This window comes from Streptomyces sp. NPDC006294 (assembly GCF_042870895.1).
Lineage (GTDB): Bacteria > Actinomycetota > Actinomycetes > Streptomycetales > Streptomycetaceae > Streptomyces.
On the sequence record NZ_JBIAHV010000008.1, the window covers coordinates 278,920 to 376,842 of the forward strand.

Below are 97,923 nucleotides of genomic sequence, written 5' to 3' on the forward strand. Positions count from 1 at the left end.
GGCCGTCCTCCTCGCGGTCCTCGGGACGGCGCTCCTCGGACCGCTGTACAAGCGGCTGGTCCACATGAAGGTGCAGCGGTCCCTGGCCGCCGCGCTCACCTGCGCCGCCGTGATCGCCGTGGTCGGCGGGGCGGTCTACATCATCGTCAACGCGCTGATCGACACCGGGGACCAGATCGTCGCCTCCCTGCGACGCGCCGTGTCCGACGTGGCCCGGCACTTCGGAGCACCGGGCACCTCACTCGACGACCTGGCGGCGAACGCCAGGGAGGCGCTCGCCAGGGTCGGCGGCAGGGCGGCGTCCGGAGTGGTCACCGGGCTGAGCGTGGTGACCGAGATCGTCGCGATCGCCGTGCTGGCGCTGCTGCTGATCTTCTTCTTCCTGCGGGACGCCGGCCGGGCCGTCGGTGCGCTGCGCTCCCTCATGCCCGGCGACGGCGGCGAACTGGCGGAGGCCGTCGCCCGCCGTGCCTTCGCCGCCGTCCAGGGCTTCATGCGCGGCACGACGTTCATCGCGCTGATCGACGCCGCCTGCATCACGATCGGGCTGCTGATCCTGCGGGTGCCCGGTGCGATCGGGCTCGGGGCGCTCGTCTTCGTCGGCGCGTACATCCCCTACCTCGGGGCGTTCGTCTCCGGGGCGGTCGCCGTCCTCGTGGCCCTCGCCGACCGGGGGTTCGTCATCGCGCTGTGGGCGCTCGGCGTGGTGCTGGCGGTGCAGATGCTGGAGGGGCATGTGCTCCAGCCGGTGATCCAGAGCCGGACGGTCCATATGCATCCGGCGGTCGTGCTGGTGGCCCTCACGGCGGGGGCGGGCATCGCGGGCATCATCGGGATACTGCTCGCCGTCCCGGCCACGGCCGCCGCGTTCGGCGTCGTCCGGGAACTGCGCGCCCGCTACGGTCCGGCCGGCGCCCCGGGGCCCTCCGGGGCACCCGACTCGTAGAGCTCGAACCAGATCGACTTGCCCTCGCCCCTGGGGTCCACGCCCCAGTTGTCCGCCAGCATCTCCATCAGCAGCAGCCCGCGCCCCGAGGAGGCCATCTCGCCCGGCCGGCGCCGGTGGGGCAGCTCGTCGCTGGTGTCGGTGACCTCGACCCGCAGCCGCCGTGCGGTGTCGTCGTGCGCCACCTCGGCCACGAGCAGCGCGTCCCCGTCGGTGTGCACGAGCACATTGGTGGCCATCTCGGAGATCATCAGGACCGCCGAGTCGATCTGCTCCGCGTCCCGCCAGTCGTGCAGCAGCTCACGCAGATGCCGCCGGGCGGCCGCGATCCGTTCCGGCTGCGCCTGGGCCACGGTCATCGCCGTACGGCGCGGGGCCCGCCGGGCCGGCTGCCCCTGACGGCACAGCAGCACCAGCGCGATGTCGTCCTCGCGCCGGTCGGCCAGCGGTCCGGTCGTGTAGTGGGACGACGGGCCGTGCACGGCCTGTACGAGGCTGTCCGCGAGCTCCTCCAGCGACTCGCCGGTGTGCTCCTCCAGGACGCCGCGCAGTCTGGCCCAGCCGGTGTCGAGGTCGTGCCCGCCGGTCTCGAGCAGACCGTCGGTGCAGATCATCAGCGTCTCGCCGGGCTCCAGGACGAACCGGGTCGTCGGGTAGTCGGTGTCCGGATCGATGCCCAGCGGCAGCCCGCCCTCGGTGGGGCGCAGCAGCACCGTGCCGTCGGAGGTCCGTACGGCGGGCTCCGGATGCCCGGCGCGGGCGATCTCGACGAGACCGGTGGCCGGGTCCACCTCCAGATACAGGCACGTCGCGAAGCGGGGGCTGGAGTAGTCGCCCTCCGCGTAGGTGCCGGTGATGCCGTGCAGGAAGCGGGAGGCGCGCGAGAGGACCGCGTCGGGCCGGTGGCCCTCGGAGGCGTAGGCGCGCAGCGCGATCCGCAGCTGCCCCATGAGCCCCGCGGCCCGTACGTCGTGCCCCTGGACGTCTCCGATGACCAGGGCCGTACGGCCGGAGGGCAGTGGGATCACGTCGTACCAGTCGCCGCCGACCTGGAGCCCGCCGCCGGTCGGCACGTACCGCGCCGCGACCGCCATGCCCGGGATCTCCGGGCCGAGCTGGGGCATCATCGTGCGCTGCAGGTCGAGGGAGAGCTCGCGCTCGGTCTCGGCGACGCCGGCGCGGGCCAGCGCCTGGGCGAGCATCCGGGCGACCGTGGTGAGCACGGAGCGCTCGTCGGGGGTGAAGGCCACCGGGTGGCGGAAGGCCGCCATCCACGCGCCCATGGTCCGCCCGGCGACGATCAGCGGCAGGAACGCCCACGACTGGCGGCCGAAGCGCCGGGCGAGCGGCCAGGTCACGGGATAGCGGCGGCGGTACTCGCCGGGGCTCGGCAGATAGACGGCCCGCCCGCTGCGCACCACCTCCGCGGCCGGGTAGTTGGTGTCGAGCGGCAGATCCGTGAACGGCTGCTCGTCGTCGGCGCTGTGGCCGTGATGGCCGACGATCGTCAGATGGTCGCCGGCCACCCCGAAGACCGCCAGGCCGTCCGGGGAGAAGCCGGGCATCGACAGGGAGGAGGCGACCCGCAGCACCTCCGCGGTGGAGCGGGCCTCCGCGAGGGCGCGGCCCGCGTCCAGCAGGAACGCCTCGCGGTGGCGTCGCCAGTCGCCGGTGATGGGCGTCTGCGCGGCCGTCGTGCCCGGCTGCGGCTCCGCGACCTCCTGGAGGGTGCCGAACAGCAGATAGCCCTCGGCCTCCGCCCGCGCCTTGGTGCGGCTGCGGACGGTGCGCAGCACCCGGCCGGTCTCGTCCACCACGCGCAGCCGTGCCTCCGCGAGGGTGCCTTCGGCGACTGCGAGGGCGATGACGCCGTTGATCTCGCTCCAGTCGACGGGGTGGAAGCGGGAGCGCACGGCGGACGCGGTGGTCTCGCCGGGACCGGTGGTCATTTCGATCAGCCGGGCGGCCTCGGCGTCGAGGGTGACCTTCCCGGATCTGGTGTCCCACCGCCATACGCCCGTCGCGATGGCGGCCAGGACGTCCTCGGTGCGCATTGCCTCACTTTATTCCGATCATCATGGTTCTGACGCGGCGGGACGCCGCCGGGTAAGGGTGTCGCGTCTATGTCAATGGGCCGGACGGGGGCCGGGCGGTAACCTTGCAACGGTTGTGCCCACCCGAACCGCTAAGACTGGATGAACGACGATGCATCGGTACAGGTCCCACACCTGCGGCGAGCTCCGCGCCTCTGACGTCGGAACCGACGTCCGGCTGAGCGGCTGGCTGCACAATCGGCGCGACCTGGGCGGCATCCTCTTCATCGATCTGCGCGACCACTACGGCATCACGCAGCTCGTCGCCCGGCCCGGCACCAAGGCCGCGGAGGTCCTCGACAAGCTGACGAAGGAGACCGTCGTACGCGTCGACGGCAAGGTCGTCTCCCGCGGCGCGGAGAACGTCAACCCCGAGCTGCCCACCGGCGAGATCGAGGTCGAGGCCGCCGAGGTCGAGGTCCTGGGCGCCGCGAAGCAGATCCCGTTCACCATCAACGCCGACGACGGGGTGAACGAGGAGCGCCGGCTGGAGTACCGCTTCCTCGACCTGCGCCGCGAGCGGATGCACCGCAACATCATGCTGCGCACCGCCGTCATCTCCGCCATCCGGCACAAGATGACCGCGCTCGGCTTCAACGAGATGGCGACCCCGATCCTCGCCGCGACCTCCCCCGAGGGCGCCCGCGACTTCGTCGTGCCGTCCCGTCTCAACCCGGGGAAGTTCTACGCCCTGCCGCAGGCCCCGCAGCAGTTCAAGCAGCTGCTGATGATCTCCGGCTTCGACCGCTACTTCCAGATCGCGCCGTGCTTCCGCGACGAGGACGCCCGCGCCGACCGCTCGCCCGGCGAGTTCTACCAGCTCGACGTCGAGATGAGCTTCGTCGAGCAGGAGGACGTCTTCCAGCCGATCGAGAAGCTGATGACCGAGCTCTTCGAGGAGTTCGGCGGCGGCCGCCACGTCACCTCCCCGTTCCCGCGGATCCCGTTCCGCGAGGCGATGCTGAAGTACGGCTCCGACAAGCCGGACCTGCGTGCCAAGCTGGAGCTCGTCGACATCTCCGACGTCTTCGCGGCCTCCGAGTTCAAGGCGTTCGCCGGCAAGCACGTCCGTGCGCTCGCCGTGCCGGACACCGCCGGCCAGACCCGCAAGTTCTTCGACGGCCTCGGTGACTACGCCGTGGAGCAGGGCGCCAAGGGCCTCGCCTGGGTCCGCGTCGGCGACGACGGCGCGCTGACCGGCCCGATCGCCAAGTTCCTCACCGAGGAGAACGTCAAGGTCCTTAACCAGCGCCTGGAGCTGGAGCCCGGCCACGCGGTGTTCTTCGGCGCGGGCGATTTCGACGAGGTCTCGAAGATCATGGGCGCGGTCCGGGTGGAGGCCGCCAAGCGCGCCGGCCACTTCGAGGACGACGTCTTCCGCTTCTGCTGGATCGTCGACTTCCCGATGTACGAGAAGGACGAGGAGACCGGGAAGATCGACTTCTCGCACAACCCGTTCTCCATGCCGCAGGGCGGCCTCGAGGCCCTGGAGACCCAGGACCCGCTGGACGTCCTCGGCTGGCAGTACGACATCGTCTGCAACGGCGTCGAGCTCTCCTCCGGCGCGATCCGGAACCACGAGCCCGAGATCATGTTCAAGGCTTTCGAGATCGCGGGCTACTCCCGCGAGACCGTCGAGCAGGAGTTCGCCGGCATGCTCCGCGCCTTCGAGTACGGCGCCCCGCCGCACGGCGGCATCGCCCCCGGCGTCGACCGCATCGTGATGCTCCTGGCCGACGAGCCGAACATCCGCGAGACGATCGCCTTCCCGCTCAACGGCAACGCCCAGGACCTGCTGATGGGCGCGCCCAGCGAGCTGGACGAGGCGCGGCTCCGCGAGCTGAACATCCAGCTCCGCAAGCCGGTCGCCAAGTCCGGCGAGTAACCCCGCGCGACCACGTCCGACGACGGCCCGCACGACCCGTTGGGGTGGTGCGGGCCGTCGCCGTGTCCGCACGGCCGCGGCCGTGCGGACACGGCTGCCGCGCCGGCCGGGGACGCGCCGGCCGTGGTGAACACCGGGCTGTGGGTGTCGGCGGAGCCCGTCGGCGCGCTCGGCCATGGGGGCGCCGGTCGATCACGGGTCAGGGCGGGCAGGGACGGACGAAGCGCGGCCCGCTGCGTCCGCTCGGCGGCTGGACACCGCACGAGGCGTGGCAGGTGCGGCCATGAGGTCGATCGGCTGCGCATGGACCACCGCGGAGGTCACGGCGGCCTCGGCGGGCAGCAGGCGCACGGCGTCCGTGGCGGCCGGGAGGCGGAGGGCCCGGAACCATGGGTTCCGGGCCCTCGTGGGCGCCTGGCCGGTCCGCGGGAGCGTGCTACGCCTTCTTCGGCTCCTCCAGGCGCGGGAACAGCACCGCGCCCTTCGTGACCGTCGTCCCCGCCGGGAGCCTGCCCCACTCGCCCGCTTCCTGGACCTTCTGGTCCGCGAGCGCGCCCAGTGCGGCGTCCGCGCCCAGGGAGTCCCACAGCTTCTGGGACGTCTCCGGCATGATCGGATTGAGCAGCACCGCGACCGCGCGCAGGGACTCCGCCGCCGTGTAGAGGATGGTCGCCAGCCGCGCCCGGCCCTCCGGGGATTCGTCCTTGGCGACCTTCCACGGCTCCTGCTCCGTGATGTAGCCGTTGACCTGCTTCACGAACTCGAAGACGCTCAGGATGCCGCCCTGGAAGTCCAGCTCCTCGCCGATCTTCCGGTCCGACTCCGCGACCGCCTTCGCCAGACCGTCCTGGACCGCCTTCTCCGCCTCGCCCGAGGCCGTGGCCGCGGGCAGCGCGCCGTCGAAGTACTTGCCGACCATCGCCGCGACGCGCGAGGCGAGGTTGCCGTAGTCGTTGGCGAGCTCGGACGTGTACCGGGCGGTGAAGTCCTCCCAGGAGAACGAGCCGTCCTGGCCGAACGCGATCGCGCGCAGGAAGTACCAGCGGTACGCGTCCACGCCGAAGTGCGAGGTCAGGTCCTGCGGCTTGATGCCGGTCAGGTTCGACTTCGACATCTTCTCGCCGCCGACCATCAGCCAGCCGTTGGCCGCGACCTTGCCGGGCACCGGCAGGCCCTGCGCCATCAGCATGGCCGGCCAGATGATCGCGTGGAAGCGCAGGATGTCCTTGCCGACCAGGTGCACGTTCGCCGGGAAGGTCTCGTCGAACTTGGCCTGGTTCGCGCCGTAGCCGACCGCCGTCGCGTAGTTGAGCAGCGCGTCGACCCACACGTAGATGACGTGCTTCTCGTCCCACGGGACCGGGACGCCCCAGTCGAAGGTCGAACGCGAGATGGAGAGGTCCTGCAGACCCTGCTTGACGAAGTTCACGACCTCGTTGCGGGCGGACTCGGGCTGGATGAAGCCCGGGTTCGCGGCGTAGAAGTCGAGCAGCTTCGGGCCGTACTCGGAGAGCTTGAAGAAGTAGTTCTCCTCCTTGAGGATCTCCACCGGCTTCTTGTGGATCGGGCACAGCTTGGCGCCGTCCTCGCCCTCGATGAGGTCGCCGGGGAGCTTGTACTCCTCGCAGCCCACGCAGTACGGGCCCTCGTACCCGCCCTTGTAGATCTCACCCTTGTCGTACAGGTCCTGCACGAACTCCTGCACACGGTCCGTGTGCCGCTTCTCCGTGGTGCGGATGAAGTCGTCGTGTCCGATGTTCAGGTGTTCCCAGAGAGGTTTCCAGGACTCCTCGACGAGTTTGTCGCACCACTCCTGGGGAGTGACGCCGTTCGCCTCCGCGGTGCGCATGATCTTCTGACCGTGCTCGTCCGTGCCGGTGAGGTACCACACCTTCTCGCCGCGCTGACGGTGCCAGCGCGTGAGCACGTCGCCTGCGACGGTCGTGTAGGCGTGGCCCAGGTGAGGAGCGTCGTTGACGTAGTAAATGGGGGTCGAGACGTAATACGCCTTCGCCCCCTGCTTCTCGGATCCAGTGGCCGCCATGGTCGAAATCCTAACGGGCCGACGAAGATCGGCTCACCCGCGTGGTCGGGGACCGGGGGTGCGCGGACACACGACGGCGCCCGGGCGCTGATGCACGCCCGGGCGCCGTCGGCTGCGGATCTTTCCTGCCTACGGGCGCCAGCTCCCGAGGACGCCCTCGAACAGCTCCGCGTGCGCGAGCCCGAGCGGCGCGGGGCCGGCGTGGAAGAAGCCGGCGTTGTCCGCCTGGAGCTTGCGGAGGTAGTCGAACGCCTTGGCCTCGTGCTCGCCGAACGCCACGAACTGCCAGAACACCGGCTTGTCGGCCGCCGCCGTGAGGGCGGCGGTGGCGGCGGTCTTGGACTCGGGGGCGCCGTCGGTCTGGAAGATCACGAACGCCGGGGCGTCGGTCTTCTTCTCCGCGTGCAGGGCGAGGACCTGCTCGATCGCGACGTGGTAGTTCGTCCGCCCCATACGGCCGAGGCCGGCGTGCAGCTCGTCGATACGGCCCTCGTGGGAGTCGAGGGTGAGCCGGCCGGTGCCGTCGATCTCGGTCGAGAAGAAGACGACGTCGACGGTCGCTTCGGCGTCGAGGTGCGCGGCGAGGGCGAGCGCCTGCTCGCCGAGACGCTGGGCGCTGCCGTCCTTGAAGTACGGGCGCATGGACCCGGACCGGTCGAGCACGAGGTACACGTGGGCGCGCGCCTCGGTGAGCCGCGCCTTCTCGAGCGCGGCCCCGGCCGCCTCGTACGCCTCCACGAGCCGAGGCGCCTGCGCGACCTGCGCGGGGGTGGCGGCGGTGACGGGTGCGCCGGCCTGGGGTGCGTCCGCCTCGGCGGCGGGCGCGTCCTCTGCGACGGGTGCGTCGGTGCCGGGCTTCTCGTCTGCGAGGGGTGCGGCGGCCCTGGGGGCGTCGTCCGCGTCCGGCGCGTCGTCTGTGACCGGGGCGTCTGTCCGGGGGGTCTCCTCTGTGGCGGCGGGGGCCTCGACCTCGGGGGCGTCCGCCTCCGGGGCCTGCTCCACGACGGGCTCGTCGTCTGCGGCGGGTGCGTCGTCCCCAGTGGGGGCTGCCGCCGCGGGCGCGTCGTCTGCGGACGGTGCGTCGGCGGCGGCGGGGGCCTTGTCCGCCTCCGGCGCGTCGTCGTTCTGCGAGGTCTCCGCTGCGGCGGCGGGTGCGTCCGCCTCGGCCTTGTCGCCCCCGTCCGCCTGAGGCTTGTCCGCCGCGGCGGGCTCGTCGGCGGTGACGGGCTCCTCCGTCTCAGGAGCGTCAGTGACGACCGTGTCCGCCGCGGGTGCCTCTGCCTGCGGCTCCGAGGCGGGTTCGGCCGCGTCGGCGGCGGCGTCGGCCTCCGGCGGGTTCTTGGTGGACGGTGCGTCGTCAGCGGCCACGTCCGATGTGGCGGGGCCGCCCTGGGACGGGACCGAGGGGGTGGTGCGCGGCGCCGGGTCGTCGAAGGCCGCGGAGACCAGGTCCGACACCCGCTCCGACGGCGCCTGCGAGGGCACCGTCGCGTTCGAGCCCTCCGAGCGGATCGCGGCGGAGGACGTGTCCGTGGCCGGTTCCGTGCGCTCGGTCTGGGCCGGAACGGAGGCTGCCGCCGACTCGTTACGCTCAGTACGGTCGCGTCCGAACACCTTGCGCAGCAAGCTCCGAATACTCATGGTCGAGACCTTTCGCATGAGTTGGGTGCGGTGAGTGTCCGCTCCTGCCCGGGCAACACAGGCCAGGGCGGACACGTAAGGTTAGCGGCCGCCCGGCCCGCCCTTGGGGACGGCACCCTCATGTGCCGCACTCGCACCCCAACCGCGCCTCGTCCGTGCCGCATTCATCCGTCGTTCACCCGGCGTCCGCCGTCGTGCACACGTGCCCGCATAACGTCATGGCCGGAAATCATTCCGACACCATGTCGGCGCAGGCTGCGCCGAAGGAGGACGAAGTGCGCAAACTGCTGCCGCTGTTGAACACGACTCCGCACGCGGGCGGACGCTCTGCCCTCACCTGCCGCTACCGCTGTGGCGACGCCTGTTTCCACGAGGTCCCCAACACCAGTGACAACGAGTACGTCGGCGACGTCATAGCGAGTGCCCTGTCGCGCCGCTCGATGATGCGCGCCGCCGCGGTCGTGACCGTGGCCGCCGCGGCCGGCGGCGCGGTCGTCCAGGCCGCGGCCCCGGCCCAGGCCGCCGCCCCCCAGGGCCACTGGCCCGGCCGCAGGCCCGGCAAGGCCGACGGCGCCCGCGGCCTGCGCTTCGCGCCCGTCGCGCCCAACACGGACGACAAGGTCACCGTCCCCGAGGGCTACGCCCAGAGCGTCGTCATCCGCTGGGGCGAGCCGATCCTCCGCGGCGCGCCCGCCTTCGACCCGGACCATCAGTCGGCGAAGGCGCAGGCGGGTCAGTTCGGCTACAACAACGACTTCCTCAGCCTGCTCCCGCTGCGGGGCGAGCGCGGCCGTCAGCTGCTCGTGGCGAACCACGAGTACACGGACGAGGTCCTGATGTTCAAGGGCTACGACTCCGAGAACCCGACCCGCGAGCAGGTCGAGATCGCCTGGGCCGCCCACGGTCTGTCCGTCGTCGTGGTCCAGGAGGAGCACCGCTCCGGCAAGCTCTCGCCCGTGACCCGCCACCCCCTCAACCGCCGCCTCACGGCGACGAGCGAGTTCGAGCTCACCGGCCCCGCCGCGGGCTCCGAGCTGCTGCGCACCAGCGCCGACCCGGCGGGCCGGACCGTGCTCGGCACGCTCAACAACTGCGCCGGCGGCACCACCCCGTGGGGCACGATCCTGTCGGGCGAGGAGAACTTCAACCAGTACTTCGCGAACGGCTCGAGCGCCACGGACAAGCGCTACGGCATCGGCTCGGGCGGCACCGAGCGCAAGTGGGAGCGTTTCGACAAGCGCTTCGACGTGGCGCAGGAGCCGAACGAGATCCACCGCCACGGCTGGGTCGTCGAGCTCGACCCGTACGACCCCGAGTCGACGCCCGCCAAGCGCACCGCGCTGGGCCGGTTCAAGCACGAGGCCGCGCAGCCCCGGCTCACCGACGACGGCCGCCCGGTCGTCTACATGGGCGACGACGAGCGGTTCGACTACTTCTACAAGTTCGTCTCCTCGAAGCGGATGAAGAAGGGCGGCAGCCGCGCCGCCCGCGAGCACAACCTCACGCTGCTCGACGAGGGCACGCTGTACGTCGCCAAGCTCACCGGTGACTCCCCGGGCGAGATCGACGGCACCGGCAAGCTCCCGAACGACGGCGAGTTCGACGGCTCCGGCGTGTGGATCCCGCTCGCGACGGGCGACGTGTCGCACGTGCCCGGCATGACCGCGGAAGAGGTGTACGTCTTCACCCGCCTCGCGGGCGACAAGGTCGGGGCGACGAAGATGGACCGCCCCGAGGACGTCGAGCCGAGCCCCCGCACCGGCCGGGTCTACGTGGCCCTCACGGACAACACCAACCGCGGCAAGGGCGACAACCCGGTCGCGGACGAGGCCAACCCGCGCAACCTCAACAAGCACGGCCAGGTCCTCGAGCTGGCCGAGCACTTCGGCGACCCGACGTCCGACGGTTTCGCCTGGCGCCTGTTCCTGGTCGCCGGCGACCCGAACGACCCGGACACGTACTACGCGGGCTACCCGAAGGACAAGGTCAGCCCCATCTCCTGCCCGGACAACATCGCGTTCGACCCGTACGGCAACCTGTGGATCTCCACGGACGGCAACAAGCTCGGCTCGCACGACGGGCTGTTCGGCGTCGCGACCCACGGCGAGCGCCGCGGTGAGCTCAAGCAGTTCCTGACCGTGCCGACCGGTGCGGAGACCTGCGGCCCGATCATCCAGGACCGCCGTGTCCTGGTGGCCGTGCAGCACCCGGGCGAGGTCGACGGCGCGTCCGCCGAGAAGCCCGCGAGCGCCTGGCCCGACGGACCGGGCAAGATGGTCCGCCCGTCGGTCGTCGCCGTCTACCGCAAGGACGGCCGCGACATCGGCGTGTGATTCACCGGTTCACGAGGTGGCGTCCATCTGCGCGCGCCACCTCGCGAACTGCTCGGCGGCGTCTCCCGTGTACGCCCACGGGAGATGCGCCGCGCGGCGGCCCAGCAGCCGGAACAGCCCGCCGGCCTCCAGCCGCAGTCCCGCGTGACAGGCCGCGTGGACCAGATAGTTGAGCTCGCCGACCTCCTGCGGCGCCAGCGGCCCGTCGGCCCGCCACAGGATCCACCGCTCCCAGGTGCGGCGGATCTCCGTGATGGCCAGCTCGTGCTTCCAGTGCTGGTCGAATCCGCGCACCACCCGGCCCTGCGCCTCGCCGGCGACGTAGCGGTACTCCTCCGCCCGGGCGATCTGCACCAGTACCGGCAGCGGTGAACCGGGCGGCGACGCCCCCGCCGCGTCCCGCGCGAAGTCGTACATCCTGCCGTGGGTGCCGTGCCAGCGTGCCGACTGGTAGCGCAGCAACTGCACATGGCCCTCGACGTTGTACGGGTCGCGCCGGCGCATTTCGTCCCACCAGCCCCGCAGTTCACGCCTGGGCACTCCGCCCTCGTAGAGACGGGCGACCGTCAGCAGCGACACCCACGGCATCGGGTCGGCCGGATGGGCGTCGGCGGCGGTGCGGCAGACCGCGACGGCGGCGTCGAGCCGCGCACGGTCGGTGCCGGCGGCCCGGCCCGCGGCGATCGCCCGCTGGAAGAGGCGCACCACCTCGGTCGCCGCGCCGAGGACCGCCGCCTCCGGGCAGGCCGGCTCCGCCGCCCGCCAGCTCTCTGCCGCGGACGAGCCGGCCGCGGCATGGGCGAGCAGCCGGACCCGGTGGGTGCGCAGCGGCCAGTCGTCGCCGGTCTCCCGCAGCAGGTCGCGCACGCCCTGCCATCTGCCGATGCTGATGTCGTGCAGGGCGTCGGCCAGCGGCCGGTCCCCGAAGGCGGGGTCGAAGTCGGGTACGAAGCGGCGGCGTACGGCCATGTGCGGCACTTCCCTCGGCGGTGCAAGCGTGCGGCTGGCGTGGGGGCGGGCGGTGTACGGGACGGTCCGCGTGCGGCTCCCAGGCGGGCGTCCTGGCGGTCAGTAGTCCGTGGCCAGTGCCTTGTCGGCGTAGTCCCCGCAGTCCGGCCCGCGCCCCCGGGGGTCGTTGCCGGACCGGACGGCACAGGCCGCGTCCAGCCTGGCCGGCCGGTAGTACGCACTGCCGCGACGCCAGTGGACGACCATCGGCACGAGACCGGCGGCGAGACCGCCGAGACCGATCGCGATCGACGCGCCGCCGAGCTCGCCGAGCGACTCGAAGAAGATCCACAGCATGAACAGCGCGCCCGCGAGCGGCCACGCGCCGCCGAGCACGAAATCGCGTACGGAGGTCAGCAGCATCCTGCGGTACGCGACGACGGCCGCGATCCCGGCGAGCCCGTAGTAGAAGGCGATCTGGAGACCCAGGGCGGAGACCGCCGCGGCCACGACGTCACCGGCGGAGCCCAGCGCCGTGGAGGCCACGAACAGGGCGAGGGCGACCGCGCCGACCACCGTGACGGCCACCCACGGCGTCTTCCAGCGGCGGTGGACCAGGCCCAGCGCGGCGGGCATCGTACGGTCGCGGCCCATCGCGAACAGCGAGCGGGTCACCTGGATCAGCGTGGTCTCCAAAGTGGCCACGGTCGACAGCAGCACCGCCAGGACGAGCAGCTTGCCGCCGACGCCGGGCCAGACGGCCGCACCCAGCACGGCCAGCACGTTCGCTCCGGCCGCCTGGATCTCCCCGGACGTCAGGATGATGTTGACGGCGATCGTGAACGCCTCGAACAGCAGGAAGACGACGCCCACGCCGATGAGCGCGCCGAGCCCCGCGGTGCGGCGGCTGTCCCGGGTCTCCTCGCTGAGGTTGCCGGTGACGTCCCAGCCCCAGAAGTAGAAAGTGGCGACCAGCGCCCCGGCGGCGAAGCCGGCCGTCCCCTCGAAGTGGGAGAAGCCGAACCACGACCAGTCGAAGGCGGCGGCGGCTCCCTCGTGCAGCAGGGCGGCCCCGATGAAGAAGACCAGGATCACCATCTCCAGCCCGGTCAGCAGCAGTTGGGCGTGCACGGTCAGCCGGACCCCGCCCAGCACGACGAGGAGCACCGCCAGGAACCAGGCCGCGCCGACGGCCGCCGCGAGGAACCTGTTCTCCGCGAGGACCGGATCGAAGAGCGCCAGCGTCATCGCGCCCACCGGCAGCGACCCCGCCACCATGAAGATCGTCGTCGAGACCACCAGCGCCCAGCCGGAGAGAAAGCCGAGGAACGGGTGCAGGGTCCGCCCGACCCAGGAGTACGCGGCGCCCGCGTTGACGTCGATGCGGCCGAGCCGGCCGAAGGCCAGGACGATGCCGAGCATGGGTATCGCGCAGTACAGCAGCGCGGCGGGGCCCGCGAATCCGACGGTGGCGACGAGCACGGCCGTGGTGGCCGCGATCGAGAAGGCGGGGGCGGTGCCCGCCACGGCCATGACGGCGATGTCGAACGTCCCGAGGACACCCGGCCGAAGCCCTCTGCCGGAGCTGCTGCGCATGGAAGTCTCCGAATGCCCTTGCGCCGTACCGATGCTGACGGCGCCCCAGAAAGGGGTTGGCTGAGTGCGGAGGGAGCGCCTCCGTCATAGGGGATCGTGCGCATCGTAGTCGGACGTGTGCGCTCCGGTGAGAGGGAGGGGGTCGGCCCCACCCGTATGTGGCCGTACGGGCGCTTCGCGGGCGCCGGGTCGTAGAGTCGGGAGCATGGCTGCAGAGGGAGCGTCCGCGTCAGGCGAGGGGACCGTACGGGTCGACGTCTGGATCTGGTCCGTACGGCTCACCAAGACCCGCTCGCAGGCCGCCGCGGCCTGCCGCGCGGGCCATGTCCGTGTCAACGGCGACCGCGTCAAGCCCGCGCAGGCGCTGCGCGTCGGCGACCAACTGCGCATCTTCCACGCGGGGCGTGAGCGCATCGTGGTCGTCTCGCGGATCCTGCGGAAGCGGGTCGGCCCGCCGGTCGCGGCCCAGGCGTACGTGGACAACAGCCCACCGCCCCCGCCCAAGGAGTTCACCGCCCCGGCGGCGGTACGGGACCGGGGAGCCGGGCGCCCGACGAAGCGCGACCGGCGCGAGCTGGAGCGGCTCCACGGCGCGCGGCCGAAGGGCTGACCCGCCCGGTCGCCCTCAGCGGCCCGGCCGGCCTGACCGGCCCGCCCTCAGCGCCCCGGTGAGGGCGACGCGATCGCCCGCGCCGCCCTGACCTCCTGCCGCAGCGGCGCGAGCACGCCCTCGTCGTCGCCCGGCAGGTCCGCCCGCACCTCGACCAGCACCTCGCTCGAGCGCAGTCCGTCCGCCAGTTCGCGCAGCTGCCGCTCGACACCGGCGACCTCGTCCGGGCCGGGCGGCTCGGCCCCGTGGTCGACGCGGACCCGGGCCGCCGTCGTCGCGTCCACGATCCGCTCGACGGCCACGACCAGCGGCCACCAGGCCGCGGCCCGCCTGCCGGTCGGCGGCGGCTCGGTCAGGGCGCGCTGGAACTCGGAGCGCACCGACGACAGGTCCCGGTAGATCCGCCGCCGGGCATGGGCCCGCCGCGCCGGGTCCAGGCCGCCGAACGCGCACGCCACATAGCGCGACGTGTCCTCGACGCACTGCGCGAGCCGGTCCCCGATCCGGGTGTGCCAGCTCTCCGGCCACAGCAGATAGCCGGCCACCAGGGCGATCGCGCAGCCGAGGAGACTGTCGACCAGACGCGGAAGCACCAGATGGAAACCCTCGTGGTTGAGGATGTCGGAGAGCATCAGGATCACCGGGGTGATCGCCGCGGTCTGGAAGGCGTAGCCCTTCACGGAGAACGCCGGGATCAGCGCCGCGAGCAGCATCATCACCGGCACGTCCCACCAGCCGCGCTCGACGGCGGAGAGCACGGCGGCCGCCACCAGCAGGCCCGCCGCCGTGCCGAACGCCCGGAGCACCGCGCGGGAGAACACCGACCCGAAGTCCGGCTTGAGGACGAACGTGACGGTGAGGGCCACCCAGTAGGAGCGCGTCACCGGGACCAGAGAGACGAGTGTCTGCGCCAGCCCGATGCAGAGCGCGAGCCGCAGCCCGTAACGCCACGACGGCTCCGACAGCAGCATGTTGCGTACCGCGCTCCGCGCCCGGACGCCGAGCGGGGCGGGCCGGCCGAGCCGGTCGTCCATGCCCGAGGGGTCCGGGTCGGGGTGGTGGACGACCGCGAAGGCGTGGCGCAGCGCGCTGTTCACGGCGCGGTCGGCGGGGCCCTCGGGGACGGGCAGCACGAGTTCGGGCGCGCTGCCGCGGCGCTGCTCCACCGAAACGGCCAGCTCGCGCACCGCGGCGGCGATCTCGGGGCGGCGGGAGGCCCGACCGTACAGATGGGCGGCGGCGGCCGCCTCGAGCAGCGGGATCAACACGTTGACCTGGGCGAGGAGCTGCACCAGGGGGCTGCGGCGGCCGTGGTCACGGGCACGGCGGGCGAGGATCAGGTCGTACGAGGTGTTGAGCGACCGGGTGACCTCCTGCCGGCGCTCGTCGTAGTCGGTGGTGCCCGCCGCCGCCAGCAGGTCGGCGACGGCGCGATACGTCGCGGCGACCGCCGACTGTTCGGGCACCCGCGCCCGCAGCGGCCAGCCGAGCAGGGTCAGGAAGAGGACGAACAGCCCGCCGAGCGAGAGCAGCAGCGGGGCCTGCCACCAGGGGCCCGGCATCGGGAGGCCCGCTCCTACCACGGCGTTCAGCAGGAGCAGCAGCCCCGACACGGAGGCCACCGCGCCGATCGAGGAGATCATGCCCGACACCAGTGCGACGAGGGTGAGCGCGCCGACCGCGGCCCAGCCTTCCCCGTACACCAGGATGCCGAGCGTGACGCCGACCGCGCCGAAGAACTGCGGCACGGCGATGTTCAGCAGCCGCATCCGGTAGGCGTCGGCGGTGTCGCCGATGACACCGGCCAGGGCGCCCATCGACACGAGCGCGCCGTACTCGGGGCGTCCGGCGGCGAGTCCCACGGCCAGCGGCGCGGCCAGGGCGAGCGCCGCGCGTCCGACGGCGGCTTTGGGGACGGGATCGGGCTGCGGCCGCAGCCCGTGTGTCAGCCACTCCGGCGGGGTCAGGCGTCCTGTGTGTTCCCCGGTGCCGCCGTCACGTCGTCCCATGGCATCAAGAGACCCCGAACGGGCCCGGTGGCGCAAGCCCCGCCCCGGCCCCGCTCAGCTGCGGTAGTTCTCCACCTCGTCCGCGGGCCGTTCCTTCACCGTGCCGGGGTCCTCGCCGAACTCGGCCTTGGCGCGCCGCCGCCGCAGCACGTCCCAGCACTGGTCGAGCTGGATCTCCAGCTCGCGCAGCCGGGCCTGCTCGTCCCGGCCGAGCCCCTGCTGTCCGGTGGAGCGGTCACGCAGGGCCCGCTCCTCCGCGACGAGGTTGCCGATGTTGTCGATGATCTGCTCGTCGACCTTCTCGCTGTTCTGCTCATGATCCATGGCGTCCGCTCCCGGTTCCGGCGTGAACCCGCGCAGGGCCCTCTCGCTCGACTCTCGCGCGCGCGGGCCGTCAGCGCACGTCGTGCAGTTCCAGCTCCACCAGCAGCGACCGGTGATCCGTGTCGGGAAGGTCGAGGAAGCGGACCTCGCGCACCGAGAAGTCCTCGCTGACCAGCACATGGTCGATCTGCGTCCCCAGCGGCCCGGCCGATCCCGCCGGCCAGGTGGGCGTGCGGGCCGCGCCGGCGACGGTGGCGCTGTCGCTCAGCCGCCCGGCCCCGAGGATGCCGCGGAAGGCGGCGTGGTCCTGTCCCGCGTTGAAGTCGCCGGCGACGATGCCCGGACCGTCCTTCGCGCCGGCCGCGTACTCCCGCAGCAGGCCCAGCTCACGACGCCAGTCGTGCACGGCGCCCGGCACCGGCGGGAGGGGATGCGCGAGCTGGAGGGCGATCCGGCGCCCGGCGACGTCGACGACCCCGCCCGGCATGGCCAGCGCACTGTCGACTCCGGGGGCGGGCCGCAGCGGATGCCTGCTCAGGATCGCGGAGCCGGACGACCCGCCGCCCGCGACGGCCTCGCGGTGCGGGTAGTCGGCGCGCGGCAGGTCCGACTCCAGGGCCTCGGCGCACGCGTGGTCGCATTCCTGGACGAACACCAGGTCCGGCCGCTCCCGGCGGACCGTCTCCACCAGCGCGCCCGTCGCCCGCCCGAACTCGACGTTCGACGTCAGTACCGAGAGCCGGGCCACGACCGGGCCCGGCGGCTTCTCGGTCAGCCCGGTGTCGTACGGCCTGACGAACCACCCGATGACCGCGAGCACCGCGACCGCCCAGCCGGCGAGGAGGCGTCGCCGCGTCAGCAGCGTGAGCAGCAGGGCCGCGCCCGCGGGCGCCAGCAGCCACGGCAGGAAGGCCAGCAGTTGCGGTACGGGCGTGACACCGTCCGTGTCCGCGACCCGGCAGGCGGCGACCGCGGTCGGCACGACGAGCAGCAGCCCGGCGAGCCACCCGCCACCGTGCCCGGCGCGTCCCGCCGTCTTCCGGGTCGTCCCGTCCCCACCGGCCTCCACGTCTGCAGTCTCCCCGTCCGTCCGTGCGTCCGCCTGTCTCCCCCGTCCGCGGTGAGACGCGGGTACGGGCCGGTCAGTTGCGCGCCCGTCCGTGCGGCGGCCCGCCCAGGACTTGCCCGCGGCGGCGTGCTGGTGTGCCCTGAAGAGGGGGTGCGGGGGGACAGAAAGGAGCCCTTGCCATGGCCGCACACGCAGCGATGCCGCACCGGCGGCGCAGGACGCACGAATCCCGGCAGCACAGCCCGTTCGCCTGGGCGCTGCCCGTCACCCTGGGCCTGACCTTCGGCATCTGGGCCGCCGTCATCAGACGGACCGAGGAGGGCGGCGTCGCGACCGGCGGCCAGTGGGTCCTCGGCGTGATCACCGCGGTGGTCTTCACGGCCCTGGCCTTCGGGCTGGGCCGAATCCAGCACAGGCTGCCGCGTGAACCGCGCGCGCTTGCGTACGGGGCGCTGACCGCCGTGACCATCGGCTTCCTGATCAGTCTGGCCGGCGGGAGCGTCCTGAGAGCCGCGGGGATCGGCGTCGGGGTGGGCGCGGGCGTGGGAGCCGCCGTCTTCTACTTCTTCTACACACGGGAGTGACGCGGCGCCGTCCCGACCGATGACTTCCGGCAGCGGATCGCGTCTGTACTGCACGCGTCTGTATCGCACGGACGGAGCGAAGGAACCGAGGGACGGACGAACGGACGATGAGTACAGGCACAGATCTGGCGATCGAGACCAGCGGGCTGGTGAAGGTCTTCGGTGACAACCGTGCCGTGGACGGCGTCGACCTCCTGGTGCCGGCCGGGACGGTCTACGGCGTCCTCGGCCCGAACGGGGCCGGCAAGACGACCACGGTCCGGATGCTCGCCACCCTGCTGCGGCCCGACGCGGGCGAGGCCCGCGTCTTCGGCAAGGACGTGCAGAAGGACGCCGACGCGGTCCGCAGCAGGGTCAGCCTCACCGGGCAGTACGCCTCGGTCGACGAGGACCTGACCGGCACGGAGAACCTGGTCCTGCTCGGCCGGCTGCTCGGCCACGGCAAGCCGGCGGCCCGCGAGCGGGCGGCCCAGCTGCTGGAGGCGTTCGGGCTGCGCGACGCCTCGGACAAGCAGGTGAAGAACTACTCGGGAGGCATGCGGCGCCGCATCGACATCGCCGCGTCCATCCTCAACACCCCGGACCTGCTGTTCCTCGACGAGCCGACCACCGGCCTCGACCCGCGCAGCCGCAACCAGGTCTGGGACATCGTCCGCGCCGTCGTCTCCCAGGGGACGACCGTGCTGCTGACGACGCAGTATCTCGACGAGGCCGACCGGCTCGCCTCCCGTATCGCGGTGATCGACCACGGAAGGGTGATCGCGGAGGGCACGAAGGGCGAGCTGAAGGCGTCCGTCGGCTCCGGGGCCGTGCATCTGCGGCTGCGGGACGCCGAGCAGCGGCCGGAGGCGGAGCGGGTGCTGGCCGCCGCGCTGGGCGCGGAAGTGCTGCTGGACGCCGACCCGGTCGCCCTCACGGCCCGCGTCAACGGACAGGGCACCGAGCGCGGCTCGGCCGAGCAGGCGGCCCACGCGCTGGCCGAACTGGCCCGCTGTGGCATCACCGTCGACAACTTCGCGCTGGGCCAGCCCAGCCTGGACGAGGTCTTCCTCGCCCTGACCGACAAGAAGGGGGAGGCGGCATGACGACCGCGACCACCGCCAAGGATCCCGGCGACCTCGCGCTCGAAGCGCCGAGGACGGAGGACCTCGCCTCGCTGCTGGTGGCGACGGAACGGCCGGCGCGGCCCACGGCGTGGTCGGCGTCGCTGACGTTCGGCTGGCGCGCCATGCTCAAGATCAAGCATGTGCCGGAGCAGCTCTTCGACGTGACGGCGTTCCCGATCATGATGGTGCTGATGTACACGTACCTCTTCGGGGGCGCGATCGCCGGCTCCGTCGACGCGTACGTGCAGTTCCTGCTGCCGGGCATCCTCACCATGAGCGTCGTGATGATCACGATGTACACGGGGGTGGCCGTCAACAACGACATCACCAAGGGCGTCTTCGACCGCTTCCGCACGCTGCCGATCTGGCGGCCCGCGCCGATGGTCGGCTACCTCCTCGGTGACGTCGTCCGCTATCTGATCGCCTCGGTCGTGATGCTCGCGGTCGGCCTCCTCATCGGCTACCGCCCCGGCGGCGGACCGGTCGGCATCGCGCTCGGCGTCGTGCTGCTGCTGGTCTTCTCGTTCGCGTTCTCCTGGATCTGGACGATGTTCGGTCTGCTGCTGCGCACCGAGAAGTCCGTCATGGGCGTCAGCATGATGGTCATCTTCCCGATGACCTTCCTCAGCAACGTCTTCGTCGACCCGAGCACCATGCCGGGCTGGCTCCAGGCATTCGTCAACAACCAGCCCGTCACCCATGTCTCCACGGCCGTCCGCGAACTGATGGCGGGCGACTGGCCGGCGGCCGACATCGCCTGGTCCCTGGGCTGGTCGGCACTGCTCGTGATTGTCTTCGGCTCGGTCACGATGCGCCTCTACAACCGCAAGTGACCCCGCGCCGGCCGGCCGGGGGCGCCCGCGCTTGACCTTCCCCCCGAGGGAACGCCCAGCATCGAGCGTGCCGGGCGAGGCGCCCGGCCGACGAGAAATCAGGAGCCGGGAGCCATGGACCTGCTGACCATCGGGGCGTTCGCCCGTGTCTCCCGGCTGTCCGCGAAGGCGCTGCGCCGCTACGACGAACTGGGCCTGCTGCGCCCCGCCCACACCGACCCTTCACCGGCTGCCGCTACTACGACCGGGCACAGGGCGAACGTGCCCGGCTGGTGGCATGGCTGCGGCGGATCGGTATGCCGCTGGCCCGTATCCGGGCGGTCTGCGACCTCGCGGAAACGGACGCGTCGGCGGCCGCCCGGCAGGTCCGGGCGTACTGGGCCGGGGTCGAGGCGGAGACCGCCGCGCGCAGGGACCTGTCGGAGGACGGCCGCGAGGGGATCGCCCGGCCGGATCTGCGGCTGCACGAGGCGAAGCCGGGCGACCGGTATCTGCTCTGTTCCGACGGGTTGTTCGCGGCCGTGCCGCACGGGGACATCAGGCGGGCCGTCGAGTCCGCCGGTGACCCGGACGACGCGGTCACCGGCCTGATCGCGCTCGCCCACGGGGCCGGGGCCCCGGACAACGTCGCCTGCGTGGTCGCGGACGTGGTGGAGGAGGCCGTCCCCGCCTGACCGGGCGAGGCCCGGGGGCCCGGCCGTCAGGTGGCGGCGCCGCGGACCACGACGACCGGGCACGGGGCGTGCTGGGTGAGGTGGAGGCCGACCGAGCCGAGCAGGGTGGCCTTGAAGCCGCTGTAGCCGCGGTCGCCCACGACCAGCAGGGACGCGCCGTCGGAGCGGTCCATCAGGGCCTGGGCCGGGTTGCCGATCAGGACCGTGCGGGTGACGGCGGCGGCCTCGTCGCCGAGCGTCTGCTCCAGGGTCTCGTCGAGGACCTGGCCCGCGAGCGCCTGCGGGTCGAAGTCGGCCGGGATGGCGGCGACCATAGTGGCCCAGCCGGCCGCCGGGTACTCCCAGCTGATGACCGCCTCCAGGGCGTCCCCGGTCAGCCCGGCCTGCCGGGCCGCCCAGCGAAGGGCCCTGATCGACGGCTCGGAGCCGTCCACGCCGACGACGATCCTGCCCGCGGCTGCCTTGTCCGCCATTCCCGCCACCTCCGTAGCTGTAGCTCCTTGCCAGCCTACGTAAAACTACGCAAACAGGTCCCCGGTGGCCGTGTCGCGGCGGGGCCCGGCGATGGCCGGCCCGGTCACCAGGGCCGCGAGCTCGCCGCCCGCGCGGGCGATGCGGTCGGGCAGGGTGGCCGTCATCGAGGCGCCCGTGCCTCCCCAGTCCTCCGACGCCGCGTACACGGCGGTCGGGGCGGCGAGGGCCCGCAGAGGGGGAGTGGCGCTCAGCCCCGGCCTGCGGCGGCCGGGAAGAGCTGCCGGAAGGCGTCCGCCGACTCGGAGCCGGAGCGGCCGAACGGCGCGTCGAAGTCCCACACCAGGAAGAGGAGGAAGGCGATCAGCGCGCTGAAGAGCCCCGCGAGCAGCAGCTCACGGAACGTACGGCCGATCTGCATCGTGAAGATCAGCCCGATCGTCACCACGGCCCCGCTGATCAGCCCGAACCACACGATGCCCGGCAGCGTCTCCTCGGCGCCCGCCGCGCGGGCGTTGCGCGCGTCCTCCGCGGCGGCCACCTGGTCGAGCATCGGCTGGTAGGCCTGCGCCTCCAGCTCGTTCTTCGGCTCCCGCTCCGCGACGTCGGAGCGCACCGCCGCCAGCAGCTCGGTCCCGCGCGACGACAGCTCCTGCTGCTCGACCATCCGCGGCCATTCCGCATCGACCACCTCGGAGACGTACGTGTCGATGTCCGTACGGAGCCGGTCACGGAAGTCGGCCGGATAGACCTGGGCCCGCTGGGTGACCTCGTGCAGCGCCTGCGCCTCCGTGCGCACGGCGTCCTGCGCCGCGCCGCGCGCCTCCCAGACGCCGGCGATCGCGAGCCCGAGCACGATCGCGTACACGACGCCGACCATCATCACCATGTACTCGAGGACGTCCGGGGTCTGCGGCGCCTCGCGGTCGTCGAGGGCGGCCGCCGCCGTGGGACGGGCCGCGCGCTGGCTGAGGACCGTGACGATGAGGACGACGGCGCAGGCGGCGGCCATCACGACGGCCAGGACGAGCCATTCGGACATGAGGGTCTCCGGTGGTGTGGGGAGTCGGTGGGGCCGTGCGAGTCGTGTTCAGGCGCGGCCGCGACGCGCGACGGACTGCGAGCGGGGGCGCAGCAGGGCCGCGGCGAGGACGGCCGGAATCGTGGTGACCAGCATCAGCACGGTGAGCGGCGTGCCGGCGCGCTCGGGCGCGCGGGTCGCGGGCCGGTACGTGCGGATGGCGACGGCCTCGACGCGCTCCGGCGGCGGGGCGGCGGCGGGCGGCGCGGGGGCGGGCTGCTCCGGGGGTGCCGGCTCAGGCGGTGCCGGGGGTGGAGCCGGGGGGCCGGCCTGTGCGGCGGGCGGAGGCGGTGGCGGTGGCGTGGGGGAGGGTGACGGAGGTGGCTGAGGCGTGGGCGGCGGTGTCGTGGGCGCCGGGGGCGACGGCGCGGGTGGCGGCTTCGGTGCGGGGGGCGTGGGCGGCACGGGAGTCGGGGGCGGCGGCGGTGGCGTCGGTGTGGGGCAGGGTGGCGGGGGCGGGCAGTGTCCGGCGCCGATGACCACGCAGACGGAGATTCCGATCCCGGCCGGCCCCGGCACCACGGCCGACACGGACACGGACACGGACGACGCCGACACGGACACCGACGAAGCGGACACGGACACGGACGACGCCGACACGGATGCCGATGACGACGGGGTGGAAGCCGATGACGACGGGGTGGGCGCCGACGGGCTCCGGCCGGGCTCGGGTTCCGGTCCGGGCGCGGTGACCGATACGTCCGCCCGGCCGCCCGGTCCGTCGTCACCCCCCGGCGACAGGGCCACGACTCCGGCCCCCTGCGCTCCGAGAACCGCCGCGACACCCAGTGCGCTCACGTGCTGCCATCCCGCCACGGCGCCACGGTAAAGGTCCGGAAGCTGCTCGTATGACCAGGATCACCCGTATGGCCGATCAGTACGTATGTCCTATCGGTGATGATCTGTGGCGCGAATCATTATGCACTTTGTTGCACAAGCCTCCGCCGGACCGCTAGAACTTCAGTCGACACCCCTGTGCGAGGAGGCACCGATGACGACGAGTACGAGCACCACCACGGCCGGGCCGGCGCCGTACCCGCATCTGCTGAGCCCGATCGACCTCGGGTTCACCACGCTGCCCAACCGTGTCCTGATGGGCTCCATGCACGTCGGCCTCGAGGAGGCGGAACGCGGCTTCGAGCGGATGGCCGCCTTCTACGCGGAGCGCGCCCGCGGCGGCGTCGGCCTCATCGTCACCGGCGGCATCGCCCCCAACGACCGCGGCCGCCCCTACGAGGGCGGGGCCAAGCTCACCACCGAGGAAGAGGCCGCCCGGCACCGGGTCGTCACCGACGCCGTGCACGCCGAGGGCGGCAGGATCGCCATGCAGATCCTCCACTTCGGCCGGTACGCGTACCACCAGGACCTCGTCGCCCCCAGCGCCATCCAGGCCCCGATCAGCCCGTTCGTCCCGCACGCCCTGACCGAGGACGAGATCGAGGAGACGATCGCCGACTTCGTCCGCGCGGCCGTCCTCGCCCGGTCGGCAGGCTACGACGGCGTCGAGATCATGGGCTCCGAGGGCTACTTCATCAACGAGTTCATCGCGAGCGCCACCAACCACCGCACCGACCGCTGGGGCGGCTCGTACGAGAACCGCACCCGGCTGCCCCTGGAGATCGTCCGCCGCACGCGGGAGGCGGTCGGCGAGGACTTCATCCTCATCTACCGGCTCTCCATGCTGGACCTGGTGCCCGGCGGCTCTTCCCTCGAAGAGGTCGTCGCGCTCGCCAAGGGGATCGAGGCGGCCGGCGCCACCATCATCAACACCGGTATCGGCTGGCACGAGGCCCGTATCCCCACCATCGCGACGTCCGTGCCGCGCGGCGCGTACACCTGGGTGACCAAGAAGCTGATGGGCTCCGTCTCGGTGCCGCTGGTGACCAGCAACCGGATCAACACCCCCGAGGTCGCCGAGCAGGTGCTTGCCGACGGCCGTGCCGACATGGTCTCGATGGCCCGCCCGTTCCTCGCCGACCCCGAGTTCGTGGCCAAGGCGCGGGCCGGTCGCGCCGACGCCATCAACACCTGCATCGGCTGCAACCAGGCATGCCTGGACCACACGTTCAACCTCAAGATCACGTCCTGCCTGGTCAACCCGCGCGCCTGCCACGAGACCGAGCTCGTCCTCGCGCCGACCCGGCTGAAGAAGCGCGTCGCGGTCGTCGGCGCCGGACCGGCCGGGCTCGCCTGCGCGGTCTCCGCCGCCGGCCGCGGCCACGACGTCACCCTCTTCGATGCCGCCGACGAGATCGGCGGCCAGCTCAACATCGCCAAGCGCGTCCCGGGCAAGGAGGAGTTCGACGAGACGCTGCGCTACTACCGCACGCAGCTGAAGGAGCACGGCGTCCGGGTCCGCCTCGGCGTCCGCGTCACCGCCGCCGACCTGCCGGCCGCCGACTTCGACGAGGTCGTCGTCGCCACCGGCGTCACGCCGCGGACCCCCGACATCGACGGGGTCGACCACCCGAGCGTCGTCACCTACCTCGACGTCCTGCGCGACGGCGCGCCCGTCGGCGAGCGAAGCGAGATGGGGGTCCCCCCGGCCGAAGGCTGGGGGAGGGTCGCCGTCATCGGCGCCGGCGGCATCGGCTTCGACGTCGCCGAGTACCTCACCGACGGCGGCGAGGGCGCGAGCCTGGACCCGCAGACGTACTTCCGCCAGTGGGGCGTCGACATGGACTACGCGGCCCCCGGCGGCCTGACGAAGCCGGAGCGCCCGGCCCCGCCGCGCGTCGTGCACCTCCTCCAGCGCAAGACCACCAAGGTCGGCGCCGGTCTCGGCAAGACGACGGGCTGGATCCACCGCACGGAGCTCAAGCACCGCGGCGTGACGATGACGGCCGGCGTCACGTACGACCGCATCGACGACGAGGGCCTGCACCTCACCGTCGACGGCACGGCGTCCGTCCTGCCCGTCGACACGGTGGTCCTCTGCACCGGCCAGGAGCCGCAGCGCTCGCTGTACGAGGAGCTGACGGGGGCGGGCCGCACCGTCCACCTCATCGGCGGCGCGGACGTGGCGGCGGAGCTGGACGCGAAGCGCGCGATCGACCAGGGGACGCGGCTGGCAGCCACGCTGTAGCCCGGGCGGGGGTGGGTGCGCCTGCGGCGGGCTTGTCCCCTGCCCGCCCCTTCCCGCTGTACCGGATGTGCGGCTCCGCCGCTTGGCGGGCAAGCCCCGGGCCCCGTACGGCCTTCGGCCGTGCCCTCAATCGCCGGGCGGGCTCAATTTCGCTCAGTGAAATCAGCCTCGCCGACGGGGCAACTCAAGCCTCGCCGGCGTTCGAGGCGCGGGGTTCGGGGCGGAGCCCCCCACGAGACCGGCAGTTCCGGCCCCGCCGGCGCTTGAGGCGCGGGTCCGGGCAGAGCCCGGTTCGGGAAGGGGCGGGGTGGGGAACACGCCCCGCGCAGCGGACCGCCGCGCCCTCCCGCCGTTCCACGTCACGCCATCCCCCGGCCACACGTCACGCCATCCCCCGGCCACACGTCACGCCATCCCCCGGCCACACGAGTGGCATACCATGCGCACGACATTCATAAGGTTTTCGTAAGAGGATGTACGCGTCATGACCCTGCGCCCCCCGTCCCGTCCCCCGCGCGGCATAGCCGCCGCCGTCGTCCTGCTCGCGGTCGGCGCGGTGGGGTGCTCGGAAGTCGTCGACAGCGCGAAGGACGGTGCGAAGAAGGTCGCCCGCCAGCGGTCGGTGTTCTCGCTCGCCATCGGTGACTGCTACAACCCGAACGGCAAGGAGGCCGAGGGCGAGACGTTCGCCATCGAGGTCGTGCCCTGCGGTGAGCCCCACCAGGCCCAGGTCGTCGGTGAGTTCGAGCTCGACGAGGCCAAGACGTTCCCCGGCAACGACGCGATCTGGGCGATCGCCGACGAGCGGTGCCCGGCCGAGGCGCAGAAGTTCGCCCCGGACACCTGGGCGCTCCCGAAGGGCGTCGACATCCTCTACTACACCCCGACCGCAGAGAGCTGGTCGACCGGCGACCGCGCCGTGAGCTGCACGTACACCAAGGAGAAGGGCACGTTCAGCGGCTCCCTCAAGGCGGCCGGCGGCATGAAGGCCGGCCAGGCCGAGTACCTCAAGGGCGCCAACGGCGTGTACGACGCCCTGTGGACGAACCAGCCCGAGGCTGAGTCCGTCGAGGACGACCTCCCCGGCTACAAGGCACAGGCCAAGGCCGTCGCCGCCGCCCTCGACACGCACGTCAAGGGCCTCGAGGGCATCGACGGCGCGGAGACGGGCAAGCTCCGCTCCCAGCTCGCCAAGACCGCCGCCGAGTGGAACAAGGCAGCGAAGGCCGCCGACGCCGACGCGTTCTACCTGGCCTACGACCCGGCCTTCACCGGCCTCGACCCGAACAAGACGGTCGCCGCCCGCAAGGAACTGGGCCTGGCCACCGCCGTCCCGGCCGACGAGGCCGAGGTCTGGGCGAGCTGACGCAGGAGGAACCCGTGGGGGCGCCGCCCCCCACGGGCGTCCCGACGCGCCGCCGTCCCTCCCCCGCACGGGTCCTACGATGCGGCCATGTCCCTGCCCCACGCGATCCTCACGGCCCTGCTCGAGAAGCCCTCTTCGGGCCTGGAGCTGACCCGCCGCTTCGACAAGTCGATCGGCTACTTCTGGTCGGCCACCCACCAGCAGATCTACCGCGAACTGGGCAAGCTGGAGCAGGCCGGCCACATCCGGGCCCTGCCGTCCGAGCAGCCGACCCGGGGCCAGAAGAAGGACTACGAAGTTCTGCCCGCCGGCCGGGAGGAACTGGCGGCCTGGGTCACCCGTCCCGAGGACCCCCGGCAGATCCGCGACCCGCTGCTGCTGCGCCTGCGCGCGGCGGCGGTGGTGGGCGGCGCGGACATGGAGGCGGAGCTCGTACGCCATCTGGAGCTGCACCGCACCCAGTTGGCCGGATATCTGGCGATCGAGGAGCGCGACTTCCCGCCGGAGCGCCGGGTGAGCAAGCAGGACCGGCTGCGCCATGTGGTGCTGCGGGGCGGCATCGAGCTGGAGACCTTCTGGACGAAGTGGCTGACGGACACCCTCGCCGAGCTCACCGCCCCGCCCGACGGCGGCGAAACGTCCCGGGATGCGTGACCTGACGGGCCGTGAGATCGTCACCGCGTGACGGACTCCTTGATCGCGGTCTGCTGTGCGGCCGCTCTCACCCTGCTGCTGAAATCCGCCGTGGGCCTCGCCCGAGCCGGAGGCGCCGACCCGTCCGCGGAGGCCCGCTCCGTGACCTCCGCGCTGTACGGCTGCGGGATCGCCGTACTGGCGCTGGTCCTGTTCATCGCGCTGGCCTGACGGCGGGCACCGGCGTCTACGCCTGGGGCGCGCGCAGTATCCCGCCGTACTCGTACAGGCCCTTGCCGTCCTTGTTCGCCTTCGCGGCCCCGAGGTAAGGCGCCAGGTCCGGGTGGACCGGGGCGAGCGGCGGCTGGTCCGGGTCGGGCCGCCAGTCGGCCAGATCGACCAGGCCCGGCTCCACCGGCACCAGCCCCTCCACCAGCGCGTCGACCTCGGCCGGCGTCCGCGTCTGCCAGGGGATGCCGCCCGACGAGATGTGCTCGGTCATCTCCGCGCCGCGCACCGGATCGTCGGACACGACGTGCGAGAAGCCGACACAGCTGCCGGGCGCCGCCCGGTCGATGACCGTACGCAGGATCCGGCGCGGGTCGTCGGCGTCGACGAGGTGGTGCCCCACGGAGAGGAACAGCACCGCCACCGGCTCCTCGAAGTCGATCAGCCGCCGCACATCGGGATGGTCGAGCACCGACTGCTGGTCCCGCATGTCGGCGGTGATGACGGTCGTCGTCGCGTTGTCGGCGAGCAGCGCGTGCCCGTGCGCGAGCACGATCGGGTCGATGTCCACGTACACGACCCGGGCGTCCGGCGTGAAACGCTGCGCCACCTGGTGGACGTTGTCATCGGTCGGCAGCCCGCAGCCCATGTCCAGGAACTGGCGGATTCCCAGCTCCTGCGTCAGATACCGGACGGCCCGGTAGAGGAACTGCCGGTTCTGCCGGGCGATGTCCACACACTCGGGGAACGCCGGCAGCGTGGCGAGCAGGAAGGCACGGTCGACCTCGTAGTTGTCCTTGCCGCCCAGCATCCACCCGTAGGCCCGTGCGGAAGTCGGCACGTCGTACGGTATCGAGACCTGGTCGGGCCGGTTGTCGTCGATCACGCGCGCTCTCCGCCTCTTCAGCGATGCCGGTGTGCCTGCCAACGTCCCGCCGACCCTACTTGCGCCCCACACGTCACCCGTCCGTATTCGGCCACCCGACGCCACCGGCCGCTACCCGGCTCCGGCCGGTGGACGACCCTGGTGTGTACCGTCCGCGCACTTGTGTTCTATGTTGCACAGGCAAAGTGAGGGGGGACTTCGCGTGGCACGGGACTATGACAGCCAGTTGCTGGAGTCGGTGGCCGTACGCCGGCGCAGGATGCGGGACGCGCTGCTGTTCGGCGCGCAGCGGACGCGGCGTACGGCGGACGAGCGGCTGGGAAAGGTCTTCGCGGGAGTCGTCATCGCGGCGGTCCTGTGCGCGGGGTGCGTCGGCTGGTCCTTCCTGCAGCACACGCTGGCGAAGCAGAAGGCCGAGCAGGAGCAGCGTCAGGCACACCACTACGGGCAGCCGGTGACGCGGTGGTGAGCGCAGCGGCGGCCCCCCGCGCGCAGCTCAGCCGGGTGACCCTGGTCGGCGAGCGGCGACGCGCCGACATCGTCCTTCCGTCGGACACCGCGATCGGCGAACTGCTCCCCGACATCCTCCAGTTGCTGGACGACCGGGTCGCCACCCGGCCGCTGACACGGCAGTTGATCGCGACCGACGGCTCCGCCCTGCCGCACGACAGCACGCTGGCATCGGCCGGTATCCCCGACGGCGCCGTGCTGCGGCTCGTCAGGACCCACTCCGCGCCGCCCGCGCCGGTGGTGCACGACGTCACCGATCTCGTCGCCGACGACCTCGACCTGCGGGCCTGGCGCTGGCGTCCCGCCGCACGCCGCGTCGGCGCGGGCGTGGCGACCGTCGTCTTCACAGTGACCGCCGCACTGCTCGCACGCCGCGAGTTCCCCCTCGGCGCTCTGGCCGGTGCCATGACGGTGGTCGCTCTCGTGCTTTCCGCGGCGGGTGCGCTCGTGTCCAGGTTCGGACGGAACCAGGGCCTGTCGACCGCGCTGCTGCTCGCCTCCGGTGGCCTGGGCGTCCTCGCGGCGTGGACGGCCGCCGACGCGCACGACTGGCCGGTGGACGGCCGCGTCGCCGCTGTCGCGGGGGCAGTGATTCTCATGCTGGCGCTGCTCGGCCTCTTCTCGCCGCTCGGCCGCGGTGGACTCACCGGTGCTGGGGCCACGGCTGCGGTCGGCGCCGTGTGGGGCGGCGTTGCCTCTGTTCAGAGCGATCCGGCCCGGCTCGGCGCCGTCATGGCCGTCTTCTCCGTCGTGCTGCTCGGCCTGCTGCCACGGCTCGCTCTGATGGCCTCCGGACTCGCCGCACTCGACGACCGCCGCTCGGGCGGAGTCTCCGTCAGCCGCCACGAGGTGGCCAACGCGCTCGCGGCCACACACCGCGGACTCGCGCTGGCGACGATGGTGGCCGCGGTCTCCGCCGCCGCCGGCGTGCTCGTCACCCTGGCCGAAGACCCGACGGTGTGGACCGTGGCGCTGTCGTCCCTGGTCACGGTGGTACTCCTGTCCAGGGCGCGGGCCTTTCCGCTGGTGGTGGAGGTCGCCACACTCTTCGCCGCCGCGGCGGCCCTCGTCGTACGGCTGATGATGCTGTGGCTGCAGCATGGCGGGGGCCTCGCGCCGCTGGCCGTGCTGTGCCTCGCCGCGGCGCTGCCGTTGCTCGTCCTCGCCGTGCAGCCGGCCGAGCATGTGCGGGTCCGGCTGCGGCGCACGGCGGACCTGGTGGAATCCATCGGCGTGATCGGACTCTTCCCGCTCGCCGTCGGCGTGTTCGGCGTGTACGGACAGCTGCTCAACAAGTTCTGAATCGACGCGCGGCGCTCCGGGTGGCGCAGTACAACGGGGGAGAGAGGCTGACATGCCGAACGGGGACAACTGGCAGGGCGATGTGCTGCGCGATCTGCGCGGCGGTGCCCAACCGGGTCCGCAGCCGGCCGCGGCGCCGCCGCCCGGTGCCATGGCTGCCGGCCAGGGCCGCACCGCTCACCCCGGCACCGACCCGGCGGGCACCGCAGCCGAGCAGAACCGTTCCCCCTTGGGCGATGCGCGGCAGCCGCAGCAGCAGCTTGCTTCCCAGGCAGCCTCCCGGCCCCCGACGCCGCCGACTTCCGGCCCGGCCGCGTACGCCCCGGCCGCCGTCCCGCAGCGCACCCCCGACTCGCGAGCCGTGATCGACCAGGCGCTGGCCGGTACGGGACGCAGGCCGCGGCGCGGGGAGCCCTTCGCCGCGCGCGCCGTGCGCACCCTGCGCCGTACGCTCGCTTCTTCGGCCGCGCGCGAGATCGCGGGCGCCACCCGCACCGCCGAGGTGCTGCAGCAGCCGGTGACGACCGGCCGGCAGATCGCCGTCACCTCCATCCGCGGCGGGGCCGGCAAGTCGACCGTCGCGGCGCTGCTCGGCCTCACGTACGCGCACTACCGGCAGGACCCCGTTCTCCTCGTCGAGGCGGACCCGGCGCTCGGCTCGCTGCCGCTGCGGATGGGCGCCGAGACACTGCGCTGGACCACCGGCGACGTCGCGGACATCGTCGAGCCGCAGATGTCGCTGCTCGACGTCACGGGATATCTGGTCCAGCTCCCCGGCAACGCCTGGCTGCTGCCCGGCAGTCAGGGCCAGATCGGCGCGATGCTGGACACGCGGGCGTACGAGCGGGTGATGGTGTCGCTGCGGCGCTACTTCGGCGTGACGGTGGTCGACTGCGAGACGCTGCCCGCCGAAGTCGCCCGCGTCGCTCTCTCCGCCGCTCAGGCCCGCGTCCTGACCGCCCCGGCCACGCTGGAGGGCATCGGGAGCACGTATGCGGTGCTCCAGTGGATGCAGGGGCTGCCCCCGCACGTGATCGCGGGCACGGTCGTCGTCCTCGCCGAGCTGGCGCCCCACTCGGGCGTGGGTCTCGAAGCCGCGGCCAAGCAGCTCGCAGCCACCGGGGCGAGGGTGCAGGTCCTGCCGTACGACCGGCACCTGGCGGCCGGCGGCCCCATCAGCACCGGACTGCTGGCCCACTCGACCAGGCAGGCGGCTGCCCGTCTCGCGGCGGAGGTCTTCCGGCTCTCTCTTCAGGGCCGCTGACCGCGGATGCCGAGTCCCACCGTGCCGAGGCCGCCCGCGACCCTGCCGAGCCCGAGCCCGAGCCCGAGCCCGAGCCCGCCGAGCCCGACCGCGAACGACGGACGACGATGAGTACCCGACTGATCCACCGGCCGGCCAGGACCACGCGGCCGCCCGCCGACTCCGAGCCCCGGACCATCGAGGCGCCGCCCAACCTTCCGGAGGGGAAGGGCGGCAACATCGCGATGTCGCTGCTGCCCGTCGCCGGCGTCATGTCCTCCGTCGTCATGATGACGGTCGTGCGCAACAGCCAGTTCGCCGTGCTCGGTGCGCTCGTCCTCGTCGTCACCATCGCCGGATCCGCCGTCCTGGTCTTCTCCCAGCGCGGCAAGGCCCAGCGCACTCGCCGGACCCAGCGCGAGGCGTATCTCGCCTACCTGGAGGATCTGCGGGAGGAGCTCTCCGCGGAGGAGCGGGAGCGGCGCGAACGCGCAGACGTCCTCAATCCGCCGCCGCAGGCCCTGTACGACATCGTCCGCGACCCGGCCCGGCTGTGGGAACGCCGTCGTGTCGACGGGGACTTCCTGCGGGTGCGGGTCGGCACCGGGGAGATGCCGGTGCGCGACCTGCGGATCGGCGACCCGGGTTCGTCGGTCCTCACCCCGCCGGACCTGTTCATGCTCAACGAGGCGTCGGCACTGACCGCGCGCTTCCGCACCGGCACCGAGCTGCCGCTGACCGTGCCGCTCGACCGTGTCGGCAACGTCAGCGTCGTCGGCCCCCGCGAGGACTGCCTGCGCGTCGCGCGCGCCCTGCTCGTCCAGACCGCCGCCCTGCACGCACCCGACGACGTGGGAGTCGCCCTGGCCGTCCCCGGGGACCGGATCGCCGACTGGGAGTGGGCCAAGTGGCTGCCGCACCTGCTCGACGCCGACCAGTTCGACGGCCCCGTCGCCGCCCGCCGCATCGCCCCCTCCGCCCACCGGCTCGCGCGGCAGATCGGGCCGGAACTGCGTCGCCGCGCCTCGTACGCGGCCGAGGTGCGGCGAGGTCTGTCGGCCAGGGACGCGCTCTCCATGACGGCCCGGCTGCTCGTCGTCGCCGACGGGCACGGGGAGGACGCCGTCGACCTCCCGCTTCCCGACGACGCCGTCGGCCTGCACGAGATGGGGGTCACCGTCCTGCATCTGCTCGAACAGCGGATCCAGGAGCCGGGGCACGTCAGTGTGCGCATCACCGTGGCCGGTGACCAGGTGGTCATCGAGGACCTGCGCCGGACGGAACCGGTCAGCGCCCACGGCGCCGTGGACGACGCCGGTATCCCCTTCGCCGAGGGCCTCGCCCGGATGCTGGCGCCCTTGCGCCTGTCCGCCGAGTCCCTCGTCGACGCGCCCCTGTCCGGTCCGGTCGACTTCGCGGGCCTGCTCGGAATCGACGACGTCGCGCGGCTCGACCTGGCGGAGCTGTGGGCGCCGCGCGGAGAGCGCGCCTTCCTCCGCGTACCCATCGGCGTCAGCGACTCCCGCGAACCGGTGCTGCTGGACCTGAAGGAGTCGGCCGAGCTGGGCATGGGCCCGCACGGTCTCTGCGTCGGAGCCACCGGTTCCGGCAAGTCCGAACTCCTGCGCACCCTCGTCCTCGCCCTGGTGGCCACGCACCCGCCGGAGGACCTCGCCATGGTCCTGGTCGACTACAAGGGCGGCGCCACCTTCGCGCCGTTCGCGGACCTGCCGCACGTCGCCGGTGTCATCACCAACCTGGAGAACCAGGCGGGACTCGTGGAACGCGTCCACGCCTCGCTCGCCGGCGAGGTCAAGCGCCGCCAGCAGGTGCTCAAGGACGCGGGCAACGTCGCCGACATCGGTCACTACGCGGCTCTCCGCGCCGAGAAGCGGCCGGACCTGGACCCCCTGCCGCACCTGTTCGTCGTCATCGACGAGTTCGGTGAACTCCTCACCGCGAAGCCCGACTTCATCGACCTGTTCCTGTCCATCGGCCGCATCGGCCGCTCCATCGGCGTGCATCTCCTGCTCTCCAGCCAGCGGATCGAGGGCGGCAAGCTCAAGGGACTGGATACCTACCTCTCGTACCGGCTCGGCCTGCGCACCTTCTCGGCCGACGAGTCCCGCACGGTCCTCGACACGACGGACGCCTTCCATCTGCCCCCGCTCCCCGGCTTCGGCTTCCTCAAGGTCGACACCAGCCATTACGAGCGCTTCAAGGCCGGCTACGTCTCCGGCGCGTACCGCGGCCCCTTGCAGCGGGGCGACGAGGAGGACGCCGGTCCGCTCGCCCTGGAGTACGGGGCCTTCAACTCGCCCGGGGAGACGGCCGCTTCAGCCCCGCGAGGTCCCTCGATGCCACGCCGGGAGACCGGTCCCACCGAGATGGGAGTGCTGGTCGAGCAGCTGGAGGGCGCCGCCGGCCCCGTGCGCCGCATCTGGCTCCCTCCGCTTCCGGACGCGATCACCCTCGGCGAGGTCGCGGGTCCGCTGGAGGCCGGCCGGCGCGGCATGCAGCTGTCCGCACGGCGGGGTCCCCTCCAGGCGCCGCTCGGCCTGCTCGACGACCCGGCCAGGCAGTGGCAGGGCCAGTGGTACCTGGACCTGACAACGGCCGGAGGACACGCCGCGGTCATCGGCGGCCCGCAGTCCGGCAAGACGACACTCCTGCGCACCCTCGTCCTCTCGCTCGCACTGACCCACACCCCGCAGGAGGTCGGCGTCTACGGCCTCGACCTGGTCGGCGGCGGCCTGGCCGCCCTGGCGGGGCTGCCGCACGTCGGCGGCGTCGCCGGCCGTGCCGACCGCGAGCGCGCGGCACGCACCGTCGAAGAGGTGCGGAACATGCTCGCGGCGCGGGAGGAACTGTTCAGACAGCACGGCATCGACTCCGTCGAGCAGTTGCGCACTCTGCACGCCGCGGGCCGGCTGCCGCAGCTGGCCTCCGCGGAGATCCTGCTGGTCATCGACGGCTTCGGAGCGCTGCGCGACGACTTCGAGGAACTGGACGACGCCGTCGTCGACATCCTCAAGCGCGGCAGCGGCTACGGCATCCACGTGGTGGCGGGCATGCTCCGCTGGAACGACGTCCGCATCGCCACCCAGTCGAACTTCGGCACCCGCGTGGAACTCCGTCTCAACGACCCCACGGAGTCGAGTGTCGACCGCAAGCTCGCCGAGACCCTGTCGCCCGACGAGCCCGGCCGCGTCCTGACCGACGGCAAGCTGTTCGCACAGGTCGCGCTTCCCCGTACGGACTCGACGCCCGATCCGGCGGATCTGGGCGCCGTCCTGGAGCGCACCGTCCGCACGGTTCGCGGCGCCTGGAGCGGCGAGGTCGCCCAGCCGGTACGGGTCCTGCCGCACGTCCTGGAACCGCACCTGCTGCCCGGCCCGGCCGCCGAGCCCCTGCGGGTGCCGATCGGCCTGGACCAGGCGGCGCTGGAGCCCGTCGCCCTGGACCTGTTCCGGCACGACCAGCATCTGCTGGTGATGGGCGACAGCGAGTGCGGGAAGACCAACCTGCTGAGGACGATCGCCGACGGCCTCATCGAGCGGCACGGCGAGGACGAACTGGTCTTCGCCGTCATGGACCCCAGGCGGAGCCTGCGCGGCGCCGTCCCGGAGGAGTTCAACGGCGGCTACGCGTACAACTCCAAGATGTGCGCGGGCCTCGCGGCCGGCATCGCCACCGAACTCGAGAAGCGGCTGCCGGACGACAGCGCGAGCCTCGCCGATCTGGAGCCGGGCAGCTGGGGCAGCGGGCCGCGGATCGTGGTGCTCGTCGACGACTACGACGTCCTGACGACCGCGGGCCAGTCACCACTCACACCGTTTCTGCCGTACATACCCTCCGCGGTCGACATCGGTCTCCACTTCGTCCTGACCCGCCGCGTCGCGGGCGCCTCGCGCGGCATGTACGAACCGCTGGTGCAGGGCCTGCGCGAGTCGGGAGCCTCCGCGATCCTCATGGCGGGCGACCGGAGCGAGGGCCAGCTCTTCCCTGGTGTGTACGCCTCTCAGCAGCCCGCCGGCCGAGGCGTGCTCATCCGCAGGGGCCAGTCGAACCGCCTGATCCAGACCGTGTACACACCCAGGAGCCGGACGACCCCATGACCAAGGACGTCATCGCCCTCACCCGGCGCATGCCCGACCCGTCGAGCGTGCTCGCCGGCCTGCTCGCCGCAGGCCCCGACAGACTCGTGGGAATCCAGGGCGACGGTGCGGTCGTGCAGCTCTGCGACGCGGAGGGCCGGCCGCTCGTCTCCGTCGAGGCGCCGATGCTCGTGGAGGTCGCGGGCGAGGCGAAGCGGCTGCTGGGTGCCACGGAACCGCCGCTTCCGTTCTGGTGGACGGAGGCCCGCGCCACCACCGGCGTCCAGGAGGCCGAGGAGCTTGCGGGCGCCTTCGCCGCCCGGCTGGCCACTCTGCTGGACGGGTCCGCCTGGCCGCCGGAGGCCGCCCGATCCCTCGCCGTGGTGAAGGGCGAAGGGCTGAGTGTCGCGCCCACGCCCGCCGCCGCCCAGCCGGCCGTCGACGTGCTGACCGACACGGTGGCCGTCGTGATCCAGGACCGGCCGGTGATCGCGATGACGGCCTGGCTGTCCGACGCCTTCCGGGCGGCCGCCGCCGCGGGGCTGGGACTCCAGATCGTCAGCCCCGCGGGCGCCAGCCTCTCCCCCGCCGTACGCGACAGCCTGCCGGGCGCGCCGTCCCGCTGGGTCGTGCGGGACGAGCGGGACGGCTACTACGACGGCCGGTCCGGAGCGGTGCTGCGCTGGCAGGCAGGCATGTTCGCACCGGTCGAGTCGCCCGACGCGACCGCCGGCGATCCGCGTACTCCCGTGGCCGAGTCGTTCAAGCAGTCGGCGGACACCGGTGAGCGGCAGCTCGCCCTCACCTTCCGGGCGATCCACCCGGCGGACGAGCGGCTGGTGCTCGGCCGCGGCCTGGAAGCGGTCTGGCGCGAACTGACCGGCGCGCCCCCGGCCGGCTGGGGCAACGCGGAGCCCGCGAACATCCCGTGGTCGCCGCGCCGGCTGACCGACGTCGCCCAGGGCAGGGCGCCGGAGCCGACCTGGGCCGTGGTGGTCGGCGGCCCGGACCGCCCAGGACTGGCAACGGTCCGCATCAGGCGTACGAAGGCGGGCGTGGAGGAGGAGGTGACGCTGGCCTTCGGCTACGGCGCCGACGAGGAACCGCCGTTGCACGCTCTGCCCAGGGCGGCGGAGGTGCTGGCGACCCGGCACGACCTTCAGTCGTTGCTTGTTCAAATACGCAAAGCGCGCCGCGATCTGGCGGTGCCGCCGCGCTTCGAGGGGCCCGGCGTCCCGGTGGCCTTCGTGCTCGGCGCGGAAGAGGTGCGTGGCATACCCGGTGACCGCGCGCGGCGTACGCCGCTGTCGGTGGCGCCGGTCCGACTCGGACCGAAGGCGCGCCCGGCCCTGTACTACCCGCTGCCGGGAGACCCGTCCGACCTCTCGGGGTGGCGGGACTTCGAGCGGCTGGTGAGCCATCTCAAGGGCGAGTGACGGCCGCGCACCGAAGCGGACGCGATCGCGCCAAATGGCGGGACGTCGACCACTGTTGAGCCGCTTCGATGTGACATTTTCGACTGCTGCCCGGAGTGTCGCGCATGTTGATTGCAGCCGCGACGCCGGAGTTGATAGGCATAAGTGTTCGTATGGCCATCTGAACGAACGGGGGAGCTCGATGAAGTTCGACATGGGATCGCAGGTCCTGTCGACCCTGGCGTCGCAGTCGCAGGGCTCGAACAGGGACCTCGGGCTGTTGATCCGCCAGCTGATCCAGGCGGCCGAGCCGCTGGAGGGCCGGTTCAACGGCGCGGGCAAAGCGGCGTTCGACCTGTTCAAGTCACGCGCCGACGAGATCACTGCGGACCTGAACGCCTCCCTGGCGGCGATCCTCGGCGGCCAGTCCGGCATGGACGCGGCCTTCGGGTCCGGTGACCAGGAGCAGGATGAGAACGCGCGGACGCAGATGTCGGCCGCGAATTTCGACGCGGCGCGGTTCTCCGGCCGCTGACCTGCCGGTTCACCGTCCACCGGCAACCTTTGGAAACTTACGGGGAGTGATTGTGATGGCTGGTGCGGGTGCCGACCGTCGTTCGTACGACACGGGTGCGTCGAGCGAGGTGCAGGGCAACATCCAGGCGTTGATCGCACGTCTGGAGCTGGTGATGGCGGCGCGGGACGCGCAGGTCAAGAACGCGATGAAGGACTTCGCGGCGGACGGCGTGGCGGACGAGTACCACGGCAAGGAACTGCGCTGGTACAGCACCTCGCAAGAGGTGCGGAACATCATCCGGCTGCTGAAGACCACGCTGGAGAAGAACGATGCCACGGCGCAGCAGACGCTCGCGCGGGCGAAGGCCGCGGTCGACAACATCGGCTGACCGGCGGCGTGTTCACCCTGGCGTCAGGCCGGGGCCGTGACGTGGTGACAGGGGCAGGACGGGTTGTACGGGGGAGCGTCGTTCATGTCGTCGTGGGACATCGAACCGCAGGGCGTACAGGGTCAGTTGCAGCTCACCGGCACGCAGGCCGGAAGTCTGGAAAAGGTCCTGTCGGCGATGATCGCGGACTTGTCGGGGGCCGCGCAGGCGGCAGGCACGGTCGTGCCCGGCTCCGCGGTCCACTCGTTTCCGAACGGTCCGATCGCGCCGGGGCCGCAGCCGTCCCCGGTGATGCCGGGGGCGATGCCGGTCACCCAGAAGGCACTGGGCCCGGTCGCCGCGGCGCTGTCCGAGTACGTGGAGAAGCGGCAGAAGGACCTGACGGCCATGGCCGACCGAATCCAGGCAGCGGTCCTGGGGACGGTCAAGGCCACCGGTGAATACATCGAAGGCGATCTCGCGGCGGCCAAGGAAGCCCAGGACGCGGCGCGTCAGGTGCGGCTGGACCTGCTGCGGGACGCCGGGGGGAGCGGGCGGTGAGCGGCAACAGTCCGGTCGATCCGTACGAGGTGCCGGAGTTCACCGGCAGCTGGTGTGAGCTCGACCAGCGTGTGAAGGCGCTCTCCGGGGCGAGCACCAAGATCGTCACCGCGGCGACCGACGTCCACACGACGTTCGGTGGCCTGCGGGCGTTCTACCGCGCTCCGGAGGCGGAGCAGCTCTTCGCGGTCACGGAACCGGTCAGGACCACGGCTCAGCTGATCGGGTCCGACCTGTCGGTGATCGCCGGAGCGCTGCGCACCTATGCCCAGGACGCCCAGCCGCTGGCGCAGCGGCTGAACGAACTGAGGGCGGAGGCCCAGGCGTTCCGGACCGGCCCCGCCGCCGACGACGAGTGGCGCGAGGACGCCGACCTCATCGACGAGAACCTCAACCGGCGCAACAAGATCGCCGAGGTCTGGGCCGCCTTCCAGGACGTCGAGAAGGCCTGCCACGACAAAATCGTTTCCCTGGTCGGCGGCACACCACTGAAGACGGACGACGGCTCCGGCAAGAAGGGCATGTACGGCTACGACGCCGAGGTCCTCAAGCAGGCCGAGAGCCTGCCGTGGGGCGACGCCGTCGAGGAGTCCACACCGGGATGGCAGGTGTGGGAGCACGGCGCCGACTTCGTGACGGGCTTCGCCGTGGACGGTGTGTGGGCCACGGTCGTGGGCATCGGCACGCTGGCCGGCTTCAACGGCTGGGACGCCGCGGGCGACGCGTGGAGCGGCCTCGCCACGCTGGGCGAGGGGCTGGGCCACACCATCGTCTTCGGCGTCGACTCCCCCTTCTGGACGCTGCCGGAGGAGCAACTCCCCGCGCGGATGCGCGAGTCACGCGTCGCGGTCAAGGAGACCGGCAAGGCACTGCTCGCCTGGGACGACTGGGAGGCACACCCGGGACGGGCGGCCGGCGCGGTCACGTTCAACGTGCTGACGACCGTCTTCACCGGCGGTGCGGGAGGCGCGGCGGCCACGACGGCCAAGGCCGGTGCGGTGGCCAAGGCCCTCTCGGTCGCGGGCAAGGTGAGCCGGGTCGTCGACCCGATGACGTACGTCTTCAAGGGCGCGGGCGCGGGGCTGTCGAAAATCGGCGACGCGATGGCCTCCCTCAGGAACCTGGGCAGGATCCAGGTCCCGCCGCTGCCCGAGGGCGCCATCGCCCTGCCGGAGGGCGGGTACAAGCTCGCCGACGGGACGCTGCGGCTGCCCGAGGCATCGGCGATACCGGAGGGCGCGTTCGCCGTTCCGCCGCGCACCGTCAAGCTGCCCGAGGGCACACCGATCCCCGCGGGCGCGGTCGACCTCGGCGACGGCATGGTGCAGCTTCCCAGGCGCGGGGAGGTCCCGGCCGGCGCGGTGGCGGTGGAGGAAGGCACCGTCAAGGTCCCGGCCGGCGCGACAGCACTGCCGCCGGACACGGTGCCGCTGCCCGGGGCGGGCAAGGACTTCTTCTACAACGCCAAGGGCGACCTGCTCGGGCCCGACGGCACCCTCCTGCAACGCGGCACCGACGCCAAACCCGAGACGCCACCGGGCCAGGCCACGCCGGACCGGGCGCCGGCCCCGGCCACGAACCCCTCCGTCCTGCCCCCGGCCAGGCAGCCGGTCCTCGTCGGCGCGGACGCGGCCGACGGCGCGCGCCTGGGCGGCGACGCGGGCCGCCTGGGACCGGGCCACGGCGACGACGGCCTCCGCCTCGGCGACGACGCCCCAGGCCCGGTCCAGGACCGCACCCCGGGCGGCGGGGCGGGCGACAACATGCCGACCAACAACCTCGACAACGGTGCCGGCGGCCGCAGTGGGGACACCACACCTACGGGCGGCGGCAGGGGCAACGTGCCGGATGGCTCACCGGCGCACAACGGCGTACCGGGCGGGTCCGCGGCAGACAACGGCGTGGGCAGCGGCTCCGGACTCCCGGACGCGCCGGGCCCGGGCGGTTTCGACGACGCGGCGCGGGCCGGCGACGAGGTAGCGGACATGCACTCACCGCAGCTGGGTGACCTCCGTCATGGAGCCGGTAGCACCGAGTGGGTGCAGCGTACTCCTGAGCAGATGAAATGGTGGCGGGACGAGCATGTCCGGCTTGCCAACGAGGACCAGGCGTGGTTCAAGAGACATTACGACATCCTGGGCCGTCGTGGCAGCTCTACTGAATTCGTCGACGGACAGCACCTGCCCCAAATCAAGAAGAATGCAGCCGGAAAGTGGATAGCAGTCCACGATCTGCCAAACGGTCCACGAGAGGTCAGGTTTAACCCGAAGCCTCTTGGTGTCGATTCAGTGCCTCCTGGAAATCTTCCGGAGCTTCACAAGGCGACCGGCGACCGGCGCGTCTCGATAGACCTCATCAATGCGCAAGAAGCGTTGAAGAAATCCCCAACACTGGTAAACCATGCCAAGGTCGATATCGCGCAGCAGGCGTTCGACAGACGCCTGCCGGGAGTGCCGAACAACAGTAAGATCTCAGAAGCATTGGGCGAAAAGGCAGCCCTTCTGCATGCGGTTCCTGTCCTCTATGACGTGGTCAAGGCCATTGATCTCCCGAAGACGCCCAACGGCGCCAACATGTTCGATGCCGCCTTCGAGCTCCATGGGAACGGACGTTTGGTAGTCGAGGCGAAGGCTCCGTCCGGGCAGTTGGACTGGCGCCACGGCAAGTCGGACCCGGAGGCCCCGTCCCGTGCCGGGTCTGGAGACGACGGTGGCGCGCAGGGAATGCGGGTAAAACAGGGTACCCGGGTCTATCTGCGGACAATCTTCGCAGAGATGACCGCTCGTGGTGGGCGAGATGCCGAAATCGCGGCTGACCTGCGGCAGGCGTTGAAGGAGGGGCGGCTGGAGTATGTGTTGGTCAAGGCCAGGGACGACGTGAACGGCTCCTATGCTGGTGTGGATGTTGAGAGCTTCAAGGTCTAGCTGAGGAGAACCAATGGCAACGCGAGTTGCGCGCCATGACTTCCCCGTGGAAAACGTGGATATCGTCATGGAGCCCGTCATCAAGGCCGCAAGCAGCGCTCTTGAAGACATCGAGACGTCCGAGGACGACCGGTTCGATGCGCTGACGCTGACGCTGTCCGCAGCAAAGTGGTACTGCCTCGGCAACCCTGACGCGGGAAACTTTGCAACGTGGGAGGCCTGGGTCACAGCTATGCAGGTGGGCACAGGCCTCTTCGCGGCCGGCACCGCTCAGGAAGGGCCTGTCGACTGTCGGGTAGGAAGCCTGGGTGAGGTGAAGTTGCTGCCGGCCACTGGACCACAGGAATACCTCCACGCAGGGAACTGGCTCGCGTCCTTCTATCTGGCTGTGATCTGCCGGGAAAACCAGCGGGTCGAGCAGCTCGCCCGAGTTCCGGTGTCCTTCCTGCGTGCATCCGGTGCGGAGTTCGATGAGTACGTCTATTCGTGGATCGAAACCCTTCAGCATCTGTGGTTCGGCAGGGCGGAGGTTTGGGACACGCTGACGGCGGCGGTGAACGGCACCGCACCCGAGCAGGCTCGCGTTGCCAGTACGGAGTTGATGCTCAAAATTCTCTATCCGCCGCTCGAACTGTTCCAGCTCTATTTGCGTCGGGAAAACGTCGCCTTCAACGACTCCCTTGCCACTGCTCTGAATTGGCACAAGGAGTACTGGACCGCCACAGAGGCCCGGGCTCGGAGCGGCGACGGACTGGTTGCCCTTGCTCCCCTTGCCATCGCGTGCATGGCTTTCGACGCCGACATTCCGATCGACGTGGAGTCCGAGTACCTGCCTCTGGCACTGCTCAAGCGCTTGTGGGTGGGGGAGTTCGCCACTTGATCTCCCATAGGCCGGGGGGCTCCAGAGTTTCTGCACAAGTTGGTACGGTGAAAGCAACACCTGCCCCCAAGAGGGTCGTACATTTCTCCAGGCGGGTGTGGGTGTGTCAAATCTGGCGCGCGCTCCAAAGGAATGCGGGTAGTGGTTCTGGGATCTGGAGGGTAGGGTGCCTCCAGGCATTGAACCCGTCCTGCAAGTATCTGCCAGAATAGTTGAGGTGCTTGGTCGGTTCTCGCTACTAAACCCTGTTTCTCTCGAGTGCACATGGTATGTGCGTGGGGTCGGAGCGACCGGCGTAAAAAGCGTGCTGCCGATTCTCGATCCATTGGATTACCCTGTCCTTCCCAGTAAAATCAACGGAAGTCGGCCGGTAGATTTCCCGGATGCCGAGATGATGAACATTGAGATCGTCGGAGGTGGCGTCTGGCTCGATGGTAGCGGGCGGAGGAGAAGTGAGCCGCAACTCGTGGACCTCTCGATGGCGCTCGATCCATATGGTCCGACAGGCACTCTCTCGGTTCACCATGACATTTGGGGCCCTTTCGACTTCTCCGGGCAACATCATCCTGATGTGCAGAGCAGGAATGCGCCTCGGCTTTCGAATGCCTTGAGTGATCCTACGTCCGTACTGGGAATGCCACCGGAGCCTGGCGAGCCGACGTACTTTGGTGTTGCTACTGAAAGCGGTATCGCCGCACCAGAGGTAGACGAACAAGGCTTTGGGCCCGACCTCACCGATTAAGTCTGATCATTGTTCGGGCTGTGGTGCGTATAGTTCCTTTCGAGTGGGGCGGTGGGTCTAAGCTCAAGCGTGGCTTACGTGGCGAGGGCGACGGTCGACAACGTCGGTGCACCGACCGGGTGTTCACCCGCGGAGGAGAAACGAACGCCCGGGTGGCACGACGTGTGGAGACAGTGCCAGGACGGGATGTACTGGGGATGTCATTCATGTCGTCGTGGTGCATCCGACCGTAGAGGGCTGCCCAAACCGCCACAACAGTTGTGGGGCATCCAACCGCAGGGGGCCTGCCCCAGTCGCCATGGAAGATCGCTGGCATGCCGCCAGTGGCGAGAATCGGATTCCCGATGGCTGCTGTAGTGCGAATCAACATTGACGATTCGGACGTCGACATGGATGATGCTCAGCGCATTCTCTATCGCGGAGCCCTGTTCACCGGCGAAGCCGCCGAATATCAGGACGGTCATCTCATCGGTCTGGACGAGTACACCGATGGAGTCATGAACGGTTGGTCTCGTGAGTGGTATCTGGATGGGAGTCGCCGTTCGGAAGGGTACGTCCGACGTGGCCGCGCAATGGGCGAGTCCAAGGAATGGCATCCCAACGGGGTGCTGAAATCCCGGAAGTTCTTCGACGATAACCCTGCTTCTCTCAGCGAGCGGGACACATGGGACGAGCATGGCGTCCTCGTTGACTCGTGGCGCCGCGACGACGGCGGGTTGGATGCGCCGTGATTTCCCTGGCCGTCGCGTGCAAGGCTTTGATGGCCCGGACCGGACGTGGCACGCAGTCCCGGTGCCGGCCTCAGTCGTCGGGGCGGGGGTGGCCGGGGCGTGCGTGGTCCGTCAGGCGGGTGCGGAGCCAGCGGGAGAGGGCTGTGGCCGCCGCGGTGAGGAAGACGAAGGTGTAGAGGATCTGGAGGATCGCCACCAGGCGGGCGCTCTGGCCCTTCGGGGTGATGTCGCCGTAGCCGACCGTCGCCAGGGTGACGATCGTGAAGTACAGCGCGTCGATGCGGGTCTTCAGGCCGTCGAACTGGCCCGGTTCCCTGCCGAGGGCGTGGTACGCGCCTGCGAAGACGAGTACGGACAGGCACATCAGCAGCGGGATGGCGACGCCCGGGCGGGTGCCGGGCCGCTCGGTGAGGACGTCTCTGACCTGGAAGAGCAGCAGCAGGGCGATCGACACCAGGGTCAGGGTGAAGAGCGTCCAGCTGACGCCGGGACGGTCGGGGCCGAGTTCCTCCAGGGGGAGCAGGAAGTACGCCGCCGTCATGAGGACGCTCGCCCCGACCGCGGCCAGCCTCAGCGGTGTGCGTCCGGGGCGGCGCGGTCCGCGGTCGTCGTCCGCCGTCATCAGTGTGCCTCCCGCCCCGGATCGTCCTGCCCGGCCCGTTGCGCCGCCGTCGCCCACCATCGGCCGGGTCCTTCGCCCGCCGCCACCCGGACGCCGCCGAACGGCGCACAAGCCCCCGGGCCTCCGCTCCCTTGGCTCAGCGTGCCCCCCTGCCCGGTGCTTCCGGGCCTCCGCGCCCCCGCTCAGCAGGCCCCCGCCCCCTCCGGAACCTCAGCGCTCCCCGTCCCCCACCCCCGGGACGCGGCTCACCGTGCGGCCCAGCGTGGCGGCCGACCGGGCGAACTGCGCCGCGTCCAGGACGGCCGCGCCGCCCGGGTCGTTGTTGAAGTACGCGTACACGTCCGCCTCGTCCGGCCACGCGCCGGCGATGCGGACGGCCCACGACATGAGCGCCCGGCGGCCGTAGCGGGGCTCGGGCCGGGCGAGGCCGGCGTGGAAGCGTACGTAGCCCCAGGACGCCGTGCGCCACAGCGGGGTGACGGGGCGGGAGCCGCGGTCCGCCCAGCACAGGGCGGCGTCGTGGCGTTCCAGCAGCGCGCGCAGCCGGGTCTGTGCCTGCCACCACGACGGGTGCCGGAGCTCGACGGCCACGCGGACCGCGGCGGGGAAGCAGGCCAGTGCGGCGGCCAGGGCGTCGACGTCCTGCTGGTAGTTCGGGGGGAGTTGGAGCAGCACCGGCCCCATCCGGTCGCCGAGTCCGGTCGTGCGGTCCATCAGTCGGTGCACCGGCTCGACCGGGTCGCGCAGCCGCTTGATGTGCGTCAGGAAGCGGCTGGCCTTCACCGCCATGACGAAACCGTCGGGGGTCCGCTCGCGCCACGCGGTGAAGATCTCCGTGGTGGGGAGCCGGTAGAAGGCGTTGTTGTTCTCCACGGTGGTGAACTGCCGGGCGTACTCCTCCAGCCACAGCCGCTGCGGCAGGCCGGGCGGATAGAGGATGCCTCGCCAGTCCTTGTACTGCCATCCGGACGTTCCGACCAACAGGGGCATGGGGCGATCCCTGCCCGTAAGCGACCTCGGCGTATCGCCTGCGGCGGCCCGGCACTCCGTACGGAGACCGGTTGCGGGCCTGGTGGTGTTACCGGGGGACACATCTTTCCCCGCCGGTCCCCCTGCTCCACTATGGGGCCTGTTTCCGGCCGGTAACTCCCCACGCCCCAATACCGACTGGGCGGTTTGCCAGTTCGTAGCTGAAGGAGGAGTCAACAGGGTGTCCAAGCTCCGACACGTCGTTCCGGAGACCGCGGACGAGGATCCGGGTCACGCCGCCCTGTCCGACGCGGAACTCACCGAACGCGTCCGTGCCGGCGCCCCGTCCGCCCATCCGGCCACCCAGGAGCTCAAGCGCCGCCACATGCCGGCGCTCCGCGCGTACGCCATGCTCTGCGGCCGCAGCACCCTCGCCGGCGACCAGCTCGCGGTGCAGGCGTTCGACCTCGCCGCGCAGGAGGCGTGCCGGGGCATCGACCCCCGGGGCAGCTGGGGACACCACCTGCTGATGACGCTTCAGCGCATCGGGCTGAGATGGGCGGTCGGCAGCCGCCGGGCCAGGCTGGCACCCGGCTTCGCGGCGTGGCTCGACGACAACACCGACCTGACCGCGCCGCATGCGCCCGATTCGCCGGGTCCCCGGCTCGCGCAGACGTCCGCGATGCTCGCCTGCTTCTACGGACTGCCCGAGCAGACGCGGGGCATCCTCTGGTACGCGACGGTGGACGACGAACCGGACGCCACGGTCGGCACCTTCGTCGGCGTCCCCGCGGGCACGGTCCCCGAGCTGCGGGTCAAGGGGCAGGACGCCTTGCGCAAGGCGTACATCCAGACGTATCTGGAGCACAGCGGCGACCGGAAGTGCCTGGGGTTCCGCCGCATCATCGACGCCGCGTCCCAGCCCGCCGACGGGCGGCGCAGCAACGACCTGACGCTCCATCTGGGGGAGTGCACCAGCTGCGCCCGGCTGATGGGCAAGCTGACGCGGATGGCGGACGCCCCCGGGACCGTGCTCGCCGAGGGCCTGCTCGGCTGGGGCGGAGCGGCCTACGCGGCGGGCGGTCCCGTACGGGCCAGGCAGACGCCGGACTCCCCGATCGAACGGTGGGAGAACCGGGCCGCCCTGCCCGTCTTCGCGGGCTCCCCCGCCGCACGCGGGCGCGAGGTGGCGGTACGGAGTGTCAGATGGCGGCCCTCCCCGCTCACCGTCCTCGCGGCGGTGGCGGTCGTGGCCTTCGCCGCCGGCACCTGGGCGGCGACCGGGTCCGACGGCTCCGGACCGGACCGCGACCGCGGCCAGGCCAGTGCGGACGAGCCCTCGCGCCCGGAAGCACGGCCGCCCGCCGCCCCGCCCACCTTCGCGCCGTCGGCGACCATCACCGCCTCCGCCGCACCCTCCAAGAAGCCGTCTCCCTCACCGAGCCCCGCCCCCTCCGCCGCGAAGAAGAAGCCCCCCGCTCCTCCGAAGCCCACGCCCGCACCCTCCCCGCCGAAGAGCGGCCCGCCCCGGCAGGTGCCCATCAGCGTGGGCGGCTGGGCCCAGGTCGTCCACGCGGCGACCGGACTGTGCCTGGACATCGACGGCGGCGTCATGGCCGACCGCACCGACGTCCTGATCGTGCCCTGCGACGGAACGGCCACCCAACGGTGGCGGCTCGAGTCGGTCGGACTGCTGCGCAGCGGCGCCGACCCCGACTACTGCCTGGACTCGCGGGGCTCCACGGACCGCGGTGCCGGCATCTGGTCCTGCTCCTCCGTCGAGGGCAGGAACGGCATCAACCTCCTCTTCGCCACGGACTCCGCGGGCGCCATCCGCCCGCGGGTCGCCCCGGACTTCGCGCTCGACCCCCACCGTGGCTCCGGCGGCAGCACCCTCGGCTTCGAGTGGGCGGACGGCGACTCCGACCAACGCTGGATCGCGCGCTACTGACGGGAGAGACCCGGCGGGACGGCCCGCCGGGCTCCCGTGCGTCGGCGGGCGGTCAGGCGACGGTGCAGGGCCTGCCGTTCAGCGTGAACGAGGCCGGCCTGCCGGTGTCGCCGGTATGCGTTGCCTGGAGGCCGATCTGCGTACTGGCCCCGGGCGCGAGCGCAGAGTTGTACGAGACGTTCCGCGCGGTCACCGCACCACTGCCGGGGCTGTACGTCGCGCCCCAGCCGGACGTGATGGTCTGGCCCGCGGGGAGCGTGAAGGCGAGCGACCAGCCGTTCACCGGCGAACTGCCGGTGTTGGTGAGGGTGATGGACGCCGTCAGGCCGGTGTTCCAGGCGTTGGACGTCCAGCCGACCCGGCACGCGCCCGTGGGCGGGTCGGGATCGGGGTCCGGCGTGGTCGTGCCGTCCAGGCCGAAGAACGTGACCGCCCTGGCCGCCATGCCGCCCGCCGGCAGGGAGTGGCCGACGCCCTGGAGGCTGATGGCCTCCACCGGCGCCTGGGCGCCGCCGGCGCCGTAACGGGTCCGCGTCCAGCCCGGCTGCGGGGTGTCGGTGTACGCGGGCGTCCGGCTCACGCCGTGGACGTCGGTCCACTGGTCGATCTGCTCGCCGAAGTTCGGGTAGCGCAGGGTGCTGTCCTCCGTGCCGTGCCAGATCTGCACCCTGGGCCGCGGTCCGCTGTGTCCGGGGTGCGCGGCACGAACGAGAGCGCCCCACTCCCGCGGGGTCCTGTCCACGGCGCCGTTCGCGCAGGCGCTGTTCCAGCCGGAGCCGTCGGTGGTGGCGAAGCAGGAGTGCGGTACGCCCATGAAGGCCGCGCCCGCCGCGAAGACGTCCGGATAGTTGCCCAGCAGGACGTTGGTCATCATCGCGCCGGAGGAGGCGCCGGTGACGTAGATCCGGCCGGGGTCGGCGCCGTAGCGCTGCTGGGCCCAGGCGACCATCGAGCGGATGCCCACCGGATCGCTGCCGCCGTCCCGCCTGAGGGCCTGCGGCGAGGACACGTCGAAGCAGTTGCCGCTGCGGGTCGCCGACGGGTAGACGACGACGAACCCGTGCCGGTCGGCGAGCGAGGCGAACTCGGTGCCCGAGTGGAAAGCCGGGCCGGAGCCCGTGCAGTAGTGCACGGCCACCACCACGGCCGGCCGCGCCGCGACCGTGTCGGGCACGTACACGTGCATCCGCAGATTGCTCGGGTTGCTGCCGAAGCCGGTCACCTCGGTCAGCGCGGCCGCCTGCGCGGGAGGTGCGGCGACGGCGAGGAGCAGCGCGGACAGCAGCGGTAAGACGGCTGCCAGGAGTGTTGTGAGCAGTGCTCTCGGCGACCGCCTTCCGGCGGTTGCCGTGTGCGGGGATCTGTCGGCCATGTTCGGTTCCTTCCTAGACTGCGGACGTGAAGGGACTGCTGCTGCGGCTGTCGGCGCTGGACGCGGACGCCGCCACCGCCGTGCGCGTGATCGCCCACTTCGAGGCGCTGCTCGGCAGTGGTCCTGATCCGGACGCCCTGGCGCGGTCGACCGCCGGGCTGGCCGGGTGCGCGGTGGGTCTCGCACTGCCCGACGGCCGCGTCGCGCGGTTCGGGCCGGACGGCGCCGCGCTGAAGGGCGCGCCGGAGCATGTCTCCGGCCGGGCCGAGCTCGAGCCGGCCGGGCATGTCTGGCTGGAACGGCCCGGCCCGCCGGGCCCGTTCGACGAACTGGTCCTGGAGTGGACGGCCATCACCGCGCAGGTGCTGGCCGGCCGTCCCCGGCAGATCCGGGTGCCCTGGGCCGCCGACCCGGCGCTCGTCGAGCTGGTGCTGTCCGGCCGGGAGGACGCGCCCGACCGGGCCCGTGCGCTGCGGCTGCTGGGCCTGGCCCCCGACGCTCCGCTGCGCGTCGTCGTGGTGGCCGGCGGCCGGGGAGCGGACGCCGGGGTGGAGGCCGTGGCGCTGCTGGGGCGCGGCACCCTGCGGGGCACCGTACGGGTGGCGCGGGTCGGCTCGCTGGGGGCGGTGCTGGTGCAGCGCCCGGGACCGCAGGACGGCAGCTCACCGGCCGCGGAGCTGAGGGCGGCCCTGGCGGAACGCCGCCGTGACCGGAGGACGGCCCCCACCGCCGGGCCCCGCGGGGGCGTACGCGTCGGGATCGGCGGCGGGGCCGACCCGCTGGACGCGCGTGCCTCCTGGGCGCAGGCGCGGGCGGCCCTGCGGTTCGCGGTGGCCGAGGCGCCCGAGGAGGCGGTGGCCGACCACGACGAACTGGGCCCGGTCGCGCTGCTCGCGGACATCCCGGTGGACCGGCTGCGGGCCCAGCCCGGAGTGCGGCGGCTCGGGGGGCTGGCGCGCGGCGGGCAGGGTGGTGAACTCCTTGCGGCGCTGGGCGCGTTCTGCCGTACGGGAACGCTGCGGCAGGCCGCCGCCGAACTCCATCTGCACCACAGCTCGGTGGCCGCACGCCTGACCCGGGTCGAGAAGGAGCTGGGCTGGCGGCTGCGTGAACCGCAGGACCGCTTCCGCGCCCAACTCGCGCTGTACGCACTGCGACTGGCGCGGGACGCGGACGACGGTACGTATGACAGTACGGGGGCCGGCACCGGGAACGGCCCGGGGAACGGCACCGGCGTCGGCGCCGGGTGAGGCCGCACGCCTCTCACCGGCCCAGCGCCGCGCGCAGCACCGCTACCGCCTCGGCGGTCGCGCCCCGTATGACGGCGGCGTGCCCGACGGCCCACGCGCCGTGGAAGGCGCCGCTGATCAGCCGCAGCCGCGCCGGCACGGCGGCGGCGCGCAGAGCACGGGCGTAGTCGACGCCCTCGTCGCGGAGGGGGTCGAACTCCATCACCGAGAGGTACGCGGGCGGCAGCCCGGACAGCTCCGCGGTCCCGGCGCGGGCGGGGGCGGCGTACGGGGAGACACCGGCGGTGCCCCGCAGCCCGGGCCCCAGGTAGGCGTCCCAACTGAGGCGGGCGTTGCGCCGGTTCCACACCGGCGTGTCGGTGAACAGCCGGGCGCTCGCGGTCTCCAGCCGGTCGTCCAGCTCAGGGCTGCACAGATGCTGGAAGCAGACCTCCGGGCCACCGCGGTCACGCGCGAGCATGGCCAGCGCGGCGGCCAGGCCCGCTCCGGCGCTGTCGCCCCACAGGGCGACCCGGTCGGGCCGCACCCCGAGCCGGCCGGCGTTCCGCGACAGCCAACGCAGTCCGGCGTAGCAGTCCTCCAGTGCCGCGGGGAAGGGGTGTTCGGGGGCGAGGCGGTAGTCGACGGAGACCACCAGTGCCGCCAGTTCCCGGCAGAGCAGCAGGTTCCAGTCGAGGTCGACGTCCGGCGAGCCGAGGACGAAGCCGCCGCCGTGGATCACGTACACGGCGGGCAGCGGTCCCGGTTCGCCCCGCGGCCGGTGGACCCGCAGCCGCACCTCGGGCGCACCGTCCGGGCCGGGGACGTGGACGTCCTCGACGTCCACCCCCGCGGTGTCCGTCGCCGCCACGGCCACCGCCAGCTGCTCCGCCTGCGCGGCCCGGGCGGCGCGCACGTCGGTGATGTCGACCTCGGGCATCATCGGGAGCGCCGCGGCGAGCTCCGGGTCGAACCGGTGGCGCGAGGGCATGGCTGCTTCCTCCGGCTGTGGGGGTCCGTGTACGGCGGGTGGCGAAGGGGCGCCGCGGTGCGACGGTGTCACGGGAGCCCCGGCGCGTCATCAGACGGGCGTCGGGAGTACGGCGGTCCAGGGCCGACACCCGCACGTTTCTCGCCGCGTTCCCCTACGGCGTGAGCCCGCACCAGCCGTACGGCACCGGCTCTGACCAGCCGGAACGTGCCCGTGACGGTCCCGTGGACCGCCCTTGACGCCGAGCTGCCGCGTCCCTAGCGTCTCCCCGCCCCGACCGGGGAAGTTTCCGAAAGTTTCGCCCTGTTGGGCGCCGGGGACAGGAACGCACGAGAAAGGGACCCGCGTTGACAGCGAACACCAGTACCGGTGGCCGGCCTCTCCCCCGAACGACGCGCCCGCGCCGGGCCCGGGGGCGGCTGCGCACCGCCGCCCTGCCCCTGCTGCTCTCCGGCGGTATGTGCCTGGGCGCCCTGACCGCGACGGGGACGGCACAGGCGGAGCCGGCGGCCGCCGGGGCCCGGACCGACGACACGATCGTCGAATCCACCCGGCGCGGCGGCAGGACGGTCGCCCTCACCTTCGACGACGGCCCCGACCCCACCGACACCCCGCGCCTGCTGGACGTGCTGCGCAAGCACCACGTCAAGGCGGTGTTCTGCCTCTGGGGCGACCACGTCAAGGAGCACCCCGAACTGGTCCGCGCGATCGTCGCGGGCGGCCACACCCTGTGCAACCACACGATGCACCACGACGACATGGGCACCTGGTCGCCGCAGGAGATCCGCGCGGACCTGGAGCGGACCACGGCCGAGATCCGCCGGGCGGCGCCCGGCGCACCCATCCCGTACTTCCGCGCCCCGTACGGAAGCTGGGGCAAGACCCCGCAGGTCGCGGCGGAGCTGGGGATGCAGCCGCTGGGGTGGCGGCTCGCGGTCGGCGACTGGGACCCGCCGGGCACCGGTGAACTGGTCCGCCGGATCGAGGAGGGCGTCACGCCCGGCGCCGTGGTGCTCCTGCACGACGGCGGCGGCGACCGCAGTCGGACCGTGGCGGCCGTCGACCGGGTCGTGCCCCGGCTCAGGGACGGCGGCTGGCGCTTCGACCGGCCCGCTCGCAGGCCCGCACGGCGCGGCTGACGCCCGTCCACGACAACGCTCCGGGAGAACCGAATGAGACCATCAGCCCTGCGGACCGCCGGCCGACGCCCGAGACGGGCGGCCGGTCGCCTCCTCGCCCTGCTCGCCGGCGCCCTGCTCCTCGCCACCGCCCAGCCCGCACCCGCCGCACCCACCGCGTCCGCCGCACCCCGGCCCGCCTCACCCCGCTCCGGAAACCCGGCCGGGACCTGGGTCGGGACCTGGTCGGCCACGCCCACCGCCGTGCCCGCCTCGGACGGAACCGTCTTCGAGAACCAGACCGTCCGCCAGACCGTCCGCACCAGCGTCGGCGGCGACGCCGTACGCGTCCGGCTGTCCAACGAGTTCGGCGACCGGCCCCTGGTCGTCGGCGAGGCCAGGATCGCCCACCGCGCCGCGGATGGACCCGGCTCGAGCATCGACCCGCGCACCGACCGCCCGCTCACCTTCGGCGGCCGTACCTCCGTGACGGTGCCCGCCGGCGCACCCGTGCTCAGCGACCCCGTCCCCCTGCGGGTCCCCGCAGGTTCGGCCCTCGTCGTCAGCATCCACCTGCCGGAGCGAACGCCGGGCTCGACGGTCCACGCGTTCGCCTACCAGCACAATCACGTCGCGTCCGGCAACGTCACCGGGCGCACCGACATCGAGGCGACGGCCACCGTCGACCGCTGGTACTTCATGACCGGCGTCAGCGTGCACACCGCACGCTCCGACCGGGCCTCGGCCGTGGTCGCCCTGGGCGACTCCATCACGGACGGTGCCGACACCGAGGTGAACGCCGACCACCGCTGGCCCGACCACCTCGCCCGGCGCCTGCGCGCCTACACCCCCGGCCGGCCCGCCGTCGGCGTGCTCAACCAGGGCGTCAGCGGCAACCGCCTCCTCCACGACCCGAATCCGCCGGCCGGCTCCGACGCCGAGAACTTCGCCGCGTACTTCGGGCAGAGCGCGCTGCGCCGCTTCGACCGCGACGTCGCCTCCCAGCCGGGCGCCGAACACCTCGTCGTGCTCCTCGGGGTGAACGACCTCGGGCATCCCGGCACCGTCGCGCCGGAGTCGGAGAAGGTCTCGGCCGCGGACATCATCGACGCCCACCGCCAGCTCGTCGCCCGCGCCCACGACCGGGGCCTGAAGGTCCACGGGGGCACGATCCTGCCGTTCAAGAACGACACGTTCGGGTTCTACAGCCCCGCCAACGAGGCTGCCCGGCAGGCCGTCAACCACTGGATCCGCACGAGCGGCGGGTACGACTCGGTCATCGACTTCGACCGCGCCCTGCGGGACCCGGCCGACCCGCAGCGCCTCCTCGCGCGCTACGACAGCGGCGACCACCTCCACCCCAACGACGCCGGGGCCGCGGCGATGGCCGCTGCCGTCCCGCTCCATCGGCTGCGCTGACGGGGGACCGGCCGCACGGGCCACGGGTCACGTGCGGCCGGCACTCAGCCGGGGAGTTCGGTGCGCTCCCACCACTCGTAGACGGGCAGCGTTCCGTCGGCGGTCTCCTGGTGCCGCGCCGTCATCCGGAAGTGCTCGTATCCGCCCCGGAACTGGACCTTGATGTCCGATCCGGATGCGGTGACCGGCACGATCCGCTCGGAGAGATCGCCGGGGCCGCCTTCCAGGACTGCTTTCTTCGCGTTGTCGTTCATGCTCGGAAAGTCTTCCCGGTAGGGCGGCCGCGCCCCTCGTGACGCGCCGGGACGGACCTGTCGCGTCCGGCTCCCGTCCTCGGCGGTCAACCCGACCGGGCGGGGCCGACGAGTCCGGCGCCCGGGTTCTCGGCCTCCTGGGCCATCAACGCGCTGGCGGTGAACAGCCCGGAGACGGACGCCGCGGACATCAGCCGGGAGGCCGTTGCCTCGTCGGTCTCCGGCGGGACGACCAGCAGGTCCCAGCGGCCCAGGGTGTAGGAGAGCAGGATCAGCTTGTGCGGGTCCTGCTCCGCCGCGAACCAGCCGATGTGCACCGTGTGCTTCGCCAGGGGCACCTTGCGCGGGATCACGGGCCAGTGCGCCGGATTCACCGTGACGCGGGTGATCCGGCCCCAGCGCACGTCCAACAGGTCGATCAGGGCGGGGAGTTCAGTCAGAAGATCGCGGGAGCGGGGCCACCAGGCCCCGTCCAGGAGTCCCCGGGGTGAACCGGCCGGGGCCAGGGAGAGCCGCACCGGTGGTGAGGCGGGGCGTTCGTCGGGGATCGGACGGTCGGTGGTCACGGTCATGACGGGACCCGTCTCGGGGATGTCTGGGACATCCCGGTGTCGCTGCTCGCCGAGAACGACGCCGACATGAGAGTCGGCGTGCGAAATGCTCCCGGCGTCTTCAGCGTACTCCGGTCACGGCCCCCGCAGGGCGTACGCGGTCGGCCCTTTCCGGCGCGGTACGCGGGCCCCGCCGGGGGCCGTCGGCGCGGAGTACGGTGGGACGACAAGGCCACTTCACAGGGCGGGCCACCGGTCCCGCAGACGGGTGGACACCATGGCCGACTCCGACATCCCCGCCGGTGCGGGGCTGCTTCCCGACGAGATCCATCACTCCATGAGGCCCGGGACGGCCCTGCTGAGGCTGGAGACGACACATGCCCGCGACGGAGTCCTGGACGGCGCGTGGTGGCCGCGGTCGCGGGACGTCGGCGGCGAGCTGCCTTCGCTGATCACCGCGCTGACCGAGTATCTGGGACCGGTCACCCGTGTCGGACTGGACGCGAGTGCCTGGGAGGATCTGCCCACGCGGCTGACCGTCGAGGGCCGGGTCGTGCACATCGACTCCTCGCCGATCGGTGACGGCACCGTCCTCGTCAGCCGGGGCGAGAGGGACCACTTCGCCCTGCTGGTGGTCCCGCCGGACGCCACGCCGGAGGCGGCGCACGCCGCCATGGCCGAAGCCGTGCGCGCCGGCAACGCCACCACGGCGGAGCAGATCCTCATCGACACGGCAAGCGACCGGCCCCGCGCGAGCCGGTGACGCCCGCGCTCCACTACGCCGCGGCACCGTCGCGTCCGCCCTGCGGTATCCGTTGCCGACGCATTCCCGCACCGGGCTGCCGTGCCCCCGCACCGGACGCGATCACGCCGAGTCGGCGGGCTTTTCGGCTGCTGCCGCGCGGCGGAACTCCGTGTTGATGCGCTGGGCCTCCTCGAGCTGGTCCTCGAGGATGACGATGCGGCAGGCGGCCTCGACCGGCATGCCCTGGTCGACGAGTTCGCGGGCGCGGGCCGCGATCCGGAGCTGGTAGCGGGAGTACCGCCGGTGCCCGCCCTCCGAGCGGAGCGGGGTGATGAGGCGGGCCTCACCGATGGCGCGGAGAAATCCGGGCGTCGTGCCGAGCATCTCGGCGGCGCGCCCCATGGTGTACGCGGGGTAGTCGTCGTCGTCCAGGCGACCACTGAGCGGAGTGTCTGCTGTCATTCCCACCTCTTTGAGCAACGCGTCGAGGGGCCCTGGTGCCGTACGGCACCAGGGCCCCGAAGGAAATTCAACACCATCTGTCGGCTGTACTGCGGTGCCGACCTGCTGTTTCCGCCGACCCGCCCGGGACAGGGCGAGAGCGCGGGGATCGCGGATGCGTGACCGGGGACCACCTTCCAATCCGGGGCCTTGCGGTACCCGGGCCGTGACTCGCTGCCCGGGCGATCCTGATGGCGTCTGCTTCCTCCATTCCTCGTTCGGACCGGCCACTGGGTGCCGGCGGGGTCATGCGAACTGCTGGTGTTGCTGTCGGCAGCCCCTTGTCCTGCGGGCCGCCCGTTGCGCCTGCCAGTCCCGTCGCCGTCCTGCGAACCACGTGGCTTCGGAACTCTGCAGGCGCACCGTCGTGCCAATCACGTACTGCTACCCGCCAGTTCGTCTCTGCCGGGTCTCTCCGACTTCGTCTACGGAAGAAACGTTAGCTGCGTAACGGGCCAATGTCTACCTTGGCGAGCATAGATTTTGGTCGATCGTCGAAGATGGAATCCGTAGGCGGTGACGGAGAGGCGCCGGCCGGGGAAGTCCGGGAGGTCACGGGCGGTCCGCTCGCGCCGGCGGTCGCGGTCGGCGGGCAGTGGCCGCCGCGTCTCCCTTGCGCCCGGTGTACGCCCCACGGCCGGCCCGCCACTGAATAGAATGGGCTCTCATGTCGAACGCTGACGAACTCCTCGTTGACATCGCCGCCAAGGTGGAGTCCGAGCAGAGCAATCAGATGTCCCTGACCGTGGTCATCGGCGGCGCCGTCATCACCGGACGGCTGGCGCCCGAAGCCGTGTGGCGGGAGCGCGTGTCGGAGGTCCTGAGGGACTCCGAGCGCCTCCGCCCGTTCTCCGGCGTCTTCTCCGCAGAGCGGGCCGCGGACCGGCCCGGTCGCGGGGAGCCGCCCACACATCTGCACTTCCATGTCGCCCGGATCCTGCAGGGCAGCGTCGGTATCCCCGAGACGGGCGGGATGTACCGCGTCGCGATCGAGGACGTCAGCGGCTGGACCGTCGGCGACTTCAGCTACTCCGACCACTGACCCCACTGACCCCACGGCCGCCGCCGGCCGTACCGACCGGACGCACGAACGCGGCGAGGGCCCGACCGGAATGTTCCGGTCGGGCCCTCGCCGCGTTCATCTACTGGTCCCGCGGGTGCCGGTCCTGCTTCGGGTGCGCCCGGCCGCGTGCTCCGGGACCGTGCACGTCGCTTACGCGGCGTCCACGTCCGGAGCCCGGTTCCGCCCGGCGGCCCCGCCGGTCACACGGCGGGGGAGGTGCCGAGCAGGGCCGAGGCCTCCTGGAGCGGAGTGAGGGAGCGCGGGGGCACTTCCACGGGCTGGCTGCGGCACGTGAAGCCGAGGCGGGTCACGGCCCTGATGACTTCGCCGGGGGTGAAGTCGCGGCGGTCCTGCCGGGTGACGACTTCGCCGACCTGCATCACGGGGTAGTGGCGGCGGCCGATGATCACGGAGTCACCCGTGATCGGTTCGGGCCTGACGCCCTTCATCGACGCCAGCACCCCGCTTTTGGAGAGGTCGAACGGGAAACGGGCGATGACGCAGCGCATGGTGCCTCCAACGGGAGTGGGAGAGGTCCGGCCCTGGGGGAGAGGGCAGATCAGCGGGAGAGGTTGAGGACGCCCACGGCGCAGCCGTGCTCGTCGACGACGGGCACGGCCCTGAGCGGCCGGTGCCGCAGCGTGTGCTCAGCCTCTGCCACCGTGGTCAGGAGCGAAGGGAACGGCCCCGTGTCGCCGACGACGTCCCGCAGCCGCATCCGGTCCGTGTAGCCGGAGCTGTCGCGGAGGGCGGCGAGCCGGGCCTGGGTGATCAGGTCCGTGCACCGGCCGTCCTCGTCGCTGACGAGCAGGTGCACCGAGCGGGCGCTGTCCATGACGGACAGCGCCACCTCCACCGTCATGTCGTCCCAGACCTGCGGTCCGGGTGCGTCCATGGCGTCGGCCACGGTCCCGGCGGCGGAATCCGCCAGGCGCGGCTTCGTCTGAACCGGCGTCAAAGGTGCCTCCTGCGAAGGGGGGTCGCGATCCGATACTGCTAGGCCGCCGCGTCGAAGGCCGACTGCGGCTGGGCCGTACGGCGCGTCGCCTGGCCGTTCCGGCCGCTCCTGGTGTTGCGGCCGCGGCGGGCGCGGGAGGCGGAGGCGCCGCGCTTGGGGCGCTCGGTCACCGGCGCCGTGATGACGACCGGGACGCCCGACGGGGTCCGCGCACCGGTGATGCGGCCCAGCTCGTCCTCGCCCGAGCGGACCTGGGTGGTGTGGGGGACGATCCCGGCGTCGGACATGAGACGGGTCATGTCGCGGCGCTGGTCGGGCGTCACCAGGGTGACGACGAGGCCGGACTCGCCGGCGCGGGCCGTGCGGCCGCCTCGGTGGATGTAGTCCTTGTGGTCGCTGGGCGGGTCCACGTTGACCACGAGGTCGAGGTTGTCGACGTGGATGCCGCGGGCCGCGACGTTCGTCGCGACCAGCACGGTCACATGGCCGGTCTTGAACTGGGCCAGCGTCCGGTTGCGCTGCGGCTGCGACTTCCCGCCGTGCAGGGCGGCGGCGCGTACGCCGTTGCTCAGCAGGTGGACGGTGAGCTTGTCGACGGCGTGCTTGGTGTCCAGGAACATGATCACGCGACCCTCGCGGGCCGCGATCTCGGTCGTCGTCTGGTGCTTGTCCGCGCCGCGCACGTGGAGCACGTGGTGCTCCATCGTGGTGACCGCGCCCGCGGACGGGTCGACGGAGTGGACCACCGGGTCGGTCAGATAGCGGCGGACCAGGAGGTCGACGTTGCGGTCCAGGGTGGCGGAGAACAGCATCCGCTGGCCTCCGGGACGCACCTGGTCCAGCAGCGCGGTGACCTGCGGCATGAAGCCCATGTCGGCCATCTGGTCGGCCTCGTCGAGGACGGTGATGTCGACCTGGTCCAGGCGGCAGTCGCCGCGCTCGATGAGGTCCTTCAGCCGGCCCGGCGTCGCGACGACGACCTCGGCACCACCGCGGAGCGCGCCGGCCTGCCGGCCGATCGACATTCCGCCGACCACCGTGGTCAGCCGCAGTCGCACGGCGCGGGCGTACGGGGTGAGCGCGTCGGTGACCTGCTGCGCCAGCTCCCGGGTCGGTACGAGCACCAGGGCCAGCGGCTGTCGCGGTTCGGCGCGCCGGCCGGCCGTACGGGCCAGCAGCGCCAGGCCGAACGCCAGGGTCTTGCCGGAGCCGGTGCGCCCGCGGCCGAGTACGTCACGGACCGCGAGCGAGTTCGGCAGCGTCGCGGCCTGGATCGGGAACGGCACGGTCACGCCTTCGGCGGCGAGCGCGGCCAGCAGCGGCGCCGGCATGTCGAGATCGGCGAACGCCTCGACGGCGGGCAGCGCGGGGGTGATCGTCTTCGGCAGGGCGAACTCGCCCTGCGGCGCGGCGGGACGGCGCCCGTAGCCACCCGAACGGCCCGGAGTGCGGGAGCGGTTGGCGGCGGGGGCGCCGGAGCGGCTGCCGCCCTTGCCGGCGTAGGAACCGGCGGAGCCGGCGGAACGGGTGCGGCTGAAACGGTCGTTCGTACGTGTGCGGTTCATGCAGAACCTTCCTCGAAGCGGCACGTCTCAAGGAATTCCTGCAGAACGAACGGCAGAGAGAATCGCAAGAACGGGCCAAAATGCGAAAGCGGATCCGGCCGGCGGGAAATTCTCACGGCCGAGACGCTGAAAACGGGTGACGCGAGCCGGTGCGACCGGCGTGACGCGTACGGGAAGCTCTGGACGGACTCACGGTCCGGAGCCTTGCGGAGAGCAGCCGCCGCGGTGTGCGGCCGCGCAGCTCTCGACTTCATGCCGCCGGGGAAAACGCCACGGCGAGACATAAGGGGCTGTGCCCTGTACTGCAACGAGCTGGGGCCCGCACCCAAGGTGCGGGCCCCAGCTCGTACTGTGCGCGTGAGCGTCAGGCGGGAACGATGTTCTCCGCCGTCGGGCCCTTCTGGCCCTGCGCGATGTCGAAGCTCACCTTCTGGCCTTCGAGCAGCTCGCGGAAGCCCTGGGCGGCGATGTTCGAGTAGTGGGCGAACACGTCAGCGCCGCCACCGTCCTGCTCGATGAAGCCGAAACCCTTTTCCGCGTTGAACCACTTCACGGTGCCAGTAGCCATATGTAAATCAATCTCCTTCGGGCAGTGCATCGGGTCCCGCACTGTGCGGAAGCCGCGTCGCCGCGATGATTGCCCTGCCCGGAAAAGACCGGAAATACAAAAGCACTCTCGTTGGCACCGAAGCCGGTGAGGGTGCTTGAAGTTCTGGGAACCACAACTGCAACTGATGTCGACAGTAGCACGCCGCGTTCTGCGATGCGTGACGCATGATTGCGCTCCGCCTGTTGTCCCAGAAAACCTCATCAGGGGTCGCGGCTATTTCTCATTTCATGGGCACAGATATTGTTCGACCGGAACACCGCACCGGGCCGGCGTCACGGGCTGCGGGGACCCCGTTCCCCGCCGGGCCGCCCGCCCGAGACGGCCTGCGCGCTGGGCAGGTCCGTGCGCATCCTGAGGAGCGAGGCCGCCGCCATGAAGAGCGACACCGCTCCGGACGCCGAGCCGGCGCTCCGGGGTCGTGGCTGACGTACTCGGTCGGAGCTGAGTACCTGCGCCCTGGCCGGTCACACGTCCGGTCGAGATGCTTCGGCCATGCGACGACCTCTGAAACTTCTTCCCGAGCTGTCGGCCCTCCTCGTGGTGGCCGTGGTGTCGGCGGCGTTGTGGGCGGCCTGGCTGGGCTGGGACCAGCACCGTGACGTGCATCCCGACGGTTCGACGACCGGCCCGTACGAGGTGTGGCAGGTGGCAGGGCTGGTGCTGACCCTGCTGGCGCCGGTGTACTGGGCGGCGTCCCGGCGCCGCTTCGCGGGCGCCGTGCTCGGCACCACGCTCGGCCTGACGGCCGCCGCCTCCTACGACTGGTCGGACGACGCCGGCGGCCTCTTCGTGATCGGCGTGGCACTGATCACGATGGGGAGCTTCGCCGCCACGACCGCGGTTTCCGCCGTGGTCGCCGTCGTGAAGCGAGACGGCCGCGGGAGCGGGGGCTCCGCGTAGTACGGAGGCCACGGCGCCCGGTCCTCGGGCCGCGAGCGATCAGGGCCCTGAGGACCGGCGCCGGCGCGGTGGCCAGTTGCCGGCCCGCTCGGAGAGGATCTGCTGCCGCAGCTCCACCAGGGCCCGGAGCGCGGTGCTGTACATCTGGATGCTCTTCTCGCTGTGCGTGTCCACGGCGGTCTTGAGACTCCGGCTGCGGTGTGGAAGACGCCGCCGTGCGCCGTGATGTCGGCCGCCATGGCGTCGGCGATGCGGGCGCTGCCGCCTTGGGGCGGGGGCCAGCCGCTGCTGTGGGCGTGTGCGCCAGCGGCATCGCGACCGCCGCCGACGTGACCGACGGGAGCTTGCCGACGGCGTGCGCGGCCACGCCCGCCAGCAGTGCCTTCGCGGGCTCGGTGGTGGAGGGTGTGCGCCCGGTGGCGTGGGCGAGCACGCAGGTCGACCACGGCCCGGCACCGGGCTCAGCCGGTGGCCACCTTGTACGCCGTGTAGGCAGCGCCGGTGACCGCACCGGCGCCGACCACGGCACGACGGCCAGATCGAGCCGGCGCGCAGGACCAGATGGAGCTCGACGAGCACGGCCTGAACCCGGGCCCGGTGAGAGTGTCGACCGCTGCCGGGATTCTGCTGATCTTCTCCCACTCGTCCGTCACCGGCCTGTACGTGGCGCGCAGGGAGGAGCTGGTGCTCAAGCGGCTGCGTACGGGAGAGGTCTCCGACCCGGTGATCCTGGCCGGCGGCGCGTCCCTGTACGTCACGATCGCCGTGGTGCAGATCGTGGTGGTCGCGGCCGTGCTGTCGGTGATGTTCGGGGCGGCGCCCCGGCAACCGCTGTCGGCGGCCGCCGGGTTGCTCACCGGAGTCGCGCTGATGACGGCGATGGCCGCCGCGACGGCCGCGCTGTGCCGGACCGTCGAGTCCGTGCTGGTCGCGACGCTCCCGGCCGTCTTCGTCCTGCCGATGATCTCCGGGATCTGCATCCCCCGCGAGGTGCTGCCCGACGCCGTCGGCGACGCACTGCTGTTCGCGCCGCTGTCCCCGACGGTCGACCTGGTCCGCTCCGGATGGACCGGCGAGCTGACCGCGGGCGGGGTGCTGACCCGAGGCGCGCCGGCGATCTTATGGACAGCTCTGTTCGCCTGGACCGCGTCCCGCTCATTCCGTTGGGAGCCCCGCACCTGACGCCCGGCGGGAGCGCAGCGGCCGGCCGGCATGGCGCCGACCGGCCGGACCGTGAGGTCAGGACACGCAGGGGTTCAGCTGGTCCAGACGACCGGGCTGTCGCCGTACGCGTCGCCCTCGTCGAACTCGGCTGCCGTGACCGGCTTGCCCGTCGAGGCGGTGAGCGTGCACGTCTCGTACGACGCGCCCTTGGTGGTGAACTCGGTGGGCGCGGTCTCACGGTCGCACTTGCCCGGGATGTCGCCGATCAGTACGACTCCGGTGCCGGCGCCGCCTTCCAGCACGCCGTCCAGCTTCAGCGACGCGTACGACAGGTCGGTGCCGCCGACGTTCTCCACCTTCATCCTGATGAAGTAGGGCGTCATTCCCTTCGCCTTCTCACCGAAGGCGGCCATGTCGGCCTCGGCGCCCTTCTCGATCGCCGTGACCGTGATGGCGATGGTGCCCTTCTTCTTGCTCGTGTACTCGAAGGGGACGACCGCCCGGTCGCCGACCTTGAGTCCGGTGCCCGGCGCGGTGACGTCACCCTCGGCCGGTGCGCCACCGGCGTCGCCGCTGTCGGTAGCCGGGCTTTCGCTGCTCGGCGCGGGCGCGGCCGGGGTGGAGGCCGCCGGCGGATCCTGCGCCGCAGGCTCTCCCTCGTCGCTGGTGCAGGCCGACACCGCGAGCCCCATGGTGGCCAGAGCAGCCGCGAACACGATACGTCCCTTGTGCACTACTACCTCACTGGTAACGAGAGCTGTCCGACACGGCAGCTTCGAGCGTTCGATTGTTTCGAGAAAGACCACCGACAACACGGCCGGACATGCCGGAACGGCCTCCCGACGGCGTTTCGTCGTCGACGCGCATAGTGGCACATCGCGGAATACGGCCGGTACACACCGGGAATACGCGCTCCTCGGCACGGCTCAGCGGATCTTGGCCCGCACGGCAGCCGCCTCGTCGGCCAGGTGCTGCGCGGCGGTGTCGTCTCCCGCCGCGGCCCGGAGCCGGGCGAGCGTTTCCAGCGCCCTTGCGAGCAGGTACGGGTAGTCGACGCCGCGGGCCACCTCGACCGCGCGTTCCCCCTCGCCGATCGCCGCGGGCAGTTCGTGGCGACCGTACAGGCGGGGATCGAGCAGGTCGATGAGACCACGGGTCTCGAACATGGGGTCATGGAGCACACGCGCCACCTCGACGCCTTCGAGAAGACGGCGGCGCGCGTCGGCGTACTCACCGCGGGCCAGATGGAGACAGCCCCACGCGTGGGCCGTGTAGAACACGCCCGACGACCCCACGTCCCGGGCGTACTCGGTCAGTTCGGTGAACGACTCCTCGGCCTCCGCGGGACGGCCGAGAGCGAGCTGCGCCCGGCCGAGCCAGTAGGTGTCCCGCGCGATCAGGGCCCTGATGCCCTCCTTCCGCGCCCCGGCGACGATCTCCGCGAGGACCTCTGCCGCGACCGCCGGCCTGCCCGCCTGGAGGTGGGCGAGTCCGACCTGCGAGTACGCGTGCAGGGCCGCCGCGGCCTGCCCGCCGGCGTTGAGCCGTTCGTAGGCCTCGCGGCCCGCCGTGATCGCCTCGGTCAGACGCCCGCCCGGCACGAGGAAGAACGGCGCGTTGCTCAGCGCCTCCAGGTAACCCCGCCGGTCCCCGATCCGCTCGAACAGCTCCATGGCCTCGGTGTTGGACTCCTCGGCCGGACCGTACCGGCGCCGGGTGTAGCGCAGTCCGGCCATCGAGATGAGGAGTCTGGCCCGGCCCCGCACGTTGCCCGCGGCCGTGGCGAGGGCCATCGCCGTGTCGTAGCACTCCTGCCAGTCGTCGAAGTACCGCTGCGTCTCGAACAGCGCGTGCCCGCCCACGGCCAGCTCCCAGCAGAGCTCGTCCCGGCCCAGTTCCGCGGCCTGCCGCACACCCGCGACCAGCGCAACCCGCTCCGAATCCAGCACGTCCATCGGCGGTACGGAGGGCGGCAGGCTCGCCTCCACCCGCGCCGGCTGCCACCGGTCGGCGTCCCGCTGGTACATGTTCTGCCCCATGTGGTCACGGTCGGCGATGTCCGTGTGGGCCAGGAGGGCGCCGAGGACACGGACGACGGCCTCCTCCCGGGCCTCCGCCGTCTCCTCCACCTCCGCGCGTTCCCTCGCGTACGCGCGGATCAGGTCGTGGAAGCCGTAACGCGCCTGACCGTGCGGCGTTCCGGTGACGTCGAGCAGGTGGACGTCGACCAGCTCGTCGAGGAGTTCCTGGGCCGCGCGCAGTTCGGTGTCGACGGCGGCGGCAGCCGCCCAGAGCGGGAAGTCGGGCGCCTCCAGGAGCCCGAGGAGCCGGAACAGCCGCCGTGCCTCCGGCCGGAGACCCGCATGGCTCAGCCCGAAACTGGCCCGTACTTCGAGGTCGCGATAGCGGAGCGCGTCCAGCCGATGCTGCTCGTCCGCCAACCGCGACACCAGGTCCGCCAGGCGCCAGTGCGGTCGTGACAGCAGGAGCGACCCGACGATCCGCAGCGCGAGCGGCAGCCGGGCGCACAGCCGGACCAGGTCGGACAGCTCCGACCGGGTGGCCGAGGCCAACCGGTCGTCCGTGCTGTCGCGCAGCATCGCCAGACTGTCGGCCTCCGACATCTCGCGGAGCTCGACCCGGTGCGCGCCGCCAAGACCGCCGAGCCGCACCCGGCCGGTGACGATCACTCCGCACGTACCGCTCGCCGGCAGCAGGGGAGCCAACTGCTCTTCGTCGTAGGCGTCGTCGAGCACCACCAGGATGCGGCGCTCCGCGAGCATCCCCCGGTAGAGATCCGTGCGCTCCTCCGGATCCTCCGGCACCGCGGTGGCGGGCACTCCCAGCGCACGCAGGAAGCGGCCGAGCACCGTGGCCGGGGCGACCGGCTGGGTACGCGCACCGGCCAGGGCGGCGAACAGCTGCCCGTCGGGGTACGCGGACCTGAGGCGGTGCGCGGCCTGCACCGCGAGCGCGGTCTTGCCGACCCCGCCGGGGCCGGAGACCGTCACCACCGCGGCCGGCTCGTCAACGGCCCGGTTCTCGCGGAGCACCGCTTCGATCTCCGCCAACTCCGCCCGCTGCCCGCTGAAGTCGCCGAGTGCCGGCGGCAGCATCCGGGCGACGGCGGCGTTTTGGCGTTGCCGCTCCTCGGCCGGGAGCGCCGCGTCCAGCGCGGGGTCCTCGCCGAGGACGGCCCGGTGCAGGTCCCGCAACTGCTGCCCGGGCTCCAGGCCGGTCTCCGCGGCCAGGACGTCACGGACCTGGAGATAGGCGTGCAGCGCGTCCGCCCGCCGGCCGCAGCGATACAGCGCGAGCATGAGCTGGGCCCACATCCGCTCGCGGAAGGGGTGTTCCATCGTCAGCGCGGTCAGCTCGCCAAGGAGCTCGCTGTGCCGGCCGAGCCGGAGGTCGACGTCGATCCGTTCTTCGAGTACGCCGAGCCGCAGCTCGTCGAGGCGAGCGGCCTCCGAGGTCAGCGCCGGGACGTCGGCGATTCCGGCGAACGCGGGTCCCCGCCAGAGGCCCAGGGCCTCGTCGAAGATCCGACGCGACTGATCGAGACCACCCGCCGCCAGCGCCGCTCTGGCCATGCCCGCCAGATCCTCGAAACGGGCCGCGTCCAGTTCGTCCCGGTCGGCCCGCAGCACATAGCCCCGGCCCTGTGTGGCGATGCGCCCCGGCTCCCCCAGGCGCTGCCGGAGCCGGTGGACGTAGGTCTGCACGTTCTTGGCGGCACTCTTCGGCTGCTCCTCGCCCCACAGGGCCTCGGCCAGCGCGTCACCGGTCATCTGCCGGCCCGGCCGGCTCAGCAGGACCGCCAGGAGCAGGCGTGCTTTCGGCGTGCCCGGTTCCAGCGGTACGCCGGCCCGTCGCACGGTCAGCGGGCCCAACACCCCGAAGTCCACAGCCGCCCCCTGCCTTCTACGGCAACTGTATCGGCCGCTGCCGTGGCGCGACCGGCTCGGCACGCGACCGCCGCCGGCGCGCGACCGGCCCGGCGGCTTGCGACCGGCCCGGCGGCGAGGGCGGCTGTCGCGCGTCGGCCTCGAGGCCCCCGGAACGGGCCTCGCGTACGCCGGACCGGCGGACCACAACCACCCCCGGAGGAGAACGGGAACCGGTTACGGTGACGGGCATGTCTGTCACCGACTACTGGACTCTCCCGCCCGACCGCACAACCCGGGGCAGCGGCAGCCGCTACGAACTGACCCTCCTGCACCCGCCGTTCACCGTCGACGTCGCCGGCCTCCCGCCCAACGAACCGGTCAGGGCCGCGGAGTTCGCCCGTTCCCTGGGCACGATCGACGACGTGGTCGAGGACCTCGGCCCCCGTGCGCGCAGCGACATGATCACGGTCGCCACGAGAGCCGATCTGGACCTCGTGCAGGCCGGCGCGTGGGGAAACCTCCTGTCGGTCTCCGACCCGGCGTTCGCGGACGACGGCAACGACATGCCGCTGCTGGCGGAGGCCACCCGGCTGCGGGAGCGCTTCCCCGACGCGCGGATCGTGGGCCGGGTGGAGGTGCACTGCGGCGCCGAGCACACCGAGGACCTCGTATGGCTGCCGGACGGCGCCATGTTCCACGCCTGCGGCTGGCCCGGCGACGAACCGTTCGTCGTGACCGGCGACCCGCAGGCCGTGATGTCCGCCCTCGGGATCACGACGGAAGTCCTCGAAGACCTCGACGTGTACTTCGACCTGGACGACGAACCGAACCAGAACGACTGGGGCGCCCTCGCCACCGCCTGCCTCGCCGACGCGGACCCGTGGGGGCGGGCCGGCCTGTACGCCTCCTCGCTGCGGGTGCGGCACAGCGAGCACGCCACCGGCCACATGGAAGCCCTGTACTTCGGCGGCTGACCGCTTCCCCCAACGCGCGGTCGGTTCCGGCCGGTTGACACGCCGACACGGCCTTTTCCGTTTCCTGTCCGTCGGCGGTTGGGGCTAGCTTGGCATGGGCGACGCGTACACGTCACGGGGGCCTCACGCGCCGCCCCGTAGCCCCTCAGGCCCCGCACATGAGGGAAGATCACACGTGAACAGAGCACTGCGCATACCCCGGCGGTTACGTCTGGCGGGCCGCGTTCTCGCCGTCGTCGGAATCGCCTCGGCAGTCACCGTGACCGGTCTGCCCGGCATCGAGACCGACACCGCCACCGCCGCGCCGCGCGCCGTCGCGGCCAGGATCAAGGACGGCGCGAAGCGCTGCGACACGAAGAACCTCGGCAAGCCGTACCCGAGCACGCCGACGAACTCGGGGTTCCCCAACGACCCCACCGGCTCCAACTTCTCCGCCTGGCAGGGCAACCCGAAGAACTTCAACTACGACCTGCCCGGCAGGGCGTACGACGGGGTGAAGCCGCCGACGGCCGCCGACAAGACCAAGGCCCTGTCGCAGGTCGCGAACGACACGGAGAAGAACTACAAGGCGTGGCAGAAGATCGCCGACAGGTCCGGCAGTCCTGCGGACCGCAAGTTCGAGATCTACGCCCGGTACTTCCACAACACGGAGGGCCTGAGCTTCGACCACTGGTTCGAGCACCGGTTCATCCGCAACCAGACCAACAACCACAAGGGATCGGCGTTCGAGCGCCAGCTCGTCCGTGACTTCCGCCTGGTCGGGCCGGACTGGCTGTGCGAGGTCACCGTCGAGCTGATCGACGCGAAGGGCAACGTCGTCGAGACGCGCCGGTACGACGCCTACAACCAGCGGACCAAGGAGTTCAACGAGTTCAAGTCGAACTCGGAGCTCACGAACAAGCAGCTCGCGAAGGACCGGAAGATCGCCCGGTTCATGCCGGACCACAAGTTCCGGTTCACCGGCGCGAAGCCGTTCACCGAGACCCAGCGCAAGAAGATCGACAACCTGAACCGGTACGTCAACCGGCTGCGGCCCGGGCAGACGAACCAGGTCCGCGGCAACCAGCGGATCTACAACCCGGTCCCGCGGACCAAGCCCATCCGGGGCTACTCCGACTACCAGCGCTGGTTCGCCCCGGGCTGTCAGGGCGGCCAGGGCAAGCTGCGGCTCGCCGCCGCGTCCTCGTGCGGCACGCGCGGCTCGCTGAACGACCGCGTCAACGGCTCCGGGAAGACCCCGGGCGAGGCCAAGCGGATCCAGGCCGACGCCCGCCGGCTCGACCCCCGGGGCACCCTCCCGCGCGGCGGCCCGGGCGGCGTCGACTTCACCACCCTGGAACTGCGGTACGTCGGCGGACTGGGCAAGGGCAAGGGCATGCAGTACTCCATGCGCGCCGACCAGATGCCCGACCCTGACGAGAACCCCGGCTTCGGCGGCGAGGCGCGTATGCAGCTCTCCTCCGACGCCCTGTTCACCTGGCTCGCGCTCACCCCGGAGAAGTTCTGGGTCAACCTCAACCCGGATCAGCCGGACAAGATCATGGACGCCAGGTTCGGCAGGACCGACGCCGGCCGGGTCCTGCTCGAGGCCGACTACCTGATGAAGGAGGACTTCGCCGAGGCCCTCAACCCGAAGAAGCACGCCGGCGGCAAGCGGTACTGGGACACCGCACCCCGCCAGAACGGCCTTCCGTGCTTCCCCGGCGTCCGGTTCTGGGCCGAGCCCAAGACCGCCCAGGTCCGCGAGCAGGACGGCGGGATCTACATCCTCGACGCACCCCTGAAGGTGTCCGCCGAGTGGCTCGACATCGAGTGGGAGGCCCCCGGCAGCACGGAGTGCAAGGGCCTGACCGACGCGCAGAAGAAGTCGATGGAAGCGAGCGTCCGCGCCAACATCGTTCCGCTCATGGAGGAGCGGGTCAACAACGACAAGCGCTACGCCGACCTGCGCGCCGTCTACACCGCGCGTGTCGCGGCCGAGTACATCCGCCAGCAGGACGCCAAGGCGCCGACCGACTTCCGCGAGATCATCAACTCCAACGACGTCTCGGCGTGGCCGCTGCGCGCCCCGCACGACCAGTGGACCCGCGAGGACGTGTACCAGAAGTACATGAAGTCGCTGCGTGAGGGCATCGAGTGGTTCGAGCTGGAGTACGGCGGCAAGGTCTTCAACCAGGGCGTCGGCGGGGTGGACTTCTCCAAGCAGCCGAAGCGGAACATCAGCCGGACCCGGTTCAACGTCGAACACCGCACGCTGGACACCACGACGAAGACGTCGCTCCAGTCGGACGACGTGTCCTACCGGGACACCGACACGCTCTACCTCGGCGGCAGCGGTGACATCGAGGCCGGCGACGGGGACCCGGGCCCGGATCCGACTCCCACCCCGACCCCGACGGACGATCCGAAGCCGACCGACCCGCCGTCGACCCCGGCCCCGGACCCGTCCACCCCGGGCGACGACGGCAGGCCGACCCCGCCGGCCAACAGGCCGGACCCGGACGGCGGACTCGCCGACACCGGTTCCAGCACCCCGGTCGGCCTGATCTCCGGCATCGCGGCGGCGGTCGTCGCCGCGGGTGCGGCCCTGGTGTGGTGGACCCGCCGCAGGCGCCGGGACGCCACGGACTAGCCCGACCGCCGGAGCTCCGCCGATTTGCCCGCTGAGACGCAGGGCCCGGACCGTGCATCGCGGTCCGGGCCCTGCGCCGTGCCTCCCCGCGGCGGCGGTGCGTCAGCTCTGTGCGGTGTCGTCGCCCGTCTGCCCGGTGCCCTCGGCTGCGCCGGCCTTCTCGCGCATCTTGCGCACCAGCTCCGCCTTCTGGTCGGCGGCGCCCTTGCGGTCGAGGTTGCGGTGCGGACCGTTGTTCTGCCGTTCGGCGCGGGACAGCTTCTTGCGCTGACCGCCGCCCATGCCGACGGGGTTGTTGATGTTCTTGCTCACGGTCATGGGCTCTCCCGGTAATGATGTGAAGTGATCTACGGACTTACGGGTGGGGGACGGGCGGCGACGTCGAAGGGCGCCGGCAGGGCCCCATCACGCTCTCACTCGCAAATCGGCGTCTGGAAGAGCATGCAAAGACGGTACCCGGTTCCGTCCGCCCCGCGCGCCAGGCCGCTGGTCGCCCCGGCGCCGGCCGCGCTTTCGGCGAGCGCCCGGGTTCAGCTGTTTCCTCCCCGGAATCTCGGCACCGTCGGCACCCGCGGATAGTCGCTGCACGCCCGGAGCAGGTCCAGCCGGACGCCACCGGCTTCCCGAGTCCACCGCCGGACGGGCGGGTCAGCGCAGTCCGGCGAAGAGATCGTTCTCGGGTACGGCCGCGCCGGTGGCGTCCTGGACACGTACGAAAGTCTCCAGGCCCATCAACTCGCCGAACCTCTCCCTGCCCATCTTGAGGAAGAAGATGTTCTCGCCCTGACTGGCGTGCGCGGCCAGCGCATCGAACTTCTGACCGCTGAACGCGGTGGTGTCCACCCACGTGGTGATCTCGTCGTCGGGGAGGCCGATCTCGGCCATCGCGGCGGCCTCCGCGGGATCCGGCTCCGGCATGTCCTCCCCGAACTCGCGCATGGTCTCCCCGAACCGCTGCATCATCGAGCGGGGCATCGTCGTCCAGTACACCTTCGGTGTCAGCGCGGTCATCTCCAACGCCGCCATCGTGATGCGGTGGGCCTGGATGTGGTCGGGGTGGCCGTAGAAGCCGTTCTCGTCGTAGGTGACGACCACATCGGGCCGGTAGTGCCGCATGAGTTCCGCAAGCCGGGCGGCGCCTTCCCCGACGGGGGTGCGCCAGAAGGATCCGGGGGCGTCGTTACTCGGCCAGCCGATCATCCCGGAGTCGGCATAGTCCAGCGTCTCCAGGTCGCTGATCTTCAGGACCTCACAGCTCGCCTCGAGTTCTTGGCGGCGCATCAGGGCGACGGCCGCCGGATCGTGCCCGGGATCGCCCGGCTTGACGCCCCCCGGTCCATCACCGCAGCCGCCGTCGGTACACGTCACGAGAACCGTGCGGATGCCTTCCGCCGCGTACCGCGCGAGGACCCCTCCGGTTCCGGTGGCCTCGTCGTCGGGGTGGGCGTGTACTGCCATGAGCGTCAAGGGCCGGTCAGTCATGAAAAACAGTCCTCCTGCAGAACTTGCGTCTGGGTCCGAGTGCGCGGCGGGGGTACTGGGGCCCGGGGCCAGGCGGGGCGGGCGACTCTGTGTCTCCGTCTTCCCCGCCTGTGCGGCGCCGGTCCTTCGGTCGATGCAACCGTGACGGCCGGGCCGGCTGTTCCCGGCGCGACCGCCTGGCCTTCCGGGCGTCGGCGTTCTGGGGCACGGGCGGTGGCGACCATGGCCCTGAGCAACAACAGGAAGGGGCGTGAGATCGGCCGGTACCACAAGGGCAGGAAGACCGCAGGAGCCTCCGCCCGGAGCTCGTGCAGAGTGCGGTCTCCACTCCGGTTCCCGCGTCGGAGGGCCGGTGACCGGACGCCCGGCGCCACTCGTTCGAGTGAGCGACCAATCCGGTGGCCGCCCGGCTTCGAAGAGCGGGTGTGACTACTTCAGGTGCTTCGTGGCAGCGGCGGGCGTTCGCCGGGCTCGGCGGTTTGCTGGCCGCGTACGCGGCGCTGGCAGTCGCCGAACTGATCGCGGCCATGGTCCGGCCGGAAGCGGGCCCGATCGCAGCGGTCGGCGGTGCGGCGATCGACCGGACGCCCACGCCGGTGAAGGACTGGGCGATCCGGACGTTCGGTGAGGACGACAAGGTCGTCCTGCAGCTGGGCATCGTCGCGGTGCTCGGTCTGCTGGCTGTCGTGCTGGGTCTCTTCGCCCTTCGGCACCGGCGTCTCGGCGCCCTGGGGGTGTTCGCCTTCGGGGTGGTCGGTGCTGTCGCCGCCACGAGCCGCCCGGACTCCGTCTCCCTCACCGACGCCTTGCCGTCGTTGGCGGGCGCGCTCGCGGGTGCCGGAGTGCTCTACTGGCTGATCGGCCGGCTCGGGGCCGGCAGCCCCGCGGCGCCGGCTGCCGCATCCCAGGAGTCCGGCTGGGACCGGCGTGGTTTTCTTCTGTCCGCCGCCGCGGCCGCCGTGGCGTCCACCGGCGCCGGTGGAGCGGGGCGGGCCCTGGGCCGGTCGCGGACACGCGAGGCCGTCGCCTCGCGCGAGGCACTCGTCCTGCCCGCGCCTGCCTCACCGGCGGCCCCTGTGCCGAAGGGCGCGCGGTTGCGCGTCGCGGGTGTGAGTCCGTTCGTCACGCCGAACAAGGACTTCTACCGGGTCGACACCGCCCTGGTGGTGCCGAAGGTCGATGCGACGAGCTGGCGGCTGCGGATCCACGGCAAGGGCGTGAAGCGCCCGCTGACGCTCACCTTCCAGGAGCTGCTGGGCCGTGAGCTGATCGAGCGGGACATCACCCTCACCTGTGTCTCCAACGAGGTCGGCGGCCCGTACGTCGGAAACGCCCGCTGGATCGGCGTGCGGCTCGCGGACCTGCTCAAGGAGGCAGGTGTCGCGCCCCCGTCACGGGGCGGCGCGGCCGACCAGTTGGTGGCCCGGTCCGTCGACGGGATGACGCTCGGCACGCCGGTCGAGGACCTCATGGACGGCCGTGACGCGATGCTCGCCGTGGGCATGAACGGCGAACCGCTGCCGCTGGACCACGGGTTCCCGGTGCGCATGGTCGTGCCCGGCCTCTACGGATACGTCTCGGCCTGCAAATGGATCGAGGACATCGAACTCACCACGTTCGACTCGTACGACGCGTACTGGGTGAAACGCAAGTGGGCCCGCAAGGCGCCCGTCAAGACTCAGTCCCGCATCGACACCCCCAAGCCCTTCGCCCGCCCGAAGGCCGGGACCGTCATGGTCGGCGGAGTGGCCTGGGCCCAGCACCGCGGCATCGACAAGGTCGAGATCCGCATCGACGACGGCGCCTGGCAGCCGGCCGACCTCGCGGCCGAACACACCACCGACACCTGGCGCCAGTGGTCCTTCCCATGGAAGGCCACCCCCGGCAGCCACACCCTCACCGTCCGCGCCACCGACCGCACCGGCACCCTCCAGGCCGAGCAGCGGACCAGAACCGTCCCCGACGGGGCCAGCGGATGGCACTCCGTGGTGGTCACGGCCGAGTAGACCCATCCGCCCCGTGATCGTCCCCGGACTGCCCTCCTCACCTCAGACCAACCACTCTCAGTAATGCAAAGAACACTCCAGGAGATAATGATGAACGCCTTCCGTTTCCGCCGTGCCGCCATCGCCGTGACCGCAGCCGCGGTCCTGCCCCTCGCACTGACCGCCTGCGGAGGAGACGACAGCTCCTCTGACGCGGCCGCCGACAAGGCCGCGACCTCGGCCCCGGCCGAGGAGAAGAGCTCTCCCGCCGAGACTTCGGGCACGGTCGACGGCCCGTTCGGCCCGGGCTGTGCCTCGGTGCCGAAGGACGGCGCAGGCAGCTTCGACGGCATGGCCAAGGACCCGGTCGCCACGGCCGCGTCCAACAACCCGGCGCTGTCCACGCTGGTGACCGCCGTCAAGAAGGCCGGCCTGGTCGACACCCTGAACAACGCGGAGAACATCACGGTGTTCGCGCCCACCAACGACGCCTTCGCCAAGATCCCGAAGGCCGACCTCGACAAGGTCCTCGCCGACAAGGAAATGCTCACCAACATCCTCACCTACCACGTCGTCGGCGAGAAGCTCGCTCCGAAGCAGCTCGAGAACGGCACCTACGACACCCTCCAGAAGTCCACCCTCACCACCAAGGGCTCCGGCGAGGACTACACCGTCAACGACACCTCCACAGTCGTCTGCGGCAACGTCCCCACCGCGAACGCGACCGTCTACATCGTCGACACCGTCCTGATGCCCAAGTCCTGAGACCCGCCCGCGGCAGCGGGTGACGACCGGCGCGGCCCCCTGATGTGGCCCCCCTCGGGGGGCCGCGCCCTTTTCATGCCGCGCCCTTGGCCGAAGAACCACAGGTCCTGACGGAAGGCGTCCATGCCGTCGAGCAGCAGCAGCTTCCCCACCCGGCCGGCCACTTCCTCGGCAACGGCTCCCGCACCCGGGCCCGGGCCCTCGCCCGCGCCCGCACCCGGGAGCGGGCCCGCGCCCGCACCCGGGCCCGCTCCCGGACACGATTCCGCCGACCGGTCGAGGGTCGGCATGAGCGTGCTCACGTCCGGCGGCTGGCTGCCCGCCCCCTCGCCCTCCTGGGCGGCCGCTGTCGCCCCGGCACTCTTCTCCCACCAGGGAACGCTCTACGCGGCGTTCCCGCGTGCCGACGACTGCGCCGTGGTGTGGAGCGTGCTCGACGACGGCAGATGGCAGGATCCGGTGCCTCTGCACGAACAGGCTCTGACCGGTCTCCGCCCGGCTCTGGTGTCGACGGACGCGGGCCTGTGGTGCCTGTACGCCGAGGCCCGCACCGGCATCGTCCATGCCTGCCTGCTGGGAGAGCACCCGCACGGGGCGGCGCGGAATCCCACGGCGCTGCCCCACCAGATGACGACGGCGGCGCCGGGTGCGGTGGCTGTCGGACCGCGCCGTATCCGCACCTCTCAGCGGCGCAGCGGCGAGCTGGCCGCCATCGGCGAGTGGCGTCTGCCCCGCCGGCCGGTCCGGCAGTGGTCCCTCAAGGACCAGGGGTGGTTCGCCGATGCCGGCGGCGAAGGAGCCGTCGTCCTCGCTCAGCACGACGGCGCCACGTGGGCCGTCCACGCCTGTGCGGACGGCTCGATCAGCGGCCTGTCCTGGTCGTCGGAGTGGTTCGGGCCCGGGTGGACCATCGACGGGCCGTGCACCGGGCACGATCCCGCCATCGCCTCGCACGAGGGGCAGTTGTGGCTGGCCTACCGCGACAGGGGAACCGGCGTACTCCTCGCGTGCTCCTCGCCCGACGGGCACCGGTGGTCAGCCGGCACACCCGTCACCCCGAACCTCATCGGCCCTGCCGCGCCCTGTCTGACGCCCCACGCGGGAAGGCTGTACGCCGCCTACCTCGTCGCGGCCCGGCAGCCGGGCGGAGCCGGTTCACCGTGATGCCCAGGCGCCTGCCCTCTTCGTCCCGCGCCGCAGGTCCGGCTTCCGTCCCCTGACATGCCGGAGCCCGCGGGGAGCGGCTGCCGACTGCCGCGAAGGAGGGCGGGCGAGGGCGGGACAGCCATGATCCGGCCGTCCCGCCCTCGCCCGCCCCCGTCCTGCCTCGCCCGCCCGCGCCGCCCCCGTCCGCCCTCATCCGGCTCAGGCCGGCAGACCGAGCAGGGCCAGTGGGGCACTGGTGGGCTGAGGCGAGCCGGTGCTCGGTTCCACAGTGACGCCGACTCCCTCGGCGCTGCCGACGTCCCCCTCCATCAGCAGACCGCCGTCCTTCGCGAGCAGCCCGGCCGGCCGCATCCTGTCACCGTCGGCGAACCACAGCTGGTACGTCTTGCTCCGCGGCAGCTCGGGCAGGCCGGAGGCCAGGAAGACAGCGCTGTCCTCACTGCGGGAGACGATCACCGCGGCCCTGGCTCCACCCTTGACGTCTCCGGTGACGGTCCGGGCGTCCGCGGCGGCCAGAACGCGGGCCATGTCGGCCGTCTCCGCCCTGACCTGTTCGACACGCCGCTCGGCCTGCCGCGCCTCCTGGTACTGCCACGCCGCCGCCCCGCCGAACGCGGTGGCCGCGGCGACACACGCCGCCAGGACCAGCTTCGGCAGATGCCTGCGACCGACGGCCCCACGCCGCGACGTGCCGGTGCCGCCCTGTACGTCGGGAGGGAGCTGGCGGACGGTCCCGATCCGTTCCAGGACCCGCTCCTTCAGCGCTTCGGGGGGTGCGGCCGACACGGCAGTGCCCAGCCGGGCCGCCGTGGCCTTCAACTCCCTCACCTCCTGCGCACACGCGGCGCAGCCCCGCAGGTGGCGCTCGAAGGCCTCACGCTCGTCGTCGGGCAGCGCGTCCAGGGCGTACGCGCCGGTGGGGGCATGCATGTGGTCCTGGCTCATCATGCGTTCACTCCCATGCAGTCACGAAGCCGGATCAGTCCGTCGCGCAGCCGGGTCTTGACCGTGCCCAACGGCGCCGACAACGAGACGGCGACCTCCCGATAGGTGTAGCCCTGGTAGTAGGCGAGTGTCACGGCCTGCCGCTGGAGCTCGGTGAGAGACCGCATACAGCGCCGTACCTGTTCGCTCTCCAGCCGGACGGCGACTTCCTCACTGACCTGGTCGTAGGCGGGCGCGTGGTCGCGGCGCGCGGTGCGCTGCTCACGATCGGTGGCCGCCTGTTCGGAGCGGACCCGGTCCACCGCACGACGGTGGGCCATCGTCATCACCCACGTCATCACGCTTCCCTGCTCGGGACGGAAACGGGTCGCCGTGCGCCACACCTCGACCATGATCTCCTGCGTGACCTCCTCGGACTGCGAGGGATCGCGCAGCACCTTCAGCACCAGCCCGAAAACAGGACCGGCGATGGAGTCGTAGAGGGTGGCGAAAGCGTCCTTGTCGCCACCGGCAACCCGTGCGACGACTTCGGAAAGGTCCGGCCCGTCGCTGTGCGGCCGGCCGCCGGCGCGTGCGAATTCCTTCATCGCGCACCACCGCAGCGCCGACCGGGGCCGGCGTGGTGGGGCAATGAGCCTTGGTTGCCCATACGCAACTCTCCCGCTCTACAGGTGAGCGACACGTCACCTTCGGATTGCTTCCGTCATTGGTTCGTAGCCGCGCGGCTTCCGGATGGGTGGACCGGCCCATTCGACCCGAGCGGCAACCATCGCGTCACGGTATGCCGCCCGTACCGACGCGCCCGGCACCCGGCGCCGGGAGAAGGCGGGCGCCGGCCGTGACCAATCCGAACCGTGCCGGGCCTCGAATCAGCCCCGACGTCGCGCGGCACGCGCGGTGAGAGCACCGGGGCGCAAGGGGTGGAGCGATGAAGGCACGGAGCGTGGCTGTGGTCGGCTCGGGCGTGGCGGGTCTGACCGCCGCCTACGTATTGCGGAGGGCGTGCGATGTCACCCTGTACGAAGCGGAGCCCCGGCTCGGCGGCCATGCCCACACACACGAGCGGGTGACGGCCGACGGACGGCCGCTGAGGGTCGACAGCGGCTTCATAGTGCACAACGAGCGGACCTATCCGACGCTGCTGCGGCTGTTCGAGGAACTCGGCGTGGCCACCCAGGACTCCGAGATGAGCATGTCGGTGCGGTGCGAGGGCTGCGGCCTGGAGTACGCCGGAGCCCGCGGACCGAGGGGTCTGTTCACCGGACGGGCGGCGCTGAGGGGCCGCTATCTGCGGATGCTCGCCGAGATACCCCTCTTCCACCGGGCGGCGCGCCGCCTCCTCACCTCCGACGACGAGCCGGCGTACACACTGGACCGGTTCCTGCGCCAGGGCGGCTACTCCTCCTACTTCGTCGCCCACTTCGTCGCTCCGCTCGTCTCCGCCGTCTGGTCCTGCCCGCCCCGGACCGCCCTGAGCCACCCCGCCCGTCACCTCTTCCGTTTCCTGGACCACCACGGTCTGCTGACGATCACCGGATCCCCGCAGTGGAAGACCGTGACCGGGGGCTCGGCGGAGTACGTGGCGCGGGTCGCCAAGGAGATCACCACCGTGCGCGTGGCCACCCCCGTACGCGCGGTGCAGCGGTTCGCCGAACGCGCCCGCGTGGTGACGGACGACGGTGACGCCCAGGAACACGACGCGGTCGTGATGGCGGTCCACCCCGGTCAGGCGCTGCATGTCCTGACCGATCCGACCGACGACGAGCGGCAGATCCTGGGCGCGTTCGCGTACTCCAGCAATCCGACGGTCCTGCACAGCGACACCACGCTGCTGCCGCGCTCCGCCCGGGCCCGCGCGTCGTGGAACTACTTCATGCCGTCCTGCGGTGCCGAGCCCGACGCCGCCCACGTCAGTTACGACATGAACCGCCTGCAACGTCTCGAGACCGCGGACGAGTTCGTCGTCACGCTCAACGGCGACGGACGTGTGGACCCCGGCAAGGTCCTGGCGCGCATGGTCTACGAGCACCCCGTCTTCACCCCGGCGTCCGTGGCCGCCCAGCGGCGCCTGCCGCGGCTGAACACCACGGTGACCGCCTACGCCGGTGCGTACCACGGGTGGGGCTTCCACGAGGACGGGTGCCGCTCGGGCGTCGAGGCGGCAGCCGCCCTGGGGGTGCGGTGGTGACGCCCCCGACGCACGCACCCACGAAGGCGGGGACGCCGGCGCTCTACGACTGCGTCGTACGCCACGCCCGCAGCATCCCGCTGCGCCACCGCTTCCGGCACCGCACCTATCTGTGGCTGGTCGACGTCGACCACATCCCCGTACTTCCCCGCCTGCTCCGGCCGCTGGCCCGCTTCGATCCGCGGGACCACTTCGGAGGCACAGCGCCGTCCCTCCGGGCCGGGATCGACGCCTGTCTGCGAGCCCACGGTGTCGACCTGAACGGCGGTCGCGTGCTGATGCTGGCCCACGCGCGGGTGCTCGGGTACGTCTTCAACCCGATCACCGTCTACTGGTGCCACGACCGCGCCGGTGCCCTCGAATGCGTCGTGGCCGAGGTTCACAACACCTACGGACAGCGCCACTGCTACCTGCTGCGAACGGACGAGAGCGGCACGGCGCAGGCGGAGAAGGACTTCTACGTCTCCCCGTTCTTCCCGGTCGACGGCACCTACCGGATGCGCCTGCCCCTGCCCGGCGAACAGCTGGACCTGACCGTCCGGTTGCGGCGCGGAGACGCGATCCCGTTCACCGCGACCGTCCACGGCACGCGGCGGCCGGCCACCGCCGGCCAACTGCTGAGAGCGGCCCTGCGGCGCCCCTGGTCCACGGCAGTGGCGTCCGCCGCCATCCGCCATCACGGCATACGCCTGCTCCTGCGCGGACTTCCCGTACAGCCCCGCCCCCCTCACCGACCCCGGAAAGGCATGAAGTGACCCTCTCGGAACCACGGAGCTCCGACCGGAAGCAGGTCGTACCAGGGCCCGGACCAGCCGCCCAGCACGCCAGGTGGCCGCACGCCGTCCGGCCGCCCGGCGGCTCCCGTGCCCGCGGCGTGGCGGCCGGTGTGCTCGTGCGACGGGCGCTCACCCGGCTTCCGCTGTCCGTGCAGTGGGGGCAGGACCGTCAGGAAGGGGGCGGGCCGCTGCTGCGCGTTCTCGACCCTGAGGCGTTCAGCCGGCGGATCGGCGCCGACGGGCTGATCGGATTCGGCGAGTCCTACATGGCCGGTGAATGGGAGGCCGATGATCCGGTCGGCGTTCTGACGGTCCTCGCCTCGCACACGGACGACCTGGTGCCGGCCGCCCTGCGGCGGCTGAGAAGCCTGTGGATACGCCGCCGCCCGGCGGCGCAGCGCAACACCGTCGAAGGCTCGCGTGACAACATCCGCCGCCACTACGACCTGTCGAACGAATTGTTCGCGCTGTTCCTCGATCCGACGATGTCGTACTCGTCCGCCGTCTTCTCCGCCTTCCCGGCCTGCGAGAAGACCTTCGAGGCCGCCCAGCACCGCAAGATCGACCGCCTGCTCGACCTGGCGGGCGTCGGGCCCGGAACCCGGCTGCTGGAGATCGGCACAGGATGGGGCGAGCTCTCCCTGCGGGCCGCCGCTCGAGGGGCCCGTGTCGTGACGGTGACGCTCTCCGCCGAGCAGCGGCAGCTGGCGATGAGCCGCCTGCGAGACGCCGGCGTCGCCGACCGGGTGACCGTGGACCTGTGCGACTACCGCCATGTCACCGGCACTTACGACGCGGTGGTGAGTGTGGAGATGATCGAGGCGGTCGGCGCCGAGTACTGGCCCGTCTACTTCTCGTCCCTGAGCGAGCGCCTCACGCCCGGCGGCCGCATCGCGCTGCAGACGATCACCATGCCGCACGAGCGGATGCTGGCCACCGCGCAGGCCCATACATGGATCAGCAAGTACATCTTCCCCGGCGGCCTCATCCCCTCCATGCGCGCCATCGAGGAGGAATCCGCGCGCGCCGGCCTGCGCATCGTGTCCGACGCCCGGTACGGCGACCACTACGCGGAAACCCTCCGGCTGTGGCGTGAGCGCTTTTCGAATCAGGCCGCCCGCGTCGACGCGCTGGGCTTCGACCCCGTCTTCCGCCGCATGTGGGAGCTCTACCTGGCGTACTCCGAAGCAGGGTTCCGGGCGCGCTACCTGGACGTGCACCAGATGCTGCTGACCGCTGACCCGAACGGACAGGAAGGACCACGATGACATCCGTCGCCGATCGACTCGCCGCCCTTCTGACGCGCTGCCTCCGGGCCCCCCTCCCCTTCCGGTTGCGGGCGTGGGACGGCAGCGAGGCAGGGCCCGGCGGTGCTCCGGTCGTCGTACTCCGCTGCCGCCTGGCCCTGCGCCGGCTGCTGCGGCAGCCCGGCGAAGTGGGCCTGGCCGAGGCGGCGACCGCCCGGGTGTGGCGGCTGTACCTCGTGGGCAGTTCCCTGGCGGTCGCCGAGCGGCGCATGGGCGTCGACCAGATCCTCGCCGTCCGGCCGACGCCGACGGGGGACGCGGGCATGAGCGGCACCCCGCACGGGTGGTACGGACGGGACGGGTCCCGGTGAGCGGCTTCCCGTGGGCGGCGTTCGTCACCAACCTGGCACCCGCCGCCGCTGCCGCGTTCGCCGTCATGCTCACCTTCTTCGCCCTGGGCACCGCGCGCGGCATGCACCGACTGGTGGACATCGCCTGGGGACTCGCCTTCACCGCTGTGGCCGTCGTGACGTACGCGTCGGCCGCCGGCCACGGCGACGACACGAGACGTCTGCTGGTCGCCTCGGCCACAGCCCTGTGGGGCGTGCGTCTGGCGGTGCACATCGCCTGGCGGGGCCGCGGCCACGGGGAGGACCCACGCTACGAACGCATGCTGGCCAAGGCGCCCGGCAACCGCTCCCTGTACGCGCTGCGCACCGTGTACCTACTCCAAGGGGCGCTGGTATGGATCGTCTCGCTGCCGGTGCAGACGGCCCAGTTCACGCCGGAGCCGGTCGGACCGCTGATGTTCGCGGGCATCGCGGTGTGGGCGACGGGCCTCTGCTTCGAAGCGGTCGGTGACCTCCAGCTGGGCCGCTTCAAGACGGACCCGGCCAACCGGGGGCGCGTCATGGACCGCGGCCTGTGGAGCTGGACGCGCCACCCCAACTACTTCGGCGACTTCCTCGTCTGGTGGGGCCTGTTCCTGATGGCCTGCGGCACCTGGCAGGCGGCAGTCGTGTCGTTGGTCTCGCCCGTGGTGATGAGTGTTCTCCTGATCAAAGGGAGCGGCAAACGGCTCCTCGAGTCGCACATGGCGCAACGCCCCGGATACGCCGCATACATGGCACGCACCAGCGGATTCCTCCCACGGCCGCCCCGGTCCGCCGGAGGCGGAGAGCAGCGTGACCGGGCCGGATCAAAGAAGATCGCCGCCCGATGCGACGGCCGTGACCGATGATTTCCGAGCGGCGCCGCCGTCTTCACTGCCGTAACCCGCACCGAGGAAGCAGGAGAAAGTGCCATGCGCATCTTGATCACCGAGTTCATCAGTCTCGACGGTGTCGTGCAGGCCCCGGGTGGGCCCGGCGAGGACGAGGACGGCGGCTTCCGCCACGGCGGTTGGACCGGCCCCTTCTTCGACCCGGAGGTGGTCGGCGGCACTTTCGACGACGCGCTGAACAGCGCCGAGGCGCTGCTGTTCGGGCGCCGTACCTGGCAGGTCATGGGAGCGGCATGGCCCGCACGGGCCGGCGACCCGTTCGCGGACCGGATGAACGCGATCCGGAAGTACGTCGTGTCTCAGACACTCGGCGACGACGACCTGTCCCTCTGGGACAACAGCGTCCGTATCCCCGGCGACAAGGCGATGTCACAGCTCAGGGACCTGCGGGCCACCGAGGGGGGCAACCTCGTGGTCATGGGGAGCTCCGCGCTGGCGCGCAGCCTGATGAGCGAGGACCTCGTCGACGAGCTGCGCCTCATGATCATGCCGGTCCTGCTCGGCGGCGGGAAGTCGATCTTCCCTGCGGACGGAGGGATGCGCACCCTGGAACTCACGTCCACGGTCACCAGCCCGAACGGCGTGCAGGTGTGCACGTACCGGCGGGCGGCGGACGCGTAGGCGTGGACGCCGACCGCGCACGTCCCTCGGCCGTTGTCCTTCCTCGGTCGTTGTCCTTCCTCGGTCGTTGTCCTTCCTCGGCCCGGGGCATGCCTCGACCTGCGAGGCGACCACCGGCTGCGCCGAGAATGCCGGTCCGGGGCATCCGTTCGCGCGTCGGCCACGAATGCCTGACGAGGGGAGGAATCGGCTCAGCAGTTCCGAGGAGCGGTCATGACCACCACCGCATCACTGCCGCCCGCGGCGCAGCATGTCGCCGTCCTGGCCTTCGACCCGTGCGCCCCGGCGGCCGCCCGCCACCTGGTCGCGCGATGGCTGGGCGCGGACGGTTGCACGGCACGCACGTCGGACGTCGTGCTGATCGTCTCCGAACTCGTCACCAACGCCCTCCGCCACACCCACGGATCCTGCGTACTGACTCTGGCCGTGCGTGAAGGCGTGCTGGACATCGCCGTCACCGACCACAGTGAGGAACTCCCCGAGCTCCGGCGGTCGCGCGGCGGCGACGAGAGAGGCGGCTTCGGACTGGAGATCATCCGCGGTCTCGGCGGCCGGATCCGGGTGGTGCCCCGTCTCGGGGGCAAGACCGTGCACGTCCTGCTGCCGGACGGCGCCGCGTCCGGTCCGGCATGTGGGGCACGGTGAGCCCGGCGGCGTACGGTCCTTGCCGTCCTGCGGGCAGGTCACGACAAGCGGCGCCGATCGACGGCCGGCGACGATCAGGGCTGTGCGGTGGCGCCGTTCGTGCGACGAGCGGTAGGACTTTTGCAGGCTGTCCAGTGGAAATGGCGAGCCGTGGGAATCCGCAGCAACCACGGCGGCGAAGCATGCGTGGATCCGCGCCGCGCCGCAGAGAGCGCGGGCCGCCGACAGTTCGGAGACCGTCCGTTCAAACTCGTCTTCCCGCCGCTGCCGTTGCCGGCGCGGCCGCGCTGTCCCTCGTTGCTCCCGCTCTCGCGTCGGCCGACGTTGGCGGCGCCGGACCGTTCGCACCGCTCGGGCGCGCGGCGGGTCAGGGCGGGCTGATCAGTGTGGGGCTGACCGTGGACCAGCGCCTGGTCGGCTTCCATGTCGCGAACCCCGGTGACACCTGGTCGTTCGGCCAGATCGTCGGACTGAAGGGTGACAAGAAGCTCGTCGGCATCGACTTCCGCGTCCAGAACGGCAAGCTGTACGGCGTGGGCGACAGGGGCGGCGTCCACACCCTGAACAGCGACGCCAAGGCCGCCAAAGTGTCGCGGCTCACCGTGGCGCTCGCCGGAAAGCACTTCGGCGTCGACTTCAACCCCGCCGCCGACCGCCTGCGCGTCATCAGCGACACCGGCCAGAACCTGCGCCACAACATCGACGACGCTGCTGCCACGCGGGCAACGATCACCGACGGCACGCTCACCAACCCGACGACGCCACCGTCGGACCGCGCTCGGCGTCACCGGTGCCACACGGTTATGCGGCCCTGTCCACCGGCGGGAAGCAGCGCCTCTATCGCGTGACCGTCCTCGACGGCGAGACACGCCTCGTCGGCTCCTTCCCGGCGGGCCACCAAGTCGTCGACATCGCCCTTCCGCTCGACCAGGGTAACGGTCGGCGACAGCGCGGGTCGGCGGCACCTTCCGCCCGTCTGTCGTCCATGCCCCGGCCTGCACGCCGCCGGACCGGCGGTGGGAAGTTGTACGCGGGCTGGATCAGCTGGTGCGGATCTGGCGCGAGGCGCTTGGCGCGGTCCAGTCAACCAAAGCCCCGGGCCGTTGGCCCGGGGCTTTCTGCTGGAGCGGGTGACGGGAATCGAACCCGCGCTCGGAGCTTGGGAATCAGCGGTTCCTAGGTTGCTGGAGGGGCTCCGACCTGCGATTTCGGAACGGGCAGGTGGATGGCTCCCGGTCTCTGGGAGCCGTATCAGACCGCTGCTGTCCGCTCTGCTGGGAACGGATGGGGCACGAGGGCTGACAGTGCGACGGACGGAACCCGCCGAAGTGCGCGCTCCGGGCGGGCCGGCAGGCCAGAGGGGGCCATGGAAAGGTCCCTGACATGGTCGGCTGGGCCGCGCCTCCAAGGGACGTCGGTGCAGTGTCGATCTTCTTGCCTTGGTCTTGCTGTCGGTGCCAGATATCAGCTTCCTGACTGGTTCGACGGGTTCCGATGCTCGGCGATGTTCAGTATCGGTCTTACCGGGCCGCTGATGGGCACCCTCGGATGGCCAGAGCGGAACGGGTGCCGTTAGCGCTGTTCTCGACGTATGGGGGTTCACTGAGCGCCCCCGACAGTCGTACCACCCCTCCGGGGGAGTGCTGCGTCCGCTGGACAATCAAGCTTCCACCAATGGTTGCGCGCCTGACATGACCGGCAGATAAGGTGAGTCATGAGCGATGTCACCTTCCTCAAGCAGCGAGAGCCCGTCGATGAATATGGGCGGGCCTTGTACGCCGTCTCTCGCTCCATCTTGAGGGCGATGCTCGACCAGTTGAGCACCCAAGACCTGACAGACCTAAACGTTGACCGTGTCGACGTAACAATGCGCCAATTGTCACATTATGCCCGTCTTGAGCGAGATAAGGGCATGCGAGGCGACGGCTTCGAGTGGGCCGTGCATGAGGCGATCGCTGGCGGTGAGCCGACGGTGACTGAATTGGTTTCAGACGCGCTCAGCCGTACATCGCCGAAGGTTTTCCGAGGCTCTTCTGGTACCTCCTCGCTTCTCTTCGGTTACGAGCGGGCGAAGTACCTGGGGTTTCTGGAAGCTGTGGTCGAAAATGCAGGAGAGGAGGCCGTCCTGCTGCCGGATAGTCAGGGTAGGCCCTATCGTTTTGCGAGCGACTGGCTCAAGCATGCCGCAAAAGGGGCTAACGCCGAAGATGCCCTTGGGCAGCGGATTAAGAAAATCTGGAAGACGGACATCTTCCTTTCTGATGAAAATGCTAGGCGGTATGCTGCGGCGACAATCAAAAGCAACCATACGCAATTGGAGGGCGGTCCGGGGCTTCGGGTGGCAATTGTTCCCGCTGCAACTAATCTGCGTCCGGGCGTGCGATTCGATCGCACCCACGGGCTTTGGTTGACCGTACTCCCCGACCCTGACGGCTTCATGGGGCTGTTCAATGATTCCTATTGGTCGGTCGCATCGGCTGTTTACACGATAGGAAAGCAGGTGCGACCGCCCTACTACCTAAAGCCGAGTGTTAAAGGCCAGAGGGTGGCCGAGCAGCTGGAAAAGTATCCTACCGCTAAAGTTATCGATATTGAGAACGCTCTGGATGAGGCGGCACAGCAGCAGCTACTTGAAGTGAAGCATCAGTTGGTTTCGGTTGAGGCCCCAGAATGGCTCCACATCAATGAAATGAGGACGCCAGTGATTGCACCTAGGCCGCATTTCGAACCGCTTGATTGATTGGGGAAGGCAAATGTCAGGGGCGTACTGGATTATGGCAGCTCCGGGCGGTGTTGATTGGAGGATTGCACTTTCTGTAGCCGCACTACCCGCCATTGCCGCCGTAATCGCAGCAGTAATTGCTGCGCGATCGGCGAAAGTTGCAAAGAGTTCCGAGGTGGAAGCTCAGAGGCTTCGTGAACTGGAATCGAGGATCTCCGAGAAAAAGTATGACACGTACAAACCTATGATTAACACGCTAAAGGATATGCTAGATCGTCGTGCGGTGAATGAAGAAACTTTCCGTGCTAACATCTCCGAATTTGCCATCTGGGTCGCTATTTTCGGTTCCGATGAAGCGGTGAGGTCCTTTCATAATTTCATGCAGGCGAGCTTTAACCCCCCAACGCCTCCCGTTGTGTTCATGAGGCTCTATGCTGATTTTGTCCTGGCGGCTCGCCGCGATATGGGTTACCTGGATACGAGCAGCACTCGAAAAGAGATCTTGGGTTCTCGAATTACCGACGTCTACTCGCATTCAATGTTTTCGAATATGGATAAGCCTTTTGAGGATCTGTGCCGCGAGGCGGAATGGCAACCGTCTTGGTTGTAGGTGATTCTCACACTATGTCCTACCGTCTACGCTGGCTCCTATTCCGTTTGCCTTCAACCCGCACTCTGTGGATCGGTCGTGGTGCAGGGGACCAAGGTGGAGCGCGCCGTTGTACGAGCGACCTTGGCGCCCCTGGCCGGGAATGCTCTGCCCTGCTTGGATCGAAGGTCGCCGGGATGGGAGCCGCTCCCCACGGTTCGGCTGACACCCGCGAACGGCGTTCCTCCTATCCAAGATGGACGAGTGCTCCCGCAGAGGCTGTTTGAAGCCGTGAGCTTGCGCTTTCCTCTGCGGAGAGCTGGAGCCGGGTGCCCTGGTGCTGCGGGGAAGGGTTTTCCGCCCTGGCAGCAGGTGGCTGCCGATACTCGCACCTGAGCGTGGCTGTTGGCCGCGCCTGGTGGGCGCGGCCGACGGTGTGTTTGGAGCCCGTCAGGCCGCCGCAGCGGCCTCACGGCCCCTGCGCGTCCGGCGGTGGAGGATCTCGTCGAAGGTGGCGCGGGCGCCCGTGGGGTCGATGTAGTGCATGGCCAGGAGGGCTGCGATGACGGCGCCCACCAGGTCGTTCTGGACCTCGGACCAGGTGTGGTCGTCGCCGCAGGTGGTGAGGCCCTTCAGGCCGTGGAGGGCGTGCATTGCCTCGCCGGCTTCCTCGGCGACCTGGAGGGCTTTGAGTTCCTCGTCGGGGAGGTGGGCGCCGGCTGCTCGGCAGACGGCGGAGAGCTTCTCGATGTTGTCCCACAGGGTGTCCACGTCGGACCTCCGGTCGATGGGTTCGGCTATTCCTGTGCGGGTCGCCCGAGCTGACGTACGGTCCATCCGGCCATGCGCCAGGCGTCGGCGTCGATGAGGTTGCGGAGGTCGACGAGGACCTGGTCCGCGACCAGTGGGGCGAGTGCCTTGGGATCCGCCTCGCGGAAGTGGGGCCATTCGGTGGCCAGGACGATCAGCTCGGCTGCCGCGAGGGAGTCTTCGAGGTCTTCGCAGTAGTCGAGTTCGGGGTGGCGGCGCAGTGCTGTGGGCACGGCGTGCGGGTCGTGGACGGTGACGGTCGCACCGCGCTGGTGCATGAGGGCGGCGATCGCCAGGGCCGGGGATTCGCGGACATCGTCGGTGCCAGCCTTGAAGGAAGCTCCCCAGACGGTGACGCGTACGCCGTCGACGGGGTGGCCGAGGGTCTGCTCGATGAGCTTCAGCGCAGCGGTGGGGCGGGATTCTTTGACCTGCTCTGCCGCCCGCAGGAGGGTTGCTGCCTCGGTGGCTCCGAGGGTGCTGGCTGAGGCTGTGAAGGCGCGGACGTCCTTCGGGAGGCAGCCGCCGCCGTAGCCGGGGCCGGCGTTCAGGCCGCCGCGGCCGATGCGGGGGTCCAGGCCGATGGCCTCGGTGAGCTGCTGGACGTCGGCTCCGGCGGCGGTGCACATGTCGGCGACGCCGTTGATGAAGGAGATCTTCATGCCGAGGTAGGCGTTGGCGGCGCCCTTGATGAGTTCGGCGGTGGCGGGGTCGGTCACGAACAGCGGGATGCCGTTCGCCAGGAGGGGCGCGTAGACCTGGCGTACCGCGTCCTCGGCGCGGGCCGAGGGGACGCCCACGACGATCCGGTCGGGGCGCAGGGTGTCGTCGATGGCGTGGCCCTCGCGCAGGAACTCGGGGTTCCAGACGACCTCCACGTCCTCACCGGCCGGAGAGAGCCGGGCGAGGAGAGCACCGAGGTCGCGCGAGGTGCCGACGGTGACCGTGGACTTCCCGACAATGACGGTCGGGCGGGTCAGGTGCGGGGCCAGGGCGCGGGCGGCGCCGAAGACCTGTCCGGTGTCGTAGCTCCGTCCGTCCGCGTCGATCGGCGTGCCCACGGCGAGGAAGTGGATGTCGGCGAACTCGGCTGCCTCCGCGAGGCTGGTGGTGAACCGCAGGCGTCCAGTGGCGGTGTGGGTGCTGAGGAGTTCGGGCAGGCCGTCCTCGTAGATGGGGCACTCGCCGGCGTTGAGGCGGTCGATCTTCGCCTGGTCCAGGTCCACGCCGATGACCTCGTGGCCGATCTCGGCCATGGCAGCGGCGTGGGGGATGCCCAGGTGACCACAGCCGATGACGGATACGCGCATAGGTCGACGCTCCTTTCCTTATCCCTCGCCCGCCCAGGGGAGTCCGGGCCGGCCGGGTGCGTCACGCTAGCGCCAACACCCGGCGCGACCCTCTTCGTGCAGGTGGATCAATCAGCGTGCTGCTTGAGCAGGTTGACGAGGGCGGGCAGTGCCTCGGCGGCGGTTTCCCGGCACACCAGGTCGCCGTCCTGGGGGCCTTCCAGCGGGTACGGCATGAACTGGCCGTCGCGCCAGAAGCCCTCCGGGTCCAGGTAGACGACCTGCATGCCGCGAGCGCGGGCGCGGGCCTGGACCTTGCGGCGGTCGGCGTGCAGGCCGACGACGAGAAGGGCCTTGGCGCCGTCCACCCACTCGACATCGGGTACGGCCTGGTCGTACCGGCGCATGAAGCACTCGTCGAGCCCGGCGCGCGCCGCGAGCACGTCGAAGTTGTTGGTGATGACCGGACCGACGAGGTGCCCGGCGTCCTTCAGTTCCTTCAGCGCCCACATGGCCGGAGTCGGCTTGGCCAGGAAGCAGGTACGGAACATCTCCACGAACTCCGCCGTCTTCTCCTCCGGCTCCGTCAACACCTCGTGGAGGAGCGTGTCCGCTGTCGGGGAGAGGGTGAAGCGGTGTTCCCGAGGCTCGTGGCCCTGGCGGTCGGTCACACGGTAGATCTCGTGGAGCCGGTGCAGGGGCGGGATACCCGCCTCGACCGACGTACCGCAGCCGATCTCCACCTGGAACGGCAGCAGGTCCGCGAGGACGGACAGGTCCGGGACGCGGGTCGGCGTACCGGGGCGGTCCTTGCACCTGATCCCGGTGGAGAGGACGTTCCACGGCAGCTGTCGGACAGCGGGCGGCGGCGCGTAGGACACCGAGGCGATCTGCACGTCCAGGCTCCGGTAGCCGACGGGGAGGGTACGCCCCACTGCCGCGTCCTGGGGGTGGACGTCGTGCTCGGTGATCCGGCACTTCAGATCCCGGCGTGTCCATAAGAATCCACCGGGAGCCTCCTTCCAGCCGCCGGTGGCGAGCGAGTCCCACAGGGCGTCGTGGTGCGCGTCGATCTCGCCCGCGGGAGCGGTAGCGGAGTGGTAGAGGTACAGGTCGGTCAGGCCGATGGCCGGCGCGGCGGTGGTGGGGACCAGGCCGTACCGGTAGCGGTAGTGGATGATCCGCCGCCGGGCGTCGTCGGCAGCCGTCCAGCCGCTCTGTTCGGCCGTGGCCTTCTCCTGCGTACGACGCCAGATGCCTTCCTCGATGTAGCGGGGTCGGTCGGCGTCGCCGAAGTAGGTCTTCCAGACCTGCTGTTGGTCGGGGGTGAGCTGGTCGATGACGATGTACGGGATGTCCACGATCTCTCCCTGGAGAATCACGCCTGGATGTTCCGGGTGCATGGCAGGCTCCGTTGGCCGGGAAAGTGGGGCGAACGACCCGGACAGCGGAGCGGAGTCAGTGGTCGGAGGGCGGGCTCGCGTCCGGTGAGACGGCGGCGGGCTGGTGACCGAGACCGTTGAGGAGCGAGGCGGCCTGCTCACGCAGTGCCCAGGCCGGGCCCACCAGCCCGGCGACGGCCAGAAGCGTGAGCGCGATGCCTCCGCCTTCCGGGCATACGGAGTGCGGCGCGGCCTTTCGGGCGTGGTGTCGCCGAGACCCGGTTACGGGGTGCCGCCGAGGGCGCGTTCGTGTGCGCCGACGAGGCGGCTGGTCTGCTGGTGCAGCCACTGCACCTCGGCAGAGGTGAGGATGAGCGCGCCATCGAGGGTCGAGCCGTCATCCAAGTGGAACTCGATGGGAACCGATCCCTGCCGGGCACGCGGGTCGTAGACCGCGTCCCGTCCGGCCGAGAGCGTGGCGTGGGTGGCCCTCACCGGCACGGGACTGAGCGTCGTCCCGTCGGCGGGCGCGGACCAGGGGGCCCCGCCCTCGGGCGGACGCAGGTGGTACGTCGTAGCGGAGCCCTCACCAGGGAGAGCGACCACGACACCGACACGGCCATCGCGAGCGCTGTCCGTGGCGAGGTCGCCGAGCCGTGGAACGAACGGTGCTGCCGTACCTAACTCGGCTCCCTGCGAGGGAAGATGAGAAGAACGTCGTCGCGTCATGCCCCGAAGTTAGGGACAGGACGGGCCTCGAATATGAGCCGGAGGAATACGACCCCTATCCGTCCAGGTGAAAGCGGTCGGACATGTGCCGCAGCTTCTCCCTCGTGGCTGCCCGTTCCGCGTAGACGATGCTGCGAAGCGTTGAACGGGCGATGGGGTGGTTCCGTACGAGCTGCGGCGCGATCCGCTCAGCCGTCTCCAGCTCGGTGAGGGCCTTTGCCCGGTTCCCGTCCCACAGCCAGGCCCGTGCGACGTCCATGTGGTGATGACCCTGACGGGAGTTGGGCAGTGCCCCGACCAAGCTCGGGCTGGTGCGGCGGTTTATCTCCAGAGCTTTGCCCTGCTCGCCCATTTCCAGGGCCACGCTGATCGCGTGGATCTGCACGTTTCCGGCGGAGAACGTCAGCGAATGCCGGTCGTACACCGGTGCCCCGACGTACGCGTCCATGCGTTCCGCCGCGTCCTTCGCATGTCCGATCCGGTCCTCCGCTTCCGATGGACGGTTGGCCCGAGCGGCGGAGATGGCCGCCCGAAGCTGAAGCGTGCCCCAAGCCCGCACAGCCAGCGGATCACCATGCTCGTACGGCTGTTGCACCGAGGCGATCGCCTTGTCCGAGAGGGTCAGAGCGTCGGTCCAGTCAGCCGTCGCCCACATGTCCCAGACGCGCATCCAGTCGGCGACGGCAGGCAGCACCGGATCTCCCGACAACCTGGCAGACCAGGCGGCCCGTTCGCACGCCATGGCCACCAACTCCGGGTGTCCGAGGGCGTGCGCGGCGGTGTGCGCGAACTTGCAGCACACGGCGTAAATGGCATACGCCTCTTCCCGCTCGTGCCCGTCCGAGTCCTCCGCCAGAGCGCGTGCTTCCCGGAACAGATCCGGGAGAACTCGGAGAATCGCGACGTTGGAGGCGGTGTCCCGCAGGCGGTGCAGCCGGGTCACCTCACGCCACAGCTGGGGTGCCGGTCGCGGAGCCCCATCGAAGACGGGAACGAGGTCGTAGCGACGCAGCTCGCGCAGGATCGACGAGGCGGCGATCTGCCACTGGCTGTCGTCGGGGGAGCTGCTGTACGGGCGTCCGATCAGGTCGTTCGGATGGACGTGCAGCTCTGCGGCCACCTGGTTGAGCAGCCCGACCCGGTCCAGCTCGATCAGGCCACGCTCCATCTTCGACACCCAGCCCTGCGACTTCCCGAGGGCCGTCGCCAGGTCGGCCTGCGGCATGCCCAGCCGCAGCCTCGCCCTGCGAGCGCGCTTGCCGATCTCCTCGGCTTCCTCCAGCATCAGGACACCTCCCGGCCGCCGGACGATCCGGCGCAACCGCCGGTCTGTCCGTACAGAGTTCGTCTCCTGCACGGTACCCATGACGAGGCTTCGGCGTGAGACGAGCTGCCAGGACAGTGGGGGCCACGGCCCGTGTACCGCTGTCACGCCCTGAACGGCCAGTCCAAGACCGGAGGCACTTCTGTCCTCCATCAGGGCCCGGACCGCCACGAGGTGTTGATCCTGAAGCCGCTGGTGCCGCGCGACAGCGGATCATGGGGATGAGGACACCCCACGTCGTATACCGCCGGAGGCAGCCAGTGATCACCGTGACCGTCCTCCACCCTGGAACCATGGGCGCGGCGATCACCGCCGAGATCGTCGCCGGCGGCCATGAGGCACTGTCGGTGACCAAGGGCCGCAGTGAGAACACATGGCTCCGCGGGAGAGAAGCCGGTGCCACGGCGTACGACTCGCTCGCGGAAGCGCTGTCCCGAAGCGCGGTCGTTCTCTCGGTCTGCCCACCACAGGCGGCGGAGGACGTTGCGGCGGCAGTGGCCGCGCACGGCTTCGCGGGGGTGTACGCCGATGTCAACGCCATCAGCCCTCAACGCGTACGGCGCATCGCCGACGAGATCCGCCCCGGCTCCGCAGTCGTCGACGGTGCCGTCTTCGGTCAGCCGCCAGGCGAGGGGCGTGCCACACGGCTCTATCTTGCAGGGGCCGACTCTGCCGTCGAGCTGGTGGCGTCGCTGTTCACAGACTCTGCTCTGCACGTGTGCCGGGTCGGGGGCACACCCGGTTCCGCTTCCGCTCTGAAGATGGCCTTTGCCAGCTACCAGAAGGCCGCTCGCACCCTCGCCGGCATCGCTCACGCGCTCGCCGACGCTCATGGAGTCGGTGATCAGCTCACGGCCGAAGCCGAGATCATGATCTCCGCAATCCTCTCCGATCCTGAGTATCTGCCGAGTGTTGCAGCCCGAGCCTGGCGCTGGGCGCCCGAGATGGAAGAGGTCGCCGATACTCTCCGCGCGGCTGACCTGCCCACGGACATGGCCGAGGCTACGGCTCGGGTACTCGCTTTCTGGGAGCAGGACAAGGACCAGTACGACTTGCCGGTCGTGCACACCCTCTCCCAGCTCCGGTCAGAAAAGAGCCGTTGATTCGTTCACGCTGAGGGGTAACCGCTGGACGATCACCTCCGCCGAGGGCGAGACGCGGGAATGGTGGGTGGGGCCGTCGCCGCAGGTTCCGGCGAGGTCACGTGGCGTAGTCCGGTGCGGCGAGCTTGTGCCGCCAGAGCTCGTCGACTGGGAGCCGACCTCTGCGAGAGCCGATGTACGCGCCAGGTGAGGGTGTGCCGGGGAGCGTGCGTCGTCAAGGGCTCGTTCGTCTGCTGCCTGCTGCAGCAGGCGTTTGGGGTCGTGGCCCGCAGCCTCTGCTTCGACCATTGCGGCGGTGAGCGCCTGCGCGGCAGAGTCGGCGAGGATCTGGTTGGCGTGTGCCGGGGCGGCCTGGCGGATGAGCCGGACGTATCGGTCCGCAAGATTCTGGGGCGGTCGGCGTTGGCCGAGGACCAGTAGGGGCGTGGCTGCCGAGTGGTCGTAGGCCGCCTGGAGGTGAAGCAGGCTCTTGTGGGCTGCGACGACCTGTTGCTCGTGCTCTCTCGTCGGTCGTGCCAGCGTGCGGCGGCGATGACGGCGAGGAGCGCAGCGTCGAGGAACATCGCCAAGGCGGCTCCGTCCTTCGGTGCCGGCTCGCGAAGCATCGCCTTGACCGCGCCACGTAGGGCACGAGCGTGGTGGTGCTCGGCGCGGGCGCGCGAACGGGTTGCCCGCTCGAAAGCAGATGCTGCTGAGCGGAGTTCGGTACGAATGTCCGGCGGTGCCAGCCCCGCGTGGCCAGACGTGTGGTCTGCCGACTGGCAGGCCACACTTTCAACCGAGCAGCGCCTGGATCGCGCTTCGAAGCGAGTCGGCGAGCGAGTTCAAGGACGCGGCAGAGCCAAGCGCGAGGCTAAGCATTTCCAGGGTTTCGGTAAGGCGGCGGCCGTCTGGCGTCGGCTCGCGAAGCTCCTCGTCGATTCTGGCCACGGCTTGTCGGCAGCTGTCGATGCTGTGGACTTCGCCAGCGTGCGTGTCCAGGGCGGCTGCCAACTCGGCGAGTTTGGCCTGCGCGGCCAAAAGCCTGGGATCGTCTGCTTCACGTCCCGACACTTGGAATTGGCGCATGTCGCCGCCGACTCTGCCGGTGTTGACTTGATTGCCGCTGCCGGTGACGTGGGTGCCGCCACTTGTGTTCGCTCGTCCAAAACGCATGGTCATCCCGCCTTCTCGGTTCTGTTCGCCGGACCGCCAGGCGCGGAGCCCTGCTGCATACCGCCGCCCATATTTCCGGTGTTTACCTGGTTGTTGTCGCCGCTGATGAAGTTCTGTGTGATGGCAACGGCCTGGCGTTTGAAGTCTGCGGTGGCCAGACCGTGGTCAGCGAGAAAGGCGCTCACAGTGCTGAACATCCTCGACTGGAGGATCGAAACGTAGCGCTGCACGTCCTCGGTCTGGTGCATATCCTCAGTCGTCACCCGGCCACAGTGCTCTCGAAGGCTAACGGGCTTGCCATCGTCCCTTGGGCGAACAGCGGCTGCGGCTGTGGTTACCGCGCTCAGCAGTCCGAGGCCACGGCCGACTGCCGTGTAGGCCCAGGCGGCTAGTGCGACGGTGTCTCCGACCGCGTGGAGCGGTGCTTCCGCCAGCTTCCTGGCGAGGTCCCAACCCTTGGCGGGAGTAACGTTCGCCGAAGGGGTCAATGGGGCCTGGACATGCGGACGGGTAACGAAGTGAAGGGTGTTGCCTTCCAGCGCAGCGTGCGCGAAGACTGTCACGACGATCTGCCCGTCCCATGCGATGACCTGCGCAGCCAGGTATCTACGAGAGAAGTGGCCGGTTGGCGCGTCACGGGCCTCGGTGCACATTTCAGTAGCTTCCGGCCACTCTGACTTGCTGACACCGCCCCCGCCCTGCCGTAAGCTTTTCCATCGACTCTCTGGAACCCCTAGGAATTCGGCCACATCGCAGTTGGGTAGGGCGTGGGTCTCAACCAAAGCTCCGCGAAGTTCCTCTAGCTCGTCACGCACTTTGTCCAGGAGTTCGTCCGCCTCAAACTTCTGGCTCGCATCGAGATCGAACGCATCAGGGGCGGCCGAAAGATCGTCTTCTTCCTCATCGCTTGTGCGAGCTGACGTCAGCTGGATGCGGGTGGCACCCCTCGTCCACGAATCGAGGCCCGCTCCCACGAAGCGGTCCACATTGCCTTCCCTGCGGTAGGCAATGCTTTGCCACTGCTCTGAGACTTCGTGCGAAGCGATCTTCTTAGCAGCGTAAGGGGCGAGGAAGGGACGTTTGGCCAGTTGTGTGCGGCTAGGCCGTAGTGACTGCATATAGGCGTGACACGCCAAACGGTCAAGAAGATGAATGCCTGTGGTGCCGATGAGAAGGTGCGGAGCGACGATAAGAGCTTCCAACACGGCATCGCGCAGCATCGGCTGATGAGGCTTGACGAAGGTCCAGAGGGCAAGCAGGGCTGCAGCAAGCAGGACAGCCGGAACCAGTGCGCTGAAACCCCAGCGCATGACTGCTCGACCGGCCCGCCCGGTGAGGAACTGCCAGACCAGCACGGCCAGGATGAGCGCCGCAAGTCCCAGTGGGTGAGTGCCTGCCATATAAAGGGGCGTGGCTAGCAACAGGGTGATGCGGAGACGACGTTGTCGTCGTGCTGCCACGCTGTGGGTGAGCACCGGAGCCAACGCGAATCCAAAGGACGGCACAGGCCGTTTTCGCGCGTACAGCACATTTGCCAGAGCCCACTGCGCGAGAGGCTCCCCGGTGAACTCGTCTAGACCCCGAATGGGGCGCTGGGGCCTACCCTGGATCTTGTCCTGCCATCGCCCGAGCCAGTCCCGTGCTTGCATGATCCTGTTGACTCGCTCGTGCACGGAGCCAGCCAATCCTCGAATGACGGAGTTGCTACTTGGCGCTGGATCTCGCCGGGCGTACTCCGACCGGACGGGGCGCCGGCCGGGTACATAGGACAGCGGCCGACCAGTCTTGCCGTTCACTGGTATCTGGGGAACGGGCTCCGGCTTCTGTCCGGCATCAGGGTCTGGTGTGCGTCCGCGGGGCACTCCCGCCTTCCAAGACAGCAGCGGCACCTGCCACCTCCCCCGAGGACCGTCCAATGAAGGCCCCACCTTCGACCACGGCGGATCGCCTCCGCTGGCGAATGGCTATCTCTGGCTCAGAAGCGCCCCAGCCTCGGCCGACACGCAACAGATCGGCAACGTCTTGAAAGCAGACGCCGGACGTGCCGAGCGGAGGCTTGAATCGTCCGCTGGTCCCGTCGGCGGTCGGGCGTAAGCCCTTCGGGCCCCATAGATGGGGCACGCGGAGGGCACGCCGCACCGCACGAGGTCTGGACAACAAAGAAGCCCCGGGCCGCTGGCCTGGGGCTTTCTCGTGGAGCGGGTGACGGGAATCGAACCCGCGCTCTGAGCTTGGGAATCACGGCTCGTTTGGCGCGCGACTTGGCCATGAGCTGGGCAGACGGCCCTGGCTGCCCCGGCTGGAGCGACGTCGGGTGTCCCGACTTGACCGTGGTTTACCGGTCGTTGTGGCACGCATCTGGCACGGCGGGTCAGAGAAGGCGCCAGCCCCAGCACCACGGTTGCCGGTGTCCGGCGGCCATCTCCTCTCGCCCAGACCCACGCTTGATGACGACGTGCGCCTTCTGATCCGTAGCTCCATCCGGATCGATCAGCGACGGCCATACCGGCCGCTGCGACGCCCCGGGGGACGGTAGCGGAAGCACGGGTTGCCGTACACATGAGGGTGTTGGCGTCGATCCCTAGCGAAGCCTTTCACTTGCCCGAGTGCCGCGGCTCCTCGCCGGGTCGGGCGCGCAAGGTGCGCGGTGTTTCGACTACGAGCAAGCGGAGCAGGCTACGTTCCGTATAACGATTACGTCACTCGGGTGATCAAGGGGGAGCACGCGCAACCTCTAGTCCGTAGCGTCAGCCCGACGCGAGAGCGCAAGGCCGAGCCGCCTGTCACACCTGGGTGCGACGATGGACTCAACCGCTGGAAAGGGGTGTAGCCGTGACCACTGCTGTCCGCGACGATAGTGCTCTTGAGGTGCGCATCGCCCCCACTTCAGCCCGACTCGATCTCAGGACTTACACCCAGATCCTCAACGAAGTCAGGATGTCGCTTGAGGAGGTGGACCGGACGGCCCTACCTGTCCGTAGCCCACGTCTCCGATGGGCTATCGAAGAGATGGCCATGGACACGGATGTCCGGATCGTGTTGGTGCCGGCGGCCGTGCCAGCGAAGCGGACTTGGCAGTCGATCGCGGCACCGCTGCACGGGTTTGTGGACGGCATCGAGTCCCTAACGGAGTCGCCCCGCATCCCTCCGTTCTTCAGCGAACGGACCGTGGCGAGGGTTGGCCACATCGGCAAGCATCTCGGAGCTGGCGGAGTCGAGCAGGTTGCTGTGACGAGCCTCAACGGTGATCGCCACACCGCCGTTGTCGATGAAGAAACGGTCAGCAATGCCACGCAGGCTGTTCTGCCTGCAAAGAGTGCCTTTTCCAGCGTGACAGGAACGCTGGACGTGCTGAGCCATAGCAAGGGCAGCTCCCCACGGGCGCTCATCCGAGACCCGCGGACTCGTCACGCTGTGCGAGTTGCGGCTCACAGCGATCACAGTGAACTTCTTCGTAACGCTTGGGGCCGACGCGTGGTGGCATCAGGGATCTTGCAAAGGAACTCCGAAGGGCAGGCCGTTTCTTTGCAGATGACTGACCTGGAGATTTTGCCGGACTATCAATCCCAAATGGATCCGGCGGACATCTTGGGCGTTAATCCACGGATAACAGGCGATCTCAGCACCGCCGAATATCTGAAGCAGGTGAGAAGTGCCTGAGCCTTTGGTCTATGTTGACGCTGATATCTTCCTCAACGTCATAAAGAAGGAAAAAGGCTTGTGGCCTAACTCCTACAAGGTGCTTCGTGCTGCCTATAGGGGCGACGTACAGATCGTCGCCTCCACCCTCCTGCTCGTCGAGCTGAACGGCCACAAGGGTGATGTGGCTGCAAGTGATCGAGATCGCGTTGTTGACGAATACCTCGATCGCCTCGATGTTCAATGGGTCGAGGTGGACATATTGGTTGCGCGAGAGGTTCGGCAGCTTGCCGCGCAATACAACCTACGTGGTCCGGATGCCACCCACCTCGCGACTGCGATCCGCATGAAAGCCGACTACTTCTTCTCGCGAGACAAAGCGTTCCCGCACGGTCAAACTATCGGCATAACGCATATAACAGGCCCTCGCGAGGTTTGGAACCCAACAACAGATGATGCCGAGATAGATGTGTTGGCGTCGTCAGAAATGGGAAATTAGGCTCGCGGGCACGGTACGCTGTATGGCCGGTGGAGTTTCAATGACTCATTCAAACTCCGCTGGGTTCTGGAGCGCCAGTTTGGAAGATGCCGTATGCGGATGGCGGCTGACCTGGCAACTCCCCGACCTGGGCTGGAGCGTGGTTGGCGCCGCTGGTCCCCTTGAGTCCGCGCTACGTCCCACTGGATCGGGCACGCAGCGGGGCACGGCACACTGGGCGGGTCGGCATCGGCGGTTCTGGCTGGGGGAAACGTGAGCAAGGGTTGGCCTGAGCGTTGGTGGACGACGGCTCTCGTAGCTGCGGTGCTGACCTGCACGTGTCCTATGACGTCTGGTGGGTCGCGGGGATCCTTGCGGAGCCAGTCGT

At 70.8% G+C, this 97,923-nt stretch carries 85 protein-coding genes and 3 pseudogenes (1 of these 88 only partly in view); 50 read left to right on the forward strand and 38 right to left on the reverse strand.

From position 1 onward, the window contains the following. On the forward strand, positions 1 to 946 hold the 3' portion of the coding sequence (locus ACFYOP_RS16835; protein ID WP_356898077.1) for an AI-2E family transporter. It extends 131 nt beyond the left edge of the window; only the last 946 of its 1,077 coding nucleotides appear in the window; the start codon falls outside the window, past its left edge; the stop codon is at positions 944 to 946. Here the strand turns inward: ACFYOP_RS16835 and ACFYOP_RS16840 are convergent. Continuing rightward, positions 898 to 3,000, reverse strand: coding sequence for a SpoIIE family protein phosphatase (locus tag ACFYOP_RS16840; protein ID WP_356898078.1), 2,103 nt, complete (start codon positions 2,998 to 3,000; stop codon positions 898 to 900). The genes ACFYOP_RS16835 and ACFYOP_RS16840 overlap by 49 nt on opposite strands. 151 nt (positions 3,001 to 3,151) lie before the next feature. Here ACFYOP_RS16840 and aspS point away from each other — a divergent pair, with 151 nt between their 5' ends. Then, complete coding sequence (gene aspS, locus ACFYOP_RS16845; protein ID WP_356898079.1) at positions 3,152 to 4,924, forward strand: aspartate--tRNA ligase; 1,773 nt, start codon at positions 3,152 to 3,154, stop codon at positions 4,922 to 4,924. Positions 4,925 to 5,360: 436 nt separating this feature from the next. Here aspS and metG read toward each other — a convergent pair whose 3' ends face one another. Both metG and ACFYOP_RS16855 read right to left on the reverse strand, forming a co-directional pair. Continuing rightward, positions 5,361 to 6,968: a methionine--tRNA ligase gene (gene metG / locus ACFYOP_RS16850; protein WP_356898426.1), complete on the reverse strand. Its 1,608-nt coding sequence runs from the start codon at positions 6,966 to 6,968 to the stop codon at positions 5,361 to 5,363. Between the two features lie 129 nt (positions 6,969 to 7,097). Continuing rightward, on the reverse strand, positions 7,098 to 8,609 hold the full coding sequence (locus ACFYOP_RS16855) for a VWA domain-containing protein (RefSeq protein ID WP_356898427.1): 1,512 nt from the start codon (positions 8,607 to 8,609) through the stop codon (positions 7,098 to 7,100). A gap of 275 nt (positions 8,610 to 8,884) precedes the next feature. On the opposite strand from ACFYOP_RS16855, the gene ACFYOP_RS16860 reads away from it, so the two are divergent. After that, entirely contained in the window at positions 8,885 to 10,942 is a 2,058-nt protein-coding gene (locus tag ACFYOP_RS16860; protein WP_356898498.1) for a PhoX family protein, read from the forward strand. A 9-nt stretch (positions 10,943 to 10,951) separates the two neighbouring features. Here the strand turns inward: ACFYOP_RS16860 and ACFYOP_RS16865 are convergent, their stop codons facing one another. Continuing rightward, positions 10,952 to 11,911, reverse strand: coding sequence for a hypothetical protein (locus ACFYOP_RS16865; RefSeq protein ID WP_356898428.1), 960 nt, complete (start codon positions 11,909 to 11,911; stop codon positions 10,952 to 10,954). Between the two features lie 99 nt (positions 11,912 to 12,010). Next, on the reverse strand, positions 12,011 to 13,486 hold the full coding sequence (locus tag ACFYOP_RS16870; RefSeq protein WP_356898429.1) for an APC family permease: 1,476 nt from the start codon (positions 13,484 to 13,486) through the stop codon (positions 12,011 to 12,013). A 205-nt stretch (positions 13,487 to 13,691) separates the two neighbouring features. Here ACFYOP_RS16870 and ACFYOP_RS16875 point away from each other — a divergent pair, with 205 nt between their 5' ends. Beyond that, positions 13,692 to 14,096 carry an RNA-binding S4 domain-containing protein gene (locus tag ACFYOP_RS16875; protein WP_356898430.1) on the forward strand — a complete coding sequence of 135 codons (405 nt, stop codon included), beginning with the start codon at positions 13,692 to 13,694 and terminating at the stop codon, positions 14,094 to 14,096. 47 nt (positions 14,097 to 14,143) lie between these two features. On the opposite strand, the gene ACFYOP_RS16880 is transcribed toward ACFYOP_RS16875, so the two are convergent. From ACFYOP_RS16880 to ACFYOP_RS16890, 3 genes are all read right to left on the reverse strand, one after another. Then, positions 14,144 to 16,105, reverse strand: coding sequence for an FUSC family protein (locus tag ACFYOP_RS16880; RefSeq protein WP_356898431.1), 1,962 nt, complete (start codon positions 16,103 to 16,105; stop codon positions 14,144 to 14,146). A 54-nt stretch (positions 16,106 to 16,159) separates the two neighbouring features. Next, positions 16,160 to 16,429 (reverse strand): DUF2630 family protein, encoded by a 270-nt coding sequence (locus ACFYOP_RS16885; protein WP_356898432.1) that lies wholly within the window; start codon positions 16,427 to 16,429, stop codon positions 16,160 to 16,162. 70 nt (positions 16,430 to 16,499) lie between these two features. Next, a complete protein-coding gene (locus ACFYOP_RS16890; RefSeq protein ID WP_388451819.1) occupies positions 16,500 to 17,498 on the reverse strand; it encodes an endonuclease/exonuclease/phosphatase family protein in 999 nt (332 codons plus the stop codon). Between the two features lie 179 nt (positions 17,499 to 17,677). Here ACFYOP_RS16890 and ACFYOP_RS16895 point away from each other — a divergent pair, with 179 nt between their 5' ends. The 4 genes and pseudogenes from ACFYOP_RS16895 (at position 17,678) to ACFYOP_RS16910 (ending at position 20,695) form a co-directional block, all read left to right on the forward strand. Beyond that, positions 17,678 to 18,082: a hypothetical protein gene (locus ACFYOP_RS16895; protein ID WP_356898433.1), complete on the forward strand. Its 405-nt coding sequence runs from the start codon at positions 17,678 to 17,680 to the stop codon at positions 18,080 to 18,082. 107 nt (positions 18,083 to 18,189) lie between these two features. Further along, positions 18,190 to 19,167, forward strand: a complete 978-nt coding sequence (locus ACFYOP_RS16900; RefSeq protein WP_356898434.1) for an ATP-binding cassette domain-containing protein — start codon at positions 18,190 to 18,192, stop codon at positions 19,165 to 19,167. Next, complete coding sequence (locus tag ACFYOP_RS16905) at positions 19,164 to 20,021, forward strand: ABC transporter permease (RefSeq protein ID WP_356898435.1); 858 nt, start codon at positions 19,164 to 19,166, stop codon at positions 20,019 to 20,021. Before ACFYOP_RS16900 ends, ACFYOP_RS16905 begins: the two co-directional genes overlap by 4 nt. Before the next feature lie 114 nt (positions 20,022 to 20,135). Then, positions 20,136 to 20,695, forward strand: a pseudogene (locus ACFYOP_RS16910) (MerR family transcriptional regulator). A 26-nt stretch (positions 20,696 to 20,721) separates the two neighbouring features. Here the strand turns inward: ACFYOP_RS16910 and ACFYOP_RS16915 are convergent. The 3 genes from ACFYOP_RS16915 to ACFYOP_RS16925 are packed head-to-tail and all read right to left on the reverse strand — an operon-like array spanning position 20,722 to position 22,208. Then, complete coding sequence (locus ACFYOP_RS16915) at positions 20,722 to 21,168, reverse strand: universal stress protein (protein ID WP_356898436.1); 447 nt, start codon at positions 21,166 to 21,168, stop codon at positions 20,722 to 20,724. 45 nt (positions 21,169 to 21,213) lie between these two features. Continuing rightward, complete coding sequence (locus ACFYOP_RS16920) at positions 21,214 to 21,375, reverse strand: hypothetical protein (RefSeq protein ID WP_388451824.1); 162 nt, start codon at positions 21,373 to 21,375, stop codon at positions 21,214 to 21,216. A gap of 41 nt (positions 21,376 to 21,416) precedes the next feature. After that, positions 21,417 to 22,208, reverse strand: coding sequence for a DUF4239 domain-containing protein (locus tag ACFYOP_RS16925; RefSeq protein ID WP_356898437.1), 792 nt, complete (start codon positions 22,206 to 22,208; stop codon positions 21,417 to 21,419). Positions 22,209 to 23,238: 1,030 nt separating this feature from the next. Between ACFYOP_RS16925 and ACFYOP_RS16930 the strand changes: the two genes are divergently transcribed. From ACFYOP_RS16930 to ACFYOP_RS16945, 4 genes are all read left to right on the forward strand, one after another. Continuing rightward, on the forward strand, positions 23,239 to 25,332 hold the full coding sequence (locus ACFYOP_RS16930; RefSeq protein WP_356898438.1) for an NADPH-dependent 2,4-dienoyl-CoA reductase: 2,094 nt from the start codon (positions 23,239 to 23,241) through the stop codon (positions 25,330 to 25,332). A gap of 484 nt (positions 25,333 to 25,816) precedes the next feature. Beyond that, positions 25,817 to 26,698 (forward strand): septum formation family protein, encoded by an 882-nt coding sequence (locus ACFYOP_RS16935; protein WP_356898439.1) that lies wholly within the window; start codon positions 25,817 to 25,819, stop codon positions 26,696 to 26,698. Between the two features lie 87 nt (positions 26,699 to 26,785). After that, complete coding sequence (locus ACFYOP_RS16940) at positions 26,786 to 27,352, forward strand: PadR family transcriptional regulator (protein WP_356898440.1); 567 nt, start codon at positions 26,786 to 26,788, stop codon at positions 27,350 to 27,352. 27 nt (positions 27,353 to 27,379) lie between these two features. Continuing rightward, on the forward strand, positions 27,380 to 27,562 hold the full coding sequence (locus tag ACFYOP_RS16945) for a hypothetical protein (protein ID WP_356898441.1): 183 nt from the start codon (positions 27,380 to 27,382) through the stop codon (positions 27,560 to 27,562). Between the two features lie 16 nt (positions 27,563 to 27,578). Here ACFYOP_RS16945 and ACFYOP_RS16950 read toward each other — a convergent pair whose 3' ends face one another. Next, complete coding sequence (locus ACFYOP_RS16950; protein WP_356898442.1) at positions 27,579 to 28,445, reverse strand: SAM-dependent methyltransferase; 867 nt, start codon at positions 28,443 to 28,445, stop codon at positions 27,579 to 27,581. Positions 28,446 to 28,647: 202 nt separating this feature from the next. Here ACFYOP_RS16950 and ACFYOP_RS16955 point away from each other — a divergent pair, with 202 nt between their 5' ends. The 12 genes from ACFYOP_RS16955 (at position 28,648) to ACFYOP_RS17010 (ending at position 43,734) form a co-directional block, all read left to right on the forward strand. Next, the gene (locus ACFYOP_RS16955; RefSeq protein WP_356898443.1) at positions 28,648 to 28,914 is read left to right on the forward strand and encodes a hypothetical protein; all 267 of its coding nucleotides are present in this window, start codon (positions 28,648 to 28,650) and stop codon (positions 28,912 to 28,914) included. Further along, positions 28,908 to 30,257 carry a type VII secretion integral membrane protein EccD gene (eccD, locus tag ACFYOP_RS16960; protein ID WP_356898444.1) on the forward strand — a complete coding sequence of 450 codons (1,350 nt, stop codon included), beginning with the start codon at positions 28,908 to 28,910 and terminating at the stop codon, positions 30,255 to 30,257. The genes ACFYOP_RS16955 and eccD overlap by 7 nt, the downstream gene beginning before the upstream one ends. Positions 30,258 to 30,309: 52 nt before the next feature. Beyond that, the gene (locus ACFYOP_RS16965; protein WP_356898445.1) at positions 30,310 to 31,521 is read left to right on the forward strand and encodes a MinD/ParA family protein; all 1,212 of its coding nucleotides are present in this window, start codon (positions 30,310 to 30,312) and stop codon (positions 31,519 to 31,521) included. 107 nt (positions 31,522 to 31,628) lie between these two features. Beyond that, entirely contained in the window at positions 31,629 to 35,618 is a 3,990-nt protein-coding gene (eccCa, locus tag ACFYOP_RS16970; protein WP_356898446.1) for a type VII secretion protein EccCa, read from the forward strand. Continuing rightward, positions 35,615 to 37,033, forward strand: coding sequence for a DUF6177 family protein (locus ACFYOP_RS16975; protein WP_356898447.1), 1,419 nt, complete (start codon positions 35,615 to 35,617; stop codon positions 37,031 to 37,033). The genes eccCa and ACFYOP_RS16975 overlap by 4 nt, the downstream gene beginning before the upstream one ends. Before the next feature lie 181 nt (positions 37,034 to 37,214). Continuing rightward, entirely contained in the window at positions 37,215 to 37,547 is a 333-nt protein-coding gene (locus tag ACFYOP_RS16980; protein WP_356898448.1) for a hypothetical protein, read from the forward strand. A gap of 55 nt (positions 37,548 to 37,602) precedes the next feature. After that, positions 37,603 to 37,917 carry a pore-forming ESAT-6 family protein gene (locus ACFYOP_RS16985; RefSeq protein ID WP_356898449.1) on the forward strand — a complete coding sequence of 105 codons (315 nt, stop codon included), beginning with the start codon at positions 37,603 to 37,605 and terminating at the stop codon, positions 37,915 to 37,917. A gap of 84 nt (positions 37,918 to 38,001) precedes the next feature. Beyond that, positions 38,002 to 38,457: a DUF6507 family protein gene (locus ACFYOP_RS16990; RefSeq protein ID WP_356898450.1), complete on the forward strand. Its 456-nt coding sequence runs from the start codon at positions 38,002 to 38,004 to the stop codon at positions 38,455 to 38,457. Positions 38,458 to 38,486: 29 nt separating this feature from the next. After that, the gene (locus ACFYOP_RS16995; protein ID WP_388451834.1) at positions 38,487 to 41,381 is read left to right on the forward strand and encodes a hypothetical protein; all 2,895 of its coding nucleotides are present in this window, start codon (positions 38,487 to 38,489) and stop codon (positions 41,379 to 41,381) included. A 13-nt stretch (positions 41,382 to 41,394) separates the two neighbouring features. Continuing rightward, positions 41,395 to 42,261, forward strand: coding sequence for an immunity 49 family protein (locus ACFYOP_RS17000; protein ID WP_356898452.1), 867 nt, complete (start codon positions 41,395 to 41,397; stop codon positions 42,259 to 42,261). Positions 42,262 to 42,565: 304 nt separating this feature from the next. Further along, a complete protein-coding gene (locus ACFYOP_RS17005; protein ID WP_356898453.1) occupies positions 42,566 to 43,003 on the forward strand; it encodes a hypothetical protein in 438 nt (145 codons plus the stop codon). A gap of 344 nt (positions 43,004 to 43,347) precedes the next feature. Beyond that, a complete protein-coding gene (locus tag ACFYOP_RS17010) occupies positions 43,348 to 43,734 on the forward strand; it encodes a hypothetical protein (RefSeq protein ID WP_356898454.1) in 387 nt (128 codons plus the stop codon). Between the two features lie 70 nt (positions 43,735 to 43,804). Here ACFYOP_RS17010 and ACFYOP_RS17015 read toward each other — a convergent pair whose 3' ends face one another. Next, a complete protein-coding gene (locus ACFYOP_RS17015) occupies positions 43,805 to 44,356 on the reverse strand; it encodes a potassium channel family protein (protein WP_388451839.1) in 552 nt (183 codons plus the stop codon). A 210-nt stretch (positions 44,357 to 44,566) separates the two neighbouring features. Continuing rightward, positions 44,567 to 45,346 (reverse strand): DUF72 domain-containing protein, encoded by a 780-nt coding sequence (locus ACFYOP_RS17020; protein ID WP_356898455.1) that lies wholly within the window; start codon positions 45,344 to 45,346, stop codon positions 44,567 to 44,569. A 220-nt stretch (positions 45,347 to 45,566) separates the two neighbouring features. On the opposite strand from ACFYOP_RS17020, the gene ACFYOP_RS17025 reads away from it, so the two are divergent. Then, positions 45,567 to 47,276: an RICIN domain-containing protein gene (locus ACFYOP_RS17025; RefSeq protein ID WP_356898456.1), complete on the forward strand. Its 1,710-nt coding sequence runs from the start codon at positions 45,567 to 45,569 to the stop codon at positions 47,274 to 47,276. 52 nt (positions 47,277 to 47,328) lie between these two features. Here ACFYOP_RS17025 and ACFYOP_RS17030 read toward each other — a convergent pair whose 3' ends face one another. Next, positions 47,329 to 48,648, reverse strand: coding sequence for a PHB depolymerase family esterase (locus tag ACFYOP_RS17030; RefSeq protein WP_356898457.1), 1,320 nt, complete (start codon positions 48,646 to 48,648; stop codon positions 47,329 to 47,331). A 26-nt stretch (positions 48,649 to 48,674) separates the two neighbouring features. Here ACFYOP_RS17030 and ACFYOP_RS17035 point away from each other — a divergent pair, with 26 nt between their 5' ends. Continuing rightward, entirely contained in the window at positions 48,675 to 49,898 is a 1,224-nt protein-coding gene (locus tag ACFYOP_RS17035) for a helix-turn-helix domain-containing protein (protein ID WP_356898458.1), read from the forward strand. A 13-nt stretch (positions 49,899 to 49,911) separates the two neighbouring features. Here ACFYOP_RS17035 and ACFYOP_RS17040 read toward each other — a convergent pair whose 3' ends face one another. Further along, positions 49,912 to 50,868: an alpha/beta hydrolase gene (locus ACFYOP_RS17040; protein WP_356898459.1), complete on the reverse strand. Its 957-nt coding sequence runs from the start codon at positions 50,866 to 50,868 to the stop codon at positions 49,912 to 49,914. A gap of 347 nt (positions 50,869 to 51,215) precedes the next feature. Here ACFYOP_RS17040 and ACFYOP_RS17045 point away from each other — a divergent pair, with 347 nt between their 5' ends. After that, a complete protein-coding gene (locus tag ACFYOP_RS17045) occupies positions 51,216 to 52,007 on the forward strand; it encodes a polysaccharide deacetylase family protein (protein ID WP_356898460.1) in 792 nt (263 codons plus the stop codon). Positions 52,008 to 52,040: 33 nt separating this feature from the next. Next, the gene (locus ACFYOP_RS17050) at positions 52,041 to 53,405 is read left to right on the forward strand and encodes an SGNH/GDSL hydrolase family protein (RefSeq protein ID WP_356898461.1); all 1,365 of its coding nucleotides are present in this window, start codon (positions 52,041 to 52,043) and stop codon (positions 53,403 to 53,405) included. 44 nt (positions 53,406 to 53,449) lie between these two features. Here the strand turns inward: ACFYOP_RS17050 and ACFYOP_RS17055 are convergent, their stop codons facing one another. Beyond that, positions 53,450 to 53,659 carry a DUF5988 family protein gene (locus tag ACFYOP_RS17055; protein ID WP_356898462.1) on the reverse strand — a complete coding sequence of 70 codons (210 nt, stop codon included), beginning with the start codon at positions 53,657 to 53,659 and terminating at the stop codon, positions 53,450 to 53,452. A gap of 86 nt (positions 53,660 to 53,745) precedes the next feature. After that, on the reverse strand, positions 53,746 to 54,231 hold the full coding sequence (locus tag ACFYOP_RS17060; RefSeq protein ID WP_356898463.1) for a DUF5994 family protein: 486 nt from the start codon (positions 54,229 to 54,231) through the stop codon (positions 53,746 to 53,748). A gap of 256 nt (positions 54,232 to 54,487) precedes the next feature. Between ACFYOP_RS17060 and ACFYOP_RS17065 the strand changes: the two genes are divergently transcribed. Next, entirely contained in the window at positions 54,488 to 54,973 is a 486-nt protein-coding gene (locus ACFYOP_RS17065; protein WP_356898464.1) for a DUF5994 family protein, read from the forward strand. Between the two features lie 102 nt (positions 54,974 to 55,075). Here the strand turns inward: ACFYOP_RS17065 and ACFYOP_RS17070 are convergent, their stop codons facing one another. Then, positions 55,076 to 55,417 carry a MerR family transcriptional regulator gene (locus ACFYOP_RS17070; protein ID WP_356898465.1) on the reverse strand — a complete coding sequence of 114 codons (342 nt, stop codon included), beginning with the start codon at positions 55,415 to 55,417 and terminating at the stop codon, positions 55,076 to 55,078. 706 nt (positions 55,418 to 56,123) lie between these two features. Between ACFYOP_RS17070 and ACFYOP_RS17075 the strand changes: the two genes are divergently transcribed. Continuing rightward, positions 56,124 to 56,498 (forward strand): hypothetical protein, encoded by a 375-nt coding sequence (locus tag ACFYOP_RS17075; protein WP_356898466.1) that lies wholly within the window; start codon positions 56,124 to 56,126, stop codon positions 56,496 to 56,498. A 221-nt stretch (positions 56,499 to 56,719) separates the two neighbouring features. Here the strand turns inward: ACFYOP_RS17075 and ACFYOP_RS17080 are convergent, their stop codons facing one another. From ACFYOP_RS17080 to ACFYOP_RS17095, 4 genes are all read right to left on the reverse strand, one after another. Beyond that, entirely contained in the window at positions 56,720 to 57,028 is a 309-nt protein-coding gene (locus ACFYOP_RS17080; protein WP_356898467.1) for an SCO5918 family protein, read from the reverse strand. Between the two features lie 50 nt (positions 57,029 to 57,078). Then, positions 57,079 to 57,477: a CBS domain-containing protein gene (locus ACFYOP_RS17085; RefSeq protein ID WP_356898468.1), complete on the reverse strand. Its 399-nt coding sequence runs from the start codon at positions 57,475 to 57,477 to the stop codon at positions 57,079 to 57,081. Between the two features lie 38 nt (positions 57,478 to 57,515). After that, positions 57,516 to 59,042 carry a DEAD/DEAH box helicase gene (locus ACFYOP_RS17090; RefSeq protein WP_356898469.1) on the reverse strand — a complete coding sequence of 509 codons (1,527 nt, stop codon included), beginning with the start codon at positions 59,040 to 59,042 and terminating at the stop codon, positions 57,516 to 57,518. Positions 59,043 to 59,406: 364 nt separating this feature from the next. Then, a complete protein-coding gene (locus ACFYOP_RS17095; RefSeq protein ID WP_004986771.1) occupies positions 59,407 to 59,610 on the reverse strand; it encodes a cold-shock protein in 204 nt (67 codons plus the stop codon). Positions 59,611 to 60,144: 534 nt separating this feature from the next. On the opposite strand from ACFYOP_RS17095, the gene ACFYOP_RS17100 reads away from it, so the two are divergent. Next, on the forward strand, positions 60,145 to 60,552 hold the full coding sequence (locus ACFYOP_RS17100) for a hypothetical protein (protein WP_356898470.1): 408 nt from the start codon (positions 60,145 to 60,147) through the stop codon (positions 60,550 to 60,552). Between the two features lie 39 nt (positions 60,553 to 60,591). Here ACFYOP_RS17100 and ACFYOP_RS17105 read toward each other — a convergent pair whose 3' ends face one another. Further along, positions 60,592 to 60,726, reverse strand: a complete 135-nt coding sequence (locus ACFYOP_RS17105) for a hypothetical protein (RefSeq protein ID WP_356898471.1) — start codon at positions 60,724 to 60,726, stop codon at positions 60,592 to 60,594. 327 nt (positions 60,727 to 61,053) lie between these two features. On the opposite strand from ACFYOP_RS17105, the gene ACFYOP_RS17110 reads away from it, so the two are divergent. After that, on the forward strand, positions 61,054 to 61,734 hold the full coding sequence (locus ACFYOP_RS17110) for an ABC transporter permease (RefSeq protein WP_388451852.1): 681 nt from the start codon (positions 61,054 to 61,056) through the stop codon (positions 61,732 to 61,734). A gap of 74 nt (positions 61,735 to 61,808) precedes the next feature. On the opposite strand, the gene ACFYOP_RS17115 is transcribed toward ACFYOP_RS17110, so the two are convergent. Both ACFYOP_RS17115 and ACFYOP_RS17120 read right to left on the reverse strand, forming a co-directional pair. After that, on the reverse strand, positions 61,809 to 62,408 hold the full coding sequence (locus ACFYOP_RS17115) for a hypothetical protein (protein WP_356898501.1): 600 nt from the start codon (positions 62,406 to 62,408) through the stop codon (positions 61,809 to 61,811). A 234-nt stretch (positions 62,409 to 62,642) separates the two neighbouring features. Beyond that, complete coding sequence (locus tag ACFYOP_RS17120) at positions 62,643 to 65,624, reverse strand: BTAD domain-containing putative transcriptional regulator (protein WP_356898473.1); 2,982 nt, start codon at positions 65,622 to 65,624, stop codon at positions 62,643 to 62,645. Between the two features lie 230 nt (positions 65,625 to 65,854). Here ACFYOP_RS17120 and ACFYOP_RS17125 point away from each other — a divergent pair, with 230 nt between their 5' ends. Together ACFYOP_RS17125 and ACFYOP_RS17130 are read left to right on the forward strand one after the other, a co-directional pair. Then, entirely contained in the window at positions 65,855 to 66,580 is a 726-nt protein-coding gene (locus tag ACFYOP_RS17125; protein ID WP_356898474.1) for a DUF6333 family protein, read from the forward strand. A 175-nt stretch (positions 66,581 to 66,755) separates the two neighbouring features. Further along, positions 66,756 to 69,212, forward strand: a complete 2,457-nt coding sequence (locus tag ACFYOP_RS17130) for a hypothetical protein (RefSeq protein WP_388451856.1) — start codon at positions 66,756 to 66,758, stop codon at positions 69,210 to 69,212. A gap of 102 nt (positions 69,213 to 69,314) precedes the next feature. On the opposite strand, the gene ACFYOP_RS17135 is transcribed toward ACFYOP_RS17130, so the two are convergent. Both ACFYOP_RS17135 and ACFYOP_RS17140 read right to left on the reverse strand, forming a co-directional pair. Next, positions 69,315 to 69,530 carry a DUF6243 family protein gene (locus ACFYOP_RS17135; protein ID WP_356898476.1) on the reverse strand — a complete coding sequence of 72 codons (216 nt, stop codon included), beginning with the start codon at positions 69,528 to 69,530 and terminating at the stop codon, positions 69,315 to 69,317. 330 nt (positions 69,531 to 69,860) lie between these two features. After that, positions 69,861 to 70,694, reverse strand: coding sequence for a PIG-L family deacetylase (locus ACFYOP_RS17140; RefSeq protein WP_356898477.1), 834 nt, complete (start codon positions 70,692 to 70,694; stop codon positions 69,861 to 69,863). 527 nt (positions 70,695 to 71,221) lie between these two features. Here ACFYOP_RS17140 and ACFYOP_RS17145 point away from each other — a divergent pair. The 3 genes from ACFYOP_RS17145 to ACFYOP_RS17155 all read left to right on the forward strand — a co-directional run bounded on the left by ACFYOP_RS17145 (position 71,222) and on the right by ACFYOP_RS17155 (position 74,608). Next, positions 71,222 to 72,700 carry a molybdopterin-dependent oxidoreductase gene (locus ACFYOP_RS17145; RefSeq protein ID WP_388451882.1) on the forward strand — a complete coding sequence of 493 codons (1,479 nt, stop codon included), beginning with the start codon at positions 71,222 to 71,224 and terminating at the stop codon, positions 72,698 to 72,700. 90 nt (positions 72,701 to 72,790) lie between these two features. Continuing rightward, positions 72,791 to 73,444 (forward strand): fasciclin domain-containing protein, encoded by a 654-nt coding sequence (locus ACFYOP_RS17150; RefSeq protein WP_356898502.1) that lies wholly within the window; start codon positions 72,791 to 72,793, stop codon positions 73,442 to 73,444. Positions 73,445 to 73,732: 288 nt separating this feature from the next. Then, positions 73,733 to 74,608: a hypothetical protein gene (locus ACFYOP_RS17155; RefSeq protein ID WP_356898479.1), complete on the forward strand. Its 876-nt coding sequence runs from the start codon at positions 73,733 to 73,735 to the stop codon at positions 74,606 to 74,608. A 201-nt stretch (positions 74,609 to 74,809) separates the two neighbouring features. Here the strand turns inward: ACFYOP_RS17155 and ACFYOP_RS17160 are convergent, their stop codons facing one another. Both ACFYOP_RS17160 and ACFYOP_RS17165 read right to left on the reverse strand, forming a co-directional pair. Next, on the reverse strand, positions 74,810 to 75,556 hold the full coding sequence (locus ACFYOP_RS17160) for an anti-sigma factor (RefSeq protein WP_356898503.1): 747 nt from the start codon (positions 75,554 to 75,556) through the stop codon (positions 74,810 to 74,812). Then, positions 75,556 to 76,143, reverse strand: coding sequence for a sigma-70 family RNA polymerase sigma factor (locus tag ACFYOP_RS17165; RefSeq protein WP_356898480.1), 588 nt, complete (start codon positions 76,141 to 76,143; stop codon positions 75,556 to 75,558). The genes ACFYOP_RS17160 and ACFYOP_RS17165 overlap by 1 nt, the downstream gene beginning before the upstream one ends. Before the next feature lie 341 nt (positions 76,144 to 76,484). Here ACFYOP_RS17165 and ACFYOP_RS17170 point away from each other — a divergent pair, with 341 nt between their 5' ends. The 10 genes and pseudogenes from ACFYOP_RS17170 to ACFYOP_RS17215 all read left to right on the forward strand — a co-directional run bounded on the left by ACFYOP_RS17170 (position 76,485) and on the right by ACFYOP_RS17215 (position 85,647). After that, a complete protein-coding gene (locus ACFYOP_RS17170) occupies positions 76,485 to 77,744 on the forward strand; it encodes an FAD-dependent oxidoreductase (protein ID WP_356898481.1) in 1,260 nt (419 codons plus the stop codon). Continuing rightward, complete coding sequence (locus tag ACFYOP_RS17175; RefSeq protein WP_356898482.1) at positions 77,741 to 78,499, forward strand: DUF1365 domain-containing protein; 759 nt, start codon at positions 77,741 to 77,743, stop codon at positions 78,497 to 78,499. The genes ACFYOP_RS17170 and ACFYOP_RS17175 overlap by 4 nt, the downstream gene beginning before the upstream one ends. Beyond that, positions 78,496 to 79,788 carry a class I SAM-dependent methyltransferase gene (locus ACFYOP_RS17180; RefSeq protein WP_388451860.1) on the forward strand — a complete coding sequence of 431 codons (1,293 nt, stop codon included), beginning with the start codon at positions 78,496 to 78,498 and terminating at the stop codon, positions 79,786 to 79,788. Before ACFYOP_RS17175 ends, ACFYOP_RS17180 begins: the two co-directional genes overlap by 4 nt. Beyond that, a complete protein-coding gene (locus ACFYOP_RS17185) occupies positions 79,785 to 80,138 on the forward strand; it encodes a hypothetical protein (RefSeq protein ID WP_356898483.1) in 354 nt (117 codons plus the stop codon). The genes ACFYOP_RS17180 and ACFYOP_RS17185 overlap by 4 nt, the downstream gene beginning before the upstream one ends. Then, entirely contained in the window at positions 80,135 to 81,007 is an 873-nt protein-coding gene (locus tag ACFYOP_RS17190) for a DUF1295 domain-containing protein (protein WP_356898484.1), read from the forward strand. Before ACFYOP_RS17185 ends, ACFYOP_RS17190 begins: the two co-directional genes overlap by 4 nt. Before the next feature lie 63 nt (positions 81,008 to 81,070). Continuing rightward, positions 81,071 to 81,670 carry a dihydrofolate reductase family protein gene (locus ACFYOP_RS17195; RefSeq protein WP_356898485.1) on the forward strand — a complete coding sequence of 200 codons (600 nt, stop codon included), beginning with the start codon at positions 81,071 to 81,073 and terminating at the stop codon, positions 81,668 to 81,670. 213 nt (positions 81,671 to 81,883) lie between these two features. Then, positions 81,884 to 82,315, forward strand: coding sequence for an ATP-binding protein (locus ACFYOP_RS17200; protein ID WP_356898486.1), 432 nt, complete (start codon positions 81,884 to 81,886; stop codon positions 82,313 to 82,315). A 182-nt stretch (positions 82,316 to 82,497) separates the two neighbouring features. Then, positions 82,498 to 83,246, forward strand: a pseudogene (locus ACFYOP_RS17205) (DUF4394 domain-containing protein); the annotation flags it as partial. Positions 83,247 to 84,029: 783 nt separating this feature from the next. Further along, entirely contained in the window at positions 84,030 to 85,055 is a 1,026-nt protein-coding gene (locus ACFYOP_RS17210) for a hypothetical protein (protein WP_356898487.1), read from the forward strand. A gap of 13 nt (positions 85,056 to 85,068) precedes the next feature. Next, a complete protein-coding gene (locus ACFYOP_RS17215; RefSeq protein ID WP_356898488.1) occupies positions 85,069 to 85,647 on the forward strand; it encodes a hypothetical protein in 579 nt (192 codons plus the stop codon). Between the two features lie 429 nt (positions 85,648 to 86,076). On the opposite strand, the gene ACFYOP_RS17220 is transcribed toward ACFYOP_RS17215, so the two are convergent. The 5 genes from ACFYOP_RS17220 to ACFYOP_RS17240 form a co-directional block, all read right to left on the reverse strand. After that, the gene (locus tag ACFYOP_RS17220; protein ID WP_356898489.1) at positions 86,077 to 86,397 is read right to left on the reverse strand and encodes a MazG-like family protein; all 321 of its coding nucleotides are present in this window, start codon (positions 86,395 to 86,397) and stop codon (positions 86,077 to 86,079) included. A 26-nt stretch (positions 86,398 to 86,423) separates the two neighbouring features. Continuing rightward, positions 86,424 to 87,746: a UDP-glucose/GDP-mannose dehydrogenase family protein gene (locus ACFYOP_RS17225; RefSeq protein ID WP_356898490.1), complete on the reverse strand. Its 1,323-nt coding sequence runs from the start codon at positions 87,744 to 87,746 to the stop codon at positions 86,424 to 86,426. A gap of 107 nt (positions 87,747 to 87,853) precedes the next feature. Next, positions 87,854 to 89,086, reverse strand: coding sequence for a hypothetical protein (locus ACFYOP_RS17230; protein WP_356898505.1), 1,233 nt, complete (start codon positions 89,084 to 89,086; stop codon positions 87,854 to 87,856). A 303-nt stretch (positions 89,087 to 89,389) separates the two neighbouring features. Continuing rightward, entirely contained in the window at positions 89,390 to 89,608 is a 219-nt protein-coding gene (locus ACFYOP_RS17235; protein WP_356898491.1) for a hypothetical protein, read from the reverse strand. Positions 89,609 to 89,891: 283 nt separating this feature from the next. Further along, entirely contained in the window at positions 89,892 to 91,121 is a 1,230-nt protein-coding gene (locus ACFYOP_RS17240) for a helix-turn-helix transcriptional regulator (RefSeq protein WP_356898492.1), read from the reverse strand. A 299-nt stretch (positions 91,122 to 91,420) separates the two neighbouring features. Between ACFYOP_RS17240 and ACFYOP_RS17245 the strand changes: the two genes are divergently transcribed. After that, complete coding sequence (locus tag ACFYOP_RS17245) at positions 91,421 to 92,263, forward strand: DUF1932 domain-containing protein (RefSeq protein WP_356898493.1); 843 nt, start codon at positions 91,421 to 91,423, stop codon at positions 92,261 to 92,263. A 32-nt stretch (positions 92,264 to 92,295) separates the two neighbouring features. On the opposite strand, the pseudogene ACFYOP_RS17250 reads toward ACFYOP_RS17245, so the two are convergent. The 3 genes and pseudogenes from ACFYOP_RS17250 to ACFYOP_RS17260 all read right to left on the reverse strand — a co-directional run. Continuing rightward, positions 92,296 to 92,988, reverse strand: a pseudogene (locus ACFYOP_RS17250) (mobilization protein); the annotation flags it as partial. Between the two features lie 49 nt (positions 92,989 to 93,037). Continuing rightward, positions 93,038 to 93,424: a hypothetical protein gene (locus ACFYOP_RS17255; RefSeq protein WP_356898494.1), complete on the reverse strand. Its 387-nt coding sequence runs from the start codon at positions 93,422 to 93,424 to the stop codon at positions 93,038 to 93,040. Next, the gene (locus tag ACFYOP_RS17260; protein ID WP_356898495.1) at positions 93,421 to 94,818 is read right to left on the reverse strand and encodes a hypothetical protein; all 1,398 of its coding nucleotides are present in this window, start codon (positions 94,816 to 94,818) and stop codon (positions 93,421 to 93,423) included. The genes ACFYOP_RS17255 and ACFYOP_RS17260 overlap by 4 nt, the downstream gene beginning before the upstream one ends. A gap of 1,432 nt (positions 94,819 to 96,250) precedes the next feature. On the opposite strand from ACFYOP_RS17260, the gene ACFYOP_RS17265 reads away from it, so the two are divergent. Next, the gene (locus ACFYOP_RS17265; RefSeq protein WP_356898496.1) at positions 96,251 to 97,078 is read left to right on the forward strand and encodes a hypothetical protein; all 828 of its coding nucleotides are present in this window, start codon (positions 96,251 to 96,253) and stop codon (positions 97,076 to 97,078) included. After that, complete coding sequence (locus ACFYOP_RS17270; protein ID WP_356898497.1) at positions 97,071 to 97,556, forward strand: PIN domain-containing protein; 486 nt, start codon at positions 97,071 to 97,073, stop codon at positions 97,554 to 97,556. The genes ACFYOP_RS17265 and ACFYOP_RS17270 overlap by 8 nt, the downstream gene beginning before the upstream one ends. Positions 97,557 to 97,923 lie beyond the last annotated feature (367 nt).

What these genes read in the sequence shown, in the direction of transcription:
- ACFYOP_RS16840 (WP_356898078.1), bottom strand. Translation starts at nt 3,000, where the DNA reads ATGCGCACCGAGGACGTCCTGGCCGCCATCGCGACGGGCGTATGGCGG.
- aspS (WP_356898079.1), top strand. Translation starts at nt 3,152, where the DNA reads ATGCATCGGTACAGGTCCCACACCTGCGGCGAGCTCCGCGCCTCTGAC.
- metG (WP_356898426.1), bottom strand. Translation starts at nt 6,968, where the DNA reads ATGGCGGCCACTGGATCCGAGAAGCAGGGGGCGAAGGCGTATTACGTC.
- ACFYOP_RS16855 (WP_356898427.1), bottom strand. Translation starts at nt 8,609, where the DNA reads ATGAGTATTCGGAGCTTGCTGCGCAAGGTGTTCGGACGCGACCGTACT.
- ACFYOP_RS16865 (WP_356898428.1), bottom strand. Translation starts at nt 11,911, where the DNA reads ATGGCCGTACGCCGCCGCTTCGTACCCGACTTCGACCCCGCCTTCGGG.
- ACFYOP_RS16870 (WP_356898429.1), bottom strand. Translation starts at nt 13,486, where the DNA reads ATGCGCAGCAGCTCCGGCAGAGGGCTTCGGCCGGGTGTCCTCGGGACG.
- ACFYOP_RS16875 (WP_356898430.1), top strand. Translation starts at nt 13,692, where the DNA reads ATGGCTGCAGAGGGAGCGTCCGCGTCAGGCGAGGGGACCGTACGGGTC.
- ACFYOP_RS16880 (WP_356898431.1), bottom strand. Translation starts at nt 16,105, where the DNA reads ATGGGACGACGTGACGGCGGCACCGGGGAACACACAGGACGCCTGACC.
- ACFYOP_RS16885 (WP_356898432.1), bottom strand. Translation starts at nt 16,429, where the DNA reads ATGGATCATGAGCAGAACAGCGAGAAGGTCGACGAGCAGATCATCGAC.
- ACFYOP_RS16895 (WP_356898433.1), top strand. Translation starts at nt 17,678, where the DNA reads ATGGCCGCACACGCAGCGATGCCGCACCGGCGGCGCAGGACGCACGAA.
- ACFYOP_RS16900 (WP_356898434.1), top strand. Translation starts at nt 18,190, where the DNA reads ATGAGTACAGGCACAGATCTGGCGATCGAGACCAGCGGGCTGGTGAAG.
- ACFYOP_RS16905 (WP_356898435.1), top strand. Translation starts at nt 19,164, where the DNA reads ATGACGACCGCGACCACCGCCAAGGATCCCGGCGACCTCGCGCTCGAA.
- ACFYOP_RS16915 (WP_356898436.1), bottom strand. Translation starts at nt 21,168, where the DNA reads ATGGCGGACAAGGCAGCCGCGGGCAGGATCGTCGTCGGCGTGGACGGC.
- ACFYOP_RS16925 (WP_356898437.1), bottom strand. Translation starts at nt 22,208, where the DNA reads ATGTCCGAATGGCTCGTCCTGGCCGTCGTGATGGCCGCCGCCTGCGCC.
- ACFYOP_RS16930 (WP_356898438.1), top strand. Translation starts at nt 23,239, where the DNA reads ATGACGACGAGTACGAGCACCACCACGGCCGGGCCGGCGCCGTACCCG.
- ACFYOP_RS16935 (WP_356898439.1), top strand. Translation starts at nt 25,817, where the DNA reads ATGACCCTGCGCCCCCCGTCCCGTCCCCCGCGCGGCATAGCCGCCGCC.
- ACFYOP_RS16940 (WP_356898440.1), top strand. Translation starts at nt 26,786, where the DNA reads ATGTCCCTGCCCCACGCGATCCTCACGGCCCTGCTCGAGAAGCCCTCT.
- ACFYOP_RS16965 (WP_356898445.1), top strand. Translation starts at nt 30,310, where the DNA reads ATGCCGAACGGGGACAACTGGCAGGGCGATGTGCTGCGCGATCTGCGC.
- eccCa (WP_356898446.1), top strand. Translation starts at nt 31,629, where the DNA reads ATGAGTACCCGACTGATCCACCGGCCGGCCAGGACCACGCGGCCGCCC.
- ACFYOP_RS16975 (WP_356898447.1), top strand. Translation starts at nt 35,615, where the DNA reads ATGACCAAGGACGTCATCGCCCTCACCCGGCGCATGCCCGACCCGTCG.
- ACFYOP_RS16980 (WP_356898448.1), top strand. Translation starts at nt 37,215, where the DNA reads ATGAAGTTCGACATGGGATCGCAGGTCCTGTCGACCCTGGCGTCGCAG.
- ACFYOP_RS16985 (WP_356898449.1), top strand. Translation starts at nt 37,603, where the DNA reads ATGGCTGGTGCGGGTGCCGACCGTCGTTCGTACGACACGGGTGCGTCG.
- ACFYOP_RS16990 (WP_356898450.1), top strand. Translation starts at nt 38,002, where the DNA reads ATGTCGTCGTGGGACATCGAACCGCAGGGCGTACAGGGTCAGTTGCAG.
- ACFYOP_RS17000 (WP_356898452.1), top strand. Translation starts at nt 41,395, where the DNA reads ATGGCAACGCGAGTTGCGCGCCATGACTTCCCCGTGGAAAACGTGGAT.
- ACFYOP_RS17010 (WP_356898454.1), top strand. Translation starts at nt 43,348, where the DNA reads ATGGCTGCTGTAGTGCGAATCAACATTGACGATTCGGACGTCGACATG.
- ACFYOP_RS17015 (WP_388451839.1), bottom strand. Translation starts at nt 44,356, where the DNA reads ATGACGGCGGACGACGACCGCGGACCGCGCCGCCCCGGACGCACACCG.
- ACFYOP_RS17020 (WP_356898455.1), bottom strand. Translation starts at nt 45,346, where the DNA reads ATGCCCCTGTTGGTCGGAACGTCCGGATGGCAGTACAAGGACTGGCGA.
- ACFYOP_RS17030 (WP_356898457.1), bottom strand. Translation starts at nt 48,648, where the DNA reads ATGGCCGACAGATCCCCGCACACGGCAACCGCCGGAAGGCGGTCGCCG.
- ACFYOP_RS17040 (WP_356898459.1), bottom strand. Translation starts at nt 50,868, where the DNA reads ATGCCCTCGCGCCACCGGTTCGACCCGGAGCTCGCCGCGGCGCTCCCG.
- ACFYOP_RS17050 (WP_356898461.1), top strand. Translation starts at nt 52,041, where the DNA reads ATGAGACCATCAGCCCTGCGGACCGCCGGCCGACGCCCGAGACGGGCG.
- ACFYOP_RS17055 (WP_356898462.1), bottom strand. Translation starts at nt 53,659, where the DNA reads ATGAACGACAACGCGAAGAAAGCAGTCCTGGAAGGCGGCCCCGGCGAT.
- ACFYOP_RS17060 (WP_356898463.1), bottom strand. Translation starts at nt 54,231, where the DNA reads ATGACCGTGACCACCGACCGTCCGATCCCCGACGAACGCCCCGCCTCA.
- ACFYOP_RS17065 (WP_356898464.1), top strand. Translation starts at nt 54,488, where the DNA reads ATGGCCGACTCCGACATCCCCGCCGGTGCGGGGCTGCTTCCCGACGAG.
- ACFYOP_RS17070 (WP_356898465.1), bottom strand. Translation starts at nt 55,417, where the DNA reads ATGACAGCAGACACTCCGCTCAGTGGTCGCCTGGACGACGACGACTAC.
- ACFYOP_RS17075 (WP_356898466.1), top strand. Translation starts at nt 56,124, where the DNA reads ATGTCGAACGCTGACGAACTCCTCGTTGACATCGCCGCCAAGGTGGAG.
- ACFYOP_RS17080 (WP_356898467.1), bottom strand. Translation starts at nt 57,028, where the DNA reads ATGCGCTGCGTCATCGCCCGTTTCCCGTTCGACCTCTCCAAAAGCGGG.
- ACFYOP_RS17090 (WP_356898469.1), bottom strand. Translation starts at nt 59,042, where the DNA reads ATGAACCGCACACGTACGAACGACCGTTTCAGCCGCACCCGTTCCGCC.
- ACFYOP_RS17095 (WP_004986771.1), bottom strand. Translation starts at nt 59,610, where the DNA reads ATGGCTACTGGCACCGTGAAGTGGTTCAACGCGGAAAAGGGTTTCGGC.
- ACFYOP_RS17100 (WP_356898470.1), top strand. Translation starts at nt 60,145, where the DNA reads ATGCGACGACCTCTGAAACTTCTTCCCGAGCTGTCGGCCCTCCTCGTG.
- ACFYOP_RS17115 (WP_356898501.1), bottom strand. Translation starts at nt 62,408, where the DNA reads ATGGGGCTCGCGGTGTCGGCCTGCACCAGCGACGAGGGAGAGCCTGCG.
- ACFYOP_RS17125 (WP_356898474.1), top strand. Translation starts at nt 65,855, where the DNA reads ATGTCTGTCACCGACTACTGGACTCTCCCGCCCGACCGCACAACCCGG.
- ACFYOP_RS17135 (WP_356898476.1), bottom strand. Translation starts at nt 69,530, where the DNA reads ATGACCGTGAGCAAGAACATCAACAACCCCGTCGGCATGGGCGGCGGT.
- ACFYOP_RS17140 (WP_356898477.1), bottom strand. Translation starts at nt 70,694, where the DNA reads ATGACTGACCGGCCCTTGACGCTCATGGCAGTACACGCCCACCCCGAC.
- ACFYOP_RS17145 (WP_388451882.1), top strand. Translation starts at nt 71,222, where the DNA reads ATGGTCCGGCCGGAAGCGGGCCCGATCGCAGCGGTCGGCGGTGCGGCG.
- ACFYOP_RS17150 (WP_356898502.1), top strand. Translation starts at nt 72,791, where the DNA reads ATGAACGCCTTCCGTTTCCGCCGTGCCGCCATCGCCGTGACCGCAGCC.
- ACFYOP_RS17155 (WP_356898479.1), top strand. Translation starts at nt 73,733, where the DNA reads ATGAGCGTGCTCACGTCCGGCGGCTGGCTGCCCGCCCCCTCGCCCTCC.
- ACFYOP_RS17160 (WP_356898503.1), bottom strand. Translation starts at nt 75,556, where the DNA reads ATGAGCCAGGACCACATGCATGCCCCCACCGGCGCGTACGCCCTGGAC.
- ACFYOP_RS17165 (WP_356898480.1), bottom strand. Translation starts at nt 76,143, where the DNA reads ATGAAGGAATTCGCACGCGCCGGCGGCCGGCCGCACAGCGACGGGCCG.
- ACFYOP_RS17170 (WP_356898481.1), top strand. Translation starts at nt 76,485, where the DNA reads ATGAAGGCACGGAGCGTGGCTGTGGTCGGCTCGGGCGTGGCGGGTCTG.
- ACFYOP_RS17185 (WP_356898483.1), top strand. Translation starts at nt 79,785, where the DNA reads ATGACATCCGTCGCCGATCGACTCGCCGCCCTTCTGACGCGCTGCCTC.
- ACFYOP_RS17195 (WP_356898485.1), top strand. Translation starts at nt 81,071, where the DNA reads ATGCGCATCTTGATCACCGAGTTCATCAGTCTCGACGGTGTCGTGCAG.
- ACFYOP_RS17200 (WP_356898486.1), top strand. Translation starts at nt 81,884, where the DNA reads ATGACCACCACCGCATCACTGCCGCCCGCGGCGCAGCATGTCGCCGTC.
- ACFYOP_RS17210 (WP_356898487.1), top strand. Translation starts at nt 84,030, where the DNA reads ATGAGCGATGTCACCTTCCTCAAGCAGCGAGAGCCCGTCGATGAATAT.
- ACFYOP_RS17215 (WP_356898488.1), top strand. Translation starts at nt 85,069, where the DNA reads ATGTCAGGGGCGTACTGGATTATGGCAGCTCCGGGCGGTGTTGATTGG.
- ACFYOP_RS17225 (WP_356898490.1), bottom strand. Translation starts at nt 87,746, where the DNA reads ATGCGCGTATCCGTCATCGGCTGTGGTCACCTGGGCATCCCCCACGCC.
- ACFYOP_RS17240 (WP_356898492.1), bottom strand. Translation starts at nt 91,121, where the DNA reads ATGCTGGAGGAAGCCGAGGAGATCGGCAAGCGCGCTCGCAGGGCGAGG.
- ACFYOP_RS17255 (WP_356898494.1), bottom strand. Translation starts at nt 93,424, where the DNA reads ATGACCATGCGTTTTGGACGAGCGAACACAAGTGGCGGCACCCACGTC.
- ACFYOP_RS17260 (WP_356898495.1), bottom strand. Translation starts at nt 94,818, where the DNA reads ATGGCAGGCACTCACCCACTGGGACTTGCGGCGCTCATCCTGGCCGTG.